108 protein-coding genes, 1 tRNA gene, 1 pseudogene and 1 riboswitch (1 of these 111 cut by a window edge) are annotated in these 111,223 nt (G+C 67.3%); of the genes and pseudogenes, 53 read left to right on the plus strand and 57 right to left on the minus strand.

The annotated features are described in order from the left end of the window. Positions 1-78: 78 nt before the first annotated feature. From OJF58_RS12000 to OJF58_RS12010, 3 genes are read right to left on the minus strand one after another with little or no spacing between them, the layout of a single operon-like run. The gene (locus OJF58_RS12000; protein ID WP_300784563.1) at positions 79-819 is read right to left on the minus strand and encodes an aspartate/glutamate racemase family protein; all 741 of its coding nucleotides are present in this window, start codon (positions 817-819) and stop codon (positions 79-81) included. Then, positions 816-1,553, minus strand: coding sequence for a DNA-3-methyladenine glycosylase I (locus OJF58_RS12005; RefSeq protein ID WP_300784564.1), 738 nt, complete (start codon positions 1,551-1,553; stop codon positions 816-818). Before OJF58_RS12005 ends, OJF58_RS12000 begins: the two co-directional genes overlap by 4 nt. After that, positions 1,537-2,301, minus strand: coding sequence for an alpha/beta hydrolase (locus tag OJF58_RS12010; protein WP_300784566.1), 765 nt, complete (start codon positions 2,299-2,301; stop codon positions 1,537-1,539). The genes OJF58_RS12005 and OJF58_RS12010 overlap by 17 nt, the downstream gene beginning before the upstream one ends. An 87-nt stretch (positions 2,302-2,388) precedes the next feature. On the opposite strand from OJF58_RS12010, the gene OJF58_RS12015 reads away from it, so the two are divergent. Then, the gene (locus OJF58_RS12015) at positions 2,389-4,635 is read left to right on the plus strand and encodes an arylsulfatase (protein ID WP_300784568.1); all 2,247 of its coding nucleotides are present in this window, start codon (positions 2,389-2,391) and stop codon (positions 4,633-4,635) included. Positions 4,636-4,695: 60 nt separating this feature from the next. Then, positions 4,696-5,265, plus strand: coding sequence for a cupin domain-containing protein (locus tag OJF58_RS12020; RefSeq protein WP_300784569.1), 570 nt, complete (start codon positions 4,696-4,698; stop codon positions 5,263-5,265). A 10-nt stretch (positions 5,266-5,275) separates the two neighbouring features. Here OJF58_RS12020 and OJF58_RS12025 read toward each other — a convergent pair whose 3' ends face one another. The 3 genes from OJF58_RS12025 to OJF58_RS12035 form a co-directional block, all read right to left on the minus strand. Then, on the minus strand, positions 5,276-5,812 hold the full coding sequence (locus OJF58_RS12025; protein WP_300784570.1) for a DUF4142 domain-containing protein: 537 nt from the start codon (positions 5,810-5,812) through the stop codon (positions 5,276-5,278). 120 nt (positions 5,813-5,932) lie between these two features. Then, positions 5,933-6,139 (minus strand): hypothetical protein, encoded by a 207-nt coding sequence (locus tag OJF58_RS12030; protein ID WP_300784571.1) that lies wholly within the window; start codon positions 6,137-6,139, stop codon positions 5,933-5,935. A 2-nt stretch (positions 6,140-6,141) separates the two neighbouring features. Continuing rightward, complete coding sequence (locus tag OJF58_RS12035; RefSeq protein WP_300784573.1) at positions 6,142-7,002, minus strand: Ku protein; 861 nt, start codon at positions 7,000-7,002, stop codon at positions 6,142-6,144. Positions 7,003-7,257: 255 nt separating this feature from the next. On the opposite strand from OJF58_RS12035, the gene OJF58_RS12040 reads away from it, so the two are divergent. After that, the gene (locus OJF58_RS12040; RefSeq protein ID WP_300784575.1) at positions 7,258-8,241 is read left to right on the plus strand and encodes a zinc-dependent alcohol dehydrogenase family protein; all 984 of its coding nucleotides are present in this window, start codon (positions 7,258-7,260) and stop codon (positions 8,239-8,241) included. A 12-nt stretch (positions 8,242-8,253) separates the two neighbouring features. Here OJF58_RS12040 and OJF58_RS12045 read toward each other — a convergent pair whose 3' ends face one another. Together OJF58_RS12045 and OJF58_RS12050 are read right to left on the minus strand one after the other, a co-directional pair. Further along, entirely contained in the window at positions 8,254-10,659 is a 2,406-nt protein-coding gene (locus OJF58_RS12045) for a phosphoketolase (protein ID WP_300784576.1), read from the minus strand. A gap of 12 nt (positions 10,660-10,671) precedes the next feature. Then, entirely contained in the window at positions 10,672-11,862 is a 1,191-nt protein-coding gene (locus OJF58_RS12050; protein ID WP_300784578.1) for an acetate/propionate family kinase, read from the minus strand. 313 nt (positions 11,863-12,175) lie between these two features. Between OJF58_RS12050 and OJF58_RS12055 the strand changes: the two genes are divergently transcribed. Beyond that, on the plus strand, positions 12,176-12,424 hold the full coding sequence (locus tag OJF58_RS12055) for a hypothetical protein (protein WP_300784581.1): 249 nt from the start codon (positions 12,176-12,178) through the stop codon (positions 12,422-12,424). A gap of 45 nt (positions 12,425-12,469) precedes the next feature. On the opposite strand, the gene OJF58_RS12060 is transcribed toward OJF58_RS12055, so the two are convergent. The 6 genes from OJF58_RS12060 to hemC all read right to left on the minus strand — a co-directional run bounded on the left by OJF58_RS12060 (position 12,470) and on the right by hemC (position 17,802). Further along, positions 12,470-13,798 (minus strand): Rieske 2Fe-2S domain-containing protein, encoded by a 1,329-nt coding sequence (locus OJF58_RS12060; protein WP_300784583.1) that lies wholly within the window; start codon positions 13,796-13,798, stop codon positions 12,470-12,472. Between the two features lie 139 nt (positions 13,799-13,937). After that, positions 13,938-14,537: an NUDIX hydrolase gene (locus OJF58_RS12065; protein WP_300784584.1), complete on the minus strand. Its 600-nt coding sequence runs from the start codon at positions 14,535-14,537 to the stop codon at positions 13,938-13,940. Positions 14,538-14,549: 12 nt separating this feature from the next. Continuing rightward, on the minus strand, positions 14,550-15,749 hold the full coding sequence (locus OJF58_RS12070; RefSeq protein ID WP_300784585.1) for a phosphoglycerate kinase: 1,200 nt from the start codon (positions 15,747-15,749) through the stop codon (positions 14,550-14,552). Between the two features lie 48 nt (positions 15,750-15,797). Further along, positions 15,798-16,025 carry a sulfurtransferase TusA family protein gene (locus OJF58_RS12075; protein ID WP_300784586.1) on the minus strand — a complete coding sequence of 76 codons (228 nt, stop codon included), beginning with the start codon at positions 16,023-16,025 and terminating at the stop codon, positions 15,798-15,800. Next, positions 16,022-16,834 carry a M48 family metallopeptidase gene (locus tag OJF58_RS12080; RefSeq protein WP_300784588.1) on the minus strand — a complete coding sequence of 271 codons (813 nt, stop codon included), beginning with the start codon at positions 16,832-16,834 and terminating at the stop codon, positions 16,022-16,024. Before OJF58_RS12080 ends, OJF58_RS12075 begins: the two co-directional genes overlap by 4 nt. Before the next feature lie 41 nt (positions 16,835-16,875). Beyond that, on the minus strand, positions 16,876-17,802 hold the full coding sequence (gene hemC, locus OJF58_RS12085) for a hydroxymethylbilane synthase (protein WP_300784589.1): 927 nt from the start codon (positions 17,800-17,802) through the stop codon (positions 16,876-16,878). 44 nt (positions 17,803-17,846) lie between these two features. On the opposite strand from hemC, the gene tsaD reads away from it, so the two are divergent. Genes tsaD through OJF58_RS12105 form a run of 4 tightly spaced genes read left to right on the plus strand, consistent with a single transcriptional unit; the run spans position 17,847 to position 20,911 of the window. Next, positions 17,847-18,884, plus strand: a complete 1,038-nt coding sequence (gene tsaD, locus OJF58_RS12090; RefSeq protein WP_300784591.1) for a tRNA (adenosine(37)-N6)-threonylcarbamoyltransferase complex transferase subunit TsaD — start codon at positions 17,847-17,849, stop codon at positions 18,882-18,884. After that, positions 18,881-19,504 (plus strand): 2OG-Fe(II) oxygenase family protein, encoded by a 624-nt coding sequence (locus OJF58_RS12095; protein WP_300784593.1) that lies wholly within the window; start codon positions 18,881-18,883, stop codon positions 19,502-19,504. The genes tsaD and OJF58_RS12095 overlap by 4 nt, the downstream gene beginning before the upstream one ends. A 5-nt stretch (positions 19,505-19,509) precedes the next feature. Next, positions 19,510-20,499 carry an NAD(P)H-dependent glycerol-3-phosphate dehydrogenase gene (locus OJF58_RS12100; RefSeq protein WP_300784595.1) on the plus strand — a complete coding sequence of 330 codons (990 nt, stop codon included), beginning with the start codon at positions 19,510-19,512 and terminating at the stop codon, positions 20,497-20,499. Position 20,500: 1 nt separating this feature from the next. Continuing rightward, on the plus strand, positions 20,501-20,911 hold the full coding sequence (locus OJF58_RS12105) for an EVE domain-containing protein (protein ID WP_300784597.1): 411 nt from the start codon (positions 20,501-20,503) through the stop codon (positions 20,909-20,911). 21 nt (positions 20,912-20,932) lie between these two features. On the opposite strand, the gene OJF58_RS12110 is transcribed toward OJF58_RS12105, so the two are convergent. The 3 genes from OJF58_RS12110 to OJF58_RS12120 form a co-directional block, all read right to left on the minus strand. Continuing rightward, entirely contained in the window at positions 20,933-21,676 is a 744-nt protein-coding gene (locus tag OJF58_RS12110) for a creatininase family protein (RefSeq protein ID WP_300784599.1), read from the minus strand. Positions 21,677-21,792: 116 nt separating this feature from the next. After that, on the minus strand, positions 21,793-23,832 hold the full coding sequence (locus tag OJF58_RS12115; RefSeq protein WP_300784601.1) for a thioredoxin domain-containing protein: 2,040 nt from the start codon (positions 23,830-23,832) through the stop codon (positions 21,793-21,795). Beyond that, complete coding sequence (locus OJF58_RS12120; RefSeq protein WP_300784603.1) at positions 23,829-24,926, minus strand: diaminopropionate ammonia-lyase; 1,098 nt, start codon at positions 24,924-24,926, stop codon at positions 23,829-23,831. Before OJF58_RS12120 ends, OJF58_RS12115 begins: the two co-directional genes overlap by 4 nt. A gap of 200 nt (positions 24,927-25,126) precedes the next feature. Here OJF58_RS12120 and OJF58_RS12125 point away from each other — a divergent pair, with 200 nt between their 5' ends. The 3 genes from OJF58_RS12125 to OJF58_RS12135 all read left to right on the plus strand — a co-directional run bounded on the left by OJF58_RS12125 (position 25,127) and on the right by OJF58_RS12135 (position 27,466). Then, entirely contained in the window at positions 25,127-25,384 is a 258-nt protein-coding gene (locus OJF58_RS12125) for a DUF6489 family protein (protein WP_300784605.1), read from the plus strand. Between the two features lie 7 nt (positions 25,385-25,391). Further along, positions 25,392-25,766 carry a (2Fe-2S) ferredoxin domain-containing protein gene (locus OJF58_RS12130; protein WP_300784607.1) on the plus strand — a complete coding sequence of 125 codons (375 nt, stop codon included), beginning with the start codon at positions 25,392-25,394 and terminating at the stop codon, positions 25,764-25,766. 113 nt (positions 25,767-25,879) lie between these two features. Next, complete coding sequence (locus OJF58_RS12135; protein ID WP_300784608.1) at positions 25,880-27,466, plus strand: ABC transporter substrate-binding protein; 1,587 nt, start codon at positions 25,880-25,882, stop codon at positions 27,464-27,466. Here the strand turns inward: OJF58_RS12135 and OJF58_RS12140 are convergent. The 6 genes from OJF58_RS12140 to OJF58_RS12165 form a co-directional block, all read right to left on the minus strand. Further along, entirely contained in the window at positions 27,453-28,445 is a 993-nt protein-coding gene (locus OJF58_RS12140; protein ID WP_300784609.1) for a dipeptide ABC transporter ATP-binding protein, read from the minus strand. The genes OJF58_RS12135 and OJF58_RS12140 overlap by 14 nt on opposite strands. Beyond that, positions 28,445-29,455, minus strand: coding sequence for an ABC transporter ATP-binding protein (locus tag OJF58_RS12145; protein WP_300784611.1), 1,011 nt, complete (start codon positions 29,453-29,455; stop codon positions 28,445-28,447). The genes OJF58_RS12140 and OJF58_RS12145 overlap by 1 nt, the downstream gene beginning before the upstream one ends. A gap of 2 nt (positions 29,456-29,457) precedes the next feature. Further along, positions 29,458-30,357, minus strand: a complete 900-nt coding sequence (locus OJF58_RS12150; RefSeq protein ID WP_300784613.1) for an ABC transporter permease — start codon at positions 30,355-30,357, stop codon at positions 29,458-29,460. A gap of 5 nt (positions 30,358-30,362) precedes the next feature. Then, complete coding sequence (locus tag OJF58_RS12155; protein WP_300784615.1) at positions 30,363-31,283, minus strand: ABC transporter permease; 921 nt, start codon at positions 31,281-31,283, stop codon at positions 30,363-30,365. Between the two features lie 253 nt (positions 31,284-31,536). Next, positions 31,537-32,259 (minus strand): HAD family hydrolase, encoded by a 723-nt coding sequence (locus OJF58_RS12160; RefSeq protein WP_300784618.1) that lies wholly within the window; start codon positions 32,257-32,259, stop codon positions 31,537-31,539. A 5-nt stretch (positions 32,260-32,264) separates the two neighbouring features. Further along, on the minus strand, positions 32,265-33,425 hold the full coding sequence (locus OJF58_RS12165; protein WP_300784621.1) for a penicillin-binding protein activator: 1,161 nt from the start codon (positions 33,423-33,425) through the stop codon (positions 32,265-32,267). 29 nt (positions 33,426-33,454) lie between these two features. Between OJF58_RS12165 and rsmI the strand changes: the two genes are divergently transcribed. Genes rsmI through arfB form a run of 6 tightly spaced genes read left to right on the plus strand, consistent with a single transcriptional unit; the run spans position 33,455 to position 37,547 of the window. Next, a complete protein-coding gene (rsmI, locus tag OJF58_RS12170) occupies positions 33,455-34,351 on the plus strand; it encodes a 16S rRNA (cytidine(1402)-2'-O)-methyltransferase (RefSeq protein WP_300784624.1) in 897 nt (298 codons plus the stop codon). Further along, positions 34,348-34,713 carry a YraN family protein gene (locus OJF58_RS12175; protein WP_300784627.1) on the plus strand — a complete coding sequence of 122 codons (366 nt, stop codon included), beginning with the start codon at positions 34,348-34,350 and terminating at the stop codon, positions 34,711-34,713. The genes rsmI and OJF58_RS12175 overlap by 4 nt, the downstream gene beginning before the upstream one ends. Before the next feature lie 3 nt (positions 34,714-34,716). Then, entirely contained in the window at positions 34,717-35,562 is an 846-nt protein-coding gene (locus OJF58_RS12180; RefSeq protein WP_300784631.1) for a transglutaminase-like domain-containing protein, read from the plus strand. A gap of 25 nt (positions 35,563-35,587) precedes the next feature. Continuing rightward, entirely contained in the window at positions 35,588-36,550 is a 963-nt protein-coding gene (gshB, locus tag OJF58_RS12185; protein WP_300784634.1) for a glutathione synthase, read from the plus strand. Further along, positions 36,547-37,101, plus strand: a complete 555-nt coding sequence (locus OJF58_RS12190) for an ankyrin repeat domain-containing protein (protein ID WP_300784636.1) — start codon at positions 36,547-36,549, stop codon at positions 37,099-37,101. Before gshB ends, OJF58_RS12190 begins: the two co-directional genes overlap by 4 nt. Beyond that, complete coding sequence (arfB, locus tag OJF58_RS12195; RefSeq protein ID WP_300784638.1) at positions 37,101-37,547, plus strand: alternative ribosome rescue aminoacyl-tRNA hydrolase ArfB; 447 nt, start codon at positions 37,101-37,103, stop codon at positions 37,545-37,547. The genes OJF58_RS12190 and arfB overlap by 1 nt, the downstream gene beginning before the upstream one ends. Before the next feature lie 69 nt (positions 37,548-37,616). Here the strand turns inward: arfB and aliA are convergent, their stop codons facing one another. After that, a complete protein-coding gene (gene aliA, locus OJF58_RS12200) occupies positions 37,617-39,281 on the minus strand; it encodes a cyclohexanecarboxylate-CoA ligase (RefSeq protein WP_300784641.1) in 1,665 nt (554 codons plus the stop codon). Positions 39,282-39,418: 137 nt separating this feature from the next. Between aliA and OJF58_RS12205 the strand changes: the two are divergent. Then, a pseudogene (locus tag OJF58_RS12205) lies at positions 39,419-39,901 on the plus strand (peroxiredoxin). Between the two features lie 6 nt (positions 39,902-39,907). On the opposite strand, the gene OJF58_RS12210 reads toward OJF58_RS12205, so the two are convergent. After that, positions 39,908-41,413 carry a sodium:proton antiporter gene (locus tag OJF58_RS12210; protein ID WP_300784647.1) on the minus strand — a complete coding sequence of 502 codons (1,506 nt, stop codon included), beginning with the start codon at positions 41,411-41,413 and terminating at the stop codon, positions 39,908-39,910. Further along, a complete protein-coding gene (locus OJF58_RS12215; protein WP_300784650.1) occupies positions 41,413-42,177 on the minus strand; it encodes an SDR family oxidoreductase in 765 nt (254 codons plus the stop codon). The genes OJF58_RS12210 and OJF58_RS12215 overlap by 1 nt, the downstream gene beginning before the upstream one ends. Before the next feature lie 52 nt (positions 42,178-42,229). Here OJF58_RS12215 and OJF58_RS12220 point away from each other — a divergent pair, with 52 nt between their 5' ends. The 6 genes from OJF58_RS12220 (at position 42,230) to OJF58_RS12245 (ending at position 48,556) form a co-directional block, all read left to right on the plus strand. Then, on the plus strand, positions 42,230-42,922 hold the full coding sequence (locus tag OJF58_RS12220) for a glycerophosphodiester phosphodiesterase family protein (RefSeq protein ID WP_300784653.1): 693 nt from the start codon (positions 42,230-42,232) through the stop codon (positions 42,920-42,922). Between the two features lie 128 nt (positions 42,923-43,050). After that, positions 43,051-44,367, plus strand: a complete 1,317-nt coding sequence (ugpB, locus tag OJF58_RS12225) for a sn-glycerol-3-phosphate ABC transporter substrate-binding protein UgpB (RefSeq protein ID WP_300784656.1) — start codon at positions 43,051-43,053, stop codon at positions 44,365-44,367. A gap of 83 nt (positions 44,368-44,450) precedes the next feature. After that, entirely contained in the window at positions 44,451-45,332 is an 882-nt protein-coding gene (gene ugpA / locus OJF58_RS12230) for a sn-glycerol-3-phosphate ABC transporter permease UgpA (RefSeq protein WP_300784658.1), read from the plus strand. Further along, positions 45,332-46,183, plus strand: a complete 852-nt coding sequence (gene ugpE / locus OJF58_RS12235; protein WP_300784660.1) for a sn-glycerol-3-phosphate ABC transporter permease UgpE — start codon at positions 45,332-45,334, stop codon at positions 46,181-46,183. The genes ugpA and ugpE overlap by 1 nt, the downstream gene beginning before the upstream one ends. Before the next feature lie 4 nt (positions 46,184-46,187). Beyond that, positions 46,188-47,276, plus strand: a complete 1,089-nt coding sequence (locus OJF58_RS12240; protein WP_300784662.1) for a sn-glycerol-3-phosphate import ATP-binding protein UgpC — start codon at positions 46,188-46,190, stop codon at positions 47,274-47,276. Positions 47,277-47,380: 104 nt separating this feature from the next. Next, a complete protein-coding gene (locus OJF58_RS12245; RefSeq protein WP_300784664.1) occupies positions 47,381-48,556 on the plus strand; it encodes a polysaccharide biosynthesis/export family protein in 1,176 nt (391 codons plus the stop codon). 10 nt (positions 48,557-48,566) lie between these two features. Here the strand turns inward: OJF58_RS12245 and OJF58_RS12250 are convergent, their stop codons facing one another. Continuing rightward, positions 48,567-49,199 (minus strand): redoxin domain-containing protein, encoded by a 633-nt coding sequence (locus OJF58_RS12250; protein WP_300784666.1) that lies wholly within the window; start codon positions 49,197-49,199, stop codon positions 48,567-48,569. 9 nt (positions 49,200-49,208) lie between these two features. Next, a complete protein-coding gene (locus OJF58_RS12255; protein ID WP_300784667.1) occupies positions 49,209-51,344 on the minus strand; it encodes a protein-disulfide reductase DsbD domain-containing protein in 2,136 nt (711 codons plus the stop codon). A 117-nt stretch (positions 51,345-51,461) separates the two neighbouring features. Between OJF58_RS12255 and OJF58_RS12260 the strand changes: the two genes are divergently transcribed. Continuing rightward, positions 51,462-52,691 (plus strand): Zn-dependent hydrolase, encoded by a 1,230-nt coding sequence (locus OJF58_RS12260; RefSeq protein WP_300784669.1) that lies wholly within the window; start codon positions 51,462-51,464, stop codon positions 52,689-52,691. 7 nt (positions 52,692-52,698) lie between these two features. On the opposite strand, the gene OJF58_RS12265 is transcribed toward OJF58_RS12260, so the two are convergent. Next, positions 52,699-54,831, minus strand: a complete 2,133-nt coding sequence (locus tag OJF58_RS12265) for an adenylate/guanylate cyclase domain-containing protein (protein WP_300784670.1) — start codon at positions 54,829-54,831, stop codon at positions 52,699-52,701. 170 nt (positions 54,832-55,001) lie between these two features. Between OJF58_RS12265 and OJF58_RS12270 the strand changes: the two genes are divergently transcribed. The 3 genes from OJF58_RS12270 (at position 55,002) to sugE (ending at position 57,282) form a co-directional block, all read left to right on the plus strand. Continuing rightward, complete coding sequence (locus OJF58_RS12270) at positions 55,002-55,835, plus strand: NAD(P)-dependent oxidoreductase (RefSeq protein ID WP_300784671.1); 834 nt, start codon at positions 55,002-55,004, stop codon at positions 55,833-55,835. A 51-nt stretch (positions 55,836-55,886) separates the two neighbouring features. Next, entirely contained in the window at positions 55,887-56,822 is a 936-nt protein-coding gene (locus tag OJF58_RS12275) for an N-carbamoyl-D-amino-acid hydrolase (protein ID WP_300784673.1), read from the plus strand. A 139-nt stretch (positions 56,823-56,961) separates the two neighbouring features. Then, the gene (sugE, locus tag OJF58_RS12280; RefSeq protein WP_300784675.1) at positions 56,962-57,282 is read left to right on the plus strand and encodes a quaternary ammonium compound efflux SMR transporter SugE; all 321 of its coding nucleotides are present in this window, start codon (positions 56,962-56,964) and stop codon (positions 57,280-57,282) included. Here the strand turns inward: sugE and OJF58_RS12285 are convergent. The 3 genes from OJF58_RS12285 to OJF58_RS12295 are packed head-to-tail and all read right to left on the minus strand — an operon-like array spanning position 57,279 to position 59,356. Then, complete coding sequence (locus OJF58_RS12285) at positions 57,279-57,752, minus strand: ketosteroid isomerase (RefSeq protein ID WP_300784677.1); 474 nt, start codon at positions 57,750-57,752, stop codon at positions 57,279-57,281. The two genes, sugE and OJF58_RS12285, sit on opposite strands and share 4 nt — an antisense overlap. A gap of 9 nt (positions 57,753-57,761) precedes the next feature. Next, positions 57,762-58,589, minus strand: coding sequence for a S49 family peptidase (locus OJF58_RS12290; RefSeq protein ID WP_300784679.1), 828 nt, complete (start codon positions 58,587-58,589; stop codon positions 57,762-57,764). A 41-nt stretch (positions 58,590-58,630) separates the two neighbouring features. Continuing rightward, entirely contained in the window at positions 58,631-59,356 is a 726-nt protein-coding gene (locus OJF58_RS12295; RefSeq protein ID WP_300784681.1) for a methyltransferase, read from the minus strand. 71 nt (positions 59,357-59,427) lie between these two features. On the opposite strand from OJF58_RS12295, the gene OJF58_RS12300 reads away from it, so the two are divergent. The 13 genes from OJF58_RS12300 (at position 59,428) to OJF58_RS12360 (ending at position 73,540) form a co-directional block, all read left to right on the plus strand. Next, a complete protein-coding gene (locus OJF58_RS12300; RefSeq protein ID WP_300784682.1) occupies positions 59,428-60,453 on the plus strand; it encodes a polyprenyl synthetase family protein in 1,026 nt (341 codons plus the stop codon). Between the two features lie 11 nt (positions 60,454-60,464). Beyond that, the gene (gene glpK / locus OJF58_RS12305; protein WP_300784684.1) at positions 60,465-61,949 is read left to right on the plus strand and encodes a glycerol kinase GlpK; all 1,485 of its coding nucleotides are present in this window, start codon (positions 60,465-60,467) and stop codon (positions 61,947-61,949) included. Positions 61,950-62,083: 134 nt separating this feature from the next. After that, positions 62,084-63,055, plus strand: coding sequence for an ABC transporter permease (locus tag OJF58_RS12310; protein ID WP_300784686.1), 972 nt, complete (start codon positions 62,084-62,086; stop codon positions 63,053-63,055). 67 nt (positions 63,056-63,122) lie between these two features. Continuing rightward, positions 63,123-64,151: a sugar ABC transporter substrate-binding protein gene (locus tag OJF58_RS12315; RefSeq protein ID WP_300784687.1), complete on the plus strand. Its 1,029-nt coding sequence runs from the start codon at positions 63,123-63,125 to the stop codon at positions 64,149-64,151. Between the two features lie 91 nt (positions 64,152-64,242). Further along, on the plus strand, positions 64,243-66,360 hold the full coding sequence (locus tag OJF58_RS12320) for an SMP-30/gluconolactonase/LRE family protein (protein ID WP_300784688.1): 2,118 nt from the start codon (positions 64,243-64,245) through the stop codon (positions 66,358-66,360). Further along, positions 66,357-67,454: a hypothetical protein gene (locus OJF58_RS12325; protein ID WP_300784690.1), complete on the plus strand. Its 1,098-nt coding sequence runs from the start codon at positions 66,357-66,359 to the stop codon at positions 67,452-67,454. Before OJF58_RS12320 ends, OJF58_RS12325 begins: the two co-directional genes overlap by 4 nt. Beyond that, positions 67,451-68,947: a sugar ABC transporter ATP-binding protein gene (locus OJF58_RS12330; RefSeq protein ID WP_300784692.1), complete on the plus strand. Its 1,497-nt coding sequence runs from the start codon at positions 67,451-67,453 to the stop codon at positions 68,945-68,947. The genes OJF58_RS12325 and OJF58_RS12330 overlap by 4 nt, the downstream gene beginning before the upstream one ends. 42 nt (positions 68,948-68,989) lie before the next feature. Continuing rightward, complete coding sequence (gene pyrF, locus OJF58_RS12335) at positions 68,990-69,736, plus strand: orotidine-5'-phosphate decarboxylase (protein ID WP_300784693.1); 747 nt, start codon at positions 68,990-68,992, stop codon at positions 69,734-69,736. Between the two features lie 4 nt (positions 69,737-69,740). Further along, on the plus strand, positions 69,741-70,376 hold the full coding sequence (locus OJF58_RS12340; RefSeq protein WP_300784695.1) for a phosphoribosylanthranilate isomerase: 636 nt from the start codon (positions 69,741-69,743) through the stop codon (positions 70,374-70,376). 10 nt (positions 70,377-70,386) lie between these two features. Then, the gene (locus tag OJF58_RS12345) at positions 70,387-70,938 is read left to right on the plus strand and encodes a RidA family protein (RefSeq protein WP_366526831.1); all 552 of its coding nucleotides are present in this window, start codon (positions 70,387-70,389) and stop codon (positions 70,936-70,938) included. Between the two features lie 56 nt (positions 70,939-70,994). Beyond that, positions 70,995-72,209 (plus strand): tryptophan synthase subunit beta, encoded by a 1,215-nt coding sequence (gene trpB / locus OJF58_RS12350; RefSeq protein WP_300784697.1) that lies wholly within the window; start codon positions 70,995-70,997, stop codon positions 72,207-72,209. A gap of 1 nt (position 72,210) precedes the next feature. Continuing rightward, positions 72,211-73,044 (plus strand): tryptophan synthase subunit alpha, encoded by an 834-nt coding sequence (trpA, locus tag OJF58_RS12355; protein ID WP_300784698.1) that lies wholly within the window; start codon positions 72,211-72,213, stop codon positions 73,042-73,044. Between the two features lie 115 nt (positions 73,045-73,159). Then, positions 73,160-73,540: a hypothetical protein gene (locus OJF58_RS12360; RefSeq protein ID WP_300784699.1), complete on the plus strand. Its 381-nt coding sequence runs from the start codon at positions 73,160-73,162 to the stop codon at positions 73,538-73,540. A gap of 42 nt (positions 73,541-73,582) precedes the next feature. Here OJF58_RS12360 and OJF58_RS12365 read toward each other — a convergent pair whose 3' ends face one another. Then, positions 73,583-74,248: an MBL fold metallo-hydrolase gene (locus tag OJF58_RS12365; protein WP_300784700.1), complete on the minus strand. Its 666-nt coding sequence runs from the start codon at positions 74,246-74,248 to the stop codon at positions 73,583-73,585. A 73-nt stretch (positions 74,249-74,321) separates the two neighbouring features. On the opposite strand from OJF58_RS12365, the gene OJF58_RS12370 reads away from it, so the two are divergent. From OJF58_RS12370 to OJF58_RS12380, 3 genes are read left to right on the plus strand one after another with little or no spacing between them, the layout of a single operon-like run. Then, complete coding sequence (locus OJF58_RS12370) at positions 74,322-75,536, plus strand: D-alanyl-D-alanine carboxypeptidase family protein (RefSeq protein WP_300784701.1); 1,215 nt, start codon at positions 74,322-74,324, stop codon at positions 75,534-75,536. A gap of 55 nt (positions 75,537-75,591) precedes the next feature. Then, positions 75,592-76,485, plus strand: coding sequence for an acetyl-CoA carboxylase, carboxyltransferase subunit beta (gene accD / locus OJF58_RS12375; RefSeq protein WP_300784702.1), 894 nt, complete (start codon positions 75,592-75,594; stop codon positions 76,483-76,485). A 22-nt stretch (positions 76,486-76,507) separates the two neighbouring features. After that, the gene (locus tag OJF58_RS12380; protein ID WP_300784703.1) at positions 76,508-77,800 is read left to right on the plus strand and encodes a folylpolyglutamate synthase/dihydrofolate synthase family protein; all 1,293 of its coding nucleotides are present in this window, start codon (positions 76,508-76,510) and stop codon (positions 77,798-77,800) included. 9 nt (positions 77,801-77,809) lie between these two features. Here OJF58_RS12380 and trxA read toward each other — a convergent pair whose 3' ends face one another. The 13 genes from trxA to OJF58_RS12445 form a co-directional block, all read right to left on the minus strand. Then, positions 77,810-78,130 carry a thioredoxin gene (trxA, locus tag OJF58_RS12385; RefSeq protein ID WP_300784704.1) on the minus strand — a complete coding sequence of 107 codons (321 nt, stop codon included), beginning with the start codon at positions 78,128-78,130 and terminating at the stop codon, positions 77,810-77,812. An 82-nt stretch (positions 78,131-78,212) separates the two neighbouring features. Further along, positions 78,213-81,680, minus strand: coding sequence for a double-strand break repair helicase AddA (gene addA, locus OJF58_RS12390; protein ID WP_300784705.1), 3,468 nt, complete (start codon positions 81,678-81,680; stop codon positions 78,213-78,215). After that, entirely contained in the window at positions 81,677-84,625 is a 2,949-nt protein-coding gene (gene addB, locus OJF58_RS12395) for a double-strand break repair protein AddB (protein WP_300784706.1), read from the minus strand. Before addB ends, addA begins: the two co-directional genes overlap by 4 nt. Continuing rightward, positions 84,622-85,314 carry a nucleotidyltransferase family protein gene (locus OJF58_RS12400; RefSeq protein ID WP_300784707.1) on the minus strand — a complete coding sequence of 231 codons (693 nt, stop codon included), beginning with the start codon at positions 85,312-85,314 and terminating at the stop codon, positions 84,622-84,624. The genes addB and OJF58_RS12400 overlap by 4 nt, the downstream gene beginning before the upstream one ends. Further along, positions 85,311-86,306 (minus strand): phosphotransferase, encoded by a 996-nt coding sequence (locus tag OJF58_RS12405; RefSeq protein ID WP_300784708.1) that lies wholly within the window; start codon positions 86,304-86,306, stop codon positions 85,311-85,313. Before OJF58_RS12405 ends, OJF58_RS12400 begins: the two co-directional genes overlap by 4 nt. Further along, positions 86,299-86,742, minus strand: coding sequence for a tRNA (adenosine(37)-N6)-threonylcarbamoyltransferase complex ATPase subunit type 1 TsaE (tsaE, locus tag OJF58_RS12410; RefSeq protein WP_300784709.1), 444 nt, complete (start codon positions 86,740-86,742; stop codon positions 86,299-86,301). Before tsaE ends, OJF58_RS12405 begins: the two co-directional genes overlap by 8 nt. A 52-nt stretch (positions 86,743-86,794) precedes the next feature. Beyond that, entirely contained in the window at positions 86,795-88,201 is a 1,407-nt protein-coding gene (gene ahcY, locus OJF58_RS12415; RefSeq protein ID WP_300784710.1) for an adenosylhomocysteinase, read from the minus strand. 141 nt (positions 88,202-88,342) lie between these two features. Then, the gene (locus tag OJF58_RS12420; protein WP_300784711.1) at positions 88,343-88,642 is read right to left on the minus strand and encodes an HPr family phosphocarrier protein; all 300 of its coding nucleotides are present in this window, start codon (positions 88,640-88,642) and stop codon (positions 88,343-88,345) included. Further along, a complete protein-coding gene (locus tag OJF58_RS12425; RefSeq protein ID WP_300784712.1) occupies positions 88,639-89,043 on the minus strand; it encodes a PTS sugar transporter subunit IIA in 405 nt (134 codons plus the stop codon). The genes OJF58_RS12420 and OJF58_RS12425 overlap by 4 nt, the downstream gene beginning before the upstream one ends. Before the next feature lie 16 nt (positions 89,044-89,059). Further along, complete coding sequence (gene rapZ, locus OJF58_RS12430; RefSeq protein ID WP_300784713.1) at positions 89,060-89,956, minus strand: RNase adapter RapZ; 897 nt, start codon at positions 89,954-89,956, stop codon at positions 89,060-89,062. Between the two features lie 15 nt (positions 89,957-89,971). Continuing rightward, positions 89,972-90,355 carry an HPr kinase/phosphatase C-terminal domain-containing protein gene (locus OJF58_RS12435; RefSeq protein WP_300784714.1) on the minus strand — a complete coding sequence of 128 codons (384 nt, stop codon included), beginning with the start codon at positions 90,353-90,355 and terminating at the stop codon, positions 89,972-89,974. 69 nt (positions 90,356-90,424) lie between these two features. Beyond that, the gene (locus OJF58_RS12440) at positions 90,425-92,197 is read right to left on the minus strand and encodes a stimulus-sensing domain-containing protein (RefSeq protein WP_300784715.1); all 1,773 of its coding nucleotides are present in this window, start codon (positions 92,195-92,197) and stop codon (positions 90,425-90,427) included. Then, on the minus strand, positions 92,166-92,861 hold the full coding sequence (locus OJF58_RS12445) for a response regulator transcription factor (protein ID WP_300784716.1): 696 nt from the start codon (positions 92,859-92,861) through the stop codon (positions 92,166-92,168). Before OJF58_RS12445 ends, OJF58_RS12440 begins: the two co-directional genes overlap by 32 nt. Positions 92,862-92,975: 114 nt before the next feature. Between OJF58_RS12445 and OJF58_RS12450 the strand changes: the two genes are divergently transcribed. The 3 genes from OJF58_RS12450 to OJF58_RS12460 all read left to right on the plus strand — a co-directional run bounded on the left by OJF58_RS12450 (position 92,976) and on the right by OJF58_RS12460 (position 96,655). Further along, positions 92,976-93,713, plus strand: a complete 738-nt coding sequence (locus tag OJF58_RS12450; RefSeq protein WP_300784717.1) for a DUF2470 domain-containing protein — start codon at positions 92,976-92,978, stop codon at positions 93,711-93,713. Between the two features lie 69 nt (positions 93,714-93,782). Then, positions 93,783-95,621, plus strand: coding sequence for an adenylate/guanylate cyclase domain-containing protein (locus OJF58_RS12455; RefSeq protein WP_300784718.1), 1,839 nt, complete (start codon positions 93,783-93,785; stop codon positions 95,619-95,621). Between the two features lie 14 nt (positions 95,622-95,635). Next, complete coding sequence (locus OJF58_RS12460) at positions 95,636-96,655, plus strand: aromatic ring-hydroxylating dioxygenase subunit alpha (protein ID WP_300784719.1); 1,020 nt, start codon at positions 95,636-95,638, stop codon at positions 96,653-96,655. 2 nt (positions 96,656-96,657) lie between these two features. Here the strand turns inward: OJF58_RS12460 and OJF58_RS12465 are convergent, their stop codons facing one another. Both OJF58_RS12465 and polA read right to left on the minus strand, forming a co-directional pair. Further along, positions 96,658-97,275: a glutathione S-transferase gene (locus tag OJF58_RS12465; RefSeq protein ID WP_300784720.1), complete on the minus strand. Its 618-nt coding sequence runs from the start codon at positions 97,273-97,275 to the stop codon at positions 96,658-96,660. Between the two features lie 93 nt (positions 97,276-97,368). After that, a complete protein-coding gene (gene polA / locus OJF58_RS12470; RefSeq protein ID WP_300784721.1) occupies positions 97,369-100,311 on the minus strand; it encodes a DNA polymerase I in 2,943 nt (980 codons plus the stop codon). Between the two features lie 71 nt (positions 100,312-100,382). Continuing rightward, positions 100,383-100,569, plus strand: a riboswitch (yybP-ykoY riboswitch). A gap of 2 nt (positions 100,570-100,571) precedes the next feature. Here polA and OJF58_RS12475 point away from each other — a divergent pair. Beyond that, positions 100,572-101,156, plus strand: a complete 585-nt coding sequence (locus OJF58_RS12475; protein ID WP_300784722.1) for a TMEM165/GDT1 family protein — start codon at positions 100,572-100,574, stop codon at positions 101,154-101,156. Here the strand turns inward: OJF58_RS12475 and OJF58_RS12480 are convergent. After that, entirely contained in the window at positions 101,153-101,851 is a 699-nt protein-coding gene (locus OJF58_RS12480; RefSeq protein WP_300784723.1) for a substrate-binding domain-containing protein, read from the minus strand. The two genes, OJF58_RS12475 and OJF58_RS12480, sit on opposite strands and share 4 nt — an antisense overlap. Further along, entirely contained in the window at positions 101,848-102,807 is a 960-nt protein-coding gene (locus OJF58_RS12485; RefSeq protein ID WP_300785255.1) for a tripartite tricarboxylate transporter substrate binding protein, read from the minus strand. Before OJF58_RS12485 ends, OJF58_RS12480 begins: the two co-directional genes overlap by 4 nt. A 111-nt stretch (positions 102,808-102,918) precedes the next feature. Between OJF58_RS12485 and OJF58_RS12490 the strand changes: the two genes are divergently transcribed. Then, positions 102,919-103,332, plus strand: a complete 414-nt coding sequence (locus OJF58_RS12490) for a GFA family protein (RefSeq protein ID WP_300784724.1) — start codon at positions 102,919-102,921, stop codon at positions 103,330-103,332. A 5-nt stretch (positions 103,333-103,337) separates the two neighbouring features. Further along, positions 103,338-103,862 carry a GNAT family N-acetyltransferase gene (locus tag OJF58_RS12495; protein WP_300784725.1) on the plus strand — a complete coding sequence of 175 codons (525 nt, stop codon included), beginning with the start codon at positions 103,338-103,340 and terminating at the stop codon, positions 103,860-103,862. Positions 103,863-104,081: 219 nt separating this feature from the next. Here OJF58_RS12495 and OJF58_RS12500 read toward each other — a convergent pair whose 3' ends face one another. After that, on the minus strand, positions 104,082-105,227 hold the full coding sequence (locus tag OJF58_RS12500; protein WP_300784726.1) for a GTP-binding protein: 1,146 nt from the start codon (positions 105,225-105,227) through the stop codon (positions 104,082-104,084). Between the two features lie 2 nt (positions 105,228-105,229). Beyond that, entirely contained in the window at positions 105,230-106,123 is an 894-nt protein-coding gene (locus OJF58_RS12505) for a CHAD domain-containing protein (protein ID WP_300784727.1), read from the minus strand. A 177-nt stretch (positions 106,124-106,300) separates the two neighbouring features. Between OJF58_RS12505 and OJF58_RS12510 the strand changes: the two genes are divergently transcribed. From OJF58_RS12510 to OJF58_RS12520, 3 genes are all read left to right on the plus strand, one after another. Beyond that, on the plus strand, positions 106,301-106,816 hold the full coding sequence (locus tag OJF58_RS12510) for a flavin reductase family protein (RefSeq protein ID WP_300784729.1): 516 nt from the start codon (positions 106,301-106,303) through the stop codon (positions 106,814-106,816). Between the two features lie 72 nt (positions 106,817-106,888). Next, positions 106,889-106,963, plus strand: a tRNA-Gln gene (locus OJF58_RS12515). Positions 106,964-107,155: 192 nt separating this feature from the next. Next, on the plus strand, positions 107,156-107,614 hold the full coding sequence (locus OJF58_RS12520; RefSeq protein WP_300784731.1) for a hypothetical protein: 459 nt from the start codon (positions 107,156-107,158) through the stop codon (positions 107,612-107,614). 107 nt (positions 107,615-107,721) lie between these two features. On the opposite strand, the gene OJF58_RS12525 is transcribed toward OJF58_RS12520, so the two are convergent. The 5 genes in view from OJF58_RS12525 to OJF58_RS12545 are tightly spaced (at most 5 nt apart) and all read right to left on the minus strand, a layout consistent with a single transcriptional unit that may run on beyond the window. Next, positions 107,722-108,726: an FAD:protein FMN transferase gene (locus tag OJF58_RS12525; protein ID WP_300784733.1), complete on the minus strand. Its 1,005-nt coding sequence runs from the start codon at positions 108,724-108,726 to the stop codon at positions 107,722-107,724. Continuing rightward, positions 108,723-109,238, minus strand: a complete 516-nt coding sequence (locus tag OJF58_RS12530; protein ID WP_300784735.1) for a nitrous oxide reductase accessory protein NosL — start codon at positions 109,236-109,238, stop codon at positions 108,723-108,725. The genes OJF58_RS12525 and OJF58_RS12530 overlap by 4 nt, the downstream gene beginning before the upstream one ends. Positions 109,239-109,243: 5 nt before the next feature. Further along, positions 109,244-110,074: an ABC transporter permease gene (locus tag OJF58_RS12535; protein ID WP_300784737.1), complete on the minus strand. Its 831-nt coding sequence runs from the start codon at positions 110,072-110,074 to the stop codon at positions 109,244-109,246. Then, positions 110,071-110,991 carry an ABC transporter ATP-binding protein gene (locus tag OJF58_RS12540; protein ID WP_300784739.1) on the minus strand — a complete coding sequence of 307 codons (921 nt, stop codon included), beginning with the start codon at positions 110,989-110,991 and terminating at the stop codon, positions 110,071-110,073. The genes OJF58_RS12535 and OJF58_RS12540 overlap by 4 nt, the downstream gene beginning before the upstream one ends. Then, on the minus strand, positions 110,988-111,223 hold the end of the coding sequence (locus tag OJF58_RS12545) for a nitrous oxide reductase family maturation protein NosD (RefSeq protein WP_300784741.1). It continues 1,075 nt past the right edge of the window; 236 of the gene's 1,311 nt are visible here — the last part of the coding sequence; its start codon lies beyond the right edge, outside the window; its stop codon occupies positions 110,988-110,990. Before OJF58_RS12545 ends, OJF58_RS12540 begins: the two co-directional genes overlap by 4 nt.

Raw genomic sequence — 111,223 nt, forward strand, 5'->3', positions numbered from 1 at the left:
TCGGATAAAGTCGTTGTCGCAAAACAACTTTCTCAGAGTCAGCCCTCCGATGCACCTCTCTCCTTTGAGATATCCGGGCTAGGCCAGAAGACGCGCAAGCGCCGGCGACAGGCCTGTGCTTTCGACCGGGGCCGGCGGGGAGAGGGGGCCGGTCCTGGCCTTTGCCGGCTTCTGCCGCGCGAGGCCCTCGGCCATTGAGATCGCGCAGGCGACGCCATCCAGCAGCGGAACGTCGACGGCGTCCTCGAGCCTGGCGGCGAGGCCGGCGAGCCCCGCGCCGCCCAGGATCACGACGTCGGCCCGATCCTCGATCACACAGGCCCGGCAGCTCTTGGCCAACAGCGCGATCGCCTTCCTGGGGCGGCGGGCGATGTCGGCCCCGGTCGGGGCGACGGTGCGCACGGAGGCGAGGCGCGAGGCGAGCGCATGGCTGGCGATGAACTCCTCGAGCATCGGCTTCCACCGTTCCCCGCCGGTGACGATCGAAAAACGGCTGCCGAGCGTGCAGGCCTGCAGGATCGACGCCTCGGCCATGCCGACGACCGGCACCTTGGCGACTTCCTTCAGGGCCGCGAGCCCGGGATCGCCGAAGCAGGCCAGCACGACGGCATCCTTTCGGCCCCTGTCGTTGGCCAAGGCATCGACGGCGGCATGGCCGGCGATGGCGTAACCGACGCGGGAGGCGATATAGCGCGGCCCGAAGGCGCCGGTGATCGCCCGCAGGGTCGTGTCCCTGTGCGCGAATCGCGCGGCCGTCTTCAGGACGAGATCGGTGATCGAGGCCGTCGTATTGGGATTGATCAGCAGCAGCTCGGTCATAGCTGCATGATCTCCTTCAGCCTTGCCACGTCATGATTCTCGCCGATCGAGAGCGCGCAGATGCGAGATACGTGGGTCATCGGCAGTCCGCTCTCTTCCCTCCAGGCATTGAGCTGGGCTTGCGCCGCGCGCAGATCCTTCTTCGATGTCGCGCTGGCGCTGAGTGGCACGCCGGCATCGCGCAGGCAGAGCAGGACGTCGCCCGAGAGCACGAAGGCGTCCCACCCGAGGAAGCGCAGCAGGTACTGGCCGCTGTGGCCGCCCAGCCGTGAGCCACGCCTGGCGAGCACGTCCAGCAGGCCTGCTTGATCGTCGGCCGGCCAGTCGGCGAGGAACTTGCCGAAGCTGCCGTGCTCGGCGGCGATCTCGGTGACGAACTTCGCATTCTCGCGCACCGACCGGATCTTTTGCGGATTGCGGACGATGCGCTTGTCGGAGGCGAGCTTCTCCCAGAATTCGGCCGGCTGGAACAGGAGCCGCTTCGGATTGAAGTCGAGGAAGGCCTCCTCGAAACCCGGCCATTTCTTGTCGATCACCTCCCAGACGAAGCCGGCGGAGAACACGCGACAGGCCATCTCCGACAGCACGCGATCGTCGCCGAGCCTGGCCAGGGCCTTTTGGTCCGGCTTCTTCGGCAAGAGGCTGGCGAGGACCTTCTCGCCGCCCTTGCGCTGGGCTGCCCGCTCGCGGATGCGTTTGAAGGGAATCCGCGCCATGTCACTCGAGCCAGCCATCGAAGAAATCGAACACGCTCGCCTTGAAGAGCCCGTGGCCGATCAGGGAGAAGTGGTCGCAGCCCGGTATGGCAACCGCCTTGGCCCCCGGTATGGCGTCGGCCAGACCCTGCGGCGGCCCGGCAAGCTGATCGCGCATGCCGGCCACCACCAGCGTCGGGCGGCGGATCGCGGCCAGCATCTCGGGCATGAACGGCGTGCGCGGCCCACGCGAGCACGCCGCCAGCGCCAGCCGGTCCTCCTTCTGCTCGTCGGCGAAATGGCGGAAGCTCTTCAGCATCGGATCGGCGATCGCCTCGGGCGACGGCGCCTCCATGGCCCTGGCCATCGCGTCGGGATCGCGCCCCGGCTCGAAGATCCGCCCGCCCACGCCGCTCACCACGAGATGGTCGATGCGGCCGGAATCGAGCAGGGTGGCCGTAAGCGCGATCTGCGATCCCATCGAGAACCCCAGGAGGTGGGCGCGCTCGATCCCGGCCTGATCCATCAGCGCGAAGACGTCACGCGCCATCGCTTCGCGGGCGTATTTCTCCGGTTCGTGCGGCTTGGCGCTCTCGCCGTGGCCGCGATTGTCGAAGGCAAGGCCGCGCAGGCCCTTGGCCGCCAGCGCGTCGTACCAGCCCATGCGCTTCCAGTTCTCGTATCGATTGGCCGAGAAGCCGTGCACCAGCACGATCGCCTTGCGCGCATCGCGCGGGCCGAAATCGTCGTAGGCGAGCGACAGACCGTCGGACGTGAACCGAGCCATGGCCTTCCCTAGCCCGCGGCCGGGCGGGCGACAAGATTGATCGCGCGCTCTAGACTGCTGTCACCAAGGAACAAGCAGGTGAGGGAGATGGCGGCGAAGATCGGCAGGACAGTGGACGAGTCGCGGCCCTACTGGCCGGAGGGGCCCAGGCGGCCGCCGGGTCCCGACGGCAGAGGCGCGCCGAACATCCTGGTCGTGCTGTTCGACGACGTCGGCTTCTCCGATTTCGGCTGCTACGGCTCGCCGATCTCGACGCCGACGATCGACGCTATTGCGGGCCGTGGCCTGCGCTACACGGGCTTCCATACGACGGCGATGTGCTCGACCACGCGCGCGGCGCTGCTGACTGGCCGCAACCATCATTCTGTCGGCGTCGGCTGCCTCGCCAATTTCGATTCCGGCTATCCGGGCTATCGCGGCAAGATCGCGCGCGAGGCCGGCACGCTTGCCGAGATGCTGCGCCCGCACGGCTATCGCAACTACATGCTGGGCAAGTGGCACGTGACGCCGCTCACCGAATCGGGCGCGACCGGCCCGTTCGACGGCTGGCCGCTGGGCCGCGGCTTCGATCGCTACTATGGCTTCATGGATGCCGAGACGGACCAGTACGCCCCCGAGCTGGTGCGCGACAACACGCCGGTCGATCCCCCCGGCACCTTCGCCACGGGCTACCATTTGACGGCGGATCTGGTCGATCAGGGCATCCGCTACATCGCCGACCATGTCGCCGACAAGGCCGAAGCGCCGTGGCTGGCCTGGCTCGCGTTCGGCGCCTGCCATGCGCCGCACCAGGCGCCGTTCGACCTCATCCGCAAGTACGATGCGCTGTTTGCCGAGGGCTGGGATGTCGAGCGCGACCGGCGCCTCGCCCGACAGAAAGAGACAGGTATCGTGCCCAAGGACACGCGCCTGCCGCCGCGCAACGATCTGGTGCGTCCGTGGGCCGAGCTGCCGGAGGGCGAGCGGCGCCTCTACACGCGGCTGCAGGCCGCCTACGCCGCCATGCTGGAACACGCGGACCAGCAACTCGCCCGGTTGGTCGCGTTCCTCGACCAGGCCGGACAGCTCGACAACACGATGATCGTCGTCATGTCCGACAACGGTGCCAGCCAGGAGGGCGGGCCCTTCGGCATGGTCAACGCCATGGGGCCGTACAACCTGAGGCGTGAGCCGATCGAGGAGAAGATCGCGCGCATCGACGATATCGGCGGGCCGGACACGCATTCCAACTTCCCGTTGGGCTGGGCGATGGCCGCCAACACGCCGCTCAGGCGCTACAAGCAGAACACGCACGGCGGCGGCATCCGCGATCCGCTGGTCGTTTCGTGGCCACGCGGATTGTCGGCGCGCGGCGAGCTGCGCCATCAGTTCTGCCATGCCAGCGATCTCGTGCCGACGCTGCTGGAGGTGGTGGGCATCGAGCCGCCATCGACCATCAACGGCATTGCCCAGATGCCGATCGAGGGCACGAGCTTCGCGCCGACCCTCGAGAACCCGGCCGCGCCGGCCAAATCGTCGCCGCAGTATTTCGAGATGTTCGGCCATCGCGGCCTGTGGCAGGGCGGCTGGAAAGCGGTCGCCTATCACCCGCCGGGCAAGGCCTTCGAGCAGGATCAGTGGGAGCTGTTCCATCTCGACGAGGATTTCTCCGAGACCAACGATCTGGCGAACGCCGAGCCGGAACGGCTGAAGGCGATGGTCGCGGAATGGTGGCGGCAGGCCGAAACACACCAGGTCCTGCCGCTCGACGACCGCTTCGCGCCGCGCTTCGCCGACAATGCCAAGCGCTTCCACGGGCCGCGCAACAGGTTCGTGTTCCATGCCGGCATGGGTCATGTTCCGACCGACGTGGCGCCCGATGTCAGGAGCCGCACTTACACGATCGAGGCCGACGTTCGCATCGACGGCGCGACGACCGAAGGCGTCCTGATCGCTCATGGCGACATGACCTGCGGCTATTCGCTGTACCTGAAGGACAACCGACTGACCTACGACATGAATGTCGGCGGCGTGCATCACATCGCCGTGTCGGACCGGCCCGTGCCGGCCGGGAACAGGCGTCTCGGTCTGCGCATGCGGCGCAACAAGGGCAGGAACATCGCCACTCTTCTGATCGACGGCGAACCAGCCGGCGGCTTCGACGCCGAGCTGGGCTTCATCAGCTTCATTTCCTGGTCGGGCCTCGACATCGGACGCGATCGCGGCAGCCCGGTCTCGCACTACGACGCGCCGTTCGCCTTCACCGGCAAGCTGCGCAAGGTGACGGTCGTCCTCGACGACGACCAGGCGCTCGACAATGCCGCGGCAGCGTCGGCTGCGCTGGCGCGCGAGTAGTCCGAAGTCGCGGCGGAACCGCGGCCGGCCAGGCGCCGTTCCCTCGCCGAGGAGGTCGACATGCCGATCGTGGATGAAACGGACCGGACCCTCGAAAGCCTGATCCGCGCGTGCCAGCCCGAAACCATGCTGTTCCCGGACGATGGCCGGACCCCCAACAATGCGACGTTGCCGCTGCTGCTCTATCGCGGTGCCGTTGTTCTGCCGAAGAACCTCGATCCGGCGGCAGTCTTCGAGGAACTCTTCGTCGCCAACGGCTGGGGGCGGTCATGGCGCAACGGGGTCTACAGTTTCCTGCATTTTCATACCCGGACCCATGAGGTCCTGGGCATTGCCCGCGGCAAGGCGCGGGTGCGATTCGGCGGCGACAGGGGCGAGACCGTGACCGTGACGGCGGGAGACGTCGTTGTCCTTCCGGCCGGCACTGGGCACCAGAGGATCGGTCCGGCCGAGAACCTGCTGGTCGTCGGCGCCTATCCGCCCGGAGGCAGCTACGACCAGCTCGAGCCGGATGAGGCGGACGGCGCCGAGGCGCGCGCCCGCATTGCGCGCGTCCGGGTGCCCGCGACCGACCCGATCTATGGCTCGGACGGCCCGCTCGTCTCCTGCTGGAACGGTTGCGGGGGCTGAAGCGTCTTCGCTACTTCTCCAGCTCCTGCGCCATCTTCAGATGTTCCTGCAGTGCGGGCAGGGTTTCGTTGGCGAAGGCCTTCAGATCGGCATTGTCGCCACCCTTGGCGTAGCGCTGGAAGAGCGAGACCGCGTCCTTGTGGGCCGCCACCTGCATGTCCTCGTAGTGCTCGCTGAAGTCCTTGCCGCTCAGCTTCTTGAGCTTGTCCAGCTTCGCCTGGTGAGCGCTGTCCATCGTCGCCGGCAGCTTGGCCTTCACCTTTCCGCTGTCGACCAGCGCCCTCATCTTCTTCGAGGTCTCTGTGTGATCCTTGATCATGCGTTCGGCAAAGGCCTTGTCCTTCTCGTCCGCCTTTGCCGTCGCCAGTTGGCTGGACTGGATCTCGAGCATGTCGCTGTTGCCCGCCAGCGTGATGAAGTCCTGCGTCGTCGGCGTGACGCCGAGCGTCGCGTTGACCCCCGATTTCTCCGCGATCGACGATTGCGAATAGGCGGGCATGACCCACAGGATCAGCGCCGCGCCGCCCGACAGGATGACATTTCTCATGGTCGCCTCCTGGATGGTCGAGTTCCTCTGGCTAACGGCGGCGGCAGTTCAGACGTTGCGGAACTGCCGTCCAGTCGCCGACCGCAGCGACCGATCGACCGCAACCGTACAGGACAACGATCAGGTGCTGGCGCCCTTCGGCCCGCGATGTGGCTTGGGTCCCTTGAGATCGGCGTTCTGGCTGCCGGGAATGCCGGCGCCGCCTTCGTCGCGCGTCGTCCTGGGATTCTTCTCGCCCCCACGCTCTTCCTGCTGACCGGGCGGACCGCCGCCGGGGTTGAGTCGCTCGTATTCCATCTCGGGGGAGGAGGTCGGCTTGCGTGCCATGGTCAGGCTGCCCGCCGGCGCGCCGGCCTCTTCCTGACGGTCTTCGCCTTGGGCGACCCGAGCCGCTCGGCCGGCACCCGACCGGACCCGCCGGTCTTGAGGCTGTTGCGCAGCGCCGCCATGAGATCCACGACCTTGGTGTCGTCATTGGCGGGCTTCGCCGGCCTGATCGGGCGGCCTTTCCTCTTCTCCTCGATCAGCGCACGCAGCGCCTCTTCATAGCGGTCGGTGAAGTCGGACGGCTCGAAATCGCCCGACTGCTGCTCGACGATCTTCTCGGCAATATCGAGCATTCGCGCATCGGCCTTGGGCAGTTCCGGATGAGGCACCTCGCCCACTGCGCGCACCTCGCCGGCGGTCCGCAAGGTGGTGAGAACGAGACCGTCCTCCTCGATCTCGATGGCACAGACGCGCTCGCGCGTGTTCATGACCAGCCGGCCGATGGCGACCATCTTCTTGCGTTCCATGGCCTCGCGGATGACGACAAAGGCTTCGATCCCGGTCTTGCTTGCCGGCACGAGATGGTAGGGCATGTCCCAGTAGAGGCGATCGATCGAGCTTCGCGGAACGAACTTCTCGATGTCGATGACGCGGGTCGATTCGAGCTTCACGGCGGCGAAATCCTCCTTGTCGAGCAGGACGTATTCGCCTTTCGCCACCTCGAACCCCTTCACCAGATCGCCGCGCGACACTTCCTCTCCGGTGCCGGCATCGACCGTCACCATCCGGATGCGATTGTTGGTCTGCGGATTGATGAGATTGAAGCGCACGGTGTCCGCGCTGCTGGTGGCGGCGTAGAGCGCCACCGGGCAGGTGACGAGCGACAGACGCAGATGACCTTCCCAGGACGGCCGTACGGCCATGAGAACCCCCTTCCAAGATGATCCGAGCCGGCTGGCTTTGCCTGACTCAACATTGGTCGAGGCCATGCGTTGCACCGCCGACGACGGTCCCAGATGTGGGGCCACGTTCCTCTTTCGGTCTCCCATCCATGGCAGAAGAGATGCGCCGTCATCGGCATTGGGCCGTCATCGGCATTGGCACGTCGTGACCGGCGTCCGATGATACGAAAGCCGCCAACGATCTGCCGCGCATCAGGAGAGAATCGAAGGTCGCCCATGAAGGCCATGGTCCTCAACGCCATCGGCAAGCCGCTCGAGCTCCAGCACCGTGCCGATCCGGAGCCCGGGCCCGGGGAGATCCGGGTGCGCATCGAAGCCTGCGCCGTCTGCCGTACCGATCTTCATGTGGTCGACGGCGAACTGCCCGATCCGAGAGTCCCGATCGTGCCGGGACACGAGATCGTGGGTATCGTCGACAGGGTGGGCGCTGGCGAGCTCGGCCATAGCCTTGGCGCCAGGGTTGGCATCCCGTGGCTTGGCCATACCTGCGGCTGTTGCGCCTATTGCCGGTCCGGTCAGGAGAATCTCTGCGACCGGCCGGTCTTCACCGGCTACACGCGCGACGGCGGCTTCGCCAGCCATGTCGTTGCCGATGCCGCCTACGCCTTTGCCCTCGATGGCTTCCGCGACCCCGTCGCGGCGGCCCCCTTGATGTGCGCCGGCCTGATCGGCTGGCGCTCCCTGCGGCTGGCCGGCGAGGGCCGTCGGATCGGCCTCTACGGCTTCGGCGCCGCAGCTCATATCATCGCCCAGGTCTGTCGCTGGCAGGGTCGCGACGTCTATGCCTTCACGCGAGAAGGCGATCTGAGGGCCCAGGATCATGCGCGCAGCCTCGGCGCCGTTTGGGCGGGCGGGTCGGACAAGCGGCCACCCGTCCCGCTCGACTGCGCCATCATCTTCGCCCCCGTCGGCCCGCTGGTGCCGGCCGCCTTGGCGACTGTCCGCAAGGGCGGCCGCGTCGTTTGCGGCGGGATCCACATGAGCGACGTGCCGTCCATGCCTTACCGCCTGCTGTGGGAGGAGCGGCAACTGGTCTCGGTCGCCAATCTCACGCGACGCGATGCCGTCGAGTTCCTCGACCTCGCGCCAAGAGCCGGGGTGCGGACGACCACCACTGCCTATCGATTGGAGGAGGCCAACGAGGCGCTGGACGATCTGCGGCGCGGCCGTCTGCAAGGGGCGGCCGTCCTGGTTCCCTGAGCGGTCACCGCATCAGCCGCCGCTGCGGTTGGGATCGACCGGCGTCCAGCGCCATTCCCTGACCTCGGGCATGTCCTCGCCGTGCTCGCGGATATAGGCCGCGTGTTCGGTCAGCTTGTCGCGGATCGCCTGCTTGGCGTAGGCCGCGACGGTGGCGAGCCGGGGCACGCGGTCGATCACGTCGGCGGCCAGATGGAAGCGGTCGAGCTTGTTGCGCACGACCATGTCGAACGGCGTCGTGGTCGTGCCTTCCTCGTTGTAGCCGTGGACATGCAGGCTATCGTGATTGGCCCGCCGGTAGGTCAGGCGATGGATCAGGGCGGGATAGCCGTGATAGGCGAAGATCACGGGCTTGTCCCTGGTGAAGAGCGCGTCGAAATCGCGGTCGGCGAGGCCGTGCGGGTGCCGCTCGGGCGGCTGAAGCGTCATCAGGTCGACGATGTTGACGACCCGGATCTTGAGGTCCGGGATGTGCCGGCGCAACAGATCGACGGCGGCCAGGGTCTCGAGCGTGGGAACGTCCCCTGCGCAGGCCATCACGACGTCGGGCTCGACTCCGCGGTCGGTGCTCGCCCACTCCCACATGCCGATGCCCGCCGAGCAGTGCTTGACGGCCGCCTCCATCGACAGCCACTGCGGTTGCGGCTGCTTTCCCGCCACGATCACGTTGATGCGGCTCCAGCTCCGCAGGCAATGGTCCATGACGAACAGCAGCGAATTGCCGTCGGGCGGCAGGTAGACGCGCACGATCTCGGCCTTCTTGTTGCAGACATAGTCGATGAAGCCGGGATCCTGGTGGCTGAAGCCGTTGTGATCTTGGCGCCAGACATGCGAGGTGAGGAGGTAGTTGAGCGACGGTATCGGTCGCCGCCAGGGGATCTCGCGGATCGTCTTCAGCCACTTGGCATGCTGGTTGAGCATCGAATCGACGATATGGATGAAGGCTTCGTAGCAGGTGAAGACGCCGTGCCGGCCGGTGAGCAGATAGCCCTCCAGCCATCCTTGGCAGGTGTGCTCCGAGAGGATTTCCATGGCCCGGCCGTCGGGTGCGAGATGGTCGTCGTAGGGCAACCGCTCTGCGTTCCAGGCGCGGTCGGTCGCCTCGAAAATGTGCGACAGGCGGTTCGATGCGATCTCGTCCGGCCCGAAGACGCGGAAGTTCCGGCTCGCGGCGCTCGCCCTGATGACGTCGCGCAGGAAGGCCGCCATCACCGCGGTCGCCTGGGCGTTTCGCTTCCCCGGCTGCTTGACCTCGACGGCATAGGGCCTGAAATCGGGAAGGTCGAGCGCGCGCAGGGGCAAGGTGCCGTTGGCATGCGGATTGGCGCTCATGCGCAGGTCGCCGGTCGGTGCGAGGGCGGCGATCTCTGACCTCGGCGCTCCCTTGTCGTCGAACAGCTCATCCGGCCGATAGCTCTTCATCCAGTGCTCGAGGAGCTTCACGTGTTCGGGCTTGGCCGCCATCTCGGCGAACGGCACCTGGTGCGAGCGCCAGTAGCCCTCGGTGCGCAGGCCGTCGACCTCCTTGGGCCCCGTCCAGCCCTTGGGCGTCTTGAGGATGATCATGGGCCAGCGCGGCCGATGCTTCAGACGGCCCGCCCGCGCCTCGTGCTGGATGTGCCGGATCTCGTCGAGGACCTTGTCGAGAGTTGCGGCCATAAGCTGGTGCACGATCTCGGGATCGTCGCCTTCGACGACATGCGGCTCGTGGCCGTAGCCCACCATCAGGCTGCAGAGCTCGTCGCGCCCGATGCGGGCGAGGACGGTGGGATTGGCGATCTTGTAGCCGTTCAGATGCAGGATCGGCAGCACCGCGCCGTCGGTCGCGGGATCGACGAACTTGTTGGAGTGCCAGGAGGTGGCGAGCGGCCCGGTTTCCGCCTCGCCGTCGCCGATCACGCAGCTCACGATGAGCCCGGGATTGTCGAATATCGCGCCATAGGCGTGGGAGAGCGAATAGCCGAGCTCGCCGCCTTCATGCATCGAGCCCGGCGTCTCGGGCGCGGCATGGCTCGGGATGCCGCCCGGGAAGCTGAACTGCTTGAACAGGCGCTGCATGCCCGTCTCCGTTTGCGGCACATGCGGGTAGATCTCGCTGTAGGTGCCCTCGAGCCAGGCGTTGGCGACCACGCCCGGACCGCCATGGCCGGGTCCGGCGATATAGATCATGTCGAGCTTGCGCGCCTTGATGGCCCTGTTGAGGTGCACGTAGACGAAGTTCAGGCCCGGCGTCGTGCCCCAATGGCCGAGCAGCCGCGGCTTGATGTCGGCAAGCTCGAGCGGCCGTTTCAGGAGCGGATTGTCGAGCAGGTAGATCTGGCCGACCGAGAGATAGTTGGCGGCGCGCCACCAGGCGTCGATGAGCTCGAGTTCCCGGGACGAGAGGGGAGCATCGGTCGGTGGCGCGGCTTTCGACATGGTGATCTCCTTTCAGGGCGGTGGATGGCCGTCGATCACGCGGCGTGTATGACGGGCGATCATCAGGTTCTCGTCGGTTGGGATTGCCCAGGCCGAGACCCGGGAGGCAGCGGTCGAGATACGCGGCCCGCCCGCGGCGTTCGCCTCTTCGTCGAGGGCAATGCCGAGCCATCGCGCATCGTTGCAGACCCGCGCGCGAATGGGCGCCGCGTTCTCGCCGATGCCGCCGGTGAAGACGAGCGCGTCGAGGCCGCCCACTGTGGCGGCCAGCGATCCGAGCTCGCGGCCGATGCGGTAGACGAACAGGTCGACCGCTTCCCGGGCGCCGGGCCGGTCGCTCGCCAGCAGGGTTCGCATATCGCTCGAGAGGCCGGAGACCCCCAGCAGGCCCGAGTGGTCGTAGAGCAGCCGCTCGGCGGCCGCAACGCCGAGCCCTTCGCTGCGCATGACGTAGAGAAGCGCGCCGGGATCGAGCGTGCCGCAGCGGGTGCCCATCGGCAGGCCGTCGAGCGCCGTCAGGCCCATCGTCGTGGCCACGCTCCGCCCCTTGTCGATCGCACACATGCTGGCCCCATTGCCGAGATGGGCCACGACCACCTTCCCTGCCGCGCACTCGGGCGCGACGGCCGGCAATGCCGACGCGATGTACTCGTAGGACAGGCCATGGAAACCGTAGCGCCGCACACCCTTGTCGATCAAAGCGCGCGGCAGGGCGAACCGAGCGGCCACAGCCGGCTGCGTCGCATGGAAGGCAGTGTCGAAGCAGGCGACCTGCGGCACCTCGGGCGCGACCGCCCGGACTGCCCGAATGGCCGCCAGATTGTGCGGCTGGTGCAGAGGCGCGAGCGGCACCAGCTTTTCGAGCCTGCCAATCACGGCATCGTCGATCGCGACGGGACGGCAAAAGACGGCGCCGCCATGGACGACGCGATGGCCTACGCCCTCGAACGCGCTTTCGCGTCCGACATGGCCTGCCAGCCAGTCGTGGAGGGCGGCAAAGGCATGATCGTGATCCCGGCCATCGACTGGACGATCGACGAGGCTGTGTCCCCGCGTATCGGCCGCCGTCAGGCGCGCCTTGGCGCCGAGGCTCTCGACCTGACCATGGAGATCCAGGCGAAGTGATCGATCGGCCTCCGTCTCGAAGACCGAGAACTTGAGGCTAGATGACCCGGCGTTGAGGACGAGGATCGGCTCTTGCACTGCTTGCGCCCCCTGCTGGTCCCGATCCTCGATGGGACGGTCTCGTGGTGACGATGGTCAACTCCGGTGAACCACCAATGTTCCGGCTGGCGACGACACAGCGCGCCATGGTTGCAACCGTGCCGCTCAAGATATGGCGTGAGACCAATCTGCAGCCCCTAGGTATGTACCGTCGTTGTGACCGATTCGAGACTGGGGGTGTTTCTGCTTTCGCAGAGGCGAAATTTTCCTAGCTTCGGCTGGCGAGGGAGCTGCCGAAATGCCCGACGGTCTGTTTTTGGATTTGCCTGAGAAGCGACTGACGATCGCTGAAGTGGCATCGTCGACGGCCTATTCGGCGCATACAAAGACGACGCACAACCGCCTCTGGCGATGGATCCTGCGGCTGGCGCTGCCGGCCCTCGCTTTCCTTTCCGGCCTTGTCCTCTACTGGATCTGGTTCGACCAGGCCTATGGCGGCACCGAATGGACCACGATCGTCGTCGGCCTGCCGCTGGCGGTCGAGGCCATCGCGGTGACGTTGTGGTCGGTGAGCGCCTGGTCGTCGAACGATCTGATCTGACCAGAGGGCGGGCCACAGCCGGCTCGTGCACCGGTTGCTCGCCCGCTACTCCGCAGCCAGCGGCATCCGCTTCAAAAGGCCGAGCGGGCTTCTGGCAGTCTGCAGCTTCTCGGCATAGGCGTCGAGCCAGTCGACGCTGGCGGGTGCGATGAACGCCCCGCCGCGCGCGCCGCGACAGATGTCGGGATTGTCGACCGTTGCCGGCACCTTACCCTCCCTGGCGAGGGTCTGTGCCGCTTCCAGGAGCCGCTTGCGCGTGAGGGCAATCATGCGATCCGACGGCGCCAGATGCTCCAGCGTGCGGTCGACGATCTCGCCCATGCATTCGACCGCCGCCTGATCCTGTCGGCCGATGCCCTGGATGCCGGTGTAGTTCACGTTCTTCTGCATCTCGCGGTCGATGAAATAGTCGTTCTCGCGGCGCGCCACGAGACGATGGCGGCCGTACCAGTCGTTGGTGTTCGGCAGGTACTTCATGTCGGGCGCGAGGCCTGGAATCCAGTCGCCGTTCCTGAGCGTCTCGAGCGGCCGGGTCTTCTGCTTCCAGGCGAGGTTGTAGGTCATGGTGTGCGTGTCATCCATGGGCACGTTCAAGGTGCAGGCGACCTGGTCCTCGAACGACCCGTTGGGCGTGAGCGTGATGAACGGGAACATGAAGTGCGCGAAGCGGTAGTAGTAGGTACCGGGCTCGGCCGGTCGGTACGCCGCATACATCGTGCCCCACTCGGTCTCGGTCGCCTTGTAGTCGGGTGCGCGGGCGCCCACGCTCCACTTGTGGATGGTGTCGGGATCGACATCCTCGACCTTGAGGCTGCCGATATGCAGGAAGCCGAAGTGTGAGGTGTCGATGTCACCTTCGAGAGACTGGAACCAGTTGCATTCGCGCTGGTGGACGCGGGTGAAGCGGTCCTCCTCGGGCAGCATCAGGATCTCGAGGTTGGGCAGCGGCGGCGCCTCGACGCGCGGCCCCATGTAGGTCCAGACGAAGCCCGCGCGCTCGACGACCCGGTAAGCCCTGGCCTTGACGCGGTGCCTGAAGTCCTGCGCCGGCGGCACGTTGGGCATGTCGACGCAGTTGCCTTCGACGTCGAACTTCCAGCCGTGATAGACGCAGCGCAGGCCGCCTTCCTCGTTGCGGCCGAAGAACAACGATGCACAGCGATGCGGACAACGATGCTCCATGATGCCGACGCGGCCGCCGGTGTCACGGAAAGCAATGAGCTGTTCGCCGAGCAGCAGGAGGCGCATCGGCTCGCCGTCGGCCTGCAGTTCCGAGGAAAGGCAGGCCGGAATCCAGTATTCGCGCATGAGATTGCCCATCGGCGTGCCCGGCCCGATGCGGCACAGCATTTCGTTGTTGGCTGCAGTAAGCATCGTTTCCTCCAGTTCGTCCGTTGACCGGACTTTCGTACGATTTTCAGACAGAGCTCATCGCAACAATGAGCGTCGGACGCAAAGCGCGTTCGACGCCGCAAACCAAGCTCTTGGACGCCCGGGCGGGCGTCGGTACGCGTCAGACGCCCGCCGGCTTGCGCGGCGGCCACATACGGGAAAGCTCACCCGTGGGATTGGAATAGGTGGCGAAGTCGGCTTTGCCGCGCGCGTCGTGGAAATGCGTCAGTGCCCAGACCACGGTGGGGAAGGCGAGCTGCTCCCAGGGAATGTCGGCCCAATCGAGCAATGCCACCGCCTCGCTCTCCACGCCCGGCGCGATATCGGCATTCACCAGCCGCGCGCGATACATGATCTGCACCTGGCCGATGCGCGCCACGCTGTACATGGCGAGCAGCCGGTCGATCTCGATCGTGGCGCAGGCCTCCTCGCGTGCCTCGCGCGCGGCTGCCTGCTCGGTGGTCTCGCCCAGCTCCATGTAGCCCGCGGGCACGGTCCAGAAGCCCTTGCGCGGCTCGATGGCGCGCTTGGCGAGCAGGATCTTGTCACCCCAGGTGCATACCGCGCCGGCCACGATCTTGGGGTTCTGGTAGTGGATGAACTCGCAGCGTGCGCAGACCAGGCGCTCGCGATTGTCGCCTTCCGGAATGCGCTTCTCGAAGTGCTCTGGCGGATCCCAGGGAAGCCGTGGCCGATCGGGAAGGAGGGGAGGCGTGCTCATCGCCTCCCAGTCCTACGCCGCCCGACGGAGCGCCGCAACGCCCGGCAGGGTCTTGCCCTCCATCCATTCCAGGAAGGCGCCGCCCGCCGTCGAGACATAGGAGAACTTCTCCTCCACGCCCGCGGCGGCTAGGGCTGCCACGGTATCGCCGCCGCCCGCGACCGAGAGCAGCTTCTTCGCGCTGGTGAGGTCGGCGACAGTGTTCGCCAAGGCCACGGTGCCCCGATCGAACGGCTTCATCTCGAAGGCGCCGAGCGGGCCGTTCCAGACCAGCGTGGCGCAGTCGCCCACTTCCTTCTGGTAGAGCGCGATCGACTTCGGGCCGATGTCGAGGATCATCTGGTCGTCGGGGCAGGCGTCGGCGCTCACCACCTTGCTCGGCGCGCCGGCCTTGAACTCGCCCGCGACGACGACATCGACCGGCAGCAGGACGGTGCATTTCGCGGCCCTGGCCTTGCCCAGGATCTCGAGCGCCGTCTTGCCGAGATCCTTCTCCGACAGCGACTTGCCGATGGAAAGGCCCTGCGCTTGCAGGAAGGTGTTGGCCATGCCGCCGCCGATGATGAGCTTGTCGACCCTGGCGACCAGGTTGCCGAGCAGGTCGAGCTTGGTCGACACCTTGGCGCCGCCGACCACGGCACAGACTGGCCGCTTCGGCTTGCCCAGCGCCTTGTCGAGCGCCTCGAGCTCGGCCTGCATCAGCCGGCCGGCCATTGCCGGCAATCGATGGGCCACGCCTTCAGTCGAAGCATGAGCGCGGTGCGCGGCGGAGAAGGCGTCGTTGACATAAAGGTCGCCGAGCGCCGCGAGCTTTGTGGCGAAGGCAGGGTCGTTCTTCTCCTCCTCCTTGTGGAAGCGCAGATTCTCCAGCAGCAAGACCCCGCCCTGCTTCAGCGCGGCCACGGCCGCTTCCGCCGCGGGACCGATGCAGTCGTCGGCGAAAGCCACCGGCTTGCCCAGCGCCTCGCTCAGGGGCTCGACCAGCGGCTTGAGCGACATCTCCGGCGCGCGCTTGCCGTCGGGCCGGCCGAAATGGCTGAGCACGATCACCTTGGCGCCCCTCGACGAGAGCTCGGCGAGAGTTGGCGCAGCGCGCTCGATGCGCGTGGCGTCCGTCACCTTGCCGTTCTTCATCGGGACGTTGAGGTCGACCCGTACCAGCACCCGCTTGCCCTCGACCTTCTCGGCGTCGATCGTCCTGAAGTCGCTCATGTCATCGCTCTTCGAAAAATCCGGAGTCTGCCGCTATCGGCCCGCTGCCTAGCGCTTCCTGATCACGAAAACCAGCACCTCGCCTTCGCGGCTTGTCGAGACCAATTCGTGGCCCGTCTGTCTGCAGTAGGCGGGAAAGTCCTGCTCCGCCGCCGGATCGGTCGCGCGCACCGTGAGAAGGCCGCCGACTGGCACTTCGCGCAGCTTGCGGTTGGCCCGCAGCACGGGCAGCGGGCAGAGCAGCCCGGTGGCGTCGTATTCCAGCGTCTCGGTCATTGGCGCCGATAGTATTGCATTGCTTCCGGCACCCAGCGCCGAATGTTCTCGATGCGGGTCTCGTCCGCGGGATGGGTGCTGAGCCATTCCGCCTGACGGCCGCCCTTGTTGGCCGCGCGCATGCGCTCCCACAGACCGATCGCTTCGTGGGGATCGTAGCCGGCGCGGGCCATCAGGATGAGACCGATGTGATCGGCTTCCGCTTCCTGCGTGCGCGACATCGGCAGCAGGATGCCGACGCTGGCGCCGGCGCCGAGTGCGGCAATCACGAGCGGCGAATACGAGGTCGTGCGGCGATTGCCGGACGTGCTGAGGGCAACGGCCGCCGCCGCGACGCCGGCGGAAACGAGGGTCTGATCGCTCAGTCGCTCGGCGCTATGCCGCGCCAGGGCATGGGCGACCTCGTGGCCGATGACAGTCGCCAGGCCGGCTTCGTTTCGGGTGATCGGCAGCAGGCCCGAATAGACGGCGATCTTGCCGCCCGGCAGGCAGAAGGCGTTGGGCTCGTTCTTCTGGATGGCGCGGAACTCCCAGTGATAGTGCGGCGCCTGCCACAGTTCTTCCGGCGGCGATTCGGCGGCCGTCGCGATCCGGCGGCCCACCTTCTCGACCAGCGCATTGAATTCGGCGTTGTGCGACGCCGGCTCCTGGGACAGCACCTGCCGATAGGCCTGCAGACCCATCTCGCGTTCCTCGCTTTCGCTCACGAGCATGAGCTGCGAGCGTCCGGTGATGGGTGCGGATTCGCACGCCGACAGCACAATCGTCATGCCACCGAGCGCGATCAGGAAACGCAGGATCTTGTGCATGACGCGATTCTAGTGGCCGCGATTCTCCTGGTCGAGAGCGGCTAGGAAGCAAAAAAGCCAGGACCGCCGCGACGCTTGAGCTCCTCGCCCGCGTCGCGACCCAGACGCCCGGCATCCGAAGCCGGCCCGCGCCGCTCGGTGGCGACAAGCCCGGAGCCGTCCGGCTTGGCGATCAGGCCGCGCAGGTAAAGCGCACCGTTCGCGTCGAGCACCGCATGACCCGCGATCGGCGTTCGGCAGGAGCCGTCGAGCACCGCAAGCATCGCATGTTCGGCGGCGACGCAGGTCGCGGTGGGCGCATGGTCGATGGCGGCCAGCCAGCCGCGCGTTCGGGCGTCGTCGGCACGGCATTCGATGCACACCGCACCCTGGCCGACGGCCGGCAGGATCTCCTCCTCTGGAATCGGCGTTCCGACGGCAAGGCCGAGCCGCTTGAGACCGGCGAGCGCCAGCAGGGTCGCGTCGACCGCGCCCGCCTTCAATTTGGCGAGGCGCGTGTCCACATTGCCTCGGAAGTTCACGATCTCGAGGTCGGGCCGGCGATAGAGGAGCTGGGCCTTGCGCCTGAGCGCCGAGGTGCCGACGATCGCACCGCGCTCGAGGTCGGCAATACGCTGCACGCCTTCCGCGATGAGCACGTCGCGCACGTCCTCTCGTGGCAGGAAGGCGGCGATCGCGAGTCCCGGCGGCTGCGCGGTCGGCATGTCCTTCATGCTGTGCACGGCGCCGTCGATGCGGCCCGTCAGCAGCGCCTCCTCGATCTCCTTGACGAACAGGCCCTTGCCGCCCGCTTCCGCCAGGGGGCGATCCTGGATCGCATCGCCGGTCGTCCGGATGGCGATGATCTCGATGGCGCCAGGCGCGGCCAACGCCGGCACCGCGGCTGCGAGCGCATCGCGCACCAGTCCGGTCTGGGTCAGGGCAAGCTTGCTGCCGCGCGTGCCGAGGCGCAGGAGGGGAGCGGCCATGGCGCTCTCTAGCGCAGCGTTGCCTCGGAGGCTAGAAGGGCCGCATGCGTGTGATGGGCATCGAGACGAGCTGCGACGAGACGGCGGTTGCCATCGTCGAGGCGCCGGCGGACCCGCGACCCGTCGGCCACATTCTGGCCAACGTCGTCTACAGCCAGTTGACTGAGCATCGCCGTTTCGGCGGCGTGGTGCCCGAGATCGCCGCACGCGCCCATCTCGAGCGGCTGGACGGGTTGATCGCGAACGCATTGTCGGAGGCAAAGCTCGGCTTCGCCGACCTCGACGCGATCGCGGCCACGGGCGGGCCGGGCCTGATCGGCGGCGTGATGGTGGGGGTCATGACCGCCAAGGCCATCGCGTTCGCACACGACAAGCCGTTCATCGCTGTCAATCATCTCGAGGGGCACGCGCTTTCGGTGCGGCTCACCGAGAACGTGTCTTTTCCCTACCTCCTGCTGCTGGTGTCGGGAGGCCACTGCCAGCTCCTGACGGTCGAAGGGCCCGGCCGGTTCAAGCGCCTCGGTACGACCATCGACGACGCGGTCGGCGAATGCTTCGACAAGACGGCGAAGCTTCTGGGCCTGGGCTTCCCCGGCGGTCCGGCGGTCGAGCGGGCGGCCTCGGGCGGCGATGCGGCGCGCTTCGCGCTGCCGCGGCCGATGTGGCGCAAGCCCGGCTGCGACTTCTCCTTCTCCGGCCTCAAGACTGCGGTGCGGCAGGCGGCGGAGAAGCTCGCGCCCGGCGATGGGCAGGCGATCGCCGATCTCTGCGCCTCGTTCCAGCGCACGGTGGGCGACGTGCTGGTGGATCGCTGCGCCAACGCGCTGGACCTTGCGCCTGCACCCGCCCTCGTCGTCGCCGGCGGCGTCGCCGCGAACGCCTATCTCCGCCGCCGCCTCGAGACGCTTGCCGTCCTGCACGGCGTGCGGTTGGTGGCCCCGCCCGTGAAGCTCTGCACCGACAACGGCGCGATGATCGCGTGGGCGGGGCTCGAGCGTCTGCGGCTCGGCATGGTCGATTCGCTCGACTTCCGCCCGCGGCCGCGCTGGCCCCTCGACACCGGCGAACGGATCGCGGCATGAGCCGTGGCCCGGAAGTCGCCACGCTGTTCGGCACGCCGGTCGTGTCGCTCGACCTGCCGGAGGCTGCCGCACTCAACACGGAGCTGCGGGCCGTGATCGTCGAGCGCCAGAAGGTCCATCCCGGCACGCAGCACTCCAACCTGGGCGGCTGGCAATCGAGCTGGGACATGGAGCGCTGGGGCGGACCGCCCGCCATCAAGCTGCTGGCGTTCGGACGCAACACCGCCAACCGCGTGACGACCGACCGTCGGGGCAAGCCGGTCGCGATCACCTGGCGCGCCAACATGTGGGCCAACGTCAATCGCAGCGGCCATGCCAACGAGTTCCACTCCCATCCGGGCAGCTTCTGGTCGGGCGTCTACTATGTCGACGATGGGGGCATCGCCGACGATCCGTCGTTGGGCGGTGAGCTGGAGTTCATGGATCCGCGCGGCCCCGGTCCGGCGATGTACGCGCCCCAGCTCGCTTTTGGCGCCGCCGGCCTGTCGGTCGGCGCCAACGAAACGGTGCGGCCGAAAGCTGGCCGGCTCGTCATGTTCCCGGCGTGGCTGCTGCATCAGGTGCGCCCCTACAAGGGCAATGCCGAGCGCATCTCGATCGCCTTCAACCTGAGCCTCTGACAGCCTTGGATGCCATCGGGCATATCGGCGTGGTGGGCGGCGGGGCCTGGGGCACCGCGCTTGCCTGCCTTGGCCGCCGCGCCGGGCGCAAGGTCACCCTGTGGTCGCGCGATCGTGCAATCTCGCACGCGATCGAGAAGCAGCGGGTCAATCCCGTCTATCTGCCGGAGATTGCGCTCGATGCCGGCATCGAGGCGGCGGCGGACCTGGCGAGGCTTGCAGCCTGCGATGTCGTCCTGCTCGCCTGTCCGGCGCAGGTCGTCCGCACGCTCGCCGCGCAGCTTTCCGGCGACGCGCCGATCGTGGTCTGCGCCAAGGGCATCGAGGCCGCGACTGGTCTGCTGATGCCGGAGGTGCTGGCCGATGTCTTGCCGCGACGGCCGGTGGCGCTGCTGTCGGGACCCAGCTTCGCCGAGGAGGCGGTGCGCGGCCTGCCCACCGCGATCAGTATCGCGACCGCCGATCCGGCGCGCGGGCGAGCCCTCGCGGTGGCCTTGGCCTCGGGTGTCTTCCGGCCGTACTGGACGCACGACGTGCTGGGCGTCGCTGTGGGCGGGGCGGTGAAGAACGTCCTCGCCATCGCCGCCGGCATCGTCGAGGGCCGCGGCCTCGGCGCCAATGCGGCGGCGGCCCTGATCACGCGCGGTTTCGCGGAAATGGCGCGCTTTGGCCAGGCGTTGGGCGCGGAGCTCGAAACGCTGGCCGGGCTGAGCGGCCTCGGCGACCTGGTGCTGACCTGCCACGGGCCGCTTTCGCGCAACCGGTCTCTGGGCGTGGCGTTGGGCAAGGGCCAAACGCTTGCCGGCTTCATGCAGGGGCGGCGGCAGGTCGTCGAAGGCGAGGCGACGGCGCCGGCCGTCCTGGCGCGCGCCGGCCGGCTCGGCATCGAGATGCCGATTTGCGCCGCCGTCGATGCTATCCTCCATCGCGGAGCGGAGCTCGACGAGGCGATCCGCGGCCTGCTGGCGCGGCCGTTGCGCCGGGAAGGGGAGTGACATGGCTTACTGGCTCATCAAGTCCGAGCCTTCGGCTTATTCCTGGGATCAGCTCGTAAGGGAGAAGCGCACTTCCTGGACCGGTGTGCGCAACCCCCAGGCGACGATCAACCTCAAGGCGATGAAGGTGGGCGATCGCTGCTTCTTCTACCATTCGGGTGAAGGCAAGGAGATCGTGGGCATCGCCGAGGTGGTGAAGGCGGCCTATCCCGATCCGACCGACAAGGCCGGAAAGGCGGTGACGGTCGACGTCGCGGCCGTCGGGCCGGTCAAGCAGCCGGTCACGCTCTCCGCCATCAAGGCCGATCCGGGCTTCGCGGACTTCAAGCTGGTGCGCCAGTCGCGCCTCTCGGTCGTGCCGGTGAGCGCCGACCACTGGAAGCTGCTCCTGAAGATGTCCGGCGGAAAGTGATCGGCCGATCGTCGTGCCGTCCTAGCGCGTCACCCACGCCGCATAGTCGCGCGCCACGTCCTCGACGGCGGTTTCGTAGATCCGCTTGCCATGCTCGGGCGTGGCGAGGTTGGGATCGGAGCCGATGCGGCCATCGGGGAAAGCGCGGCGATAGTCCTCGGCGTCGGCGAAGGAGCCGTGGGGCGCGATGCGCGGTTCCATCGTCTTCTGCTGCATCGTCTGCGGATAGCCGTACCAGGTGACGGCCACCTCCGATGGCGTGGCATGGCTGCCTTCGGCACTGCCGTAAAGTTCGCGGCTGAGACCCTTGACGCCGCTGCTTTCCCACCAGTTGCGCAGGGCACACCTGATCGACGGCTGGTTGCCGAGCTTCTCCATCGACCGTTCGGCATAGATCTCGGAGAAGGCGGCGGTCACGGTGGCCACGTTGCCGCCGTGGCCGTTCACGAAATAGAAGCGCGTGAAGCCGTGTCGCGCCAGTGAGACCACGGTGTCGCGCACCACGGCGATCAAGGTCGTGGGCCGCAAGGTGACCGACCCGGGGAAGGCCAGATGATGCTGCGCCATGCCCACCGAGATCGTCGGCGCCACCAGCGCGCCGGCCTTCTCGCCTGCGCCGCGCGCGATCATCTCGGCCGTCAGCGCGTCCGTGCCGATGAGGCCGGTCGGCCCATGCTGCTCGGTCGAGCCGATCGGGATGATGATGCCGGTCCTGGTCTTGAGATAGTCCTCGACGAACTGCCATGTCTTGAGCTGAAGCTGCACGGACGACTCCACCACTTCTGTCACGCCGCAACGACGAATGCTGTCATCCCGAGCGACGCGAGGGATCCTTGATCCAAAGCCGCGAAAGATCCCTCGCTTCGCTCGGGATGACAAGGCTAGGCAATCGAAAACAATTCGGGCTCGGTAATCGGCGCCTCGCAGGAGAGGTTGCGGCAGACATAGAGCGCCGGCTTGCCGCCGACCAAACCCTTGCCGAATGCGGGATGGTGCTCGGGCAGCGACGCATCGGGTGCGAGGCGCCGCACGATCTTGTTGGGCAGGCTCTTGGCGTACACGGCGCGGCGCAGCGACTCGGTTTCCGTGCGCGCCGGATCGCCCACGATCACGAGCTCGACGGCACGCTGCAGCGTCTCGTAGCCGTTCAGCAGCGTCATCAGCGGGAAGAAGTTGCCTTCGAGCTCGCCGGCAAAAGCGGCGACCTGCTTCTCCGCCTTGTCGTGCCAGGCCTCTTCGCCGGTCACGATCCAGAGTCGTGCGAAAACATCGACCAGCGTGCCGTTGCCCGAGGGCACCGCATTGTCGTGGCAGTGCTTGGTGCGCACGATCAGGTCGGCGGCATCGTCGGCGGTGATGAAATAACCGCCAGCCTGCGGATCGGCAAAGTGCTGGTCGAGCACGGCCACGAGCGCCTTCGCCTCCTCGAGATAGCCGGTCTCGCCGGTCGTCTCGAACAGCGCGATGCCGGCGCGCGCCAGGTTGGCATAGTCGTCCAGCGTGCCGCGATGCAGTCGTTTGCCGGCGCGATGCGAGTGGAACAGCCGGCCGTTCGCATCGCGCATCTCGTCCATGACGAACCGCCAGGCGCGCACCGCGGCGGCGAGCCAGTCGTCGCGCTGGAACACGGCGGCGGCGTTGGCAAGCGCCGCGATCATCAACCCGTTCCAGTCGGCCAGCACCTTGTCGTCCCAGCCGGGCCACGCACGCTTGTCGCGCACCGCCTTGAGCCTTGCCTGCAAGGTCGCGAGCCGCTGCTCTCCGGCCTCGTCGAGGAGCGCCGGTGAACGGTTGCGATGGAGGATATTGCGGTGCTCCCAGTTGCCCTCGGAGGTGACGTCGTAGACTTCGCGGAAGAAGGCGCCATCCTCCGCGCCCAGCGCGGCGTCGATCTCGGCCGCGTCCCAGACATAGAACTTGCCCTCGACGCCCTCGCTGTCGGCATCGTAGGTGGCCGCGAAGCCGCCGCCTTCGGCGATCATCTCGCGCAGCACCCAGTCGCAGGTCTCGGCGATGCGCGTGGCGTAGAGCCGGCTCCCTGTCTCCTGCCAGACCAGCGTCAGCAGATCGACAAGCTGCGCGTTGTCGTAGAGCATCTTCTCGAAATGGGGGATCAGCCAGTGCGCGTCGGTGGCGTAGCGGGCGAAGCCCCCGCCCAGATGATCGTAGATGCCGCCCTGGCACATCCGGTCGAGCGTGACGATCACCGCATCGAGGAGCTTGGGATTGCTGCGTCCGCGCAGCCAGCCGCGCCAGATGTTCTCGAACACGTAGGGTGAGGGGAATTTCGGCGCCTGGCCGAAGCCGCCCCATACCGGATCGCAGGCATCGGCGAGACGGGCGGCGATCTGGTCGAGCAGCGGGAGGGGGATCAACGGACCGTCGCCCTTGGGAACGACCGCCTTGTTGGCGGCGCCCTCGCGCAGGGCCTTCAGGAGACCGGTGCGGTTGGTCTCGATGTCCTGCGGCTTCTCGCGCCAGGCCTGCGCCACGGCCCTCAGCACGTCGACGAAGCTCGGCCGGCCGAAGCGGGCGGGGTAGGGGAAATAAGTCCCGCCCCAGAAGGGCTCGCCCGCCGGCGTGCAGAACATGGTGAGCGGCCAGCCGCCGTGCTCGCCCAGGAGATGCAAAGCCTGCATGTAGATCGCATCGACGTCGGGCCGTTCCTCGCGGTCGACCTTGATGTTGACGAACAGCTCGTTCATCACCGCGGCGACCTCGGGTGTTTCGAAGCTCTCGTGCGCCATCACGTGGCACCAGTGGCAGGCGGCATAGCCGACCGACAGCAGGATCGGCCGATTGGTGCGCGTGGCCTCGGCCAAGGCCTCTTCGCCCCACGGCCACCAATGCACGGGATTGTGCGCATGCTGCAGGAGATAGGGGCTGGTCTCGGCGCCGAGGCGGTTGCGTCCTTCGCTCATGCCGAACCCTCTCCGAGATTGCCTTCGCTGTTGATCAGCAGCACGCGGGCATCCTTGTCGAGCCCCACCGCTCCTCGGGCGTCCTTGTTTCCGCACAGGCGGACGAGCGCGGCGAGCCCGGCGCAACCCGAGGGTCCCGAGGCGATCGCGGGATCATTGCCCAGCGGATGGCCGAGCAGTTGGCGGGTCGGCATCACCTGGTCCTCCTCGATGGTCATGAACCAATCCGCCCCGAAACCGATGACCGGCCAGGTGATGGGCGAGATTTCGCGGCAGGCAAGGCCGCCCATCACCGTGTCGGCATTGCCGCTTGCAGAGGCAGGCTTGCCCGCCAGGTTGCTCTGGAACCAGCAGTCGGCGCTGCTGGGTTCAACGATCACGAACAGCGGGCGTTGCGGCAGCGTCGCCCAGAGATAGCCGATCAGGGCGGCGGCAAGCCCGCCCACGCCGGCCTGGATGAGGACATGGGTCGGCATCTGCGGCCACTGCCGCACGATCTCGTCGGCCAAGACCGTGTAGCCGCGCATGACATCGCGCGGCACGGTCTCGTAGCCGGGCCAGGACGTGTCGGAGATGATCGTCCAGCCATTCTGCCCGGCTTGCCGCCGGCATTCGGCGACGGCGGTGTCGTAGTCGCCGTCGATTCGGATCACCTCGGCGCCGCGCGCGCGGATGGCCGCCTCCTTCTCCGCGCTCGTGAACCTGGGCAGGAAGATCACGCATCGTGCGCCGACCAGTTGCGCGCCCATGGCGACCGACCGGCCGTGATTGCCCGAGCTCGCCGTCGTGAACACGAAATCGGCAGGCCTGCGGCCCTTGTGCGCTGCCATGAACTCGTGGACCGCGAACACGCCGCCCAGCGCCTTGAAGGCGCCGAAGCCGAAGCGCTGGCTCTCGTCCTTGACCCGGACCTCGCCGACTTCGAGCCGCTCGGCGAGCGCCGGCAGCGCCAGCAGCGGCGTCGGTCCCTTGTCGGGGACACCGAGGCTGCCGATATCGGGCAGGCTGGTCGGATCGATGACCGCGCGCTGCGCGGCGGCGTAGCGCCGGGAGCGGTCGGCGCGGGGGTTGCGGGCGAGCCAGTCGAGAACCATGCCCGGTCATACCATGGCCGGGGCCGCCGATATCCCCCAAGGTACAGGGCTATCGCACGTGCTCATTTCCGTTATTGTGAGCATCCGTTCGTGTCATCCCGAACGCAGTGAGGGATCTTTGGCGGCGCCCGATCGAGAATCCCTCGCTGCGCTCGGGATGACACCGTCTGCCGAACTTTCTCGCAAATGAAAGTGCCGTCATGAAAGTGAATGTCGAAGTGATCTGCACGCCCGAGGAGGCACGGGCCTTCTTCGGTCTGCCTGACCTCAAGCCGATGCAGGATCGGGTGATGGGCGAGATCGAGGAGCGGCTGCGCTCCAGCCTGAACGCGATGAACCCCGAGGCGATCTTCAAGACCTGGCTGCCGGCCTCCATGCAGGGCGTCGAGCAGATGCAGCAGATCCAGCAGGCCTTCTGGTCGCAGCTCGCCAATATCGCCTCGGGCAAGAAGGAATGATGCCAGCATGAGCATGCGTGAGAAGCCGAGCGATCCCGAGCCCTACTACGAAGCCCACGTCTTTTGCTGCACCAACCGGCGACCGGCCGGTCATCCGCGCGGCTGTTGCGCCGACAAGGGGTCGGAGGAGCTGCGCGACTACATGAAAGGCCGGGCGAAGGAACTCGGGCTGAAGAAGGTGCGCGTCAACATCGCCGGCTGTCTCGACCGCTGCGAGCTCGGGCCGACGGTGGTGGTCTATCCCGAGGGCGTCTGGTACTCGGTCGCAACCAAGGCGGACGTCGACGAGGTCCTGCAGACCCATCTGGTGCAGGGTGGCCGGGTCGACCGGCTGATGCTGCGGACGACGGACAAGCTGCCGAAAGACCGGGTGAAAGGCTGACGCCGCTCGCCCTCCCGGCCGCTGCTTTTTGCGTGCCGCAGGCAGACATCGACCGGCCACAGGCGTAGACTGGCTTCGAGGCTCCACGCAGAGGGAGCCCGAGGAGCAGGGATATGGTTCAGCGCCGGGAAAGCGCCGGGACGATGTCGCCCGGCCGCCAAATCATGTCGTTCACGCGTCGCGATGCGCTGGCCCTTGCCGCCGGCGCCCTGGCTGCGGGCTCCGCCCGTCCCGCGGTCGCCGGCCCGCAGGGGCAACTGACCTGGGGCGTTCACGTTTCGCTCGCGCCGACCTGGTTCGACCCTGCCGAAACATCGGGCGTGATCACGCCCTTCATGCTCCTCTACGCGCTGCAGGACGCGCTGCTGAAGCCGATGCCCGGCACGACGGTCGCACCATCGCTCGCAGAGTCTTGGACCGCCTCGAAGGATCAGCTCATCTACGACTTCGTGCTGCGCAAGGGGCCGACCTTCCACAACGGCGATCCGGTGACGGCCGAGGACGTGAAGTTTTCGTTCACGCGCTATCGCGGAGCGTCGCGCGACCTGCTGGCAAGCCACGTGGAGTCGATCGAAACCCCGGACCCGCAGCATGTGCGCTTCCGTCTCAAGGAGCCGTGGCCGGACTTCCTGACCTTCTACGGCCAGGCGACCGGCGCCGCCTGGATCGTGCCCAAGAAGTACGTCGAGAAGGTGGGCAGCGACGGCTATGTCAAGGCGCCGGTCGGCGCCGGCCCCTACAAGTTCGTGTCGTTCAAGCCCGGCGTCGAACTGGTGCTCGAAGCCTTCGAAGGCTACTGGCGCAAGCCGCCCAGCGTGAAGCGTCTGGTCTTCCGTGTCATTCCCGACGAGGCGACGCGCCTGGCTGCGCTCAGCCGCGGCGAGGTCGACATCGTCTATTCCGTCCGCGGCGAGCTGGCGGAAGAGCTGCGGCGCACGAAGGGGCTCGCGCTGAAGCCGGTCGTCATTCCGGCCCCCTTCTGGTTGTCGTTTGTCGACCAGTGGGACCAGAAATCGCCGTGGCATGACGAGCGGGTGCGCAAGGCCGCCAGCTTGGCGATCGATCGCGACGGCATCAACCAGGCGCTGACGCTCGGCTTCTCCAAGATCACCGGCAGCCTCGTTCCGGCGAGCTTCGACATGTACTGGCAGCCACCGGCGCCGGTTCACGATCCGGCCAAGGCGAAGCAACTGCTGGCCGAAGCCGGCCATCGCGGCGGCTTCAATGCCGGCGAGCTGTTCTGCGACAGCTCCTACTCGAATGTCGGGGAGGCCGTGCTCAACAATCTCGCCGAGGTCGGCATACGCGTCTCGCTGCGGCCGATCGAGCGCGCCGCCTTCCTGAAGGGCTGGGCGGACAAGAAGTACAGGAACGTCATCCAGGGCGCGAGCGGCGCCTTCGGCAATGCGGCGACGCGGCTGGCCGCGTTCATCGTCGGCGGCGGAGCCTATGTCTACGGCAGCTATCCGGATATCGACGCACTGTTCAAGGAGCAGGCGGCCGAGCTCGATGGCAAGCGGCGCGGAGAGCTGCTGACGAAGATCCAGCAGCTCGTCCACGAGCGGACGATCGTGGCGCCGATCTGGCAGCTCGCCTTCCTCAACGGCGTCGGGCCGCGCGTGGGCGAGTCGGGCTTCGGGCTGATCACCGATTTCCCCTACACCGCGCCTTACGAGGACATCACCCTCAAGGCGGCCTGACGCCGACCGCCAACCCGGCACCGGAATGGAGATGGCAGGCGACGAGGCGCTCGTGCGCCGTCTTCAGCGGCGGTTCGTCCCGGCTGCATTGCGCCAGCGCATGCTGGCAGCGCGGATGGAAGCGGCAGCCGGCCGGCGGCTTCAACGGGCTCGGCACCTCGCCCGGCAGGATGATCTCGTCGCGTCGCTCGTCGGGATGGCTCGGCAGGGCGGCCGAGAACAGCGCCTGCGTGTAGGGATGCCGCGGACTGCGCGCCAGGGCAGGCGCGTCGCCGCTCTCGACGATCTTGCCGAGATACATGACGACGATCGTGTCGCTCATATGCGCCACCGCGGCGAGATCGTGGGCGATGAACAGGTAGGCAAGGCCGAGCTGGTTCTGCAGGTCGCGCAGGAGGTTGAGGATCTGGGCGCGGATCGACACGTCGAGGGCGGAAACCGGCTCGTCGAGCACGACCAGCCTGGGCGACAGCACCAGCGCACGGGCGATGGCGATGCGCTGACGCTGGCCGCCGGAGAACTCGTGTGGGAACAGGTCGGCCGCCCGCTCGGGCAGCCCGACCAGGTCGAGCAGGCGGAGGACCCGCTTCCTGACCTGGCTCGCCTCCAGCGTCTCGTTGGTCACGAGCGGCTCGGCGATGATCTCGCCGACGCGCAGGCGCGGATTGAGCGAAGCATACGGGTCCTGGAACACCGCCTGGACCGACTTGCGGTAATTTTGCCGCCCCGCCGCGTCCAGCGTGCGCAGGTCGCGTCCCTCGAAGCGCAACTGGCCGCCGGTCGGCTCCTCGAGCCCGAGCACAAGCTTGGCCGTCGTGGTCTTGCCGCAGCCCGATTCGCCCACGACCCCCAGCGTCCGACCGGGCTCGATCGTGAACGAAATCCCGTCGACCGCCCGGACCGTCCCCTGGCCCGCGCCGAACAGCCGGCGCCTGGCCTGGAAATGCTTGATAAGGCCGTCGGCTTCAATGATCGGCATCAAACGGCTCCGGCGACCGCGCTGCGCGCCGTGTCGACATCCTGGGCCAGCCAGCAACGGGCCATCCGGCCTTCATCTGGGCGGAAGGCGGGCGGCGCCTCGACACGGCAGCGGTCGAAGGCTTTGGGGCAGCGCGGCGCAAAGGCGCAACCTGGCGGCAGGGAGGCGAGGTCGGGCGGCTGGCCGCCGATCGCGGTCAGCCGCCGAGCACGATCGCCCATGTGCGGAATCGAGCTGAGCAGCGCCCGGGTGTAGGGATGCGCCGGCGCATCGAAGACACGCGAGACCGGTCCCGACTCGACAAGCCGGCCGGCGTACATCACCGCAAGCTGGTCGCACATCCTGGCGACAATGCCGAGATTGTGGGTGATGAAGATCAGCGCCAGTCCGTGCGCACGCTGCAACTCGCGCAGCAGGCTAAGATACTGCGCCTGGATCGTGAGATCGAGGCTCGTCGTCGGCTCGTCCGCGATCAGGAGCCGCGGATTGCACGACATGCCGATGGCGCCGACGATGCGCTGTCGCATGCCGCCCGACATCTCGTGCGGATATTGCCTGGCCCGCATCTCGGGAGAGGGGATACGCACTGCCTTCAGGAGCTCTCTCGCGCGCGCCCAAGCCGCCGTGCGCGGCGTGCCCTCGTGCGCCCGGATCGGCTCGGCGACCTGATTGCCGATCGAGAACAGCGGGTTGAGCGAAGCCATCGGGTCTTGCAGGATCATGGCCATGCGCTTGCCGCGGATCTCGCGCATCTCGGCGTCGGATTTCTCGACCAGATCCTCGCCCTCGAACAGCATCCGGCCGCCGACGATCCGCGCCGCCGGCGGCAGAACGCGCAGCATGGTGAGGGCAAGCGTGCTCTTGCCCGAGCCGCTTTCGCCGACGATGCCCAGCGTCTGGCCGGCATCGAGGGAGAGCGACACCTGATCCACCGCCCGCACCACCCTGGCGCCTCCCGCCGAGACGTAGTGCGTCGACAGATTCTCAAGGCGCAGGAGCGGTTCGCCCATGATCAGAGCTGCCGAAGCTGCGGATCGAGCTTGACGCGCAGCCAATCCCCCAGAAGGTTGGCCGACAGCACCATCAGCATGATGCAGCAGCCGGGGAACACGGTGAGCCACCAGTAGCCGACCATCAGCCCCTGCTTGCCGTCGGACAGCATCAGGCCCCAGGCCGGCTGCGGCGGCGGGACGCCGACGCCGAGGAACGACAAGGTCGCCTCGGTGATGATCACGACGCCGAGCATCAGGCTCCCCAGCACGATCGCCGAGTTGACGACGTTGGGCAGGATGTGCCGCGCCATGATCGTCCATTTCGAGCAGCCGGCCACGACCGCCAGATGCACGAACTCGCGTTCCCGCAGCGACAGCACCTCGCCGCGAATGACGCGGGCGTAGCGGGTCCAGTAGGTGACGCCGAGGATGACGACGATGTTCCACATGCTGGGGCCGACGATCGCCGCGAGGAAGATCGCGAAGGTGAGCGCCGGCAGGGCGAGCCAGGTGTCGGTGATGCGCATGATGGCCTGGTCGACCCAGCCGCGAAGATAGCCCGAGAGGATGCCGAGCGCGGTGCCGATCACGCCGGCGACGACGACCGCCATGATGCCCACGACCATCGATACGCGTGCGCCGAAGATGAGCCGCGACAGCACGTCCCGCCCGAGCTGATCGGTGCCGAGGAGGTACCGGGTGCTGCCGCCGCTCTGCCAGAAGGGCGGCTTGAAGCGCGCCGTCAGGCTGCCGATTTCCGGATTGTGCGGCGCAAGCTGGTTGGCGAAGACCGCGACGAAGGCGATGAGGAGAAGGATCAGCGTCGGAATGACCGGAATGTCGCCGAGCCGGATCGCACGGCGCCAGGCCGCTCGCGACGGCCGGGAAGGCAGGGCAACGACGTCGGCGGGCGCACTCATCGCAGCTACCTCTCCAGTCGGATGCGGGGATCGATGATGGCGTAGAGGATGTCGACGGCCAGGTTGACGACCACGATCATGGCGCCGCCCAGCAGCACGACACCCTGGACCACCGGGAAGTCGCGGAAGGTGATGCCCTCGTAGAGCAGGCGGCCGATTCCGGGCCAGGCGAAGACCGTCTCCACCACCACAGCCACGTTGACCATGATCACGAGATTGATGCCGGCGAGGGTGATCACCGGAATCAGCGCGTTCTTGAAGGCATGCTTGCCGATCACGAGCGCCTCGGGCAGGCCCTTGAGCCGGGCGAGCTTGATGTACTCGGAGCCCAGAACCTCGAGCATCGACGAGCGGGTCAGGCGCATGTGCGCGGCGGCGAAGTACCAGCCCAGCGCGAAGGCCGGCATGATGAGGTGGAGCGGCGTTCCTGCGCCCGACGAGGGCAGCCAGTGCAGGTAGACCGAGAACAGCAGGATCAGGACCAGTCCGACCCAGAACGAAGGCAAGGAGAGGCCGAGCAGCGAGAACACCTTGCCGGCATTGTCCCAGAAGCGGCCGACCCGCACCGCCGCGAGGATGCCGCTCGGCAGGCCGATCAGCAGCGAGAAGGCCATCGCCACCGCGGCCAGCAGCAGCGAGTTCGGCAGGCGCGACAGATAAAGGTCGAGGACCGGAGTCTGGTAGTAGAAGGACTGGCCGAGATCGCCGTGCGCCAGGTTCCACATGAAGAGGCCGTATTGAACCCACAGCGGGCGGTCGAGCCCGAACCGGTGGTGGATCTGCGCGATGTCGGCTGCGCTCGCGCCCGGCTCGATCAGCAGCGCCGCCGGGTCGCCGGTCACCCGGACGAAGAAGAAGATTGTCAGCGACAGCAGCAGCAGCGACAGGAGGCAGTAGCCGACTCTTCGCGTGACGTATCGGCCCATGGCGTCCTCACCGGTGACGGGTCGCCACTGCGGGGCGCAGATCGTCGCTCACCGGGCCGGGGCTGACGGTGACTGGGACATGGCGATGGCCGTTCGCCGGACTGCCTTCAGCCGGATACGGTTCGCGGCCGTCAAGACCTGAACGCATTCCGTCTCCCTGCAGGTGCCCCGTTATGGTCGGGCTTGCGACCACTCTAGATCAATGCCGGGGCGATGTCGCCTGGTTATCGGCGGCCGGCCGCCGGGAAGACGTCTATTCGACCAGCTCCGCCAGCCGCTTGATGATGCGCGCCGGCTGGGCGCTCGCCTGGGCCGGCACGCCAGCGCCGAAGGGGTCGTACCAGATGCCGCAAAGGCCGAGCTTCTGCGGCGCCACGACTTCCCATTCGTAGTTGTCGCCGACCATCCAGGCGTCGCCCGCCGCCACGCCGAGGCTTTCGAGGGCATGGCGATAGACGGCGGGCTCCGGCTTGCCCTGGCCGAACTCGCCCTCGATCTGGATATGGTCGAACCGGTGGCCGAGCTCGAAGCGCTCGATCTTCTCGCGCTGCATGGTGCTGGCGCCGTTGGTGACGAGGGCGAGCTTCACGCCCGCTGCGCGCAGCGCATCGACCGTCGCATGGGCGTCGGGATAGAGGCGGTATTCCTTCCGACGCATCTCGGTGAAGGCGTCGGCGATGCGGTCGGCCAGCGCGTCGTCGGGCCGGCCGAGGCGGGCGAGCCCGCGCCGCACCGAGAGCCGCCGCGCGCCCGGGATGTCGAGCCGCCACTTGGCCGCCGCCGCAGCCTCCGACCAGAAGGCACGCGCTTCCTCCATGATGGCAAGCCGCACGCGCTCGATCGCCGCGGCGTCGTGGGCGTCGAGGTGCGCGGAGAAGATATGCAACAGCCGTCGCCACGCCTCCTCGGGCTGGGCGTAGGCTCGGATCAGGGTGTCGTCGAGATCGAACAGGATGGCGCGCGGCAGGACCGGCATCTTGGTCAGTTTGCCATGGCCTGGGTGAACGTGCTGGGCGCCGGGCTTATCACCACGTTGCGGCCGCCTTGGATCTCGATCACCGCCAGCGCGCGCTGCGAGCGGCCGTCCGGCAGGAAGCGGATCGGCCCGTCGACGCCCGTCCAGCCGTTGGGATTGGTGATGGCGTCGGCGGAGAAGCTGCCGCCGCGCGCGAGCTGGGCGGCGAGCGCCACCGCATCGTAGGCCAGTGTCGCGAGCCGCTCCGGCGGGCGGCCGTAGGTGGCGAGATAGCGGCGCTCGAAGTCGGCACGCTTGGCCGGATCCGGCGCAGCATACCAGGCGCCGCGCAGGGCGCTGTCCGCGCCGATGCCGGGCGCGTCCCAGACCCCGGTGCCGATGAGCTGGATCTTGCTGGTGTCGATCTCGGCGGCGCCGAGGGAGGCCAAGGCGGCGGAAAGCTGGGGCGGCGCGACCGGCATCAGGATGGCGACCTTGTCGCCGCCCGCAATCTCCGTCGCCAGCCGCTTGGCCGCGGCCGTGAGATCGAGCGCCTGCGGGTCGAATTGCTCCACGCCCACGACCGTCGCGCCGCGGGCCATTGCCTCGTCCTGCAGCGTGCTCGACATCTGGTTGCCATAGGCGGTGCGCGGTGCGAACACGGCGAAGCGCTTGATGCCCTGCGAGATCGCATAGTCGACGACGCGTCGCACCTGCGGCGGGGCGGCAATTCCCATGATCCAGACGCCCGGTTGGGCGGCCTTCTCGTCGTTGGAGAAGGCGATCACATTGGCGCCGCCCTGCCTCACCAGCGGGCCCAGGGCGCTGGCCGACGTGCCGAAGAGCGGTCCCAGGACCAGCGCGCAGCCATCCGTGCGCGCGCGATTGTAGGCAGCGACGGCCGCGTCGGGCGAGGCCCCGCTGTCGTAGGCGGCCAACGCCAGCTCCTTGCCGCCCGAATCGAACAGCGACATCTCGGCTGCCTGCTGCATGGACCGACCGAGCGCGGCCGCGCGACCGGAGAGCGGCAGGAGGAGAGCGATGCGTGTCTTGCCTGACGGCGTGGTGGGCGAGCCGGCCTGCGGCCCGGTCGGTCGTGGCGGTGGCGCCGTGCTAGTCTGCGACGGGCCGGTGCATGCAGCCAGCAGGAGGGCGGCAGTGGCGAGCGCGAGGAGAGACGAACGCATCGGCGCAGAACTCCGGCGGATGGATGCACATGGAAAGAAGCGACCGGTCACAAGCTAGCGACGGGCGAGGCTCGCGTAAACCGCCGCTGGCGCCGGGACTCCACATTGTGTCCACGCCGATCGGCAACATGCGTGACATCACGCTCCGGGCGCTCGACGTTCTTCAGGCCGCCGACCTGATCGCCTGCGAGGACACGCGCGTCTTCGCCAAGCTCGCCAGTCACTATGGCATCTCCGCGCCCACCATCGCCTACAGCGACGCCACGCAGGAAGCCGCCGAGCCACGCATCCTGCGCGCCCTCGGTGACAGCAAGCGGGTGGCGCTCGTGTCGGATGCGGGCACGCCGCTGGTCTCCGATCCCGGCTATCGCCTCGTGCGCGAAGCCTTGTCCCGTGGTCATTTGGTGACGGCTGCACCAGGGCCTTCGGCCGTGCCCATGGCGCTGGCGCTGTCGGGGCTGCCGATGGATCGCTTCTTCTTCGGCGGCTTTTTGCCGTCCAGGCCCGCCGAGCGTCGCCGGGCGATCGCGGAGGCGGCCGCCATTCCGGCCACGCTGATCTTCTTCGAGGCGCCGCATCGGCTCGCGGCCTCGCTCGCCGACCTTTCGGACCTGCTGGGCGATCGTGCGGCCGCTGTCGCACGCGAGCTCACCAAACTCTTCGAGGAAGTGCGCCGGGCGTCGCTCGGTGAACTTGCTGCACATTACGCGCGCGAGGCCGAAGTGAAAGGCGAGATCGCGATCGTGATCGGCCCGCCCAGCGGCGCGCCGGCGCCCGCTGCCGACGTGCTTGATGCCGCGCTGCGGCTCGCGATGGCCGGCGCCTCGGTCAAGGATGCCGCGGCGGAGGTCGCGGCGAGGTTTGGCCTCAAGCGTCGCGAGGTCTATGCTCGGGCGCTCGCGCTCAAGCGGGAAGGGGCGTCATGACCACCGAGGCGCGTCAGAAGGCACATCGACTAGGCCACGCCGCCGAATGGCGCGCCGTCTGGCGCCTGCGGCTGGCCGGCTACTCGATTCTCGCGCGCCGCTACAAGACGAAGTTGGGCGAGATTGACATCGTGGCGCGCCGCGGCGATGTGCTCGCCTTCGTCGAGGTCAAGGCGCGCTCGGAGATCGAGACTGCCGCCTACGCGCTGCGCGGCAACCAGTTCGGCCGCGTCGCGCGTGCGGCAAGCCTGTTCGTCGCCCGCCATCCGCACTATGCCGGGCATTCCCTCCGGTTCGACGCCGTCCTGGTGGTGGGGCTGTGGCCGCGTCACCTCCCCGATGTATGGCGGGCGCCGGAGTGAGGCGTGACGGCTGATCCGACCGGCGGCCGGCAGGATCTGGATCGGTTGCGTGCGCTCTGCGCGGGCGACGGATCGCGAATCGACCTGCTCGAGGCCGCTTTGGAGCTCGGCGCCCTGCGGCGCGATGCGCCGGTCGATGCGGCGCCCTTCCGTCAGCATGTGGCGGCGATGGCGGTCGACCTGGCCGACCTCGTAGGCCGCCGCGGCGCGGTGCCGGAGCAACTGGGCGAGGTGATCGCGGTCGCCTATGGCTATCGTGGCGACAGCGAGACCTACGACGACCTGCAGAATGCCGACCTCGCGCGCGTGATCGAGCGCCGCAAGGGGCTTCCGGTGGCGCTCTCGATCCTTTACCTGCATGTTGCGCGCGCCCAGGGCTGGCAAGCCGAGGGACTGGCCTTCCCGGCGCATTTCCTGATCCGCGTCACGATCGAGGGCGGGCGGCATATTCTCGACCCCTTCCATGACGGCGCCCTGCGCGATGCGACCGAGCTCAGGGTGCTTCTGCGGCAGGTGCTGGGACCTCAGGCGGAGCTGCAGCCCGCGCATTTCGACCCGGTGGCCGATCGCGACGTGTTGCTGCGGCTCGAGAACAATGTCCGTTTGCGGCTGGCGGGACAGGGCGACTGGCTGGGCGCGGCGCGGTCGCTCGACCGCATGCTGGCGATCGCGCCGGACCGCGCCGAGCTCCTGTTCGAGGCCGGCGAGATCAATGCCCGGCTCGACAAGCGCCGCGCCGCGATCGCCGCCTTCAGCCGGTTCCTCGATCTCGAGGGCGGGCAGAGCGATCCGGCGCTCCGTCGCCGCGCCTCGGAACTGTTGCAGGAACTGCGCCGCGGGCTTAACTGACTGCCCGCAAGATGAGGCCCGGCCGATGAAACTCAACGTCGCCATCCAGATGGACCATGTCTCGACCATCGACATCGATGGCGATTCGACGTTCGTGCTGGGCCTCGAGGCGCAGCGCCGCGGCTACGAGGTCTGGCACTACACGCCGCCCGAGCTGGTCTTTCGCGATCGCAAGGTGATGGCGCGCGTCCAGCCGATGCAGCTCAGGCGCGAAAAGGGCAACCATTTCACGCTGGGCGCGCCGGAGATGCGCGATCTCTCCACCTTCGACGTGCTGCTGCTGCGGCAGGACCCGCCGTTCGACATGTCGTACATCACCACGACGCATCTGCTGGAGCACATTCATCCCGGGACGCTCGTCGTCAACGATCCGGCGAGCGTGCGCAACGCGCCGGAGAAGCTGTTCGTCACCCACTTCGACAACGTGATGCCGCCCACGCTCATCACCGCCGATGTGCGCGCGCTGCGCGCGTTCCGCGACGAGCACAAGGACATCATCCTGAAGCCGCTGTTCGGCAACGGCGGCTCCGGCGTCTTCCGGCTGAAGCCGGACGACGAGAATTTCGCTTCGCTGCTCGAGATGTTCTCCCAGCGCAGCCGCGAACCGGTGATCGCGCAGCGCTACCTGCCCGAGGTGCGCCAGGGCGACAAGCGCATCATCCTGATCGACGGCCGCGCGGCCGGCGTCGTCAATCGCGTGCCGGCGGAGGGCGAGGCGCGCTCCAATATGCATATCGGCGGCAAGGCGGTGAAGGCGGAACTCACCAAGCGCGATCGGGAGATCTGCGAGACGATCGGTCCGGAGCTCGCCCGGCTCGGCCTGATCTTCGTCGGCATCGACGTGATCGGCGACTATCTCACCGAGATCAACGTCACGTCGCCGACCGGGCTGCAGCAGATCAACCGCTTCGACGGCGTCTGCCTCGAGGCCGACATATGGGATCGCATCGAGCTGCGCTACCAGGCGACGCGCGGGAGCAAGGCATGAGCAGGCGCACCTTCCTCGTCATGGGTCTGTCGGCGATGGCTTGGCCTGCCGCGGCGCAGACCTTCGAGTCGATGATGGAGAAGCCCATCGTCAAGGCGGTTCGCGAGGGCGACGTCGACAAGGTCCGGCACGCCCTGCTCAAGGGCGAGAGCCCCAACCAGATCGACTCCTCGGGCCGGTCGCTCCTGCTGGTGGCGACGCAGGCGGGACAGGCGGACATCGTCGATGCGCTACTGAAGGGCGGCGCGGTGGTCGATGTCACCGACCGCGACGGCTACACGTCGCTCATTCGTGCCGCCGAGCAAGGGGACGACAATATCGTCGCCATGCTGCTCAGGCGCCATGCCCGGCCCGACGCCCAGACCCGTCAGGGGCTGACGGCGCTGATTGCGGCGACGCGCGCCGGATCGGTCGAATCGTGCCGCCTGTTGCTGGAAAGCAAGGCCAATCCAAATCTTGCGGATTTCACCGGCCGCACGGCCTTGAGCTATGCCCGCCAGGGCAATCGCGGCGCGATCGAGGCGATGCTGCGCAAGGCAGGCGCGCGCTGATGGCGGCCGCCGCCAAAGCGGCGCCGATCCGGATCAGCGGCACGCTTTGGCTCGACCCCGCCGAGATCGAGGAGAGCTTCGTGCGCGCCGCCGGCCCGGGCGGCCAGCACGTCAACAAGACGGCGACGGCGGTGCAGTTGCGCTTCGACGTGCGCGGCTCGCCGTCGCTTCCCGGCGACGTCCGACGCCGGCTGGAGCGGCTGGCAGGAAGCCGCCTTACGCGCGACGGCGTCCTGGTGCTCGTCGCACAGGGCGAGCGCAGCCAGAGGCGCAACCGTGAGGAGGCACTCGCCCGGCTGGTCGCGCTGATCCGGACAGCCGCGCGTCCGCTCGTGCCGCGCAAGCCGACCAGGCCCACCAGGGCGAGCAAGCTGCGGCGACTCGACACCAAGAAGCGGCACGGCGCGCAGAAGGCGTTGCGGCGCGGCCCGCCCGAGTCCTGCTGACAGCCCGCCGCCCTTTCCGGGAAAGCCGCCGCACTCCGGTGGCGCAATCCTTCTATCCCGATCGTGGACTCAGCCGTCGGCTGCGGCCTGGATCGATGAAAGGCCATCCTTCACGATCTCGCGCAGCTTGAACTTCTGGATCTTTCCCGACGGGGTCGAGGGCATCTGGTCGAGCGCCATCAGGCGCTCGGGGATGTATTGCAGCGCGACCTTCTGCGCTTTCAGGAAATCGACCATTTCTGCGAAATCGATTGACTGGCCGGGCTTGGTCACGATCACCGCGCAGGCGCGCTCGCCGAGGCGCTCGTCGGGATAGGCGACGATCGCGGCCTGTGCGACGGCCGGGTGCTTGTAGAGCAACGCCTCGATCTCCACGACCGGGATATTCTCGCCGCCGCGGATGATCACGTCCTTCGACCGGCCGTCGATCCTGACGTAGCCGCGGTCGTCGATCGAGGCGAGGTCGCCGGTGTCGAACCAGTCGTCGGCATCCGTGCCATTGAGGTGCGGGCGGTGGAGATAGCCGCCGAAGTTGGAGCAGGCGCGGATCAGGAGCCGGCCGCTGGTGCCGTTGGGCAGCGGCGTGCCGTCGGAATCGACGACGCGCAGCTCGACGCCGGGCAGCGGACAGCCGCAGGTGTTGAAGGCGCGCTCGTCGTCGTCCTCGGGCTTGATGAGGGTCGCCGCGCCGTTCTCGGTCATGCCCCAGGCCGATACGATCTTGGTGCCGAGCGTCTTGCGTGCCCGCTCGACGAGCGGCCCGGGAATCGGCGCGCCGGCGCAGAGGAAAGTCCTGAGCGTCGGTACGGCCAGACCCGTTTCCGCCACCACGTTGGCGAGGTCGGTCAGGAAGGGCGTGGAGGCCATGGTGAAGGTGGCGCCCTCGTGGCGGATGGTTTCCACGGCCTTGCGGGGATCCCAGATGTCCTGCAGCACGGCCCGGGCGCCCAGCGTGATCGGCATGAAGAGGCCGTACAGGAAGCCCGTCTGGTGCGCCATCGGCGAGGCCATCAAAACGACGTCGCCGGCGCCGAGATGAAGACGTTCGGCATAGGGGATGATATTGGCCGTGAGCGAGTTCGAGGAATGCATCACGCCTTTCGGCTCGCCCGTGGTGCCCGATGTGTAGATGATCTCGGTGATCTCGTCCGGCGCCGGCCGCCTCAACGCCGGGACGGCCCGTGCGTCGGTCGTTTCGTCCGGATTCCCTTGCAGCAGCGCGCCGAAATCGCTGTCGCCCTTGCCGCCGATGACCAGCACGTGCCGCAGATCCGGCAGGGCGGGCCGAAGAGCACCGATCATCGACTCGTAGTCATGGCCGCGGAATCGCTTGGGCACGATCACGACCTTGCTCCGTGCGTGCTTCAGCATGAAGCCGAGCTCGCGCTCGCGGAAGATCGGCATCAGCGGATTGAACACCGCACCGGTCCGCGCGCAGGCAAGATAGGCGACCGTGAACTCCCACCAGTTCGGCAACTGGGCGGAGACCACGTCGTTGCGCTCGACTCCGAGCCTCGCAAGGCTGGCGGCGAGGCGATCCGAAAGGCGCGCGAGTTCGCGATACGTAAGCCGCCGCGTTTCGCCTCGATCGATCGAAATGGCGGTGACGGCCTCCTTGTCCGGCCGTTGTTTCAGACAGTCGTCGAGGTCGTCGTTGATCGTGCGGTCCCGCCAGAATCCCTTTTCGACCATCGCCGCGCGACGCGGCGGAAAGAGGACGGCATCGAACTCCATGGCTTCCTCCCTTGCCTTGCCTTTTCAGGCTGTTCTTCGCGGATGGTCGGCCGAACCGATCCGATAGACAAGGACCGGAGGCTTTCATAGATTTCGAGAAGGCGATTCCGAGAAAGCGAACCAAGGGAGTGCTGCCTATGGCGAAAGTCGGCGACAAGGTGCCCAGCGCGACATTGCGCACCATGGGGCCCGAGGGACCCAAGCCCGTCTCCACCGAGGAACTGTTCGCGGCCGGCAAGAAGGTCGTGGCCTTCGCGCTCCCGGGGGCCTTCACCCCGACTTGAAGCGCCAAGCATGTGCCAGGTTTTCTGGCCAACGTCGACGCGATCAAGGCGAAGGGCGTGGATACGGTGGCCTGTATCGCAGTCAACGACCCGTTCGTGATGGGTGCCTGGGGCAAGGACCAGAAGGTCGGCGACAAGATCCTGATGCTGTCGGACGGCAATGCCGAGTTCACCCACGCCATGGGGCTCACCCTCGATGCCTCCCGCAACGGTCTCGGCACGCGCAGCCAGCGCTACGCCATGATCGTCGAGGGCGGGATCATCAAGGACCTGTTCGTGGAGAAGCCGGGCGCTTTCGAGGTCTCGACGGCCGAGAACGTGCTCAAGCACCTCTGAGGCGGGTCAGGCCTTCGGGGCCGGAGCGCTCTTCCTGAGAAGGCGCGGCAGTGCCGCCATCAGGACGAGCGCTCCGGCGCCGACGGCGTTCACGATCGCCGATCCGACATAGAGCCACAGCGCGATATAGGCCGACGATATCAACAGCGTGATCGCGGTCACGCGGGCGCCGAAGGCGGTAAACTCGTTGAAGGAGATGCGCTTGCCGTCCTTCTCGGCGAGGCCGGTGACGGTGACGTTCGCCGAGGCGCCGATCAGGGTGCCGTTGCCGCCCAGGCACGCCCCCAGCGCCAAGGCCCACCACAGCACCTGGCCCTGCGGCCCGGCGTCGAGCTTCTGCAGGAGGCTCGCGATCAGCGGGATGGTGACGGCGGTGTAAGGGATGTTGTCGATCACCGCCGACAGGAAGCCCGACACCCAGAGCACGACCAGGGCGGCAACCAGCAGCGTAGCCTGCGGCGAGAGCCCCAGACCGTTGCCGATCGCCTCGATCGCCCATCCCAGCCCAAGGGCCAGCGAGTCGATCAGCCCGGTCGCGACGGCCGCACCCACCAGCACGAACAGGAAGAGAAAGAAAGCGAGCGTCGGCCACTCGATGTCCTTCTCCAGGATCGCCAGCACACCATGCTGACGCTCGTCCGGCGTCGGCCGGTGCTCGCGCAGGTAGTAGTAGTCCTGGGCGAACAGGATGACGGCGATGCCGATCACCGCCGGCACCGATACCGGCATCCCGGTCAGCGAATGGGTCATGAAGCCGGCGAAGATCGCCGCGGTCACCCAGCAAGTGGTGCGCAGCAGGGGCACATTGGTGAGCCGGGCGCCGGTCGGCGTCGCGGCAGCGTCGTGGTCGCGGTCGGCTCTCGGGCCGATGTCGGGACCGTAGTAGCGCCGGCTGAACCAGACCAGCACCACCATCATCGCCGTGCAGGGCACGGTGAGGTTGTCGATGAAATCCATGAAGGAAAGCCCGCTGCGCGGGTCGGCGCCGATCAGCACGTTGGGCGGATCGCCGATCAGCGTCGCCGTGCCGCCGATATTGGCCGCCATCACCATGGGCAGGAAAAAGGCCGAGCCGTCGATGCGAAGCCGGCGCGCCATCTCGGCCGCCATGGGATAGGCGAAGATCACCGTCGTGACGTTGTCGAGGATGGCCGACAGGACGCCGGTGAACCAGATGATGAGCCGCGCCGCCCGGCTGGGATTGCCGCGCGATCGTTCGAGCAGCCGGTCGACCGCCCAGGGAAAGACATTGGTGGTCTTGAGCACGCCCACCAGTGCCATCATCGAGAACAGCAGCAGGATGACGTTGAGGTCGATGGCCGCCATCGCCGTCTCGAAGGAGACCAGCCTGAACGGCGTGAAGTAGGAGATCAGCCAGACGAGCGCCACGGCGCCGATCGGCACCAGCACGCGGTGCACGCGGTCAGCCGCGAGGCCAGCGAACACCGCCACCAGGATGACGGCGACCAGGCCCTGGCTCACCGCGTCGCGGGTCGATTCGAAGCCGTGCATCAGGCGAGATAGGTGGCGGACACGCCGCCATCGACGACCAGAGTGTGGCCATTGACGTAGGACGCGGCGGGCGAGGCGAGGAAGATCGCCGCCCCGGCGATTTCCTTCGGATCCGCCCAGCGCTTCGCGGGACAGCGATCGCGCTGCTTCTCGCCTTGCGGCGAGGCGATCAGCCGGGCGTTGGTCTCGGTTGCGAAGAAGCCGGGCGAGAGGGCGTTGGCAGTGATGCCCGTGGCGCCGAGCTCGGCCGCCAGCGCGCGGGCCAGCGCCGTGAGCCCGCCCTTTGCCGCGACATACGACACCGCGCCCGGGACGGCGAGGTCGGCCACGATCGAGGCGACCAGGATCAGCCGTCCCCATCCCTGATCCAGCATCGCCGGGACGACCACCTTGACGAGGGCATGGGCGGCCGAGAGATCGATATCGACCAGGCGGGCGAAATCCTCCGAAGTGATCTCGGTGAAGAGCCGTCGATCGCGCTCGCCCACATTGTGCACCAGGACGTCAATCCGGCTGGCCCCGGCGATGGCCTCGCGCATCGCTTCCCGGTCGGCCATGTCGAAGGCGAGTCCCTCCGCGTCGAAGCCGGCTGCCCGCAGCTCGGCAAGGCGTGGTTCCAGGCGATCGGCCGACCGGCCATGCAGCAGCACGCGCGCGCCGGCCTCGGCGAGACCGCGCGCCATCTCCCAGCCCAGGCCACGAGCGGAGCCGGTCACCAGGGCGGTGCGGCCGTCGAGGCGGAACTGATCGGGAAAGGTCGACATGGGGCGGCACAGTCGGCTATTGGGCTCGCCCGAATTAGCGTTGGACGGGGGAATGCTGCAACTGCCCAAAGTGATCGGCCATCGCGGCGCGGCCGCCTATGCCGCGGAAAACACGCTGGACTCCTTCCGCGAGGCCAGGCGCCGCGGGGCGACCTGGGTCGAGACCGACGTCAAGCTGACCGCCGACGGCGTGCCGATCCTGATGCATGATGCCTCGCTCAAACGGACGACAGGGGTCGACCGGCTGGTGGCCCAAACGAAAGCGGGCGATCTGCCGCAGGGCGTGCCGACGTTCGAGGCGGCCATCGACTGCCTGCGCGAGCTGGGTCTCGGCTGCAATGTCGAGATCAAGCCCTGCGAGGGCCGCGAAGCGGAGACCGCCCGCGTCGTCGTCGAGGTCTTGCGGCGGCGCTGGCCGGCTGCCCTGCCGGCGCCCCTGCTTTCGAGCTTCAAGGACGCGTCCCTTGTGGCCGCCCGCGAGACGGCGCCCGAATTCGCGCGGGCCATCCTGATCGACGTGCTGGAGGACGATTGGCGCGGTCGTGCCGAAGCCGTGACCGCCGTCGGCGTCAATGCCAACGGCAAGAAGCTGACGGCGCCGCGCGCGGTCGAAGTGCGCAAGGCGGGCTATCTGCTCGGTGTCTATACGATCAACAACGGCGATGTGGCGAAAGCGCTCGTCGGCATGGGCGCGCAGTGCGTCATCACCGATACGCCGGACGCCATCGTCGCAGCGCTGGATTGATGCATTTTGGGGGTTGCGTTCGCACAGCAGTCTTGGTGGACTGTCACAAGACTGAAACAAATCAGACACATCGCAGTCTCATGCCCCGTCGATACAGGGATGGGGCCCTTTTGGGAGGTATCGAGATCATGTCACGTATTCTGCTGTCGTCCGTTGCCGCCGTCGCCGTCCTGGCGAGCGCGCAGGGCGCCGCCGCACAGACCGAAATCCAGTGGTGGCACGCCATGGGCGGCAACCTGGGCGAGACGGTCAATGCGCTGGCCGAGCAGTTCAACAGCTCGCAGAAGGACTACAAGGTAATCCCGGTCTACAAGGGTTCCTACACGGAGACCCTGACCGCCGCCGTCGCGGCCTTCCGCGCCAAGCAGGGGCCGGACATCGTGCAGGTGTTCGAGGTCGGCACGGCCAGCATGATGGCGGCCAAGGGCGCGGTCTATCCGGTCTACCAGCTCATGGCGGACGAGAAGGAGCCGTTCGATCCCAAGTCGTTCATCGGGCCGGTCTACTCCTACTACTCGACGACCGACGGCAAGCTGCTTTCGATGCCGTTCAACTCGTCCACGCCGGTCTTCTACTGGAACAAGGAGGAGTTCAAGAAGGCGGGCCTCGATCCCGACAAGGCGCCGGTGACCTGGGAAGAGGTGGGCGAGGACGGCAAGAAGCTGGTCGCCTCGGGCGTCAAGTGCGGGTTCACGCCGCAATGGCAGACGTGGACCCTGATCGAGAATTACGGCGCCTGGCACAATCTGCCCTTCGCCACCAAGGAGAACGGCTTCGGCGGCACCGACATCGAGCTCAAGTTCAATGACCCCGCGCGCATCAAGTTCATCGGGATGCTGGCCGACTGGGTCAAGGACAAGCGCATGGTCTATGGCGGCCGCGAGGGCAAGTCTACGGCGCTGTTCACCTCGGGCGAGTGCGCCATGCACATCGCCTCGTCGGGCTCGGCTTCGGCCATCCAGAAAGCGCTGGGCGCCGAGAATGTCGGCATCGGCATGATGCCCTACTCGCCCGACGTCATCGCCAAGCCGCAGAACTCGATCATTGGCGGCGCGACGCTCTGGGTCCTGAAGGGCCGGCCCAAGGCGGAGTACAAGGGCGTGGCCAAATTCCTCAACTTCCTGTCGAGCCCGCCGGTGCAGGCCAAATGGCACCAGGAGACGGGTTACGTTCCGATCACCCTCGCAGCGTACAAGCTCACCCAGGAATCGGGCTTCTACAAGAAGTTCCCGGGCCGCGACGTCGCCGTGAAGGAACTCACCCTCAATCCGCCGACCGCGAACTCGAGGGGGCTGCGCATCGGCAACTTCGTGCAGATCCGCGACGTCGAGGACGAGGAGCTCGAGGCCGTGTGGTCGGGCAAGAAGGATGCCAAGTCCGCCCTCGACGAGGCGGTCAAGCGCGGCAACGAATTGCTACGCAAGTTCGACGCGGCGAACAAGTAAAGGTCGGGACGTCCCCTCGTGCTCCTCTCCCCCGTGATGGGGGAGAGGCCGGGTGAGGGGCTCCAAAGGCTCACAGCGCCCGCATGGAAAAGCGCGTCGTCTTCAACGAGCGGTGGCTGCCCTATCTTCTGGTGGCGCCGCAGATGATCATCACACTGATCTTCTTCTTCTGGCCGTCCGCCCAGGCGATGTGGCAGTCGGTGCTGGTCGAGGATGCGTTCGGCGGGAACTCCAAGTTCGTCTGGTTCGCCAATTTCACCAGTCTGCTCACCGACCCGAACTACTACGATTCGGTGCGGCTCACGCTGATCTTCACCGCCCTCGTTGCGTCGATCGGCCTGGCGGTGTCGCTCCTGCTCGCCGTCATGGCCGATCGGATCGTGCGCGGTGCTGCGATCTACAAGACGATCCTGATCTGGCCCTACGCCGTGGCGCCGGCCGTTGCCGGCGTGCTGTGGGGCTTCCTGTTCAATCCCTCGGTCGGCATCGTCGTCTGGCTGCTCCACGGGATCGGCGTCGACTTCAACTACGTCATGAACGGCGATCAGGCCCTTCTGCTGGTGGTGATCGCCTCGGTCTGGAGTCAGTTGAGCTACAATTTCCTGTTCTTTCTCGCCGGTCTGCAGTCGATCCCCAGATCGCTGATCGAGGCGGCCGCCATTGATGGCGCGGGTCCGGCGCGGCGGTTCTGGGACATCACCTTCCCGCTGCTGTCGCCGACGGGCTTCTTCCTGCTGGTCATCAACACGCTCTATGCGCTCATCGGCACTTTCGGCGTGATCGCCTCGCTGACCCAGGGCGGGCCGGGCCAGGCCACCAACATCCTCGTCTACAAGGTCTGGAACGACGGGTTCCGCGGCCAGGATCTGGGCGGTTCCTCGGCGCAGTCGGTGATCCTGATGGCACTGATGATTCTGCTCACCTTCGTGCAGTTCCGCTTCATCGAGCGCCGGGTGCACTACTGATGGTCGAGAACCGGCCCTGGCTCACATTTGTCCGGCATCTCATCGTGATCGTGGGGGCGGTCATCATCGCCTTCCCGGTCTGGATGACCTTCGTCGCGTCGACCCACGACCAGGTCACGATGCTGCAATCGCCGGTGCCGCTATTGCCCGGCACGCATCTGATCGAGAATTACCGGGACGTGCTGCTCGAAGGCTACAAGAGCCGGCCCGGCACCGTCCCGCTCTACGTCACGCTCACCAACAGCCTCATCATGGCGCTCGGCGTGGCGATCGGGAAGATCCTGATCTCGATCATCTCCGCCTTCGCCATCGTCTATTTCCGCTTTCCGCTGCGGATGACCTTCTTCTGGATGATCTTCGTCACCCTGATGCTGCCGGTGGAAGTGCGCATCGTGCCGACCTACGGCGTCGTGGCGCGGCTCGGCATGCTCAATTCGTATTCCGGCCTCATCATCCCGGTGATCGCCTCGGCGACCGCGACCTTCCTGTTCCGCCAGTTCTTCCTCAGCGTTCCCGACGAGCTCACCGAGGCGGCGCGCGTCGACGGCGCCTCGCCGATGCGCTTCTTCTGGGACATCCTGCTGCCGATGAGCCGCACGTCGATCGCGGCGCTGTTCGTCATCCAGTTCATCTACGGCTGGAACCAGTATCTCTGGCCGCTGCTCATCACGACGCAGGAGAGCTTCTACACCATCGTGATGAACGTCTCGCGCCAGGCCAACGTGGTGGACGCCACGCCGTCATGGAACTTGCTGATGGCCATGGCGATGCTGGCCATGCTGCCGCCGGTCCTGGTGGTGATGTTCATGCAGCGCCTGTTCGTGCGCGGCCTCGTCGAAACGGAGAAGTAGCCCCATGGCGCAAGTCCATCTGCGCGGCGTCAAGAAAAGCTACGACAAGCTCGAGGTCATCCACGGCATCGACATGGAGATCGCCGACGGCGAGTTCATCGTCATCGTCGGGCCCTCGGGCTGCGGCAAGTCGACCTTGCTGCGCATGATCGCGGGTCTCGAACGGATCACGGCCGGCGAAGTGGCGATTGGCGAGCGTGTCGTCAACGAGCTCGAGCCCAAGGACCGCGACATCGCCATGGTGTTCCAGAACTATGCGCTCTATCCGCATATGAGCGTGTACGAGAACATGGCTTACGGGCTCAAGATCCGGCGGCTTTCCAAGGACGACATCGATGCGCGCGTGCGCAAGGCGGCGAGGACGCTGGAACTGGACAAGCTGCTCGATCGCCGGCCGCGCCAGCTCTCCGGCGGCCAGCGTCAGCGCGTCGCCATGGGCCGCGCCATCGTCCGCGAGCCGGCGGTCTTCCTGTTCGACGAGCCGCTTTCCAACCTCGATGCCAAGCTGCGCGTGCAGATGCGGCTCGAGATCAAGCGCCTGCAGCGGGAGCTGGGCGTCACATCGGTCTACGTCACCCATGACCAGGTCGAAGCGATGACGCTCGCCGACCGGCTGATCGTGATGAATGCCGGCGTCGCCGACCAGATCGGCACGCCGATGGAGGTCTACGAGCGGCCCTCGTCGGTGTTCGTCGCGGGCTTCATCGGATCGCCGGCCATGAACTTCCTCGCCGCCAAGGTCGGCGAAGGCGGCCGCACCGTCGAGCTCGCGGGAGCCGGCCCGGGGCGGCATGTCCTGCCGCTCGGACGCCCGCCCGCCGCGTCCGCAGGCACGGCGGTGGCAGTGGGGCTGCGGCCCGAGCACCTGCAGCCCGACGCCGACGGTCCGCTGGAACTCGAGATCGAGCTCGCCGAGCCGCTGGGCGCGGACACCCTGCTGCACGGCCGCTTCGCCGTCGCGCGGGAGCTGGTGACGGTCAGGCAGGACGGCCACGTGCTGGCCCAGCCGGGCGAAAAGCGCCGCTTCTCGATCGATCCCGGCCAGGTGCATCTCTTCGACCCGCAAAGCGGTCGGCGGCTGGCCGACGCCTGACGCCAGGTCGCATCGCGGCAGGATACAAAGGACTCGTCGGTTCCGCGCCCTGACGGTAAGAGGGGCCGATGGCGGAGTCCCGACTTTCGCGACGGAGCTATGGATTGACGATTCGGACCTGGCTGGGGGTCCTGGGGCTTGGCGCCGTCATTGCCGGCTGCCAGGCCGTTCCCGGTGACGGCCCCTGGATGAACGGCGCCAAGGCCGGCAGCACCGAGGCATTTCCGTTCGACGTCATCGATCTCACCCCGACCACGGTCGTCGCCTATCGCTCGTCGACGGGCAACGCCAGCTCGGCCACCGAGAGCCTGTCCGCGGGCAAGCGCCTCACCGCCTCGCCGGGCGACGTTCTGCGGGTGCGGATTTTCGAGCGCTATGCGGGCGGCATCTTCCCGACGGTCAGCAATCCCGTTGCCTCCGATCTCGGCAACCAGATCGTCAGCCCGGCCGGCACGATCGAGGTGCCGTTTGTCGGCACGGTCAGGGTCGCAGGCCTCGATCTGCGTCAGATCGAACGCGAGATCGAGACCCGCCTGGCGGGCAAGGCGAAGCAACCGCAGGTGATCGCCGAGTTCGTCGCCGACCGCACCAACACCGTCATGGTGTCGGGCAACGTGAGGAACCCCGGCCGTCTGTCGATGGGCGAGGGCTTGCGCACGGTCGTCGATGCCATCAACCGCGCCGGCGGCGTGACCCCGCCCGGGGCGGCGCAAGCGGCCGCCACGCCGGCCAACGTGGAGGCTTTGGCCGACCAGCCGCCGCCACCGCCAGGCGGGCCATCCCAGGTCGAGGTCGTGGTCCGTCGCGAGGGGCGGGTGGTCCTGGCCAAGCAGCTCTCCGAGCTTCTGGCCGGTGCCGACATCGCGCTCGAGAAAGGGGACGAGATCGTGGTCCGGCCCAACTCGCAGGTGGTCACGGTGCTGGGCGCCGTCGGCAAGGCGGGCAACGTGCCGGTGACCAAGCCGAACATGAGCCTGGCCGATGCACTCGGCGAGGCGCAGGGCCTGCTCGATCTGCGCGCCAACAAGACCGGCCTCTATGTTTTCCGGCTGGGCGACGTCCAGGACAATCCGCACGCGCGCGCCCGTATCTTCCGGCTCGACTTCATGCAGCCTGTGTCGATGTTCGTGGCACAGCAATTCGGCGTGCAGCCGAGGGACGTGATCTTCGTCGCCAACGCGCCGCTGCGCGAATACGACAAAGTCCTCGAGTCGCTCTACCGGACCGCCGTCATCGTCGGTGTGGCCAGGGGGTCGGTCATACCGGCGGTCAACTTCTAACCCGGCCGCCTCAGGCGCTGTCGGCGTATTTCAGGCTGCAGCCGTAGGGGCGTGTCGAGGCGTCGGTGACGGGCTTGCCGGCCTGCAGCTCGGCAAGTGCGGCGCGCACATACTGCTTGGCGCGCGGAATGTCGTCGATATCGGCCGAGGGAATGGAATCGATGCCGCCCTTGTAGGCCAGCATGCCCGAGGCATCGATCACGTACATGTGCGACGTGACGGTGGCGCCATAGGCGTGCGCGATCCTGCTGTCCGGATCGAGCAGCACGGCCGCGGGCCCAGCGTGGCGCGTCACGGTGAGCTCGTTGGCCCGCGCGGCCGTCACGTAGCCCTGCTTGCCCGGCGCAGACGACGCCACGGTGAGCCAGACCACGCCCTCGGCCGCCGCCTCGCGCTGCTGGGCTTGCATGTTGCCCGACCGGTAGTGCTTGCCGACATAGGGGCACTCGTGGTTGGTCGTCTCCAGCACCACGATCTTCCCGCGAAGGTCTGCCAGCGACCAGCTCTTGCCGTTGCTGTCTGTCGCCGTGAAGGGCGGTGCGGGTCTGCCGAGCTCCGCCGCGGCCCGCGCTGCAATCGGCGCCAGTACAAGAGCGGTGCTTCCCAACAGCAATGCACGGCGGGGAACTGCAATGTTCGGCACGGTCGCCTCCTATCGCTGGGCCTGCTGGTTCGAGGTGAGCGTCGCGACGACCGACGCTTCGGTGAGGATCTGGGGCAGGATCTTCGGCCGGTCCGCGCCGGGCGCCCAATAGAGATAGAGCGGCACGCCGGCCCTGCCGTGCTCTTTCAGCGTCGCCGTGATCTCGGGATCGCGGTTGGTCCAGTCGCCCTTCAGCTTCACCGTGCCGGTCTGCTCGAAAGCGCGCCGCGTGGCGGCCGTCTCCAGCGCGACGCGCTCATTGACCAGGCAGGTGATGCACCAGGCGGCGGTGAAATCGACGAACACCGGCTTGCGCGCGGCAACGGCCTCGGCGAGGCGACTGCGCGAAAAACGCTCCCAGCCGTCGAAGCTGACGCCGGCGGCCGGCCCACTGGAAGCCGAAGCAGCCGTGGCCGGCCGGTCCTCGAGCTTGAGCGCGGCAGCGAAGGCCAGCAGGACAGCGGTCGTGGCGATGCCGCGATGCAACCAGATGGCGGGCGAAGCAGGGGCACCGAGCCGCAACAGCCAGAGGGCGAAGGCGATCAGGACCATGCCGCCCAGCGCATAGAGCACGCCGTCCGCACCGGTCTGCTGGGTCAGCACCCAGACCATCCATACGGCCGACGCGTACATCGGAAAGGCAAGCAACTGGCGCAGCCGGTCCATCCATGCCCCCGGGCGCGGCATCAGGCGCTGCAGGGCGGGCATGAAGGTGAGTGCAAGATAGGGGAGCGCGAGCCCAAAGCCCATCGCCAGCAGAACGCCGACGGTCTGCGGTGCGGGCTGGCTCAGGGCAAAGCCCAGTGCGGCCGCCATGAACGGCGCCGTGCAGGGTGTGGCCACGATGACCGCCAGAACGCCGGTGAAGAAGGCGCCGATTATGCCGCCGCGCCCGGCCAGCCCCTGGCCCACGCCGGCAAGGCGTCCACCCACCTCGAATACGCCCGACAGGTTGAGTCCGACGACGAAGAAGAGATAGGCGATCAGCAACGAGAAGATCGGCGACTGGAACTGGAAGCCCCAGCTCACCTCGCCGAAGCTGCTACGGATCGCCAGCACGGTCGCGGCCATCAGGGAAAACGATGCCAGCACGCCCGCTGTATAGGCGATGCCGTCACGCCGGATCTCGCCGCGCGAATGACCGGCCAGGCGAACGAACGACGCGGCCTTCATCGCCAGCACCGGAAAGACGCAGGGCATGAGATTCAGGATCAGGCCGCCCAGCAGGGCGAAAGCGAGCGCTTGCCAAAGCGACAGGGCTTCGCCTTCCCCCGACTCTGCGGGCGGTGCGGTGCCTGCGGTAACAGCCGGGTCGAGCCTGGCTACGATGTCGAACGCCTGACGGTGTTCGCCGTCGCCGGTCTTCTCGTTGAGCGTCAAGGTTCCGGCGATCTGCTGCGGCGCCGCGGCCTTGGCATCCCCCTTCTTCAGCGGGATACGAATGCCGTCCGCGGTGACATGCGCCGTCTGCTTCGCCATGTTGGCGACCGGGCCCCACTCGGCGGGGAAGAAATAGACGTCGCGGATCGTGTCGGGCTTCAGGCCCCTGGCGTCGACGACGAGGACCGGATCGCCCGATGCCGCGAGGCCGAAGCGCGCCGGCCAGGGACTCTCCGTCGGTACCTGGCGCCGCGCCGCGTCGAACAGCGCCCTGGTCGCGGGATCTGCGGGGATGGCGGCGGTCCCGACCGGAAGCGTGAGATCGAACCGGCCTTCCTCGGGAATGCAGACGTCGCTGCAGACCAGCCAGTTCGCATCAGCGGCCAGCGACAGCGTCGAGCCGGCGAAATCGGCCGGGGGCGTGATCTTCACCAGAAGCAGGATGTCGCCTTCGAAGCCGTAGTTGACGACACCGCCCACGTCGATCTTGGTCGGCGCCGGCCAGACGACGGGCCCCGCGCCGACGCCGGCGGGCAGCTTCCACCTGATGTCGGTCGGCTGGCCGGCATCGCCGGGATTCTTCCAGTAGGTGTGCCAATGCGGCCGGATGGTCTCGCGCAGGCCGACCCAGAACGGCTCGCCCGGCTTCACTTGCGCCACTTCGGACACGAGCTCGGCGCGCACATTGTCCGTCGTCACGACGGATTGCGCCGCGGCCGGCAACGCGAGCAGGATCGAAACGAGGAAGGCCAGAAGACGCGACATGGGGCTTATTAAGTGATCTGCGGCGGTGGCGCTGGCAAGGCAATCCGGATCAAGGCGTCGTGATCTTTTGCCTCTGCCGCACCCGTCGACTAAGGTCTTGGTTTCGTTGAGGAAACAATGGTCCCTACAGTCGACGGCGAGAGCCTTCTGGCGGCCCTGGACAAGCTGGCGCGGATCGGCGCGATCGAGGGCGGCGGCTGCGCGCGCCTGGCGCTGAGCGACGAGGACAAGGCCGGGCGCGATCTTGTTGTCCGCTGGATGAAGGCCCTGGGGCTCGAGGTCCGCGTCGACGCCATCGGCAATGTCGTCGGCCTGCGCGCCGGCCGCGAGGACCTGCCGCCGGTCATGACCGGCAGCCACATCGACACCGTCCGCACCGGTGGCCGCTACGACGGCAATTACGGCGTGCTGGCGGGCCTCGAGGTGATACGCGCCCTGAATACGGCAAGGATTACGACGCGCCGGCCGATCGCCGTCGCCTTCTTCACCAACGAGGAGGGCGCGCGCTTCCAGCCCGACATGATGGGAAGCCTGGTATATGCGGGCGGCCTCGGCCTCAACGAGGCCTACGCCGCCGCGGACAAGGACGGCGTCTCGGTCGGCGACGAGTTGCGCCGTATCGGCTATCTCGGTGCGGCCAGGCCCGGCGCGATCAGGCCGCATGCCTTCATCGAGCTGCACATCGAGCAAGGTCCCCTCCTCGACGAGGAGAAGGTCCGGATCGGCGTCGTGGAAAGCGTGCAGGGCATCTCCTGGACCGAATACACGGTCACCGGCGTCTCCAATCATGCCGGGACCACGCCGATGCGCCTGCGCCGCGACGCGGGCTATCTCGCCGCCTCGGTCAATCTCTTTGCCCGCAAGCTCGCCCGGGAGATGGGCGGCCATCAGGTGGCGACGGTGGGCGCACTGTCCTTGCGGCCGAATCTGATCAACGTCGTCCCCAATCGCGCGGTCTTCACGCTCGACCTGCGCAACACGGACGAGCAGCGGCTCAGGGAAGCAGAGGCACGCGTGGCCGCACACGTCGCCGAGGTCGCGGGCGAGGAGCGCCTCGAGGTCGAGACCAAAGTGCTGGCCCGCTTCGAGCCGGTAATCTTCGATTCGGCGCTGGTGGATCGCGTCGAGCATCATGCGCGGACGCTTTCCCTCGATACGCGCCGCATGCCGTCGGGGGCAGGCCACGACGCCCAGATGATGCAGCGGCTTTGTCCCGCGGCGATGATCTTCGTCCCGTCGGTCGCGGGGCTTTCGCACAACGTCAAGGAACATACCGAGCCCGCCGACCTGATCGCCGGCGCACAGGTGCTCCTGAATCTGCTGCTGGACGTGGCGGAAGGCGGCTGAGTCTTTCCTACAGCCGCAGCAACCAGGCTTCGACAGTCCCCTTGCCCTTGACCTCTATGGGACCACGAGGCTCGAAAGCGAACTGATCCTTCAGCCGTTCGTAGACCGCCTGGGTCACCTGGATCGAATCGGGAATGCCGCCGGCCTCCATGCGACTGGCGAGATTCACCGTGTCTCCCCACAGGTCGTAGATGTACTTGCTCTTGCCGATGACGCCGGCCACGACCGGTCCGCTGTTCACCCCCACGCGCAGCTTCATCGACACCCTGTTCTCGAGGGCGTGCTCACGGGTGATATGGATCATGCGAATCGCCATCCGGACCATGCGCTCGGCATGATTTTCGACCGGGCTCGGCAGGCCGCACACGGCCATATAGGCGTCGCCGACCGTCTTGATCTTCTCGATGCCGAGCTCCTGTGCCGCCGTATCGAAGCGCGAAAAGAGCCCGTTGAGCAGCGTCACGACGTGCTGGGGCGGCATGTCGGAGGTAAGCGCGGTGAATCCCACGAGATCGGCGAAGGCGACAGTGACTTCGGCGAAGCCGTCGGCGATGCTGTGCTCGCCGCCGCGCAGCCGGTTCGCGATCGGCGCTGGCAGGACATTGAGCAGAAGCTCTTCATTCTCCCGGTTCTTGCTCTCGATCACGGCGTTCTTGGCCGAAATGTCGTCGACCATGCTGTTGAAGGCCGTGCAAAGCTGGCCGATCTCGTCTCGGGTGCGCACCTCGACCTTCGCGTCATGATCGCCGGCAGCGAAGCGCTTCACGCCGGCCGTGAGCCGACGCAAGGGAGTCGTCAGGGAGTGCGAGAGCCAGGCGCCGATCCCCAGCACCACCACGAGCGCCAGCGCTCCGACGATTGCCAGGTCGCGTTGCAGCCGATAGATCGGGGCGAACGCTTCGTCGCGCTCGATCTTGGCGACGAGGGCCCACTTCACACCCGGGATGGAGAGCGGACCCCACGAATCGAGCGACGGCTTGCCGCGAACACCGATGATCTGTCCGGCGCCTTCCAGTCCGGCCAGAGCGGCACGGGTGGCCTGGTTGTCGATCCGCTGATGCAGGACGGGAGAGCCGTTGCGGCGGATCGCGTCCAGCTCCGCGACGGGTGTGCCGGCCGCCGTCTCGGCGGCAAAATAAGCGTCGCGATCTTCATAGAAGAGCCGCGCGCCGGAGCGCACGAGGAAGCTCGGACCGACAATGTAGGCTTCGCCGGTGCTCCCGAACCCTTCTTCGCGCCAGTGCCGGTTGCCGGTCACGACCCGGTCGATCTCCTCGATCGACAGTTGGGCGACCAGTACGCCGATCACCGCGCCCTGGTCGATCACCGGCGCGGCCATGAACGCGATCGGCTGACCGCTGGAGGGCAGATAGGTCGCGAAATCGACCAGGCACGTGATCGAAGGATCGGGTGCGGCAGCACATTGGGCGACAGCGGCTGCGATATTGCTCCTGCGATAGGGGCCGATCCGCAGCGAGGTCGTGAAGTCGACCTCCTTGACCATGCCGTAGATCAACCGTCCGGTTGCTGCGTCGGCCAGCAGGAAATCGAAGAAGCCGAGAGCAGCCCCTGCTCGTCGCAGCAAGGGGTGGTAGATTGCGTGGAGCGCGCTGTATCGGCTGCCGTCCCCGGCATCATCGAGCAGCTTGCGCTCCGCGGCCGGATATCCGTTGGCGACGATATAGTGATACTGCAGATAGGTCGCCGCCGGTCCGACCGGCAAATAGTCTTCCAGCCGAACATCGTGACCAAGAAGGCGGCCGACGTCGGGCAGGTAGTGCTTGGCGTACCAGTCCTCCAGCCTGGCCCGCAGGCCGTCGGGCATCGGCCTGTGCTCGAGTTCCTCGAACGCCGAGTGAAAATCACGCGTGGCGTCGACCACCATCTTGGAGGCGGCGAGGACCTGCAGTTCGTTGCGAATCGTGCGGAAGTAGTCCTCGACCTGCCGCGCCTTGGTCCGTCGGGCTGCCGTGAGCTGCTTGAAGATCGTCTCTTCGAGAGCGTCACGAGCCTGCACGTAGCCCAGCACGCTCGTGACCAGGACGGCGACCGCACCGAGCAGAATCAGGACGACCAGCAGCTTCGCTGCAAGTCCCCACCGCGGCTTCCGTTCGATACCGCGGAAATCGGCCGTCCCCATGCGACCATTATAGAGGTTTGCACTGTCGCCGCAGCGCCAACCGATGCCTGCACCATCGCCTGTCCGTGCCGAGGATGGTTCCAGACATGCAGTCATCTCTATCGCCCGCGCCCGATGCGGGCGTTACAACGCGATGCGCAAGAACAACGAACAAGAACAAGGAGGAACATATGCCCGACGCTCTGGAGAGGTCGCGGCGCATCGTCTTCACAGGCGCTGCAGGCGGCATCGGCACGATGGTCCGCCCGCTGCTGGCCGCGGCCTATCCGGGTCTGGTGTTGAGCGATCGCGTCAAGCCTGGCAACCTGCGGCCGGACGAGACCTTCGTCTCCGCCGACCTCACCAGGCCGGATGAGGTGGCGAAAGCAGTAGAGGGCGCACACAGCGTCCTCCATTTCGGTGGCCATTCCACCGAGGGTCCGTGGGACGCGGTCCTGCAGGCCAACATCGTCGGCTGCTATAACCTTTTCGAAGCGGCGCGGCAGGCCGGTGTGAAGCGGATCGTGTTCGCCTCCTCCAATCATGCCGTCGGCTTCTATCCGCGCCGAAAGAAGATCGGCACCGACGTCACGGTACGGCCGGACAGCCGCTACGGCGTCAGCAAGGCGTTCGGCGAGGCTCTGGGCGCGCTCTACTCGGACAAGCATGGCATTGCCGTCACCTGTCTCAGGATCGGCAATGTCGGTCCGCGGCCGCTCGACGTGCGACGGCTCTCGATCTGGATCTCGCCGGAGGACCTCGTGCAGCTGATCCGGATCGGGCTCGATCATCCCCAGGTCCGTTTCGAGATACTCTATGGCGCGTCGGACAACGCGGCGACCTGGTGGGACAACTCGCGCGCCCACAAGCTCGGCTATCGTCCGACCGGCAAGGCCGAGGCATTCCGCGCCCATGCCGAGGCCGAGCAGGCGAAGATCGGTCCCGATCCCGTCGGTGATCTCTTCCAGGGCGGCACGTTCTGCTCGGCGGAGTTCACCAACGACGTGAAGCGTGCAGGGCCATAGGCCTTGGATCGCCGACCTTCGGTGGCGATAATCGGCTCCCGGAGGGTTGGCATGAGTCGATTTCTGACAGTCGGGGCGGCGCAGATGGGGCCCATCGAGCGCCGCCACACCCGGCGCGATGTCGTGGAGCGCATGGTGGCGCACCTGGGCGAGGCCAGGCGCATGGGTTGCGATCTCGTGGTCTTTCCCGAGCTCACGCTCACGACCTTCTTCCCGCGCTGGTGGATGACCGATCAGGCGGAAATCGATTCCTTCTTCGAGAAGGAGATGCCGTCGAACGAGACGGCGCCGCTTTTCACCGAGGCCAAGCGCCTGGGACTCGGCTTCTCCATGGGCTATGCCGAGCTTGCCAACGAGGGCGGAAGGGTGCGCCGCTTCAATACGGCGATCCTGGTCGAGCCCGACGGACGCATCGTCGGCAAGTACCGCAAGATCCATCTGCCCGGTCATGCCGGGCACGAGCCGGAGCGGCCGTTCCAGCACCTGGAGAAGCGCTACTTCGAGGTCGGCAATCTCGGCTTTCCCGTCGTCAGGGCCTTCGGCGGCAACATGGGCATGTGCATCTGCAACGACCGGCGCTGGCCCGAGACCTATCGCGTGATGGGCCTGCAGAATGTCGAGATGGTGATGCTGGGCTACAACACACCGCTGCACAATGCGCCCGCGCCCGATCATGACGAGCATTCCTGGTTCCACAACCAGCTTTCCATGCAGGCTGGCGCCTACCAGAACGGCACCTGGGTCGTTGGCGTCGCCAAGGGCGGTACGGAAGAAGGCGTGCCGTCGCTCGCCGACAGCATGATCGTGGCCCCCTCCGGCAAGGTGGTGGCGCGGGCGGCCGGCACGGCCGACGAGCTGATCGTGCATCGCTGTGATCTCGATGCCGGCCGGAGCTACAAGACGACGACCTTCAACTTTGCCGTCCATCGCCAGCCCGATCAGTACCGCCTGATCGTCGAACGCAAGGGGGCGGCAGATCCCGCCTGACGGGCCGGAGCCGCGCAGCCGCACTGTCTTGCGCGACTCCTCCTTGCTTCCTATGTCAGCGTGCGACCCCGCGGGGACGACCTCGCTTGATCATGGGGCAGGCGTCGGGACGACCCGGCCTAATACGAGGGTGCGTCCCATGGCCTGGTTCATTCTGGCGATTGCTGGTCTCTGTGAGATCGGTTGGGCAGTTGGCCTGAAATACACTGACGGTTTCACGCGCCTCGCGCCGTCGATCCTCACTGGCATATCGATGGTCGTGAGCGTGATCCTGCTCGGTATCGCGCTCAAGACGCTGCCGGTCGGCACGGGCTATGCGGTATGGACCGGAATCGGCGCCGTCGGCACGGCGATTCTCGGCATCTTCCTGTTCGGCGAGGCGACGGACTGGGCTCGGCTTGCCTCGATCGGCCTGATCGTCGCGGGCATCATCGGCCTCAAGCTGACGAGCACCGTTTAGGCCGGCTCGACCGGCGACGGTGCGAAGTGACCGTAGCTGCGATCCGGCGTGCCGCGGAACAGCGACATGTGCGTGTGGGTCGCGACGAAGGGATCGCCGATCCTGTGCCGGCCCAGCACCACCGTCGTGCGGCCCGGCCGGTCGAAGCGATCGCCGTTGGGATGAAAGCCGTCCGACTGCCACACCGCCATGCCGACCGCAGTCAGCCGATCGGCCGAGACGATGGCCTCGACCTTGTCGAGATCGTAGCGGAAGTTGCGGATGGTGCCCCAGACATTGCGCCATTGCTGTTGCTCGGCAGGACCGCGGCCGTGCATGAAGTCGGTGAAGGTGCCGAAGGCGATCATGTCCTCGGCGAAGATGGGTCGCGCGCCCTCGTAGTCGACCGCCCGGCAGTGCCTTGCCAGGATATCGAACCAGGCGCGGACGGCGGCAAGATCGTCGGGATCGACGGGAGCGAGGAGTTTCATCGCGGGGTCCTACAGTCCGAAACGTTGCCAGTGGAACCGTTCCTCGAGCGCGGCCAGAGTGGAAGAGCCGATCTGCTCCAGGCTGCCGCCGAGGCCGAAGCGCTGCAGCAGGCGCCGGCGCGGCGCGACGACGGGCAGGTAGACCTTGGCGCCGTAGCGTTCCTGCAGCACCGCGCGCAGTTCGCCGAGGCCGTCGGCAAGGCCAAGCTCGAGACCACGCCGGCCGGTCCAGAACTCGCCCGAGAAGAGCATGGCCTCGTCGCCACTCAGCCGGCTGCCGCGCCGCTCGCGCACCCAGTCCTTGAAGCCGTCATGGATCTCGGCCTGCAGCCGCCTCAGCCGTTCGACGTCTTCGGGGCTCTCCTCCCGGAACGGATCGAGCATTGACTTGCGCTCGCCCGCCGTATGCACGCGGCGTTCGACGCCGAGCCGGGCGATCAGGTCCTTGAAGCCGAAGCCGGCCGATATCACGCCGATCGAGCCCACGATCGACGCCGGATCGACGATGATCTCGTCGGCGGCGCAGGCGAGCCAATAGCCGCCCGAAGCCGCCACATCCTCGACGAAGGCGATCACCGGCAGGTCCTTCTCGCGCGCGAGCAGGCGGATGCGCTGGGCGATGAGGGCGGACTGCACCGGCGAGCCCCCTGGCGAATTGATGGCGAGCGCCACCGCCCTCGCCCCGCGCATGTTGAAAGCGCGCGCGAGCAGCGGCGCGACGGTCTCGATTGAAAGGCCGCGCGAGCCCAGAAAGGGGGCCGAGACGATGACGCCGGCGAGGCGGACAACCGGCACGGCCGGCCCGCGCCGCAGGCGATCCCTGATCCATTCCAGCATGTCGGGCACTCTCGCGGTGCCGCGCCTGGAAGGCAAGCGCCCTAAAAGACGATGGCAGCGGCGCAGCGCAGGACGGCCTCGGCGGCGTCCGTATAGCGGCCGTCCGGCCCGTGCAGGATCAGCGGCGGCGATTCACGAAGCTGCAGGCGGGGCGCACGACGGGCCCGCACGAGCACCCGCGATGCCGGCGGCAGACATTTTGTCGTGACCTCGCCCCAGCCGAGCTTTGCGAGCAGGATGACGATCTCTTCCAGCCGATCGCCGCGATGGATCATCGTCAGGGTGCCACTGGGCTCCAGGGCGCCTGTCGCCACGGCGAGCCAGCGTGCGAGATCGGCGCTCGATTCCACCGTCGCCAGGGCCTTGCTTGCATCGGGCGACGGATCGGCCACCGCTGCCGCGAGATAAGGGGGATTGGTCGCAACGCATTCGAATCTTCCCAACGTGTCGGTCAAAGGACGCGCGATGTCGTGGACGAGGATGCGCACACGGGCGGCCAGGCCATTTGCCTCGGCGTTGTGAGCGGCGAGTTCGGCGAGGGCCGGTTGCAACTCCACGCCGACCACGTGGCAATCGGGAATCCGGGCCGCCAGGCACAGGCCCACCGCGCCGACGCCCGTGCCGAGGTCCAGCACGCGCGCGCCCGGCGCGGGTGCTGTGGCGGCCGCCAGAAGGACGGCATCGACGGCGACGCGGTAGCCGCGGCGCGGTTGCCGAAGGCGGACGCGACCATCCAGCAACGCGTCTTCTGTGGTGGACGTTTCCATGCAGTGACTGCATCCTCTCTCACGACATCGTGTCGCAACATTGGCGTTTTCGCCGGGATTAATTTCACATCATGGCAACCGTCGTCTCCCTGGAAGGCAAGCGCAAGGCGCCCAGCCTCGAGCCTCTGCTGGCCTTGTGCGCGGAGGACATGACGCGCGTGGATCGCGAGATCCTGGCGCGCATGCGCTCGCCCGTTTCCCTGATCCCCGAGCTCGCCAACCATCTGGTCGGCGCCGGCGGCAAGCGCATGCGGCCGCTTTTGACGGTGGCGGCGGCGCGGTTGTGCGGCTACGGCTCGCCGGACGACGACGACCGCCACGTGAAGCTCGCGACCTGCGTGGAATTCATCCATTCCGCCACGCTGCTCCACGACGACGTGGTCGACGTGAGCGCGCTCCGGCGCGGCAAGCCGACCGCCAATTCCGTGTGGGGCGACAAGGCCTCCGTGCTGGTGGGCGATTTCCTGTTCACCCGCGCCTTCGAGCTGATGGTGGATGTCGGCTCGCTCGACGTTCTGGGCGTGCTGTCGCGCGCCTCCTCGACGATTGCCGAAGGCGAGGTGCTGCAGCTGGTTACCCAACGCGACAGCAGCACGCCCGAGGCGACCTATCTCGAGGTGATCAAGGCGAAGACGGCCAAGCTTTTCGCCGCGGCGGCCGAGGTGGGCGCCATGGTCGCCGGCCGCAACGGGCCGGAGCGGGTGGCGCTGGAGAGCTTCGGCATGAATCTCGGCATTGCCTTCCAGCTCGTCGACGACGCACTGGACTACGCCGGGCGGGAAGCCAAGCTCGGCAAGTCGGTGGGCGACGATTTCCGCGAGGGCAAGATCACCCTGCCGGTCATCCTGGCTTTCCTGCGCGGCGGCCGGATCGATCGCGAGTTCTGGCGGCGCACGATCGAGAAGCTCGACCAGCGGCCGGAGGATCTGGAACGCGCCCAGAGCCTGATCGAGCGCCATAACGCGCTCGCCGATACGCTGGAGCGCGCCCGGCACTACGGCGCCATGGCGCGCGATGCGCTCGGCCTGTTCGCCGACACGCCGCTCAAGTCCGCGCTGCTCGAGGCGGTGGACTTCGCCATCGACCGGGCGCACTAATCGCGGCCGTCATGGCCGCCAGGCACATCCTCGCCATCGATCAGGGCACCACCAGCACGCGCGCCATCGTGTTCGACGCGTCGGGCCGTCCTGTCGCATCGGCGCAGACGGAGTTGCCGCAAATCTTTCCCAAGCCCGGGTGGGTCGAGCACGATCCCGAAGAGATCTGGCGCGCGACCGTCGAGGTCAGCCGCAGTGCGCTCGGGAAAGCGGAGCTTGAGCCCAGGGCGCTGGCCGGCATCGGCATCACCAATCAGCGCGAGACCACGGTCGTCTGGGACAGAGCGACCGGAAAGCCGGTCCACAACGCCATCGTCTGGCAGGATCGGCGCACTGCCGATCTGTGCGAGGAGCTTCGAAGGGCCGGCCACGAGGCAATGGTGTCGCAGCGCACCGGTTTGCTGCTCGATCCTTATTTCTGCGGCACCAAGATCGCCTGGATCTTGAGGAATGTAGCGGGTGCGCGCACCGCGGCCGAGAAGGGGGCGCTGGCAGCCGGCACCATCGAAAGCTTCCTGCTGTGGCGCCTCACGGGCGGCAAGGTGCATGCGAGCGACGCCACCAACGCCAGCCGTACGCTGCTGCTCGATATCCGCAAGGGAAGCTGGGACTCCGATCTGGCGAAGCTCCTGGAGGTGCCGCTCTCCATGCTGCCGCAAGTCGTGGATTGCGCCGGTGAGCTCGGCGTCACGGCACCCGACATCCTGGGCGCATCCGTGCCCGTGCTCGGCATGGCGGGCGATCAGCAGGCCGCGACCCTGGGCCAGGCCTGCACCAGGCCGGGCATGGTCAAGGCCACTTACGGCACGGGATGCTTCGCGGTCCTGAACACCGGCAGCCTCGCCATCCATTCCAATCATCGGCTGCTCACGACCATCGCCTACCAATTGGACGGGCGACGCACCTATGCCCTCGAAGGCAGCATCTTCGTGGCCGGCGCCGCTGTGCAATGGCTGCGTGACGGCCTCAATCTCATCAAGCAATCGGGCGAGGTCGAAGCGATGGCGCGCAATGCCAAGGAAGGGCATGGCGTCTACATGGTGCCGGCTTTCGTCGGCCTTGGCGCGCCCTATTGGGATGCCGGCGCGCGTGGCGCGCTCCTTGGCCTCACGCGCGATACCGGCGGGGCCGAGATCGCCGCCGCGACGCTCGATTCGGTCTGCTACCAGACGCGCGACCTCGTCGAAGCGATGCGCGGCGACGGCGCCCAGATCGACGAGATCCGGGTCGACGGCGGCATGGTGGTGAACGATTCCTTGATGCAGCGGCTCGCCGATACGGTCGGCACGCCGGTGCAGCGCCCCAAGGTGATCGAAACCACGTCGCTAGGGGCCGCCTTCCTCGCCGGATTGCAGGCCGGCATCTGGCCCTCGCTCGACTCGTTCTCCGCGGCCTGGTCTCTCGATCGTGCCTTCACACCGTCGGAGGGAGCACCCTCGAGGGACCGCCGCTATCTCGGCTGGCAAAACGCTGTGAAGAGAGTGCGCAGCTCCTGATCGCTTCGGCTTGCCCGCTCGGCAACCCGGGCTTGCTCGCGCATTGACTCGGACTCGAAAAGTCTGCGAGCATATTTGCATCGAGTCGAGAGCGTGGTCCTGCGTTTGTCACCGAGCGAGAGGTGCTGCACCGGATGAAGCCGCTCCGACCGAGCCAGCAAGGCATCGTCTTCGCAATATTCGTCGCATTGTTCGCTGGCTTTGCAGTCTTTCTGCCCGGCTTCCTGACAACCGCCAATATGCTGACGCTGCTGCAGAACGTCGCCGTTCTCGGCATCCTGGGCCTCGCGATGGCGATCGTCGTGATCGGGCGCGGCATCGATCTTTCGCTCATCGCGGCGCTTGCCGTCCCGCCCGGCGTGGTGCTGCAGCTCGTGCAGAACGGCGATTCTTTGCCGCACGCACTGTTGCTGGCGACACTTCTCACGCTCGCCTTCGGCCTCGTGAACGGCTGGTTGATCGCCTATGCCGAGGTACCCTCGATCTTCGCGACCTTGGCCACCGGCCTGTTCCTGGCCGGCCTCGGCCAGGCGGCGCTCTTCGAGCTCGACGTGGTGCAATGGAGTCCCGGCATGACCGGCTTCGAGAAGCTGGGGCAGGGCGACCTGCTGGGCATTCCCATGCCGATCGTCATGTTTGCCGGCGCCTGCGTCCTGGTGGCGGCGTTCCTGCGGCGTACCCGCTTCGGCGCATTCATCTATGCCATCGGCGACAATCCCTTTGCGGCGCGAGCGTCGGGCATCCCGACCCGGCCGCTGATGGTGCTGCAGTACGTGCTGGCGGCGTTGATCGGCCTGATCGCGGGGCTCGTGCTGGCGGCGTCGGTCAACAGCATGCCGACACGCATCTACAACTCGACGATGATCTACGACGTGATCCTGGTGGTCGTGCTGGGCGGCATCGGGCTCGCCGGCGGCCGCGGCGGCGTCGCCAATGTGGTGATCGGCACCCTGCTGATCGGCACGATGCTCAACGCCATGACGATCATGAACGTCTCGTACTCCGGCCAGAACCTGGTGAAAGGCGTCATTCTGCTGCTCGCCGTGATCGCCGATTCATTCCTCAACCCGCGAAACGAGGAGACTGCGCAGCAGGGCGACATATGACGCCGCCGCCGGACACCAGGCGGGAAGCCGCTGCCATGAACAAGCACAAGACAGAGGAGACGAAATCATGATCCGATCCATCATGCCCAAGGGGCTCGGCGGCATTGCCGTCATGGTTGGCCTGATATGCGCCATGGCCGGGCCCGCCTTCGCGCAGAAGGGTCTCGAGGAGCCGTTCCAGGGACCGTTCAAGAAGGCGCTCGAGGGCAAGACCGTGGGCTATGTCCCCGTGGCGATGAACTTCGACCTCACCGAAGGCTGGTTTGCCGTCCTCAAGAGGGAACTGGAGCCCTACGGCATGAAGGTCGTGGTCCGGGATCCCAACTGGAGCACCAATGCCGGCGCGCAGGCGCTCACGACGCTCATCTCCGAGAAGCCTGCGGTCATCGTCGTCCACAATCCCGACGTCCAGACCTACGCCAAGCTTCTGCAGCGCGCGGAGAAGGAAGGCATCTTCATCATCCAGATCAACATGGGCTCGGCCTACCGCACGACCGGCTTCGTCGGCGCCAACTGGATCGAGATCGGCGAGCGCGACACACAGGCGGTGGTCGACTTCTGCAAGGGCAAGTCGAACAAGATCGCCGTCGTGCAGGGCGCGCTTTCGGCGGCCGCCAGCGCCTATACGCTGAAAGGTGTCGAGAACATCCTGGCCAAGCACCCCGAGGTGAAGGTCGTGTCCAGCCAAGCCGCCGACTGGGACGCCGCCAAGGCCAAGGCGATCACCCAGACGGTGCTGAAGCAGAACCCCGATCTCTGCGGCATCGTCGGCTTCTGGGACGGCATGGACATCGGCACCGCAGCCGCGGTGAAGGAAGCCGGCCTCACGGGCAAGGTCTTCGTCGCGACATCGGGCGGCGGCGAGCAGAAGGGTGCTTGCGATCTGGTGAAGTCCGGCGCCTTCGACCTCGATCTCAGCTACGACGTGCCCACCCAGGGCGCCGACATGGCGGCGATGATCAAGTGGCTGCTCTCGTCGGGGATGAAGGCCGGGGCGGAGAAGGGGTCGATCTATACGACCTTGATCCCCGTCACCAAGGCGAACGCCGGCATCGACGGCACATGCTGGAAGCTCGATCACCTGAAGCAGCTGTAGGGAAGCGTCGCGGCCGGGACGCGGATTGCGCCGCGTTCCGGCCTTGCCCCTGTTCCGCGAATTCGGGATCGATGCGTCGACGGACCGTGCGATGAGAGAAGCTGTACTGCGTTTGCGCTACCGGCTCTGGCCAGACCATCTGCTCGGCGAGATTCTGTCGAAGCGGTGGACCGAGACCGCCATCCCGGTCATCGTCCTGTTGTTCGTCGCGGTGGCGTTCTCGCAGGCCATCCCGGGTTTCCTGTCGATCAACAGCCTCGCCGACACGGCGCGTCAGGCGGCCGAGATCGGCTTCGTCGTGCTCGGCATGGCTCTGGTGATCGTCGTGGGCGGCATCGACCTTTCGGTCGGATCGATGTTCGCCCTGACGGATTTCTGCGCCCTGTTCTGCCTCGATGTGCTCGATCTCCCGGTGCCGGCGGTGGCCGCCGTCACCGTCGTGTTTGGCGCGCTGCTCGGTGCGGTCAACGGCTTCCTGATCGGCTATCTCAGGCTGCGCGCCTTCATCACCACGCTGATCACCCTGATCATCTATCGTTCGGCCTACGATCTCCTGCTGGTCGACTACTCCAACACGATCGCCGCGTCCTTTCCCGATACGCCGATCTGGAACTTCATGGGCGGTGGCGGTGTCTTCGGCATTCCGAGCGTGGCGCTGCTCTATGCTGCGGTTGCCGTCTTCGGGCACATCTTCATGACCCGCCTGAGGCCGGGCTGGCACATCACGGCGATCGGCGGCTCGCGCCGGTCGGCCTACAATTCGGGCATTGCGGTGCGCGGCACGATTGCCCGCTGCTATGCCGCGAGCGGCGCTCTGACGGCTGTCGGCGCGCTGTTCTTCGCCGCCCGCCTCGGCACGGTCGGCGGCGATGTCGGCGTCGGCCTGGAGGTCACCGTGCTCACGGCGGCGGTGCTGGGCGGCATCAGCCTGGGCGGCGGCCGCGGCTCCGTGACGCGCGCCCTGGTCGGCACGCTGATCGTGCTGCTCATCACCAACGGGCTCACCACGCTTTCGGTGAGGGGCGGGGTCAACCGCATGGTGCTGGCGGGCATTCTGCTGGTGGCCGCGACGATCGACATCCGCTGGCTCAAGAACCGTACCCGCATCATCGCCAAGGTCTATGTCAGCCCGACCTTCCATCACATGCCGCCGCTGCTGGGGCCCGGCGTCGGCGCGGGCACGCGCTTCGAGCAGAACGACAGGCTCAAGGACGTGAGCCTGATCGGCCTCGGACGCATCGAGGCGCCGGAAGACGTCATCCTCGACCGCCACGACAATCTCTATGCCGGCTCGCGCCACGGCGATATCATCCGCTTCTTTCCCCCGGACTACGAGAAGATGGAGGTCTATGCCCATATCGGCGGGCAGCCGCTCGGCATGGCCTTCGATCGCAAGGACAATCTCTATGTCTGCATCGGTGGCATGGGTCTTTACCGCATCACCCCCGATCGCAAGATCGAGAAGGCGACCGACGAAACCAACCGCAGCCTCTATTCGGTCAACGACGACAGCCGCCTGCGGCTCGCCGACGATCTCGACATCACCGACGACGGCCGCATCTTCTTCTCCGAGGCCACCGTGCGCTACGAGATGCACGAGTGGCCGGTCGACGGTCTCGAGGCGCGCGGCAACGGCCGCATCATCTGCTACGATCCCGCCACCGATAGCACGCGCACCGTGCTGCGCGGCCTGAAGTTTCCCAATGGCATCTGCGTGTCGCGCAGCGGCCAGTCGATCCTCTTTGCCGAGACCTGGGGCTGCTGCATCAAGCGCTACTGGTTCGACGGACCGAAGAAGGGCCGTGTCGAGACGGTGATCGACAACCTGCCGGGCTTCCCCGACAACATCAATCTTTCGTCCGACGGCAACTACTGGCTGGCCCTGGTCGGCATGCGCTCGCCGGCGCTCGATCTTGCCTGGCGCATGCCCGGATTCCGGCGCCGCATGGCCAAGCGCGTGCCGCTCGACGAGTGGCTGTTCCCCAACATCAACACCGGCTGCGTCCTGAAATTCAACGAGGCCGGCGACATCCTCGAGACCTTCTGGGACCAGGCCGGCGTCAACCATCCCATGATCACGTCGATGCGCGAACACAGGGGATATCTCTATCTCGGCGGCATCATGAACAACCGCATCGGCCGCCTCAAGCTCGCCGGCGCCGATCCGGATTTCGTGCAATACGAGACCCGCTGGAGGAAGAGCGCATGATCGGCGCCTTGCGGACGATCGGCGACCGTGTTCTCGGCCGTGGCGAGTCCTCGATCACCGTCCCGATCTTCGACGGTGCGCTGAAGCCCAACCAGCTTCTCGAAGACGCGGAGATCGTCGCGCAAGTCGATGCGGCGGAAGATCTCGCCGCCGATGGTGATGCACTTCTCGTCGCCAGCGGCGATCGGGTGCTGCGGTTGGTCGAGGCCGGTCTCCAGGAGGTCGCGCGCTTCGACCGGCCGATCACGGCCCTTTGCGCCTTGCCGGATGGCGGCATCGCCGTCGCACTGGGCGGACGAGAGATCGTGGTCAGGCCGCGAACGGGCGGCGAGGCTCGTTCGGCCGGCCCGAGGAACGCGCCGTTTCGTGCTGCAAATGCGATCGCCTGCCTGGCCGACGGGCGACTTGCCGTCACCGACGGCTCGTCGAGCAACGATTGCGCGCAATGGGTTCACGACCTCATGGGACGCGGCGCCTCGGGACGCCTGATCCTGCTCGATGCCGGAAAGGGCGAGGCCCGCGAGGCCGCGCGCGGCCTGGAATATGCGTTCGGCGCCTGCGCCTTGGGCGACGAGGCGCTGGTGTCGGAAAGTTGGCGTCATCGCCTGGTCGCCGTGGCGGCCGATGGCCGGCGACGCGTCGTGCTGGCCCGTCTGCCGGTCTATCCCTCGCGCCTCGCCGTTGCGGGCGGCGGCGGCTTCTGGCTCACGGCCTTCGCCGCGCGCACGCAGCTCGTGGAGTTCGTGCTGCGTGAGAACGCATTCCGTCGCCGCATGATGAGGGAGATTGCGCCCGAGCACTGGATCGCGCCCCGGCTGCGCTCGGGTCAAAGCTATCTCGAGCCGATGCAAGGGGCTCATCTGCGAACCATGGGCGTGCTGAAGCCCTGGGCGCCGCCGCGTTCCTACGGGCTGGTGATCCGCGTCTCGGCCGAGGGCCTGCCTCGCTATTCGCTGCACAGCCGCGTCGATGGCATCAACCACGGGATCGTGGCGGCAGCCGAGGCCGGAGGGTTCCTCTACCTCCTGGCCAAGGGCCCTGGTCGCCTGCTGCGACTGCCGCTTGCCACCCTCGAAAAGGATGTCGCCGCATGACGACGCCGATTCTCGAGCTGCGCCAGGCAACCAAGCTCTACGGCGGATCGCCGGCGATCGACGCCGTCGATTTCAGCCTGTCCGCCGGCGAGATCCATGCTCTGGTCGGCGAGAATGGCGCCGGCAAGTCCACCCTGACCAAGGTCATGGCCGGCGTGGTGCCGCTCACTTCCGGCAAGATGTTGATCGGCGGCAAGGAGGCGGCGCCGCGCACGCCGCTCGAGGCCCGCCATCTCGGCGTCGCCATGGTGTTCCAGGAGAACAGCCTGGTGCCCTCGATGACCGTGGCGCAGAACCTCTTTCTCGGCCAGGAGAAGTTCTATAACCGGCTGCGCGGCATCTATATCGCGGCCCAGCAGTTCCTGCAGTCGCTCAACTTCGACGTGACGCCGACCGCCACCGTGGCCCAGCTCGGTGCGGCCAAGAAGCAGATGGTCGAGATCGCGCGGGCCGTCCTGCACGACGCCAAGGTGATCATCTTCGACGAACCGACCGCCAGCCTCACGCCCGAGGAGAAGAAGTACTTCTTCGATCTGATGCGCGATCTGAAGCGGCGCGGCGTCTCGATCATCTTCATCTCCCACGCGCTCGAGGAGGCGCTGCTGATATCCGACCGCATCACGGTGCTGCGCGACGGCCGGCACGTCGTGACCGACGAGACCAGGAGCTTCGATCGAGCCCGCATCATCCAGGCCATGGTCGGCCGCGACCTTTCCAGGACCCTCTATGCGGGCCGCAAGGAGCAGGTCCGGCCGCGGGGCAGGCGGGTGCTGACGGTGGAGAACCTGCGCATGGCGCCGATGGTGAAGAACAATTCGCTGTCGGTCTTCGCCGGCCAGGTGACCGGCGTGTTCGGCCTCGTGGGCTCGGGCCGGACCGAGACCTTCAAGATCGTGTCGGGCATCCTCAAGCGGGATTTCTTCCATGGCGGCGAGGTGATCCTGAACGGCCGGCCGGTCCGCTACCTGACGCCGGCGCCCGCCGTGCGCGACGGCATCGCCTACATCACCGAGGATCGCAAGGTCGAGGGGTTCTTCGAGACCATGTCGATCGCGCGGAACGTCTATATCGGCCTGCTGGCCAAGCTGGGCGGCAAGCGATCGCTGATAAGGAACAAGGACGCCGAGGCCGTCGGCAAGAAATGGGTGCAGGCGCTGAACGTCCGCGCCATCGGCCAGGACGTGAAGGTGGTCGAGCTGTCCGGCGGCAACCAGCAGAAGATCGTGATCGCCAAGTCGCTGGCCCAGGAACCCAGCCTCATCATCTTCGACGAGCCGACACGCGGCGTGGATGTGGGCGCGATCGCCGAGATCCATCAGCTCATCGATCGCCTGGCCGACGAGGGCAATGCCGTCGTCATGATCTCCTCGTACCTGCCGGAGATCATGGCCCGCTCCGACCGCATTCTGGTCTGCCGCCAGGGCAAGGTCGTCGAGGAATTCTCGGCGCTCGAGGCGACCGAAGAAAAGATCATGTACGCCGCGATCCACTGACGCTTGCTCCCTCTCGAGCGCGCCAGTAGCTTGCGCGCCGCCATGCCGAGCCGTTCCAACCCCGTCTATTGCGCCATCGACACGGTCGATCTGCCGCTGGCCGCCCGGCTGATCCGGTCGGTGGCCGGCGGCGCGATCCCGGCCGTGGGGGGCATCAAGCTGGGGCTGGAATTCTTCCTCGCCCACGGCGCGCCGGGCGTCCGCTATGCCTTTCCGGCGCCGGTGCGTGCGACCGGCATCGGCTTCTTCCTCGACCTCAAGCTGCACGACATTCCCAATACTGTGGCGGGCGGCATTCGCGCCGTGGTCGAGCTCGAGCCCACCTTTGTCACCATCCATACGGCGGGCGGCGCGGCGATGATGAAGGCTGCCGCCGAAGCCGCCACGTCGGAAGCCAGGCGCCTCGGCGTCGCCCGGCCGAGGCTGCTCGGTGTCACGGTGCTCACCTCGCTCGACCGCTCCGATCTCGAGGCGACCGGCATCCCGGCCGAGCCCGCCCAGCAGGTGCTGCGGCTCGCGTCGCTCGCGCGCGAAAGCGGCCTCGACGGCGTCATCTGCTCGCCGCTCGAGATCGCCGCCCTGCGCAAGGAATGCGGCAAGGACTTCGTCCTGATGGTGCCGGGCATCAGGCCGGTCGGCACCGCGAGCGCCGACCAGAAGCGGGTGATGGCGCCCGGGGAGGCCGTGGCGCTCGGCGCCAATCACCTCGTGATTGGCCGGCCGATCACCGATGCGGCCGATCCGGCGCTGGCCGCCGAGGCGATCGCGCGCGATCTCGGCGTGCTGTGAGCCGATGACCGTCGAGGCCAAGATCTGCGGACTTTCGACGCCGGAGACAGTCGAGGCGGCGGTGCGGTTCGGTGCGCGGTGGGTGGGGTTCGTGACCTACCCGCCGTCGCCGCGCCATATCTCGACCGAGACGATGCGCGTGCTCGGTGCGGGCGTGCCGGCGGGGGTGGGACGCGTCGGCCTGTTCGTCGATCCCGACGATGCCCTGCTGGACGAGAAGCTCGCGACCGGCGTGCTCGATCTCCTGCAGCTTCACGGTGCCGAGACCCCACAGCGGGTCGCGGCCATCAAGCAGCGTACCGGCAAGCCAGTCATGAAAGTGATCAAGGTTGCGGTGCCGCGTGATGTCGAACGCGGGGTCGCCGACTACGCCGCTGTCGCCGACCGCCTGATGTTCGATGCGGCGGAGGGCACGTTGCCCGGCGGCAACGCGAAGGTTTTCGACTGGACGATTCTCTCGGGTCACCGGGTGCCGGTGCCCTGGTTCCTGGCCGGCGGCCTCACGCCGGACAATGTCGCCGAGGCGGTGCGTGTCACCGCGGCTGGCGCCGTCGACGTTTCTTCTGGCGTCGAATCGGGCCGGGGTGTGAAATCGGTGGAGCTGATCCGCGCCTTCCTCGCGCGAACCGCGTCGCTTTAGGGGAGATCCGATGAAGACCGAACGGCGGCTCAAGGAACTGGGTATCGAGCTCGCGCCGGCGACGTCGCCGATGGCCAACTACGTCAATGCCGTGCGCACCGGCAACCTGCTCTATCTTGCGGGCAAGGGGCCCGGTCTGCCCGGCCAGCCGCTGCCGACGGGCAAGGTTGGTCGCGATCTCACGATCGAACAGGCCTACCGGCACGCGCGCGAGACCGGCCTCAACCTGATCGCGGTCATGAAAGCGGAGCTGGGCGACCTTGATCGCGTCAAGCGCATCGTGAAGGTGTTGGGCATGGTGAATGCGCTGCCCGAGTTCGGACGCCAGCCGGAAGTCATCAACGGCTGTTCCGACCTCTTCGTCGAGGTGTTCGGCGATCGCGGCCGGCATGCGCGCTCGGCGGTCGGGATGGGCTCGCTGCCGCGCGGCATTCCGGTCGAGATCGAGGTGATCGTCGAGGTCGAGGACGAGACGCCGGCCGCGCGCCGGTCCGCCGCGGCCAAGGCCGCACCGAGGCGGAAGACGGCGCCGAAGAAGGCGGCGAAAAAGAAGAGCAGGTAGCTGCTTTGACCGACCCCCGTCGGGACTGCTAAGTCCGCCTCCCGACAGGAATCGCAATGGCACCGACACCCAACAGTTTCCGCACCGGGCCCGACGAGCGCGGGCATTTCGGCATCTTCGGCGGCCGCTTCGTCGCCGAGACGCTGATGCCGCTGATCCTCGAGCTGGAGAAAGCCTACAACGAGGCCAAGGCGGATCCGCAGTTCCAGGGCGAGCTCCGCTATCTCCTGGCCCACTATGCCGGCCGCCCCAGCCCGCTCTATTTCGCCGATCGCCTGACCCGGCACCTGGGCGGTGCGAAGGTCTATCTCAAGCGCGACGAGCTGAACCACACCGGCAGCCACAAGATCAACAACGTGCTGGGTCAGGTGCTGCTGGCCAAGCGCATGGGCAAGACGCGGGTGATCGCCGAGACGGGCGCGGGCCAGCATGGCGTCGCGACGGCGACCGCCTGCGCGCTGTTCGACATTCCCTGCGTGGTGTTCATGGGCTCGGTCGATGTCGACCGCCAGGCGCCGAATGTCTTTCGCATGAAGATGCTGGGCGCCGAGGTCCGGCCGGTGGCGGCGGGATCGGCGACGCTCAAGGATGCGATGAACGAGGCGCTGCGCGACTGGGTCGCGACCTGTGAGACGACGTTCTATTGCATCGGCACGGTGGCAGGCCCGCATCCCTATCCGGCGATGGTGCGCGATTTCCAGTGCGTGATCGGCAACGAGGTGCGCAAGCAGATGATGGAAGCCGAAGGCCGGTTGCCCGACACGCTCGTCGCCTGCATCGGCGGCGGCTCGAACGCGATGGGCCTGTTCCATCCCTTCCTCGACGACGCTGGCGTGCGCATCGTGGGCGTGGAGGCGGCCGGCAAGGGCCTCGAGACAGGCGAGCACGCCGCCTCGCTCACCGGCGGCCGGCCCGGCGTGCTGCATGGCAACCGCACCTATTTGTTGCAGGACGAGGAAGGCCAGATCACCGAGGCACATTCGATCTCGGCCGGTCTCGACTATCCCGGCATCGGGCCCGAGCATTCCTGGCTCAAGGAGCAGGGCCGCGTCGAATACGTGTCGGCGACCGACGGCGAGGCGCTCGAGGCCTTCCAGCTCCTCTGCAAGCTCGAAGGCATCATTCCCGCGCTCGAATCGGCGCATGCCCTGGCGCACGTGACGAAGCTCGCGCCGACCTTGCCCAAGGACAATCTGCTCGTGATGAATCTGTCCGGCCGCGGCGACAAGGACGTGCCGCAGGTCGCCGCGCGGCTCGGCGTGAAGATCTGACATGGGCCGCATCACCAGGCGCTTCGCCGAGCTGAAGGCCGACAAGCGCGCCGGTTTCGTGGCCTATGTCACCGCCGGCGACCCCGATCCCGTGCTCAGCTACCAGATCCTGAAGGGCTTGCCTGCGGCCGGAGCGGACCTGATCGAGCTCGGCATGCCGTTCACCGATCCGATGGCGGACGGGCCATCGGTCCAGCAGGCCGGACAACGTGCGCTCAAGGCGGGGATCACTGTCGATGCGACGTTCGACATGGTGCGGCGCTTTCGCAAGGAGACCGGTGACGGTGCAACGCCGGTCCTGCTCATGGGCTATTACAACCTCGTGTCCCAGCGCGGCGTCGAACGCTTCTGCAAGGAGGCTGCCGCGGCCGGAGTCGACGGTCTGATCCTGGTCGATCTGCCGCCAGAGGAAGCGGACGAGCTGAAGCCACACGCGGTTGCAGCCGGCATCGATACCGTTCTTCTCACCGCGCCGACGACCGACGACAAGCGTCTGCCGGCGGTGCTGAAATACGCTTCAGGCTTCGTGTATTTCGTTTCCGTGCTGGGCATCACCGGCACCAAATCGGCGACCGAGGAAGCAGTGCGCACGCATGTCGCGCGCATCAAGCGGCATACCGCCTTGCCGATCAGTGTGGGTTTCGGGATCAAGACGCCGGATCAGGCGGCCGCGGTGGCGCGTCATGCCGACGCGGCGGTCGTCGGCTCGGCGATCGTCGATCGTGTGAAGGCGGGGCTCGACGACCAGGGCAAGCCCAAGCCGGATCTCGTGCCGGGCGTATTCGCCTACGTCAAGGCGCTCGCCGATGGCGTGCGCAGCGTGCGCAAAGTCTAGAGTCCTTTCGATCCGATCTTTGTGATCGTTTTATGAGATCGCGCCATCGGCCATTGTATGGCCGAATTTGCGCTCCCATATGCTTGTCCTGAATCGACGGCAAAGGGAGTGCGCAATGCAGCGGTTCACGACAGAACACCAAGACAGGCTTCATCGGATCTTCACCGCTGCACTCGATCTTCTCGACAAACAGAACCGCGAGCCCGACCGTTGGGAAGAGGAATGCCTTTCCTACGCGCTCGGCGCCATGGCCTGCGGCCTCTATTCGGCGGCCGAGGTCGAGCTTGCGGCCTTCTCGCGGCCGGCGGCCGAGCGGCCGTCGGAAGAGGTCGCAAAGCTCGAGAAGAAGCCGAGCCGATTCACCAAGGACATGCTGCGCCACGGCCTCGATTACGTGCTGCGCCGCAACCAGGGGTCGCGGAGCGTCGCGGACGATATGTCGCTGCCGTCTGCGAGCCACCTCGCCGTCCGCACCTTTCTCGGCGCGTCGCTGTAACGACCTCGCCGAGCGGCGAGCTTCCTCGAACCTTTGGGGCGACTATTCCGCCATTTCCTCGTCGTCGAACAGGAGGTCGGCGACGAACGGGTTGGTCTTGCGTTCCCAGCCGAAGGTCGAGGTCTGGCCGTGGCCGGGCACGAAGCCGATATCCTCGCCCAGCGGCCATAGTCGCTCACGGATCGAGCGCAGAAGCTGGTTGTGGTTGCCGCGCGGGAAGTCGGTGCGGCCGATCGAGCCTCTGAACAATACGTCGCCCACGAAGGCGATCTTCGCCTCCTTGTTCACGAACACGACATGGCCCGGCGTGTGGCCGGGGCAATGGACGACGTCGAGCGTGAGCTTGCCGAGGCTCACCGTGTCGCCATTCACCAGCCAGCGATCCGGCACGAACGGCTTGTAGGCCGGGAAGTTGTACTTGCGGCCCGAGTCGGGCAGGCCCTCGATCAGGAACAGGTCGTCCTCGTGCGGACCCTCGATCTTCACGCCATAGTGCTCGGCCATGGTGCCGGCGGCGGAGGCGTGATCGACATGGCCGTGGGTCAGCAGCACCTTCGTGATCGTGATCCCCTGCTCAGCGATCGCCTGCTTCAACATGTCGAAGTCCCCGCCGGGGTCGACCGCGGTACCCTCCATGGTCTCGGAACACCAGACGATCGAGCAGTTCTGCTGGAACGGCGTGACAGGCGCGATCATGACCTTGATCATGGACCTCCTGTAATGCCTCCCGCGGACACAGGAAAGGGCGTATGCTGCGGTTCCCTCTCGTGACGAAACGTCAATGAAATTGCGCCTTCTGGCAGGACTCGCGGCGTTGCTCGGCCTGGTGGCCGGCCCGGCCGCGGCGCAGTTCACCTCGGTCGTCTCGCCCACCGGTCCGGTCACGGCCGGCCCCTATATCATCGTCGACGCCCATACCGGCGAGACCCTGCTGCAGAGCAATGCCGGTGCGCCCTGGTATCCGGCGTCACTCACCAAACTGATGACGATCTATATCGTCTTCCAGGAACTGAAGGCGGGGCGCCTTACGCTGCAGACGGCGGTGCCGTTCTCGGCCCACGCCGCCAGCATGCCGCCGGCGAAGCTCGGCGTCGGGGTGGGACAGTCGATCACGGTGGAGCAGGCGCTCGAGTCGCTGGTGGCCCATTCGGCCAACGACGTGGCGGCAGCTCTCGGTGAACTGGTCGGCGGATCCAAGCCGGCCTTCACTCAGCGCATGACCCAGACCGCAGCCCACCTCGGCATGACGGCCACGACCTTCGACAATGCCAACGGCCTGCCCGATCCCGGCAATCTGACGACGGCGCGCGATCTCGTCATCCTCGCGATGGCCCTGATCCGCGACTTCCCGCAATACTATAGCTACTTCCAGACCCAGCACTTCATGCTCGGCAAGCGCTGGGTCGGGCCGGGCGTCAGGTTCGTGCGCATGTATGCGCCCTATGCCGACGGTCTGAAGACCGGCTTCATTTGCGCCTCGGGCTTCAATCTCGTGGGCAGCGCCGTGCGCGACGGCCGCCGCCTGATCGGCGTCGCGCTGGGCTTCCGCCGCGCAGACCTGCGCGACGAGTTCCTGGTGCGCCTGTTCGACGAAGCTTATTCGCTCAAGACGGGCGGGGCGCGGCCCAAGGTCTGGCAGATCCACAACGACGGCGGCCAGCCGCCGGTGGTCTTCAGCCAGAGCGAATGCGGCACGATCCGCTACGACATGCCGGGCGATGCGGCCTGGCTCGGCACCTACGGCACCTGGGCCGCCGCCCGTCAGGTCTACGACCGCGGCACGACGGAACTCAACAGGATGGGCGTCGCCCAGCCCGGCAAGGAGTACATCCTGCCGGTCACGGTCAACAAGGCGACGCGGCAGGCGGCGATCATCGCCGACCTGCAGCCGGGGATCGCGCAAAGGCTTTGCGCCGACTACCACGCGCGCAAGCAGTTCTGCGAGGTGAAGAAGCCGCAGGACTTCGAGGCGCCTTTCAGGGGATTCTGGCGCTGACAAACGGGGGCCGGATCGGCTTGGCCGCAGCGATCATTCGTGCCATATCGCGGCCATGAACTGGCTGACCAACTTCGTCCGCCCCAAGCTGCGGGCACTCGTCTCGCGCAAGAAGGAGGCGCCGGAGAATCTCTGGCTGAAATGCCCCAAGTGCGAACAGATGCTGTTCACGCGCGACTGGGAGGCGAACCAGGAGGTCTGCACCCATTGCGGGCACCACATGCGGCTGCGGCCGATGAAGCGGCTGCCCCATCTTTTCGACGACGGAAAGTTCGAGCTGCACGCCCTGCCCAGGGTGATATCCGACCCGCTGAAATTCCGCGACACCAAGCGCTATGACGCGCGCCTGAAGGAAGCCCAGGGCAAGGCTCACGGCGGCGCCGATGCCCTGGTCGTCGCCAGCGGCCTGATGGGCAACCGCCTGACGGTCGTGGCCGCCCTCGATTTCGGCTTCATGGGCGGCTCGATGGGTACCGCCGTCGGCGAGGGGCTGGTGATGGCGGCCGAGCTCGCCGTCGACCGCAAGGCGCCGCTGATCGTGTTCTCCGCCTCGGGCGGCGCGCGCATGCAGGAAGGCATCCTGTCGCTGATGCAGCTCACGCGCACCACCATCGCGGTGCGCCGCGTGAAGGAGGCAGGTCTACCCTACATCGTCGTGCTGACCGATCCGACGACGGGCGGCGTCTCTGCCTCCTTCGCCATGCTGGGCGACGTCCATCTCGCCGAGCCGGAGGCCATCATCGGCTTCGCCGGGCCGCGCGTGATCCAGGACACGATTCGCCAGGAATTGCCGCCGGGCTTCCAGCGCTCCGAATATCTTCTCGAGCACGGCATGGTCGACGCCGTGGTCCATCGCCACAAGCTGCGCGAGACCCTGATCCGGCTGGTCACGCTGCTCATGGATCCGCTGGTGGTCGAAAGCCGCAGCCTCGCCGTCGTCGGCGCCTGAACCTCCGGCACCGGAGCCGAGCATGATCGATCCGATCCTGGAGCGCGTGATGCGGCTCCATCCGCGGTCGATCGATCTCGGCCTCGAGCGCATCGCGCGGTTGCTCGCGGCGCTCGGCTCGCCCGAGCGAAAGCTGCCGCCCATCGTCCATGTCGCCGGCACCAACGGCAAGGGGTCGCTGGTCGCCTATCTCAGGGCGATGGCGGAGGCGGGGGGCTACCGCGTCCATGTCTACACCTCGCCGCATCTCGTGCGCTTCAACGAGCGTATCCGTGTGGCCGGCCGTCTCATCGAGGACAGCGAGCTCGACGCGGTGCTGGGCGACTGCGAGCGGGCCAACGAGGAAAAGCCGATCACCTTCTTCGAGATCACGACGGCGGCCGCCTATCTCGCTTTCTCGCGCGTGCCGGCGGATCTAGCCGTGATCGAGGTCGGCATGGGCGGACGCTACGACGCCACCAACGTGATCGCGCCGACGCTCGCGGCCATCACGCCCATCGGCTACGACCACACGGGCTTCCTCGGCGACAGGCTCGAGGGCATCGCCGGCGAGAAGGCGGGCATCCTGAAGCATGCCGTGCCGGCGGTGATCGGTCGCCAGCGCGCGGTGAGCGCCCAGGTGATCGAGGCCGAGGCATCGACCCTCGCGGCGCCGCTGTTCCGCCTCGGCCGAGAATGGCGGGTCATGCCGGGCCCGGCAGGCTTCCGCTACGAAAGCGACGCCACGACGCTCGATCTTCCGGCGCCGGCGCTCGTGGGGGCGCACCAGATCGACAACGCCGCCACCGCCGTCGCCTGCATCGAGCGTCTGCGGGCGGCGAACTTCGCGATCGACGATCGGGCGATCGCAAAAGGCCTCGCCACGGTCGAGTGGCCGGCGCGGCTGCAGAAGCTCACGCGCGGCCCGCTGGTCGAGGCCCTGCCGCCGGGCTGTGAGCTGTGGCTCGACGGCGGCCACAACGAGGATTGCGGGCTCGCCCTCGCCGGCATGGCGTCGGATTGGGCGAAGGAGCCGGCGCCGCTGCCGCTTTATCTTGTATTCGGCATGTTGACGAGCAAGGACGCTGCGGGCTTCCTGCGGCCGCTGGCGCGCCATGCGCGCGCGGCGCGCGCGGTGCCCTTTCCGGAAGGCCATAGTGCCTATACGCCGCAGGAAGCTTGTGCCAAGGCGGCCGAGGTCGGCCTGGATTGCGCGCCCGCAGACGACATCGGCGCGGCGCTGGAGGACCTTCTGGCCACCCAGCCCGCGCCGATGCGCATTCTGATCTGTGGATCGCTCTATCTCGCCGGCGCCGTGCTGCAACGCAACGGCTGAGCTGGACGCTTAGCTCACGACGGTATTGATCCAGCTCACCAGCCTCTGCTTGGGCTCGGCGCCGATCTTGGTTGCCGCGACCTGGCCGTCCTTGAACAGCAGCAGCGTGGGGATGGAGCGCACGCCGTACTTGGTCGGCACCATCGGGTTCTCGTCGATATTGACCTTCACCACCTTGAGCTTGCCGTCCATCTCCTTGGAGATGTCTTCGAGCGACGGGCCGATCATGCGGCACGGGCCGCACCATTCCGCCCAGAAGTCGACGAGGACGGGTTTGTCGGATTTCAGCACTTCCTGATCGAAGGAGGCATCGGTCGCTTTGACGGTCATGGCGAGGCTCCGCAGACAAATAAGGCCGGTCGATGGACCGGCGTCGCTCTTGGCTCAAAGCTAGGAAGAGGGCCCGGCCAAGTCAAGGTTCGCCCGCGTAAGGCATTGATTTGTCGAGGGTTACTGCGTCAATCTCCATAAGCTTGGGACCCGAGGTCCAGAGCAGGAAAGCCCGTATCGGCCGTCCGGGGTAGATCGCCCCCAGCAGGGCCCGATAGAGCGCGAGCTGGCGACGATAGGCGAGCGGCACCCCAGCGGCATCGGCCGGTGGCGGACGATTGGTCTTGTAGTCGACGATCAGCACCTCGTGTTCGGAGAGGGCCAGCCGGTCGACCTGGCCGCTGACGGTGAACGGACCGCGCGGCGTTTTCACCATGCCGATCAACGGCACCTCGGCGCGCGAGTCTTGGGCGAACAGGAGGGCGTGCGCGGGAGCTTCGGTGACGGCGAGTGCCTCGGCCGCCCATTGGGCGACCTCCTCGTCGGTCAGGCCGTGCGCAGGCTGCGCGAGGAAGCGGCGCGCGGCGGCGGTGCGTTCGGTGGTCGGCATGGTGGGCAAATGGCGCAAAAGCTCGTGCAACAGGCGACCGCGCTTCCAGCGCCCCGACTCGCCCGCCGCAACGGGGCTGAAGGCGCGCGAGCGTGCGGCCAGCTCGTCGGGCAGGGGCTGCGAGGGCGCCAGCGGCGTCGGCGGATCGGGTTCGCGCGGCGCGGCCTGCTCGAGCCAGGTGGGCACGGCAACGATATCGGACAACGGCAGGGCCTGCTGCTCCGGCACGACGATGCGGCCCTCGTTCGTGAGCTCGAAACCTTCGCCCGACCAGCCCTCGTCACCCAACTGTTCGGTGAAGTCGAACGTCCTGGCGGTCGCGCGGCGGCGCCCGGCGCTTTGGCTCCCGACGCTGGCGGCGAGGCCCGTGGCGATGCGGTCGTACCAGCAGCCCGCATCCTGCTTGCGCAGGCCGATCCAGCCGCCGACATAGAGCCGGTCCTCGGCCCGGGTCATGGCGACATAGAGCAGACGGTTCTGCTCCTCGAGGGCCCGCTCGCGCGCCTCCGCGCGCCAGGCGCGGGCCGCCTCGTTGGCATCGTCGGCGCGCGGCAGCCAGAGCCGCGCCTTGCCATCGGCGGCGGCGAGCAGGCGCTCGTTGTCGCGCGGCACCCGCGTGGTGTCGGGCAGGTAGACGATCGGCGCCTGCAGTCCCTTGGAAGCGTGCACGGTGAGTATGCGCACTTCCTGCCGCCGGTTGGCGTCGAGGTCGCGCTTGATCTCGCCGCCGCCGGCCTCGAACCAGCGCAGGAAGCCCTGCAGGGATCCGGCCTCGGAGTGCTGGTACTGCAGCGCGCGCACCAGCAGCTCGTCGATCGGGTCGGAGGCCTCGCGGCCGAGACGCTCCAGCAGCCGCTTGCGGCCGCCTTCGGGCCCCAGCGCCTGCGCGAAGAAGTCGAAGGGCGTGGCGAAATCGGCGCGCGCAAGCCACGCCGACAGGCGCGCATGCGCTTCGGCGAAGCCAGGCTGCCGCGACTGCTCGCGCAAGGCGCGCCACAACGTGCCGCTGCGCTTCCAGGCGAGAGAGAACAGCTCGTCCTCGTCGAGCCCGATCAACGGCGACTTGAGAAGGCAGGCGAGATTGAGATCGTCCTGCGGCAGCAGCACGAAGCGCGCCATCGCGAGCAGATCCTGGATCGCGAGCTCCTGGCCGAGGTCGAGGCGGTCGACGCCCGCGACCTCGATCTGCTCGCGCTTGAGCGCGCGGACGAGCGCGTTCACGAAGGCGTTGCGGCGACGGACGAGCACCATGAAGTGCCCGGCATGCAGGAGCTCTCCCTGGAGTGCCCGCCGTTCCTGTCCGATCAGGCTTTTGGCATGGGCCGCGATCAGATGGGCCAGGCGCTCGTGCGGCGCGACCGTCGTCCCCTGCGGCATTTCGATGTCGGTGGGATCGGCCTCGGCCTTTGCCGGCGCGACCAGCGGCCAGAGCTCGACTCGACCAGGATCGTCTGTGCGGCTCGGCAGATGCAGAACTTCGCCCGGCGCGGCCACGCCCTTCGCCGCATCCGGCTGCTCGAACACCCAGTCGACGGCATCGAGAACGGCCGGCGTCGAGCGGAACGAGACATTGAGATCGACCGACTCGAAGCTCTTTTGGGCCTGCTGGCTCTTCTCCGCGAACCACAACCGCATTTCGGCGAGCTTGCGCGGATCGGCACGCTGGAAGCCGAAGATCGACTGCTTGGTGTCGCCGACGGCGAAGATCGTGCGTTCGCGATCGCCGGAGCCGCCTTCGCCGGCGAAGAACTCCTCGGTCAGGTGACGGATGACCTCCCACTGGTCGGGATTGGTGTCCTGCGCCTCGTCGACCAGCACGTGATCGATGCCGCCATCGAGCTTGTAGAGCACCCAGGCTGCGCTCTCGGCGCTTTCCAGCAGCCGTCGCGTGGAGACGATCAGGTCGTCGTAATCGAGCAACGCGCGCCGTCGCTTGGCCGCGCCGTATCGCTGCGTGATATCGAGGCCCAGTCGCAACAGCGCGCAGGTGAGCTCCGCCAGTGCCCGTCCGCGGGCATGGTCGATCTCGGCGCCCAGCCGTTCGGCTTCGGTGCGCAGCACGAGGTCGATGTCCGTCATCATCGCGACGGCAGCCCTGGATGCGAGCGTCCTTCGCACCTCACCTTTCTCGGTAAAGAACGCTGCCCGATAGGCATCCAGGCACGAGGCGCGATCCGCTCCGGCATCGAGCCAGGCTGCAATCGCGGCGGCGCGCGCGGAATCCGTCTTGCCGCCTCTCGCCAGAGCCCTGATTGCGGCGCGCAATGCCGCCTCGTCCGGCTTGGTGTCCCGATCCTTCTCGCAGCCGAGCCGTCGCATGAGCTGCCGATGGACGCGCGCGAGACCCTGGGCATTGGTGATGCGCGCCAGCAGCCATGTCCGCTCGGCCAGGAGCTTCGTCATCAGCTCGGCATATTCGGCAATCGAGACGCGGCCGGCGACGACGGCGAGCGCCTCGCGCAAGTCCGCCGACGCATCGTCGCGCGCCAGCGTCTCGATCTGCGCATCCTGCGCCTGCCGCAGGAGCGTCGCCGCCTCGGCTTCGTCCATCACCTCGAAGCCGGGCGCCACGCCCGCCTCGAGCGGGAATCGTTTCAGGAGCGCCTGGCAGAATGCGTGGATGGTGAGGATGTTGATGCCACCCGGTGCATCGAGCACGCGCGCGAAGAGACGGCGCGCGACGACACGCTGTTCCGGCTCGGGCGTGCGGTCGATCAGCTTCTCGATCTGCTGGTCGAGCGCCGCCGATGTCGCCATGGCCCAGCCGCCGAGCTGGCTTGCCAGGCGATTGCGCATTTCCGCCGCAGCGGCCTTGGTAAAGGTCAGACAGAGGATGCGCTCGGGCCGCACACCCGCGAGGAGAAGGCGCATCACGCGTTCGGTCAGCACCTTGGTCTTGCCGGTGCCGGCATTGGCTTCCACCCAGGTCGAGCGATCGGGCGCCGTCGCTGCACGCTGGGCCGCGGTCGCAAGCTCGAGGGCGTGGAGTGCGTCGTTCATTCCTCGCCTCCGCCCACCGTCGACCATTCGGCCACGCGCTCGAGATGGCGGTAGTCGTTGAAGTACGGGCCGAACTCCGGCCAGGGCAGGGCGGTGTAGGCTGTCGTCGGGTTGGCAAAATGCGCCGCCATGCGATCGACCAGCGACAGCATGGCCGGCACCAGCTTGGCGCTGTCCTGGACCTCCGTCATCGCGCCGCCGTCGCCCAGGCCGTTGGCCTGCCAGTAGGAGAGATGGACCGCCCGCGCCTTGCCGTCGATGTCGGCAAAGCCGCCATGCTCCGCCATCGCCGCCTCGAGCAGGAGCTGCGGCGCGAACAGGGCGTCGAGTTCCTTGCGCGAGGGCACGCGGCCGGTCTTGTAGTCGATGATCTCCCAGCCGCCCGGCTCGATCTCGTCGATGCGATCGGCGCGCGCTTCGATGACGAGTGGCCGCGTCGCCGTACCGATCGTCATCTCGCCCTTGGTCTCGCTTCCCAGCAGACGCGTGCCTGAGGCGCGCCGGGCGTTCTCGGCGGCGATGAACCAGCGCGCGAGCCGCTGGAAACGCGGCCACCAGAACGCCCGCTCGGCCGGGACGGCCATCAGATCCCGCAGATGCCGCGCGCCCAGCGCCTCGAAGCGCGCGAGCGCATCCGGCGGCAGCAGACCCGAGGGATGCGCCTTCAGGAACTCGTCCAGCGCCCTGTGCAAGGCCGAGCCGCGATCGGCCGCACCCAGCTCCGCCTCCAGGGGATCGAGCGCTTCGAGACCGAGGATACGCCGCGCGTAGAGGCCGTAGGGATCGCGCCGCCATTGCTCGATGGCCGACACCGAAAGCCGTGTCGGCCGCGCCTCGACGGGCGGGCGCGGCTCGGGCCGGCGCCGGGGGCGATAGTGCTTCGGGTCGTCGATCGCCTGGGCCCAGGCGAGCAGGGCGCGCCGGCCGCGCTCGATATATTCGGGCGGCGGCGCGCTACTCTCGGGATCGTGGCCGAAAAGCGCATCGAGCCGGGCGAGCCAGCGCGACGGCACGGTGGGCGCCCCGCCTTCGCGCTGCGCGCGCGTCAGCAGCACGCGCTCGGCAGCCAACGCCGAGGCGAAGTCGTGCGCCGACAGGCCGACACGCCGTTCAGGGGCTGGAAGGCCGAGTGCGGCCCGCATCGGTCGGTTGACCCAAGGTCCCGTCTCGACCGCGGGCGGCCAGGAGCCTTCGTTCAAGCCGCCCAGGATCAGCAGATCGGCGCGCTGCAGGCGCGCCTCCAGCGGCCCCCAGATGGCGAGCCGGGGATGCCAGCCGAAGCGCGGACGCAGCGTCTCCGGCGCCAGCATGGCGGCGAGCAGCGCCGGCCACTCGCCGCCTTGGATGGGACGGCGGCCCTGCCATGCGGTGCGCAGCCGCGCCAGCGCGTCCGCCAGCGCTTCCCCGGCCTCGCCGGACCACAAGACCTCGGGCACCGCCGCCTTCTCGGCGGCGGCGATGGTGGCGTCGAGCAGGGTCAGCGGATCGACCTCCGCGCTCATGGCGGCGGCGAGCGCCGAGGTAGCCTCGTCGATGCGGCTGATCAGGTCGAGCACCCGTCGACTGTCCTGCTCCTTGCCGACCAGCGCCTGCTCGCTGCAGGCCCGCAAAGCGGAAAGGCCCGGCGCCGGCTTCGGGCCGCGCAGGCATTTGCGGTCCAATAGCCGGGCCGCATCGAGCACGTCGGCTCGCGCGAGTCCCAATGTGCACAGCGGATGCTTGAGAAGCGCGAGCAGATCGACCGGGGCGAAAGCGCTGTCGATCGCTGCGACCAGCGCGCGGATCAGCATGGCCGGTGGAGAATGGGCAAGCGGATGGCCGGCGGAATCGTCGATGTCGATGTTCCACCGTTTGAGCTCGGCGGCGACGCGGCGCGCGAGGTCGCGGTCGGGCGTCACCAGCGCCGCGGTACGCGCCGGTGTCTCGAGCGTCTCGCGCAGCGCCAGCGCGATCACCAGGGCTTCCTGGTGCGGCGTTGCGCAGTCGATCCGCGTCACGTGGTCGAGCGCGGCGTCGGGCGGGCGCGACCAGTGCTCGCAGGTCTCGGCCGGCCGCATCAGCTCGGCAATCAGGTGACGCCGCGCCGCATCGCCTGCCTGTCCCGGCCAGTCGGCAACGGCCTTGCGCTCCACGTTGAAGGCGGCAAGCAGTTCCTTGAGCCCGAATTGCGGATGCGACGGGTCGAGCTTCGTCCAGCTTTCGTCATCCATCTCGCGATCGAGCCCGGGCATCACCACGGCGCCCTGCGGCAGCTCGGCGATAACGGCCAGAAGCGCACGCGTCGCCGGCTGCGAGCCGGTCGATCCGGCGGCGATGACCGGCGTTGCGGGCGGCTTCGCCCGCCACTGTGCTGCTTGGGCGCGAAGGGAAGCCGTGCGGCGGGCGATGGGGTCGAGCTGATTGCGTTCCGCCAGTACCTGCGGCCACGCCTTGCCGACGATGGCGAGGAACTCCAACGTGCGTCGCCAGTGGCTGGCGAAGTTGCCCTCTACCAGCGCCTCCAGCTTGGCAAACGGCACGTCGTCGATGGCGAGCTCGTCGATCAGGCCGGCGAGCTCGCGCGCAAGCGACAACGCCTGGGCCGCCGACTGCGCGATCGGCTGGCCCTGGTCGTCCTTGAAGGCGCGCACCAGCTCGGCGAGCAGTGCCTCGCGCTCTGCCGCGTCGATGGCCGGCGGCAAGGCAAGGGCGGCTGCATCATCGGTCAATTCGCTCCAGTCGCCTTCGTCGATGTCTCCGAGAGGAGTGAAGCGCGGCAATATCGTGGGCTTGCCGTCGGAAGCGCGCAGGAAGGCATCGCTGACGGCCTGCACGGAGCGGCGCGTGGGCAGCAGGATCAGGACATCGGCCAGGGCCAGCGGGTCGCGGCCATGCTCGGCGAGCACGCCGCGTGCGAGCTCGTCGGCGAAACGGCGGTCCATGCCGATGGTGAAGACGCCTCTCATCGCAGGGCCCTTTCCGCCTCGGCGAGCGCCTGCGGCGTTCCGACGTGGAACCATCGGCCGTCATGGACCAGTCCGTGGAGACGGCCGGCCGCCTCGGCACGTGTCCACAGCTTCAGCAGGGAGAATGGCCCGTCGGGCGAATCGCGAAAAAGATCCGCGCCGCAAATCGAGACACTGGCGAAGAGATACGGCGCGCGCTCCGTCGCGCCGCGATAGCGGGCGCGGCCATCCGTTTTGAGGAAATAGTCGCCTCGCTCCTTCGCTTCGCGCCCGATGGCGATCTCGAGTGGATGCAGGAGAAGCAGCGCGTCCATGCGCCGAGGATTCCACGCGTCCGCCATGCGGTCCAACATCGGCGTGGCCCCATCGCTCCACAGGCCGTCGCCGTTGAGGATGAAGAACGGCCCGCCGCCCAGCAGCGGCAGGGCGTTCTTCACGCTGCCGCCGGTTTCGAGCAGGCGCTCCTCGTGCACGATGGCGGCACGGCCCGCGAGATGCGCCGCGATCTGCTCGCCGAGATGATGGACGTTGACGACGATCTTGCGGACGCCATGTGCCGTCAGCCGGTCCATCGTGCGATCCAGCAGCGACCGGCCGGCCACAGTAAGAAGCGGCTTGGGAACCCTGTCGGTCAGCGGCCGCATGCGCTCGCCGCGGCCGGCTGCGAGGATCATGGCGGTCTCGATCATGCGGCGCCGATCCCGCGGATCGGCGGGGGCAGCAGCCGGTCCACCCAATGGCGCAAGGGCTCCAGCGCCTCGTGCCGAAGAGCGCGCTCGAACAGGCGCCAGACACGCGGCAGATGGGGCAGGTAGGTCGGTTTGCCGTCGCGCTTCCACAGACGAACGAAGAGGCCTATCACGCGGGCATGGCGCTGGGCGGCCATGAGCGCAAAGCCGGTCTGGAAGTCCGTGGCATCGAGTCCGGCAGCGCCGACATAGCGCGCGAAGCAGGCGTCATGGACGGCGGGCGAGACGTCGCGGCGCGCATCCTCGATCAGCGAGACGAGATCGTAGGAAGGGTGGCCGCGCTGCGCATCCTGGAAGTCGAGCAGGCCGCAGGCACGCACCCCAGGCCGTCCCGGCAGCCAGACGAGATTGTCCTTGTGATAGTCGCGCAGGAGAAGCGCGTCGGCCGTCGCTGGCAGATAGCCCAGGCAGCGCTGCCACGCCGCGCGATAGGCCTCGGTCTCCTCGGCCGACGCCTCATGCCCGGTCGCCGCGGGCAGATACCATTCGGGCAGCAGCATGGCCGCCTCGATCAGGGCCTCTCCCGCATAGGCGCCGAGGTCCGGCAGCAGGCCTCGATCCGGGGCCGCGTGCAGTGTCGCCAGGACGTCGGTGGCGACGCTGTACAGCTCGGCCTCGTCGCCACCCCGCTCCAGCACGCAGGCAAACGTGTCGTCACCGAGATCCTCCAGCAGCAGGAAACCATGCGCCGGATCCTCGGCGAGGATTTCCGGTGGGCTCAAGCCGAGGGCGAGGAGATGGCGGCCGATGCGCACGAAGGGCCGTACGTCCTCGTTGGGCGGCGGCGCATCCATCACCACTGCCGTTCCTCTGCAGCCGTGCAGCCGGAAGTAGCGGCGGAACGAGGCGTCGCCCGCCAGCGGCGTCTCCCGGGCATTGCCCCAGCCCGAGCGCCGGATGAAGTCCGCGCGCAGCCTCGTCCGATCAGACATTGACCAACCGATCCTCCCCCTCCAGCACGATACGCCGACCGTCGCCTTCGATGGAAAGCGTCGCCTTCAGCCGTTCTCTGGGCAACAGGGCGCCCAGCCGCTCCGGCCACTCCACCAGCACGACGCCGTCCGCGCGCGCTTCCTCCCAGCCGAGCTCCAACACCTGCCGAGGGTCGTCCAGCCGATAGAGATCGAAATGCCAGAAGGCACCCCGGGGGGTGTCATAGACCTCCACCAGGGTGAAGGTCGGGCTGGGCACGACCAGCGCCCTGTCGCCCGCTGCGGCGCGCAGGATGGCGCGCGCAAGGGTCGTCTTGCCGGCCCCGAGGCCGCCTTCGAGCGCCACCACATCGCGCGGCCGCAGCCGGCCCGCGAGCGCCGCGCCCAGCCGTTCGGTCGCGGCTTCGTCGGGCAGGGACAAAGAAAAAGTCGGCATCTCTCGACGCCGACTTCTAGCATGCGATGCCCTGTGGGCGGTTATCCCGGACTTAGTAGCGATAGAGGTCGCTCTTGAACGGGCCGGCCTCCGGGACGCCGATATACTTGGCCTGGTCGGGCCGCAGCCTGGTCAGCCGGGCGCCGACCTTGTCGAGATGCAGCGCTGCGACCTTCTCGTCGAGCGCCTTGGGCAGCGTGTAGACCTTCTTCTGGTACTTGCCGGGATTGGTGAAGATCTCGACCTGGGCCAGCGTCTGGTTGGAGAAGGAGGCCGACATCACGAAGCTCGGATGGCCCGTGGCATTGCCCAGATTCACCAGCCTGCCCTCGGACAGGACGATGATGCGCTTGCCGTCGGGGAACTCGACCTCGTCGACCTGCGGCTTCACGTGGTGCCACTTGAAGTTGCGCAGGCCCGCGATCTGGATCTCGCTGTCGAAGTGGCCGATGTTGCAGACGATGGCACGGTGCTTCATCGCCTTCATATGGTCGAGCGTGATCACGTCGACATTGCCGGTGGCGGTGACGAAGATGTCGGCCTTGGGCGCGGCATCTTCCATCGTCACGACCTCGTAGCCCTCCATCGCCGCCTGCAAGGCGCAGATCGGATCGATCTCGGAGACCATGACACGGCAACCGGCCTGGCGCAGCGAGGCCGCCGAACCCTTGCCCACGTCGCCGAAGCCCGCGACCATCGCGACCTTGCCGGCCATCATCACGTCGGTGCCGCGGCGAATGCCGTCGACCAGCGATTCGCGGCAGCCGTAGAGATTGTCGAACTTCGACTTGGTCACCGAGTCGTTGACATTGATGGCGGGCCACAGCAGCCGGCCTTCCCTTTCCATCTGGTAGAGGCGGTGCACGCCCGTCGTCGTCTCCTCGGTGACGCCACGGATCGCAGCGCCGAGCTTGGCGTACCAGCCGGGCTTCGCCTTGTTGGTCCTGGCGATCGCCTTGAAGAGGACTTCCTCCTCTTCGTTGGCAGGCTTGGCGATCAGCGACGGATCCTGCTCGGCGCGGATGCCGAGATGAACGAGGAGCGTGGCGTCGCCGCCGTCGTCCAGGATCATGTTGGGCTCGCCGCCGTCGCCCCACTCGAAGATCTTGTGGGTGTAGTTCCAATAGTCCTCGAGGCTCTCGCCCTTGATCGCGAACACCGGCGTGCCCGACTTGGCGATCGCGGCCGCCGCGTGGTCCTGCGTCGAGTAGATGTTGCACGAGGCCCAGCGCACGTCGGCGCCCAGCGCCTTCAGCGTCTCGATCAGCACCGCCGTCTGGATGGTCATATGCAGAGAGCCGGCGATGCGCGCCCCTTTCAACGGCTTCTTGGCGCCGTATTCCTTGCGGATGGCCATGAGACCCGGCATCTCGGTCTCGGCCATGTCGATTTCCTTGCGGCCCCAGTCGGCGAGCCCGACATCCTTGACGACGTAGTCCTGTGCTTTGCTTGCGGCCATGCGGCGCTCCGACGGTTGGGCGATGGAAGAGGCCGTCTCTTATCAGCGCCCCGCCGCGCTCTCAACGCGCGGCATCAACATATAAGCAAGAATTTATGCCGATATGTGCCGGGCTTTATGCTCATCGGCGCTCGTTCGAGCTCAATCCTCGCCGAACTTGCCTTCGACGAGGGCGGAGAGGGCGGCCATGGCGTCGCTGGCCTGGCGGCCGGAACAGGCGAGCTCGATCTCGCTGCCTATCCCCGCGGCGAGCATCATCAGGCCCATGATGGAGAGACCGGACACTTCCTGTCCTTTGAAGCTCACGCGGACGATCGAATCGAACTGACTCGCCGTGCGAACGAACTTGGCGGCGGCACGGGCATGCAGGCCGCGCTTGTTGGCGATGCCGAGCGTACGCTTGAGCGCGCCGACGGCGGCGTCGACGGTGCCGTCGCTCACGAAGCTTCCTTGGCGAGGATCCGCGAGGCGACGGCGATGTACTTGCGCCCGGCCTCCTGGGCCATGCGCACCGCCTCGGCGATCGGACGGTTACGCACACTGGCGAGCTTCACCAGCATCGGCAGGTTCACGCCCGCCAAAACCTCGATCCGCGCCTGCTCCATGATCGAGATCGCAAGGTTGGAGGGCGTGCCGCCGAACATGTCGGTGAGCACGATCACCCCTTCGCCCGTATCGCAGGCGCGGGCCTTTTCCAGGATCTCGAGGCGGCGTTGTTCCATGTCGTCCTCGGCGCCGATGCAGACTGCCGAGACGCACTGCTGCGGACCGACGACATGCTCCAGCGCCGCAAGGAATTCGCGGGCCAGATTGCCGTGGGTCACGAGTACGATGCCGATCATACACGCATCCCGAAAACTATCCCCCTTGCCGACCCCTGCCGAAGTCGACATCACGGTGGCTGAGAGTGACCGAGCGGCCGGCCTTCCGCAACCAGTCTGCAAGGGTCTCTGCCACAGCCACAGAACGGTGACGACCGCCTGTGCAACCCACGGCGATGGTCAAATAGCTCTTGCCCTCGGCGTCGAAACGCGGCAGCAGCGGTCCGATCAGCGCCTCCAGGCGATCGATGAAAGCGCGGTAGTCGGGATCCGTCTCGATGAAGGAAACGACCGCCGCATCGCGGCCGGTCAGCGGTTTCAGCGTCGGGACGTAGTGGGGATTCTTCAGGAAGCGTGCGTCGAAGACGAGGTCCGCCTCGCGCGGCAGGCCGCGACGGAACGAGAACGACACGACCGAAAGCCGCGTGGCCGGCGACCGGCCGAGGGCGAAATGGCCCGACAGGATCTCCTTGAACCGGTGCGGCGAAAGCGCCGAGGTATCGATCACGACGTCGGCCGAGTCGGCCATGAAGCCGACCTGGTCGCGCTCGTCGGCGATGCCGTCCATGACCGGCCGGTCGGGTGCCACCGGGTGCGGCCGGCGCGACTCGGTATAACGCCGCCGCAATGTCTCGGTGTCGGCGGTTAGAAAGAGCAGTCGTGCTGCGAGATCCGGTCGCTGGCGCAGCTCCTGCATGCGCCGCACCAGCTCGGCGGCATCGAAGCCGTAGGTGCGCGTGTCGATGCCGAAGGCAAGCGGCGCGGCCAGCTCGCCCGGGCTGCCCGCCGTCGAGCGCATCAGATCGCTCATCAGCGGCAGCGGCACGTTGTCCACCGCCACGTAGCCCAGATCCTCGAGGGCGTGCAGCGCCGTTGCGCGGCCGGCGCCGGAAAGGCCGGTGACCAGCACGAAGGGACGGCGGGCTTGCGACATCGATCAGCGCCGCGATCATGCGGCGGCGATTCGTTGCAAGGCAAGATGCAACTTGGCCACTGCGGAGGCCTCGAACGGCGCGAGGGCGAGAAGGGGCAGCCCGACCTCGTCCTGCATTTCCTGCGCGGGTTCCGGCATGCGTTCCACCTGGACCGGCTCCACGAGATCGACCAGCAAGGCGACCGGAGCCCGCGCGATCAGCTTGGCGCGCGGCAGGCGCACGATGCCGATACCCCGGACTTCCATCCGCCCGGCGATCGCCGCCGGCGCCGACGCGACCAGCACATGACCCTTGCGTTCGAGATGCGTCTGGTCGTCGGCGATCAGACGGCCGCCCGCATCGATCAGCCGCAACGCGAGATCGGACTTGCCGGCACCGGATGGGCCGCGCAGCAGCACCGCCTGCCAGGGGCGGCCCGGGCTTTTCAGGGCCACGGAGGTCGCATGCATCAACATGGCGGGCCGGTGTCACCCGCCGCGGTCGGCCGGCGGGACGCGGATGATGAAGCGGGCGCCCAGCACGCGGCCGTCGGGCGCGCGACGGTTGGTGGCCGAGATCGACCCGCCGTAGGTCTCCATGATCTGCCGGCAGATCGAGAGGCCGAGGCCGGAATGCTGGCCGAAATGCTCGGTCGGCCGTTCCGAGTAGAACCGCTGGAAGATCGATTCGAGGTTGTCTTCGGGAATGCCCGGTCCTTCGTCGTCGATCGTGACGACGAATGGGCCGTTGCGCGGCTCGCGGCTGAGCTCGATCACGATGCGCGATCCGGGCGGGCTGAAGGAAAGCGCGTTGTCGACCACGTTGCGGAAGACCTGGCCATAGCGGCCGTCATGACCGTGCGCGGCGAACGGCGGATTGGCCGCGACCCGGAAGTCGATCGCGACGCCGGACTTGTTCGCGGTCGAGGTGGCGTAGTGATGGGCCATGTCCGCCAGCAGGGCCTGCAGATTGACGGGCTTGACCTCGCCGCGCATCAGCTCGGCATCGAGCCGCGAGGCGTCGGAAATGTCCGAGATCAGCCGGTTCAGGCGGTTGATGTCGTCGATCACGATCGACATGAGCCGCGCGCGCTGGTCGGGATCGAGGTCGGGCCGCGACGCCACCTCGATCGCCGACCTGAGAGAGGTGAGCGGATTCTTGAGCTCGTGCGCGACGTCGGCGGCAAAGCTCTCGATGGCATTCAGACGCTGCCACAAGGCATCGGTCATCGAGCGCAGCGCGTCGTTCAGATCGCCGATCTCGTCGCCGCGGCGGCCGAGGTCGGGCATTTCGGGTCGCGTGTCGCGCGCCAGCCGCACCATGTCGGCGGCGCGCGCCAGCCGCACGATGGGCTGCGTGATCGTGCCGGCGAGATAGAGGGAGAGCAGCACGGTGATCCCGAGCGCCGCCACGGCGATGGTGAGCATGTCGTAGCGCACCTCGCGCAGGGATGCCGCGATCGCCCGGTTGTCGCGCGTCAGCAGCAAGGCGCCCATCACCTGCTTGTAGCGCTGCACGGGCACGGCCGCGCTCAGCATCAGCCGGCCGTCGGAGGTGACGCGCACGGCCGAGGCGTTGAAGCCCCTGAGCGCGCTCGCCGCCTCGGGGAAGTCGCGCACGGTCGGCGAAGACCGCTCGACATAGTGCGGATAGCGGTCGGCATGCGAGAGCTGACGTGCGAGCCAGTCGGCGATCCCTTCGCCGAACCGTTCGTTGTCTCGCTCGGGCGGCGCCTGCTGGGGCGGCGGCAACGGCGTCACATGGATGCGGCCGGCATCGCTCAAGAGCGCCGAATCGCCCAGGAGCTCGCCGGTCTCGCTGAACAGGCGGGCGCGCACGCCGGTCGGCCGCACGAGACGGGTCAGGAGCTGACGGGCCGCATCCGCATCGAGCCGGTTGACGGTCGTCTCGCCGCCCACCACGGCAACCTCGCCGATGCCCGCCGCCACCATCTCGCCCTGCACCAGGAGCGAGGCGAGCTCGGCGTCGATCAGTTCGTCCTCGTAGTCGCTGAGATAGACCGCGCCCAACGCCAGCAGCGCCACCGGCACGATATTGAGCAGCAGGATACGGCGCGTCAGCGGCGAATAACGCCGGCTGTGGCGGCGACGCCGGCGCAGCGTCGAGGGCAACTCCACGCGCCGCGCCCGCCGCGGCCGCAGCTTCAGGAGCAGGCGTTTGAGGGCGGCTGCGATGCCGCCGACCTTGGCCGAGCGCCGCGCGCGGCCCTCAGGTGTCGCGATATCGATATCCGATGCCATAGAGCGTTTCGATCTGCTCGAACTCGCTGTCGACCTCGCGGAACTTGCGGCGCACCCGCTTGATGTGGCTGTCGATCGTCCGGTCGTCGACGTAGATCGTCTCGCCGTAGGCGGCATCCATCAGCTGATCGCGGTTCTTCACGTGTCCCGGCCGTTCGGCGAGAGACTTCAGCAGCAGGAATTCGGTGACTGTGAGATGCACCTCCTTGCCCTTCCAGGTGCATTGGTGACGGCTGGGATCGAGCACGAGGTCGCCGCGCACGATGCGCTCGGCCTGGCCCTCGCCCTTGCCGGCGCCGCCATCGACGCGGCGCAGCACCGCCCGGATGCGCTCGAGCAGCAGCCGCTGGGAGAAGGGCTTGCGGATGAAATCGTCCGCCCCCATCCGCAGGCCCAGCACCTCGTCGATCTCCTCGTCCTTGGAGGTGAGGAAGATCACGGGGAACTGCTGCGTCTTGCGGACGCGGTTCAGAAGCTCCATGCCATCCATCCGCGGCATCTTGATGTCGAAGATGGCGAGGTCGGGCGGCGCCTGATTCAGCCCCTCGAGCGCGGCAGCGCCATCGGGGTAGGTCTTCACCTGAAAGCCCTCGGCTTCGAGCAGCATCGACACCGACGTGAGGATGTTGCGGTCGTCGTCGACCAAGGCGATGTTCTTGCGCACGGGATTGCGTCTCCTGAGGCTCGGCAAGGAATGCTAGCATAGACCGGGCTGTCGCCGCCGTCCGCCCGATCTGCCAACGACAACGGAGCAAATGCGGCTTTTTTGGACCCTCCGATGACCGACGATCTGCCGCATATGGTGCGCGAGCTGGTACGCGGCCGGGACCGCGCCGCCCTTGCGACCGCCTTGCCTGACGCCAACCGCGGCGCGCCCTGGCCGTACGCCTCCCTCGTGGTCGTCGCGGTCGATCACGATCTTGCGCCGATCCTGCTTTTGAGCGATCTCGCCGACCATAGCAGGGCGATCGCTGTCGACGATCGGGTATCGCTTCTGTTCGACGGGACGGAGGGGCTCGACAACCCGCTCACCGGTCCGCGCGTGTCGTTGCTCGGTCGGGCGGCCTCAACCGATGACGAACGGTTGAAGAGGCGCTTCCTCGCGCACCATCCCGAAGCTGACATGTATGCCCGCTTCAGGGATTTCAAGTTCTATCGGGTCGCGGTCGAGCGAGCGCACCTGGTCGGCGGCTTCGGCGAGATCCGCTGGCTTTCGGCCGACGAGCTGACGCCATCCGCGTCACGGGCGACGCTGGAGGCGTTCGCCGCCGCCGAGGGCGCGATCCTGGCTCACATGAACGCCGATCACGCCGACGCGGTGCAACTTTATGCCACGCGGCTTCTTGGCCTCGTCGCCGGCGAATGGCGCATGACGGGGTTCGACGCCGAAGGTCTCGACCTGCGCTGCGGCGGAAAGGTGGCGCGTCTTGCTTTCGACACGGCGTTGAACGGACCGGCCCGGGCGCGCGAGGTCTTGGCCTCGCTGGCGGCGAAGGCGCGCACCGTCGACGCCTGACCGGCCGTCTCGTCCGGCGGATTTCGCCTTTGCACGACGCACGCCGTATGATGGGACGGCTTGAGCACCATGTCCGATGCCCCCCGCGCCGTGCGATCGCGTCAGCCCTGGCGGGTGCCGCTGATCGCCGCGCTGGCTCTGGCGTTCGGCTCGCTCGCCCTGATCTCCGGGGTGGCTTACGTCGCAGTCCTTGCCGGCGCGACCGGAACGACCGAGCGGCTGCTGGTCGACCGCGCCGGTCGCGTCATCGAGGCCCAGGTATCGATGGTGAAGAGCCGTCTCGATCCCGTGGCGCAGGAACTGGAGCTGATCGCGGCCCTCGCCGCACAGGGACGGCTCGACATGGAGTCGCCGGTCGCGGCGCGCGAGACGCTGGCGGCGATGCTGGCCCAGATGCCCGCCGTGTCGATCACGGCCTTCGCGTCGCTCGACCTGCAGTTGGACCGCGCGATACGCCGGCGGGACGGTGCGATCGTGCGCGACACGGTGCCGCTTGCCGATATTCCAGGCAGCATTGCGGGATTCCGCGAGCTGCAGACGGCACACGGCGCATTCTGGGGCGATCTGTTCTGGAGCCCTTCGCTGGGGCAGCCGATGCTGAACGTGCGCGCGCCGGTGCGGCGAAAGGACAACGCCTTCATCGGCGCACTGGTGGCGACGGTCGGCATCGGCAATCTCTCGCAGCTCATCGACGATCCTTCCCAGCCGGGCGGCGGCAACTATTTCATCCTGGTCGGCCACGACCGCGTGCTGGCGCACCGCCGGCTGATCGATCCGCGCGGGCTTGGCCTGTCGGCGGCCAAACCGCTGCCGACCATCGGCGAGGTCGGCGATCCGGTCCTTGCCCATATCTGGGACCCGCCGGTGCACAGTCCCACGATCGAACGGGCGCTCGGCAGTCTCGGCCATATCGTCGAGGTCGACGGGCGGCGCTGGGTGTTCGTGCGTCGCGAGCTCAAGGGATACGGCCCCGAGCCGTGGCTGGTCGGCCAGTATTTCCCGATCGAGGAGGCGACCAGCGACCTCGATCGCCTGACCAACGGCGCCATCGTCGGCGCCGTGACGCTCCTGTTCGCGACCCTGCTCGCCTTGCTGATGGGCCTGCGCATGGCCCGCTCGATCCGCACCATCACCAGCGCCGCGGAGGCGATCGAGCGGCTGGAGTTCGACCAGCCGATGCACCGCCCGTCACGCCTGCGCGAGATCGACGATGCCGGCCACAGCCTCGAGAAGGCGCGCAGCGCGCTGAAATGGTTCGGCATCTACGTCCCGCAGCGCCTCGTGCAGCGCCTGATGGAACGCGGCGAGGAGGGGATCGCATCGCGGCGTGTCGAGGTGACCGTGATGTTCACCGACATCGTAGGCTTCACGCCGCAGGTCGAGAGCCTGCCCGAGCACGAGACGGCCGAGCTCCTCAACCATCATTTCGCGCTGGTCGGCGCCTGCATCGAGCACGAGCACGGCATCATCGACAAGTATATCGGCGACTCGGTGATGGCGTTGTGGGGTGTCGTGCCGCCGCGCGACGATCATGCCGGCGCGGCGATCCGGGCGGCACTCGCCATCGCCAGGGTCATGCACGAGGACAACGGGCAGCGCCGCGCCGCCGGCAAGGCGCCGATCCGGCTGCGCATCGGGCTGCATTCCGGCCCGGCGGTGGTGGGCAACATCGGCGCGCCCGGCCGGGTCAACTTCACCGTCGTCGGCGATACGGTTAACATCGCCCAGCGCTTCGAGCAGCTCGGCAAGGAGTTCATGATGCCGGCCGACGAGGTCGTGGTGCTGACGAGCGGCGAGACGCTCACGGCCGTCAAGGACCGCGAGGCGCTGGGTATCGATCCGCCGCCGCCCGAACGGCGGACCCTGCGCGGACACGAACAGCCGTTCGACGTGTATCGGCTGGTTTGATCGGGGAGGAGTGGATGTGGATCCGCAATGCCTGGTACGTCGCCGCCTGGATGCACGAGCTCGAGGCCGGCCGCATTCTCGCCCGTACCATCATCGACCGGCCGGTCGCGCTCTATCGCACCGGCGACGGCGCGGTCGTGGCGCTCGAGGACCGCTGCTGCCATCGCTTCGCGCCGCTCACCATGGGCCGCCTGGAAGGCGACAACCTGCGCTGCATGTATCACGGGCTGAAGTTCGCGCCGGACGGTCGCTGCATCGAGATTCCCGGCCAGCCGCGCATCCCGCAGAGCGCTTTCGTGCGCCGCTTTCCCACGGCGGTGGTCGGAAGCTGGGTCTGGATCTGGATGGGCGACGCGACGGCCGATCGCGATGCCATCCCGCCGTCGGTCGCGCTCGACGACCCTGCGTATCGGCTCAGGAGCGGCCAGATCGACTATGCGGCGCACTATCTTCTGATCGACGACAACCTGCTCGATCTCTCCCACCTCTCCTTCGTGCACGAAAAGACCCTCGGTCTCGACATGCCTCAATGGGCGGACAGCCGGCCGCGCGTCGCGCCGATCGAGCGCGGGCTGCGCATGCAGCGGTGGCTGCGCAACCATAGGCCGCGCGGCTTCATGAAGAAGCTCGGCGAGCGGCTCGATGTCTGGAACAGCTACGACTTCCTGTTCCCCGGCATCTTCCTGCAGCGCACCGCCTTCTATCCGCTGGGCACGGCGGAGGCGAGCGGCGGCCGGGAGCCGCAGGACGCGCCGCTCTTCTACCGCCTCGACGAGCAGGCGGTGACGCCGGTCTCCAGCCGGGCCTCGCGCTACTTCTACGCCGCCGGCGCGCGCGCGGCCGACATCGATCCCGACAGGCTCGACCGGCTGTTCGCCGTCACCGAAACGGCCTTCCAGGAAGACAAGGCGATCATCGAGGCGCAGCAGAAGCTGATCGACCTCGAGCCCGAGCGCCAGATGCTGCCCACCAGTCTCGATGCCGGCCCGACGCAGTTCCGCCGGATGGTGGAGACGCTGCTCGCCGCTGCGTAGGCTCAAGTCATCTTCACCATGACGTGCCTGGCATAGGCCGGGCGGGTCGCGAGCCGGTCGTACCAGGCCCGGACGTTCTTCAGCTCGGGCCGCTCGATATCGAGCGCCAACCAGCGATAGGCCATGCAGCCCACGGGTATGTCGCCCATGGTGAAATGCTGGCCGGCGACGTACTTGCGGCCCTCCAGCCAGCCGTCGAGCCTGGCCCAGAGCGTGCCGAGTTCCTTGGCTGCCTTGCCGATCGCCGCCATGTCGCGCTTGTCGGGCGGCGTGCGGATCAGACCCCAGAACACGATGCGCATGCCGTCGGAGATCGTGCTGAGCTGCCAGTCCATCCAGCGTTCGGCCTCACTGCGCTCGCCGGGATCGTTGGGCCACAGCGACCCTGCGGCATAGCGGGCCGCCAGATAGCGCACGCAGGAATTGCTCTCCCAGATGATGCGCCCGCCGTCTTCTATGGTCGGCACCACGCCGTTGGGATTCATCTTGAGATACCATGGCTGGTCGTTGCCGCCGAACGCGCCGCCCACGTCCTCGCGTTCGTAGGTCACGCCGCACTCGTCGGCCGCCCACAGCACCTTCATCACGTTGATCGAATTGGCGCGACCCCAGATCTTCATGACGTATCCTCTCCCATTTCCCATGCGTGCACTTGCAAACACATCAATGGTGTCATCCCGAGCGCAGCGAGGGATGACACGGTCCTGATCGTGTCAATGCGCCGCCGCCCAGTTGGCGCCGACGCCGGTGTCGACGACCAGCGGCACCGAGAGTTGGGCGGCGCCTTCCATGACGCGCCGGGCGACCTCCTTCGTCTGCTCGATCTCGCGGTCGGGCACCTCGAACAGGAGCTCGTCATGCACCTGCAGCAGCATGCGCGCTTCCAGATGCGCCTCCTTCAGCGCCTGCGGCAGGCGGATCATGGCCCGCTTGATGATGTCGGCCGCGCCGCCCTGCAGCGGCGCGTTGATGGCCGCCCGTTCGGCGAAGGCGCGCATGCCCTGGCTCTTGTCGTTGATGTACCTGAGATGGATCTTGCGACCGAACGGCGTTTGCGCGTAACCGTGCTTGCGCGCGAAGTCCTTGGTGCGCTCCATGTAGTCGCGGATGCCGGGATAGCGCTGGAAGTACCGGGCGATGTATTCCCGCGCCTCGGGCTGGCCGATGCCGAGCTGGTTGGCGAGACCGAACGCCGAGATGCCGTAGATGATGCCGAAGTTGATCGCCTTGGCGCGGCGGCGCACCAGCGGGTCCATGCCCTTGACCGGCACGCCGAACATCTCGCTAGCGGTGATGGCATGGATGTCGTCGCCGCGGGCGAAGGCCTCCTTCAACGAGCCGATATCGGCGACGTGCGCCAGCAGCCTGAGCTCGATCTGGGAATAGTCGGCGCTCAGGAGCTTGTGGCCCTGCTCGGCGATGAAGGCCTCGCGGATCTTGCGCCCTTCCTCGGTGCGCACCGGAATGTTCTGCAGGTTGGGGTCGGTCGAGGCGAGACGGCCGGTGGCGGCACCCGTCATGTGATACGAGGTATGAACGCGGCCCGTCTTGGCGTCCAGCTCGCGCACCAGGGCGTCCGTATAGGTGCCCTTGAGCTTGGCGAGCTGGCGGTGCTCCAGGATCTTCACCGGCAGCGGATGGCCGGCATTGGCGAGCTCCTCCAGCACCGAGGCGTCGGTCGACCAGGCGCCGGTCTTGCTGCGTTTGCCGCCCGGCAGCTTCTGCTCGTCGAACAGGATCTCGCCGAGCTGCTTGGGTGAGCCGACATTGAATTCGCGGCCCGCGATCTTGTGGATCTCGCGCTCGAGTTCGATCAGCCGCTTCTCGAAATCGGCCGAGAGCTTCCTGAGCGCCGCCGCATCGACCTTGATGCCGGCCTGTTCCATGCCGAGCAGCACGGCGATGAGCGGCCGCTCGATGGTCTCGTACAAGGCGACCATATGCTCCGTTGCAAGGCGCGGCTTGAACTGCGTCCAGAGCTGCAGCGTCACGTCGGCGTCCTCGGCGGCATACTCCATCGCCCGCTCGACCGGCACGCGGTCGAAGCTCACCTGCTTGGCGCCGCTGCCGGCGACATCGGAGAACTTGATGGTCTTGTGGCCGAGATACTTCTCGGCGAGCTCGTCCATGCCATGGCCGTGCTTGCCGGCGTCGAGCACGAAGGAAAGCACCATCGTGTCGTCGACCGGGCCAACCTTCACGCCATGCCGCTCGAAGACGCACATGTCGTACTTGATGTTCTGGCCGACCTTCAGGACGCCGGGGTCCTCGAGCATCGGCTTCAGCTTCCGGATCGCCTCGTCGAGCGGAACCTGGTCCGGCAGCAGCTTGCCGTCGCCGGCCGCCCCGTTCCCGCCGAGATCGAGAGCGCCCTGCGCCTCGCCGCCCGGCGCGCGATGGCCGATCGGGAGGTAGGCAGCTCTCCGGCGCGTCGAGTTCACATTGCCCCACGGCCCGTCGATCAGGGCGAACGACACGCCCACCAGGTTCGCATTGTTGGAATCGAGCGCATCGGTCTCGCAGTCGAATCCCACCACGCCGGCCTTGGTCGCCTCGGCGATCCATTCGTCGAGCGCCTTCTCGTCGCGGATCAGCTCGTAGTCGGCCGCGGTGAAGGGTCGGTTGGGCCTGGCGTGCGCGGTTGGCGCGGGCCTGGGCGGCTCGGGCTTCTTCAGCGGCTGCGGCGTCGCGACGGGTGCGACGGGCTCGGTCGCCTCGCCCAGCTCTTTCTGGTACTTCGTGATCAGGCTCTTGAAGCCCTGCTGCTCCAGCCACGGCAGGAGCACGTTGGGGTCGGGCTTTCTCTTGTCGAAGCTCTCGGGGTTGACCGGGGTCGGCACGTCGTCCCTGAGCGTCACCAGCTTCTTGGAGATGCGGATCAGCTCGGCGTTCTGCTCGAGCGATTCACGCCGCTTGGGTTGCTTGATCTCGCTCGTGCGGCCGAGCAACGTCTCGACGTCGCCGTACTCGTTGATGAGCTGTGCCGCGGTCTTGACTCCGATGCCCGGCGCGCCCGGCACGTTGTCGGTCGAATCGCCCGCCAGCGCCTGCACGTCCACGACCTTGTCCGGCGGCACGCCGAACTTCTCCATCACCGCCTCGGGTCCGAGCTTGGTCTTCTTGATCGGGTCCATCATCTCGACGCCAGGTCGGATGAGCTGCATCAGGTCCTTGTCGGAGGAGACGATGGTGCAGGTGCCGCCGGCCTCGACCGCCATGCGGGCATAGGTGGCGATCAGGTCGTCGGCCTCGTAGCCGTCGAGCTCGCACACCGTCACGTTGAACGCCTTGGCCGCCTCGCGGATCAGCGGAAACTGCGGGATCAGGTCCTCGGGCGGCTCGGGCCGATTGGCCTTGTACTTGTCGTAGATCTGGTTGCGGAAGGTCGTGGCGCCCGCATCGAGGATCATCGCGACATGATCGACCTCGGCCTTGTCGAGGATGTCGGCCACGAGCATGCGGCAAAAGCCGTAGACGGCGTTGATCGGCAGCCCGTCGGGCCGCGTCATGGGCGGCAGCGCGTGATAGGCGCGGAACAGGTAGCCCGAGCCGTCGACCAGATAGAGATGCCGGATCGGCGACCCGTCGCCATTCCTGGCCTTGGCCGGTGCGGTCGCCGCAGCCGGTGCGGATGCAGAAGCCTTGGATTTCGCCATGGCCCAACGTCTAGCACGCGGAACCGGGCGGCAGGGAGGCGGTTGCAAGGAATTGCCCACCGGGCTATGTCCCCTTCGTCATTGGGGAGTAGCCGGCCCTGCGTGCAGGGGTGGAAGCGTCAACAGACTTGGCTTCTCGAAGCCATGGCGCTTCCGGCGTTCAGCTTGGCGAGACCTTTGGCTGGCCGATGCTTCACCTGCGGGATTGGGCGGCAGCGGCAGCCATCGGTCCTGCGCCCGATCCCGCCTTGTGACGATCCATGGAAGCCTTCCTCGTCTCGGCCGGCCTCGTGGCCGTGGCCGAGATCGGCGACAAGACCCAGCTCCTGGCGATGGTTCTCGCCAGCCGCTATCGCCGCCCCGTGCCCATCATTCTCGGCATCCTGGTGGCGACGCTGGCCAACCATGCGCTGGCCGCCGCGGTGGGCGCACAAGTCGCCGCCTGGGTCGGGCCGCACACCATGCGGTGGACCTTGGCCGTGCTGTTCCTCGCCATGGCAGCATGGTGTCTCGTTCCCGACAAAGCCGATGAAGGACCCAAAACCGTCGGCCATGCCGGGGCCTTTCTGGCGACCGCGGTCGCCTTCTTCCTGGTCGAGATGGGCGACAAGACGCAGATCGCGACCGTCGGCCTCGCCGCCCGCTTCCAGGATGTGGTTACGGTCACGGCCGGCACGACCGTGGGCATGCTGCTGGCCAATGTGCCGGCGGTGCTGTGCGGCGACGTGCTGGCCCGCAAGGTCCCGCTGAGGCTGGTGCGGATGGCGGCGGCCGCATCCTTCGCGATCCTCGCCGTGCTGACGGTGATCGGTCTCGAGATGGGCCTTTTCTCAGGCTCGGGCTAGGCGAAGCCGAGACGCTGGCGGGTAGGGAGGGTCGTCGGCGCCGTCAGGCGCTCGATCAGGATGGCCGCCTCCCGTGGCGCCTCGGCGTTCGTCGCGATGGCCGCGGTGTAGACGGTCGAGAGATCGCATCCCGGCGGCAGCGGGGCGGCAAGCACGATCCCCGGCGTCGCCAGGATCTCGGTCGCCTGCGTGCAGCCGATCGGTCGACGCGCACGCGACGCGGCCAGCGCGCGCATGGCAGTGGCGCCGTTCGGCGCCGGCCGCAGCCGGTCGACGAGCCGGTCCTCGAGGCCGAGCTTTGCCATCACCTTGGCGAAATGGATACCGGCGGTCGCCCGTGCCGGATCGGGAAAGTGGATCGCATCGGCGGCGAGGAGCACGCGGCGCAGAGCTTCGGCGTCGACGAGCGGTGGCACGCAATCGCCCGCTCGGACCGCGATCGCCGTTGCCACGGTGCCGAGATCGCGGGCCGATGCGCCCTCGATCTGCCCTTCACGTGCCAATCCTTCGATCAGTGCGCGGCTCAGGATCAGGAGATCGACCCGCTCGCCTGCTGCCAGCCTGTCGCGCATGGCGCCGACCGCGCCGAAAACGCCTTCGAGGCGGCACCCGGTCTCGGCCTCGAACGCCGGCCGCACGGCCTCGACCAGACCTTGCGCCGCGCCGCCGCTCAGGAGCCGCAGGGTCCTGGTCATTGGATCTTGGCGCCCGAGATCTCGACCACCTTCGCCCATTTGCGGATCTCGCCGCGCAGGAAGGCGTCGAAGGCGGCCGGCGTCATGGCCATCGGCACGGCGCCCTGTTTCGCCCACGCGTCGCGAATTGCGGGCTGCGCGATGATCTTCTCGATCTCCTGGTTCAGCCGGTCGACGATCGGCTTGGGCGTGCCGGCCGGCGCCATGAGGCCGAGCCAGATCGTCGCTTCGTAGCCGGCCACGCCAGCTTCGCTCACCGTCGGCAGGTCGGGCAGCACGACCGAGCGCTTGAGGCCGGTCGTGGCGAGCGCGCGCACCTCGCCCGCCTCGATGTTGCCCTTCATCGCGGTGACGGCGTCGAACATCATCTGCACGTGTCCGCCCATCACGTCGTTGCGCGCTTCGCCGCTGCTCCGATACGGTACATGCAGGATGTCGGTGCCACTCATCGCTTTGAAGAGCTCGCCCGCCATGTGATAGGGCGTGCCAGGGCCGGACGAGGCGTAGGTGAGCTTGCCGGGGCTGGCCTTGGCGAGCGCAATCAGCTCGGGCAGCGTTCGGGCCTTCACCGAAGGATGCACGACCAGCACGAGATCGGACGAATTCACCGGCGCCACCGCTTCGAGGTCGCGCATCAGTTCATAGGGTTTGCGCGCGAGCAGCGTCTCGTTCGTGGCCTGGGTGTTCGACATCATCAGGAAGGTGTAGCCGTCGGGCGACGCCTTGGCGACGATCTCGGTGCCGATCACGCCGCCCGCGCCCGGCTTGTCGTCGACGATGAACTGCTGCTTGAGATCGTCGGTCAGCGCCTGCGCCAGGATGCGCGCATAGACGTCGGCCGGACCGCCCGGCCCGAATGGCACCACGATCTTCACTGGGCTGGTCGGCCAGGCTTGCGCCCTGGCCGCCGCAGCGAGCGTCAGTGCCGCCGCGGCCATCAACACGAGTCGAATCATATGGCGCATGCCGTCCTCCCGGTCCACGCGATGAGAAGCGTGGTTGGCGCATCTTTGCCGGGTGTATAGAGCAAGTCACGACACGGCGCCGTGAAAAGGGAGAACGAGACGATGACCACGATGACAGGCGGTTGCTTGTGCGGCGCGGTGCGCTATCGGGCGAGCGGAACGCCCGAATTCCAGGGCCTTTGCCATTGCCGCGACTGCCAGAAGCTGAGCGGCGGCGGCCATGTCGGCTTCATCTGCTTTCCCAGGGAAGCGGTGACGATCGAAGGCGAGGTCCTTGCCCATCACGGCACGGGCGGCAGCGGCCGTCCGGCCGACCGCCTTTACTGTCCCCGCTGCTTCGCCCCGCTCTTCGGCACGTCCGAGCTGATGCCGGGCAAGATCAACATCTATGCCGGCTCGCTCGACGATCTCGGCCAGTTCGAGCCGCAGGTCGCGATCTTCACCCGCAGCCGCCAGCCGTGGGACGACGGCTCGCGCAAGCTGCGGTGCTTCGAGACCCTGCCGCCGGCGGAATGATCGCAGTGCGGCCTATTCTGACGACCGATCGGCTCGCCTTCCATCCGTTCACGGTCGCCGACTTGTCCGTCCTCGTCGCGCTCCATCGCGACCCCGAGGTAATGCGGTTCCTGTCGATCGATGGCCGGCCGTGGTCGATGGATGAGCTTCGGCAAAAGCTTGCGCGGTTCGTACGCGAGCAGGCGTCGCTTGGCTTCAGCAAGTGGAAAGTGTGTTTGCGCGATGGCGAGACCGTCATCGGCCGTGCCGGATTCTCGATCTTCGAGCCAACCGGCGAAATCGAGCTCGGATTCGTCTTCGACCGCGATGCCTGGGGCAAGGGCTACGCGACCGAGTGTTCAAAGTGCTTGCTGGCCTGGCTCTTTGCCTCCCGTCCCGACATCGATCGGGTCATCGCCTTCGTGCAGCCCGGCAATCTGGCGTCGCGGCGCGTGCTCGAGAAGATCGGCATGAAAGCCGACGGCACGCGGCCCGTGGACGGCATGGCGCACGCCTTCTATCGGTCGGACCAGTCGGACTGGAGGAGATGACGATCGCGGCGAGTCATGAGCGCGCGACCAACAAGAAACAAGGTCGGGCGCCCAACCAATGTCGTGTCATCCCGAGCGCAGCGAGGGATCTTTCGCAGTGCCGCCCAAGGATCCCTCGCTCCGCTCGGGATGACACAGTTTGGCCGTACCCGTTTCATCCTTGGGGGCGGCGGCGCCGGTGGCGAACTCCGATGGCGCAGTGGCGCGCTCCGATGAGCGCTATTGCTGCTCCGGCTGGCCCCAGCCTTTCTTCTCGGCGTCGAAGAAGGAGGCGAAGACCTTGCGGATGGTGCTCTCGCCGATGTCGCGCGTGATGAAGACGACGCGGCTCTTGCGGTCGTCGCCCTCGGGCCAGGCGTCGAGCGTGGCCGGCGGATGGAAGACGTGCTGCACGCCGTGGATCACCACCGGCTTGTCGGTGTCCTTGACGTTCAGGATGCCCTTCATGCGCAGCAGGTCGGGGCCGCGATAGGTCACCAGCGCATCGAACGCCGCGGCCACCGTCGACCAGCTCATCGGCTCGTCGAAGGTCATGCAGAAGGCGCGGATGCGATCGTCGTGGCGGTTGACGTTGTGCGGATCCTGCTCGGCGCCGGCGCCCTCGTGGTGATGATGCGCCTGGCCATGGCCGTGATGGTGATGATGCCCGTCGCCGTGCTCGTGCCCTTCGGCGTAGGCCTCCTCGTGCAGCCAGCGCTTCACATCGGCGCTCTTGGTCTCGGGATTGTAGAGACCGGCATTCAGGATCTGGTTCGGGTCGATCTCGCCGCCCGAGATCGCATGGGCCGGCGCACCGGGATTGAGCTGGTGCAGGCGCTGCTCGAGCTCCGAGAGCTTGGGCGCATCGGCGATGTCGGTCTTGGTGAGCAGCAGCCGGTCGGCGACCGCGGCCTGCTTCACCGCCTCCTCGTGATTGTCCAGCGTCGAGGCGCCGTTCACGCCGTCGACCGTCGTCACCACGCCGTCCAGGCGGTAGCGCGAGGCGAGCAGGGGATCGGTCATGAGCGTGTGCAGGATCGGCGCCGGATCGGCGAGGCCGGTGGTCTCGACCACCATGCGCCGGAACGGCGTCACCTCGCCCTTGGTGCGCTTCAGGAACAGCTCGCTCATGGTGCGCACGAGATCGCCGCGCACCGTGCAGCAGAGGCAGCCCGAGTTCAGCGTCACCATGCCGTCCTCGCTCGACTTCTCGACCAGCAGATGGTCGAGGCCGATCTCGCCGAATTCGTTGATGATCACCGCCGTGTCGGCGAGCTCCGGCCGGCGCAGGAGCTTGTTCAGAAGCGTCGTCTTGCCGCTGCCCAGGAAGCCCGTCAGCACGGTCACGGGAATGCGTTCTTCGGCAGCGCTCTGGGTATTCGTCATGTCTACTCCGTCGTCGACGGCGGCTGGAGCCAGAAGCGCTCGGTCTTCCTGAACGCCTTCCAGGCCCGTTCGAGCTTGCGTCGCCGGCGCTTGTCGCCGGAGGCGGCCTGCTTGCCGAGCTTGCGCAACGCGCGCCCGATATGCTCCGTCGGCCGGGCCGCGTCGGCGATGTCGGCCAGCATGCGGGCCGCCACCGCGCGATCGTTCAAGGCACCGAGCGCGCCCTGCAGGCGCACCGTGGCCTCGATATAGGCCTTCGCCCGGGCGGAATCAAAACCGGGCCCGGAGAAGGCAGCCTGCAGGAACTCCGCCGCATAGCGCAGCTTCTTGACCGCGATGCGCAGGCGATGCAGGCGCTCCTCGCCGAGCGAAGCGAGCTTGCGACCGAGATGCTCGACCCTGGCATGCCGCTTCTCCAGCCGCGCGCGGCCAAAGTCGTCCAGCCGGCCGCCGCCGGTCGGCTTCGACTCGACAAAGGCCTCGACCTGCTCGGCGAAGGCGGCGAAACGCGCGCCGGAAAGCGCCGCCCGGGCGCGTTCGAAATGGCTGTGGGCCAGGCGCCCGGCGACGCGCTTCACCTCGGCCGGCGGATCGTCCACCGATTCCGTGAGGAAGACATGAAGATCGCGGGCAGGGCCGCATTCGCCCGCCAGCCATTTCGCCTCGGCGGCCATGGCGCGCACCAGCCGTTGCTCGATCGGGCCCGGCACGACATCGCGGAACAGGCCGAGGGCGGCGCGCAGGCGGCGCAGCGCCACCCGGCTTTGGTGGATGCCTATCGGGCGGCGGCTGCCGAGAACGACGTCGCGGTATTTCAGGAGATCGGCCTGGCACTCCGCCACGATCTGGCGCAAAGCCGCATCCGGCGGGGTATCTGGGGCGAGCGCGAAAGCCATGGAGCGTCCCGACGGTAGCGGGAGGTCGCGGGCGGGCAACCGCAAAAAACGTCATCTCGATGAATGTTTTGTTGCAGAGGCGGCGCTGGCGGGTGCCCCGCCTGATTTCGCTGGCCGGCCGAGCATTTAGCGGCCGTTTCCGGTGGCAGTCGGCGGCCTGATCGCTAGGATTGGCGCATGAGTATCGATGCCGCAGCCTTCAAGAAGGGCATGCGCCACCTGGCGGCGAGCGTAACCCTGATCACCACCCGCCATCACGATCTGCGCGGTGGATTGACTGCGACGGCGGTGTGTTCGGTGTCGGCGGAACCGCCGCAAATCCTGGTGTGCGTGAACAAAACGGCATCCGCCCACGATCCGATCGGCGAGGCGGGCTTCTTCTGCGTCAATATCCTGGCGCCGACGCACCGCAAGCTGGCCGAGCGCTTCGCCGGCATGGACGGCGTCGAGGGCGACGAGCGTTTCCGCGATCTCGGCGACTGGTCGACGCTCACGACCGGCGCGCCCGTGCTGAAGGGCTGCCCGGTTTCCTTCGACTGCCGGCTGGTGACGAAAGTTTCCGCCGGCACGCACACGATCTACATCGGCGAGATCGTCGATCTCGTCCTCGATCCGGCGGCCACGCCGCTTCTCTACGCCGACGGCAGCTTCGTGCACGGCGACCTTCTCAAGAAGGCGATCGGCGGCGGCTGAGGCGGCCCGGCTCGGCGGCTTTGACTCCGCTCCGTTAGCCACTATGTTCCGCCGCCTGTCGGCCGTGGTCTTTGGGGCGTAGCCAAGTGGTAAGGCAGAGGATTTTGATTCCTCCATTCCCAGGTTCGAATCCTGGCGCCCCAGCCAGCTGATTCCCGGCCGAGGGGGATGCCGCGGCGCAGTTGCGCCACGAGTCCTCCGCTCAGGCGGCGGCCCGAGGACTATTCCGCCGGCTCTGGACGGCGATGCGAGGCGCGTGTCCTTGATTGATGTCAAGGCGGGCAACGCCTCTTGGGTCTAAATGAACAAACTGTTGGGAACTTCCGGAGGAGGTTCCACATGATGTCTGCCAGCAAAATCCCAATGAGCGCGCTATGCGTTGGCGCAGCAATGCTCATGCCTGGCGCGGATCGCTCAGCCGACGCCGCCGAGAGCCAGTGGCTGGAGAGTGGCCGCATGTCAGCGGCAGAAGTCCGGGCTCTCTGTGAGCGAGTGAGCGATGTCCGCCTGCTCGCGCGTATGCAGATGATCTCGACCGGCGACGCGCGTTGGCGGCAATTCGCGCGGCAAGAATTGGTGATTGAAGCCGTTGTCATAGGTATGCCGCCTCTCGATCCCAATCGCTGCTACGTGCTTGCGCGCGCCGGCCCAAAGGATCGAGGCGAACGTCGCGTCTTCGAGGTCCTTGATTTCGCTGTCAATCCCGAGCGGAGCTCGGTGTTCATCATTGGCCGTTCCTATGACCTGCCACCCGGCCTGGTCGTCCCTCGAGTGCCCTGCGAGCCCCCCAACTGCTAAGCGGCGACCACCTCAGACGACATGTTGGCGTTGCTCACATGGCTGCCTTGCGGATGTCGGCATGATCGCGTCGAGGGTCGCGATATTCCGAAAGCCGCTCGGCAGGCCTATCCATCGATGATCACGTCGGATCCGTCCGACATCCTCAGGAAAATCTTGGCGCCGGCGGTCTTGGCCACTTCCCGAATCCGGGCCAATGGCATGACTGAAAACGCGGTCGACAGGCCATCGGCAAAAGTCGCAGTCTTTGTGACTACCGAAACCGAGAGGAAGTTCTCGCTCGTTCCCCCCGTGCTCGGGTCGAAGATGTGGTTGAAGCGACCGGCAGCGTCGAAATGAAAGCCGTAGCCTCCCGATGTCGAGACGGCTTTGTCGACGAGGAAGAGACGATGGGCCACCTGCCCAGGGAAGACCGGATCTTCGAGGCCGACCGACCAGGGATCTCCGTGCGGGCGCGTGCCAAGAGCCCGGATTTCACCCATGTCGGCCAGCACATGCTGCAGGCCGTTCGACCTCAACAGGTCGACAACCCGGTCGGTGACGTATCCTTGGGCGATGCCATTCAGGGTGATGCCCATATTCGGTTTGAGAAAGCGGATACCGTTCGGCTCGATTTCGATCCCCGAGACGCCGACCCTGCCGAGTGCGTCCTCAAGCGAGGCCGGTGACGGTCCGGCAGGATCGGCGTTCGGTTTCGCGAAGTGTGCCGCGTAGAGTTCCCAGAGCGGCTGAACCGTCGGGTCGAATGCGCCTCCCGTCAGTTGCGCGATATGCCGGCTCAGCGAGAGCAGCTCGACGAGTTCCATCGGAGGCTGGTCCAGCCTGCCTCCGTGGTTCAGGCGACGGATGGCGGAGTCCTGCCGGTAAAGGCTGAAGATCTTCTCCAGCCTCGAAACCTCGTCGAGGCAGACAGCAGTCAGCCGCTCGGCTTCCCGTTCATCGGGATGGTAGAGCTGGAGGGAAGCGTCGGCTCCCAGCGCCACCCCACGCCAGGTGTGCAGCATCCTTGCATGCTCTGGAGCAGCATGAGCCGCTTGCCAGCCCAGGCCCGCAGCACTGGCGGCGATCCTGATGAAACGTCGGCGTCCGGGGCGCCCAGGGTTCGTGGTCATCGCAGGGGCTCCGTCGTCGCGGCGTTGCCACTCGGCAGGATGTAGTCGCGCGGCATGTCGTCGAAGGTGACGACGCGGCCGCCGTTGTTGTCGACGAACCGCTCGGCGAGCTGCCGATCGGAAAAGGGGACAGCCTCGTCCTGGCCCATGCCGCCATGCTTGCGGCTGCCGATCACGTATACGGCCTTCCGTGCCTCGACCCACGTCCCCGATTCCGGCTGATCCCAGTTCTTGGCCTTGCCCATATCGTTCACGTAGATCGCGACGACGGCCTTCGGCGTATCCTCCAGCATGACGAAGGCGAAGGCATCGCGGACGGAGGCAAACCAGAAGGGGCGCGGATCGGATTTGATGAAGATCTGCCCCTTCGGCCCGGGATGCTCGGCGAGGGTCATGCCGCAGAACTGGGCCGTCGACTCGCCGGTAACCTCGTGGGGCAGCGGCACGTTGGCCGATTTTTCGTCGCAACTCGGGGTCAAGCCGGCTAGGACCAGTGCCAGCAGAGCAGCCATTCTGATCACAGCTCTCTCCGTCCGAATAGCAGCGACGCGAGCACCAGCGGAACGGTAATCCAACAGAGCAGGGCAATGAGCAGGAGCTGACCGCCGATGCGCGACTGCTGCACGGCGCCGGTCATGCCGGCATGCAGGCTGACATCGGGCCCGCCCGTCAGATTGATCAGGCGGAAAATATCAGCCGGATTGGCCAGCAGAAGAAGGTTCAGCATCCAGGGCGTGATGATGCGTCCCTGGTCCGCGACCAGGACGCCCAGCAAGGCCATGTCGTAGATCAGCACAAAGAGCAGCCACAATCCGATGGCGATCCCGGCGGCGGTGCGAGAGTCTCGAACGGCGGCACTGGCCAGATAGCCAAGGGCGATAAACGCCATGCCGAGCAGGACGCTCGATCCGACCATCTCGGCAAAAGCCTGCCAGGCCCCGGCTTCGACGTCGCCGCCGACCATCGCCAGCGCGGCGCCGGCGGCCCCATAGCCGACGACCGCGGCGATGGCGAGCACAAGCGTGTGGCCCAGGAACTTCCCGCCGACGACATCGGCGCGGGTGACCGGATAGGCGAGCAGCAACGCCATCGTGCCGCGTTCCACTTCGCCGGCGATCGCGTCATGGGCGATCAACAAGGCAATCAGCGGCACCAGGAAGATGGTCAAGCTGGAAAGGCTGACAATCGTCACCGATAGATTGCTGACGTCCACCGTGCCCGTCGGCGCACTGCCCAGCAACGTCAAGGTCAGGGCGAGGGCGGCCATGAGGCCGGTCATCGCCACGACCCGCCGATTGCGCAGGCTATCGCGGAGCTCGCGCCCGGCTATGATCGCTACCGCTCTCATTCCGCCGCCTCGCGCTCGAGGAAATGGGCATAGATATCGTCCAGGGTCGGCGGCACGATGTCGATATCGCGCGGGCCGCTCGGCAGGGTCATGAGTCGACGCACGACCGCCACCTTGTCCAGCTCGCTGCAGGCAATCTCGACCACGTTGTCGCCGATCTCCCTCCAACCGGCCTTGTTGCCCAGAAGGTTCCCGGATGGCTTGTCTGCGCCGGTGAAGTCGGCACGGATGCGGACCGGGCAGTGGGCCAGGGCGCGCAGGTCGGCCATCGTCCCGTCGGCGACCTTGCGGCCGCGGTTCATCACAATGATCCTGTCGGACCGCGGCTCGAGTTCCATCAGCGCATGCGAGGACAGCAGAACTGTCACACCGTCTCCCGCCAGCTCATCGATGATGCCGTAGAAGGTTCGCCGCAGTGCGGGATCGAGGCCCGTCGTGGGTTCGTCCAGCAGCATCAGGCGCGGCGAGCCAATGAGTGCCTGCGCCAAGCCCAGCCGCTGCCGCATGCCCTTGGAATAAGTGCCGATCCGGCGCTCTGCGGCATGGACGAGGCCCACGCGCTCCAGCAGCCCCTCGTTCGCCGCGACGTCGCGCCGCTTCAGTCGCGCATAAAAGCCAAGAAGCTCACGGCCTGTCATCGCGGGAGGGAAGACGACGTTCTCCGGCAGATAGCCCAAATCGGCCCGCGTCGCTGTAGCCTGCGGCTTTCCGGCATCCTGGCCCAGAACCTCGACCTTGCCGGAGCTGGCGCGGATGAGCCCCAGCATGAGCTTTATCAGTGTGCTCTTGCCCGCGCCGTTGTGGCCGACCAGCGCAATGCACTCCCCGGCGTTGAAGGAGACATCGACATCGGCAACCGCTGTCTGGTTGCCGTATCGCTTCGTGACACCCCTCAAGGCGACGGTTGTCTCGCTCATCGCCAGGCTCCTGTTCCGGCTGCCAGCGCGGCGGCGGCGATGGCAGCCGCCGGAATGTCCGGCGCACGCATGAGCGGTGCACTGTCGATCACGCCGCCGGGATGCAGCGCCGGGAACTGCGACTGGGCCCAGCGGACGACCTGGGTTGCCGGGCTGTTCAGCAGCAGTTTCGCCGCCGGATAGCGCCAGACAACCTGGTCGACCAGATCGTTCGGGCGGTAGGGCGCATCGG

This window comes from Enhydrobacter sp. (assembly GCF_030246845.1).
Taxonomy (GTDB): domain Bacteria; phylum Pseudomonadota; class Alphaproteobacteria; order Reyranellales; family Reyranellaceae; genus Reyranella.

Excerpts from the sequence above, each read along its gene's own strand:
- OJF58_RS12000 (WP_300784563.1), bottom strand. The coding sequence starts at position 819 with ATGACCGAGCTGCTGCTGATCAATCCCAATACGACGGCCTCGATCACC.
- OJF58_RS12005 (WP_300784564.1), bottom strand. The coding sequence starts at position 1,553 with ATGGCTGGCTCGAGTGACATGGCGCGGATTCCCTTCAAACGCATCCGC.
- OJF58_RS12010 (WP_300784566.1), bottom strand. The coding sequence starts at position 2,301 with ATGGCTCGGTTCACGTCCGACGGTCTGTCGCTCGCCTACGACGATTTC.
- OJF58_RS12015 (WP_300784568.1), top strand. The coding sequence starts at position 2,389 with ATGGCGGCGAAGATCGGCAGGACAGTGGACGAGTCGCGGCCCTACTGG.
- OJF58_RS12020 (WP_300784569.1), top strand. The coding sequence starts at position 4,696 with ATGCCGATCGTGGATGAAACGGACCGGACCCTCGAAAGCCTGATCCGC.
- OJF58_RS12025 (WP_300784570.1), bottom strand. The coding sequence starts at position 5,812 with ATGAGAAATGTCATCCTGTCGGGCGGCGCGGCGCTGATCCTGTGGGTC.
- OJF58_RS12030 (WP_300784571.1), bottom strand. The coding sequence starts at position 6,139 with ATGGCACGCAAGCCGACCTCCTCCCCCGAGATGGAATACGAGCGACTC.
- OJF58_RS12035 (WP_300784573.1), bottom strand. The coding sequence starts at position 7,002 with ATGGCCGTACGGCCGTCCTGGGAAGGTCATCTGCGTCTGTCGCTCGTC.
- OJF58_RS12040 (WP_300784575.1), top strand. The coding sequence starts at position 7,258 with ATGAAGGCCATGGTCCTCAACGCCATCGGCAAGCCGCTCGAGCTCCAG.
- OJF58_RS12045 (WP_300784576.1), bottom strand. The coding sequence starts at position 10,659 with ATGTCGAAAGCCGCGCCACCGACCGATGCTCCCCTCTCGTCCCGGGAA.
- OJF58_RS12060 (WP_300784583.1), bottom strand. The coding sequence starts at position 13,798 with ATGCTTACTGCAGCCAACAACGAAATGCTGTGCCGCATCGGGCCGGGC.
- OJF58_RS12065 (WP_300784584.1), bottom strand. The coding sequence starts at position 14,537 with ATGAGCACGCCTCCCCTCCTTCCCGATCGGCCACGGCTTCCCTGGGAT.
- OJF58_RS12070 (WP_300784585.1), bottom strand. The coding sequence starts at position 15,749 with ATGAGCGACTTCAGGACGATCGACGCCGAGAAGGTCGAGGGCAAGCGG.
- OJF58_RS12075 (WP_300784586.1), bottom strand. The coding sequence starts at position 16,025 with ATGACCGAGACGCTGGAATACGACGCCACCGGGCTGCTCTGCCCGCTG.
- OJF58_RS12080 (WP_300784588.1), bottom strand. The coding sequence starts at position 16,834 with ATGCACAAGATCCTGCGTTTCCTGATCGCGCTCGGTGGCATGACGATT.
- hemC (WP_300784589.1), bottom strand. The coding sequence starts at position 17,802 with ATGGCCGCTCCCCTCCTGCGCCTCGGCACGCGCGGCAGCAAGCTTGCC.
- tsaD (WP_300784591.1), top strand. The coding sequence starts at position 17,847 with ATGCGTGTGATGGGCATCGAGACGAGCTGCGACGAGACGGCGGTTGCC.
- OJF58_RS12095 (WP_300784593.1), top strand. The coding sequence starts at position 18,881 with ATGAGCCGTGGCCCGGAAGTCGCCACGCTGTTCGGCACGCCGGTCGTG.
- OJF58_RS12105 (WP_300784597.1), top strand. The coding sequence starts at position 20,501 with ATGGCTTACTGGCTCATCAAGTCCGAGCCTTCGGCTTATTCCTGGGAT.
- OJF58_RS12115 (WP_300784601.1), bottom strand. The coding sequence starts at position 23,832 with ATGAGCGAAGGACGCAACCGCCTCGGCGCCGAGACCAGCCCCTATCTC.
- OJF58_RS12120 (WP_300784603.1), bottom strand. The coding sequence starts at position 24,926 with ATGGTTCTCGACTGGCTCGCCCGCAACCCCCGCGCCGACCGCTCCCGG.
- OJF58_RS12125 (WP_300784605.1), top strand. The coding sequence starts at position 25,127 with ATGAAAGTGAATGTCGAAGTGATCTGCACGCCCGAGGAGGCACGGGCC.
- OJF58_RS12130 (WP_300784607.1), top strand. The coding sequence starts at position 25,392 with ATGAGCATGCGTGAGAAGCCGAGCGATCCCGAGCCCTACTACGAAGCC.
- OJF58_RS12135 (WP_300784608.1), top strand. The coding sequence starts at position 25,880 with ATGGTTCAGCGCCGGGAAAGCGCCGGGACGATGTCGCCCGGCCGCCAA.
- OJF58_RS12140 (WP_300784609.1), bottom strand. The coding sequence starts at position 28,445 with ATGCCGATCATTGAAGCCGACGGCCTTATCAAGCATTTCCAGGCCAGG.
- OJF58_RS12145 (WP_300784611.1), bottom strand. The coding sequence starts at position 29,455 with ATGGGCGAACCGCTCCTGCGCCTTGAGAATCTGTCGACGCACTACGTC.
- OJF58_RS12150 (WP_300784613.1), bottom strand. The coding sequence starts at position 30,357 with ATGAGTGCGCCCGCCGACGTCGTTGCCCTGCCTTCCCGGCCGTCGCGA.
- OJF58_RS12155 (WP_300784615.1), bottom strand. The coding sequence starts at position 31,283 with ATGGGCCGATACGTCACGCGAAGAGTCGGCTACTGCCTCCTGTCGCTG.
- OJF58_RS12160 (WP_300784618.1), bottom strand. The coding sequence starts at position 32,259 with ATGCCGGTCCTGCCGCGCGCCATCCTGTTCGATCTCGACGACACCCTG.
- OJF58_RS12165 (WP_300784621.1), bottom strand. The coding sequence starts at position 33,425 with ATGCGTTCGTCTCTCCTCGCGCTCGCCACTGCCGCCCTCCTGCTGGCT.
- rsmI (WP_300784624.1), top strand. The coding sequence starts at position 33,455 with ATGGAAAGAAGCGACCGGTCACAAGCTAGCGACGGGCGAGGCTCGCGT.
- OJF58_RS12175 (WP_300784627.1), top strand. The coding sequence starts at position 34,348 with ATGACCACCGAGGCGCGTCAGAAGGCACATCGACTAGGCCACGCCGCC.
- gshB (WP_300784634.1), top strand. The coding sequence starts at position 35,588 with ATGAAACTCAACGTCGCCATCCAGATGGACCATGTCTCGACCATCGAC.
- OJF58_RS12190 (WP_300784636.1), top strand. The coding sequence starts at position 36,547 with ATGAGCAGGCGCACCTTCCTCGTCATGGGTCTGTCGGCGATGGCTTGG.
- arfB (WP_300784638.1), top strand. The coding sequence starts at position 37,101 with ATGGCGGCCGCCGCCAAAGCGGCGCCGATCCGGATCAGCGGCACGCTT.
- aliA (WP_300784641.1), bottom strand. The coding sequence starts at position 39,281 with ATGGAGTTCGATGCCGTCCTCTTTCCGCCGCGTCGCGCGGCGATGGTC.
- OJF58_RS12210 (WP_300784647.1), bottom strand. The coding sequence starts at position 41,413 with ATGCACGGCTTCGAATCGACCCGCGACGCGGTGAGCCAGGGCCTGGTC.
- OJF58_RS12215 (WP_300784650.1), bottom strand. The coding sequence starts at position 42,177 with ATGTCGACCTTTCCCGATCAGTTCCGCCTCGACGGCCGCACCGCCCTG.
- OJF58_RS12220 (WP_300784653.1), top strand. The coding sequence starts at position 42,230 with ATGCTGCAACTGCCCAAAGTGATCGGCCATCGCGGCGCGGCCGCCTAT.
- ugpB (WP_300784656.1), top strand. The coding sequence starts at position 43,051 with ATGTCACGTATTCTGCTGTCGTCCGTTGCCGCCGTCGCCGTCCTGGCG.
- ugpA (WP_300784658.1), top strand. The coding sequence starts at position 44,451 with ATGGAAAAGCGCGTCGTCTTCAACGAGCGGTGGCTGCCCTATCTTCTG.
- ugpE (WP_300784660.1), top strand. The coding sequence starts at position 45,332 with ATGGTCGAGAACCGGCCCTGGCTCACATTTGTCCGGCATCTCATCGTG.
- OJF58_RS12240 (WP_300784662.1), top strand. The coding sequence starts at position 46,188 with ATGGCGCAAGTCCATCTGCGCGGCGTCAAGAAAAGCTACGACAAGCTC.
- OJF58_RS12255 (WP_300784667.1), bottom strand. The coding sequence starts at position 51,344 with ATGTCGCGTCTTCTGGCCTTCCTCGTTTCGATCCTGCTCGCGTTGCCG.
- OJF58_RS12260 (WP_300784669.1), top strand. The coding sequence starts at position 51,462 with ATGGTCCCTACAGTCGACGGCGAGAGCCTTCTGGCGGCCCTGGACAAG.
- OJF58_RS12265 (WP_300784670.1), bottom strand. The coding sequence starts at position 54,831 with ATGGGGACGGCCGATTTCCGCGGTATCGAACGGAAGCCGCGGTGGGGA.
- OJF58_RS12270 (WP_300784671.1), top strand. The coding sequence starts at position 55,002 with ATGCCCGACGCTCTGGAGAGGTCGCGGCGCATCGTCTTCACAGGCGCT.
- OJF58_RS12275 (WP_300784673.1), top strand. The coding sequence starts at position 55,887 with ATGAGTCGATTTCTGACAGTCGGGGCGGCGCAGATGGGGCCCATCGAG.
- sugE (WP_300784675.1), top strand. The coding sequence starts at position 56,962 with ATGGCCTGGTTCATTCTGGCGATTGCTGGTCTCTGTGAGATCGGTTGG.
- OJF58_RS12285 (WP_300784677.1), bottom strand. The coding sequence starts at position 57,752 with ATGAAACTCCTCGCTCCCGTCGATCCCGACGATCTTGCCGCCGTCCGC.
- OJF58_RS12290 (WP_300784679.1), bottom strand. The coding sequence starts at position 58,589 with ATGCTGGAATGGATCAGGGATCGCCTGCGGCGCGGGCCGGCCGTGCCG.
- OJF58_RS12295 (WP_300784681.1), bottom strand. The coding sequence starts at position 59,356 with ATGGAAACGTCCACCACAGAAGACGCGTTGCTGGATGGTCGCGTCCGC.
- OJF58_RS12300 (WP_300784682.1), top strand. The coding sequence starts at position 59,428 with ATGGCAACCGTCGTCTCCCTGGAAGGCAAGCGCAAGGCGCCCAGCCTC.
- glpK (WP_300784684.1), top strand. The coding sequence starts at position 60,465 with ATGGCCGCCAGGCACATCCTCGCCATCGATCAGGGCACCACCAGCACG.
- OJF58_RS12310 (WP_300784686.1), top strand. The coding sequence starts at position 62,084 with ATGAAGCCGCTCCGACCGAGCCAGCAAGGCATCGTCTTCGCAATATTC.
- OJF58_RS12315 (WP_300784687.1), top strand. The coding sequence starts at position 63,123 with ATGATCCGATCCATCATGCCCAAGGGGCTCGGCGGCATTGCCGTCATG.
- OJF58_RS12320 (WP_300784688.1), top strand. The coding sequence starts at position 64,243 with ATGAGAGAAGCTGTACTGCGTTTGCGCTACCGGCTCTGGCCAGACCAT.
- OJF58_RS12325 (WP_300784690.1), top strand. The coding sequence starts at position 66,357 with ATGATCGGCGCCTTGCGGACGATCGGCGACCGTGTTCTCGGCCGTGGC.
- OJF58_RS12330 (WP_300784692.1), top strand. The coding sequence starts at position 67,451 with ATGACGACGCCGATTCTCGAGCTGCGCCAGGCAACCAAGCTCTACGGC.
- pyrF (WP_300784693.1), top strand. The coding sequence starts at position 68,990 with ATGCCGAGCCGTTCCAACCCCGTCTATTGCGCCATCGACACGGTCGAT.
- OJF58_RS12340 (WP_300784695.1), top strand. The coding sequence starts at position 69,741 with ATGACCGTCGAGGCCAAGATCTGCGGACTTTCGACGCCGGAGACAGTC.
- OJF58_RS12345 (WP_366526831.1), top strand. The coding sequence starts at position 70,387 with ATGAAGACCGAACGGCGGCTCAAGGAACTGGGTATCGAGCTCGCGCCG.
- trpB (WP_300784697.1), top strand. The coding sequence starts at position 70,995 with ATGGCACCGACACCCAACAGTTTCCGCACCGGGCCCGACGAGCGCGGG.
- trpA (WP_300784698.1), top strand. The coding sequence starts at position 72,211 with ATGGGCCGCATCACCAGGCGCTTCGCCGAGCTGAAGGCCGACAAGCGC.
- OJF58_RS12360 (WP_300784699.1), top strand. The coding sequence starts at position 73,160 with ATGCAGCGGTTCACGACAGAACACCAAGACAGGCTTCATCGGATCTTC.
- OJF58_RS12365 (WP_300784700.1), bottom strand. The coding sequence starts at position 74,248 with ATGATCAAGGTCATGATCGCGCCTGTCACGCCGTTCCAGCAGAACTGC.
- OJF58_RS12370 (WP_300784701.1), top strand. The coding sequence starts at position 74,322 with ATGAAATTGCGCCTTCTGGCAGGACTCGCGGCGTTGCTCGGCCTGGTG.
- accD (WP_300784702.1), top strand. The coding sequence starts at position 75,592 with ATGAACTGGCTGACCAACTTCGTCCGCCCCAAGCTGCGGGCACTCGTC.
- OJF58_RS12380 (WP_300784703.1), top strand. The coding sequence starts at position 76,508 with ATGATCGATCCGATCCTGGAGCGCGTGATGCGGCTCCATCCGCGGTCG.
- trxA (WP_300784704.1), bottom strand. The coding sequence starts at position 78,130 with ATGACCGTCAAAGCGACCGATGCCTCCTTCGATCAGGAAGTGCTGAAA.
- addA (WP_300784705.1), bottom strand. The coding sequence starts at position 81,680 with ATGAACGACGCACTCCACGCCCTCGAGCTTGCGACCGCGGCCCAGCGT.
- addB (WP_300784706.1), bottom strand. The coding sequence starts at position 84,625 with ATGAGAGGCGTCTTCACCATCGGCATGGACCGCCGTTTCGCCGACGAG.
- OJF58_RS12400 (WP_300784707.1), bottom strand. The coding sequence starts at position 85,314 with ATGATCGAGACCGCCATGATCCTCGCAGCCGGCCGCGGCGAGCGCATG.
- OJF58_RS12405 (WP_300784708.1), bottom strand. The coding sequence starts at position 86,306 with ATGTCTGATCGGACGAGGCTGCGCGCGGACTTCATCCGGCGCTCGGGC.
- tsaE (WP_300784709.1), bottom strand. The coding sequence starts at position 86,742 with ATGCCGACTTTTTCTTTGTCCCTGCCCGACGAAGCCGCGACCGAACGG.
- ahcY (WP_300784710.1), bottom strand. The coding sequence starts at position 88,201 with ATGGCCGCAAGCAAAGCACAGGACTACGTCGTCAAGGATGTCGGGCTC.
- OJF58_RS12425 (WP_300784712.1), bottom strand. The coding sequence starts at position 89,043 with ATGATCGGCATCGTACTCGTGACCCACGGCAATCTGGCCCGCGAATTC.
- rapZ (WP_300784713.1), bottom strand. The coding sequence starts at position 89,956 with ATGTCGCAAGCCCGCCGTCCCTTCGTGCTGGTCACCGGCCTTTCCGGC.
- OJF58_RS12440 (WP_300784715.1), bottom strand. The coding sequence starts at position 92,197 with ATGGCATCGGATATCGATATCGCGACACCTGAGGGCCGCGCGCGGCGC.
- OJF58_RS12450 (WP_300784717.1), top strand. The coding sequence starts at position 92,976 with ATGACCGACGATCTGCCGCATATGGTGCGCGAGCTGGTACGCGGCCGG.
- OJF58_RS12455 (WP_300784718.1), top strand. The coding sequence starts at position 93,783 with ATGTCCGATGCCCCCCGCGCCGTGCGATCGCGTCAGCCCTGGCGGGTG.
- OJF58_RS12460 (WP_300784719.1), top strand. The coding sequence starts at position 95,636 with ATGTGGATCCGCAATGCCTGGTACGTCGCCGCCTGGATGCACGAGCTC.
- OJF58_RS12465 (WP_300784720.1), bottom strand. The coding sequence starts at position 97,275 with ATGAAGATCTGGGGTCGCGCCAATTCGATCAACGTGATGAAGGTGCTG.
- polA (WP_300784721.1), bottom strand. The coding sequence starts at position 100,311 with ATGGCGAAATCCAAGGCTTCTGCATCCGCACCGGCTGCGGCGACCGCA.
- OJF58_RS12475 (WP_300784722.1), top strand. The coding sequence starts at position 100,572 with ATGGAAGCCTTCCTCGTCTCGGCCGGCCTCGTGGCCGTGGCCGAGATC.
- OJF58_RS12480 (WP_300784723.1), bottom strand. The coding sequence starts at position 101,851 with ATGACCAGGACCCTGCGGCTCCTGAGCGGCGGCGCGGCGCAAGGTCTG.
- OJF58_RS12485 (WP_300785255.1), bottom strand. The coding sequence starts at position 102,807 with ATGATTCGACTCGTGTTGATGGCCGCGGCGGCACTGACGCTCGCTGCG.
- OJF58_RS12490 (WP_300784724.1), top strand. The coding sequence starts at position 102,919 with ATGACCACGATGACAGGCGGTTGCTTGTGCGGCGCGGTGCGCTATCGG.
- OJF58_RS12500 (WP_300784726.1), bottom strand. The coding sequence starts at position 105,227 with ATGACGAATACCCAGAGCGCTGCCGAAGAACGCATTCCCGTGACCGTG.
- OJF58_RS12505 (WP_300784727.1), bottom strand. The coding sequence starts at position 106,123 with ATGGCTTTCGCGCTCGCCCCAGATACCCCGCCGGATGCGGCTTTGCGC.
- OJF58_RS12510 (WP_300784729.1), top strand. The coding sequence starts at position 106,301 with ATGAGTATCGATGCCGCAGCCTTCAAGAAGGGCATGCGCCACCTGGCG.
- OJF58_RS12520 (WP_300784731.1), top strand. The coding sequence starts at position 107,156 with ATGATGTCTGCCAGCAAAATCCCAATGAGCGCGCTATGCGTTGGCGCA.
- OJF58_RS12525 (WP_300784733.1), bottom strand. The coding sequence starts at position 108,726 with ATGACCACGAACCCTGGGCGCCCCGGACGCCGACGTTTCATCAGGATC.
- OJF58_RS12530 (WP_300784735.1), bottom strand. The coding sequence starts at position 109,238 with ATGGCTGCTCTGCTGGCACTGGTCCTAGCCGGCTTGACCCCGAGTTGC.
- OJF58_RS12535 (WP_300784737.1), bottom strand. The coding sequence starts at position 110,074 with ATGAGAGCGGTAGCGATCATAGCCGGGCGCGAGCTCCGCGATAGCCTG.
- OJF58_RS12540 (WP_300784739.1), bottom strand. The coding sequence starts at position 110,991 with ATGAGCGAGACAACCGTCGCCTTGAGGGGTGTCACGAAGCGATACGGC.